Below are 115343 nucleotides of genomic sequence, written 5' to 3' on the forward strand. Positions count from 1 at the left end.
TCCGTAGGCGGTGAGTCCTGGATGCAGAGCCGCTGGCAGAAGTTCAGCGCCATGCAGTCGTCCAGTGCGGCGGCGTCAAAACACTACTCTGCGCTGGCGATGAACTCCGTGAGTTTCCTGCAGCAGTTACAGACGGTCATATTGATTGTCACCGGTGTGTATCTGATCGATGCCGGCAGCCTGACGCAGGGGGCATTGATCGGTACGGTCATGCTGGCAGGCCGCGTCACTGCGCCATTAAGCCAGGTGATTGGTTTAGCCGTGCGTTATCAGCAGGCTAAAGCGGCACTGACTTCGTTGAATAGACTGATGGAGCACCCGACCGATCGCAGCAGCGACATTGATTACATCAAACAGCCGGAGCTGAACGGTGATATTGAGCTGAAAGGGGTGACATTCTCCTATCCGGCGCCACCAATGCAGCCTAACCCGGAGATCCTCAAAGGCATCAACCTGACGATTAAACCGGGCGAACGTGTGGCGATTGTGGGCAAAATCGGCAGCGGTAAATCGACCCTGCTGCGCATTATTGCGCGTCTCTATACCCCGGTGAAAGGGCAGCTTTTCAGCGGTGGGCTGGATGTGAACCAGATTGAGCCGTCCGACTGGCGTAATAATGTGGGCTTTGTCGGCCAGGAAGCGCGTCTGTTTTACGGCACCCTGCGTGAAAACATCATGATTGGCCGCCAGAACGCCTCTTCCGACGAGTTTCTCCAGGTTCTGCGTCTGACCGGGCTGGATCAAATTGCGGCGCGTCACCCGCGCGGCATTCATATGCCTGTGGGTGAGCAGGGCAACAGTTTGTCCGGCGGTCAGCGTCAGCTGGTATCACTGGCGCGGACGCTGCTGGCTCGCCCTAATCTGCTGTTGCTGGACGAACCGACCAGCGCAATGGATGCCCAAACTGAAGCACTGTTCCTGCAACACCTGAAAGTGGCGACCGCCGGACACTCACTGGTTGTCGTGACGCACCGCCCGTCATTGCTGGCGTTGGTGGATCGGATGGTGATTATTGAGGACGGAAAAATCGTCGCGGATGGCCCAAAACAGCAAATCCTCGCGGCACTCAACGGAACGCCAGCAAATGACAGTTCACCTGTAAAAAGTGCGCCGGCGAAAGAGCAGGTGGAGGCCAGCGCATGAAATTTTTAAAACGTAACAATAACAAAGCGATATCAGCCCGTGATGCCGCCTGGATGAGCGATATTCAGGAGGCATTGTTCTCCCAGACCACGCCAAAGTCGCGTCTGGTGTTATGGCTGATTCTGGTCGTATTTGCCGGGTTTTTAACCTGGGCGCATTTCGCCAAAGTGGAAGAGATCACCAAAGGTGATGCGAAGATCGTCTCGAAAAGCCGCGAACAGGTTATCCAGAGCCTTGAGGGCGGGATCCTCGAAGAGCTGAATGTTCGTGAGGGCGACATTGTTGAACCGGGGCAGGTATTGTTGAAAATCGACCCGACGCGGGCGCAATCCAGCTATCAGGAGACGCTGCGTAAGGTTGTCGCGCTGGAAGCGACCGTTGACCGTCTGCGTGCAGAAGCTTACGGTCTGCCGCTCACGTTTAGTGATCGTGTGAAAAAGTATCCGTCTGAAGTAGAACTGGAAACCCGCGCCTACAACAGCCGCAAGCAGGCGCTGGAAGAAGGGGTGGCTTCTCTTGAGAAGAGCTACCGTCTGGCGCAGAACGAAATTGCGATGTCTGAGCCACTGGCCGCGCGCGGTCTACTTTCCGAGGTGGAATTACTGCGTATGCGCCGGCAGGCAAACGACCTGCAATCCCAGATTGTTGAGCGTCGTAACCGCTACCAGGCGGATGCCAACGCCGATCTTATTCGCCAGGAGCTGGATCTGGTTCAGGCCGAAGAGAGCCTGACGGGACGTAAAGATGTGGTGAACAGGACAACCATTACTGCGCTGGTGAAAGGCACGGTGAAAAACGTCCGGGTGACCACCATAGGCGGGGTTATCCAGCCGGGTGAGCACATTATGGAAATTGTGCCACTGGAAGATCAGTTGCTGGTAGAGGGCAAGATAAAACCCTCTGACGTGGCCTTCCTCCATGCGGGACTGCCTGCCATGGTGAAAATCACCGCTTACGATTTTGGTATCTACGGTGGTCTGAAAGGGCACGTATCTCTCGTCAGCCCGGACACCTTAAAAGATGACGCCAAAGCGGCGGCCGGACGTCCTGACGACACCTACTACAGGGTGATGGTCTTAACCGATAGCAGTGCGCTGAATGCGGGCGGTAAATCGTTACCGATTATTCCCGGCATGATTGCAACAGTGGAAATTCGCACCGGCGAAAAAACCATTCTCGATTATCTGCTGAAACCCATTTTTAAAGCGAAAGAAGCCTTCCGCGAGCGTTAATGATGAAAAATTATTCTCCTTTACAGCGCCACCTGGTGGCGCTGGCGGTACTCTCTTGCCTGGTATCCGGGAAAAGTGCTGCCAATAGTGATGGTTTATTGGTCTTTAACACGACCACCCCAGTGGTAAAATCCAGCATGGTGATGGCATCCACACCTCCTGCACCTGCCGCGCCGCTGGTGGAGCAGGTAAAGACGCCAGTCAAAAAAACCAGTATCACAACCCAGACCGCCCGTGCGCCTGGCGAGAATGAAATCCGGAGTCTGTTTAACGATGCGGTGAATACCGCGTTGTCGATCAGCCCTGAAGTACGTGGTGCGCAGTTCAATACCGAGGCAGCATTGGCTAACGTCGACGAGGCGAAAGGGCAGCGCTGGCCGCAGGTGGATGTCGGAACACGTTCTAAAAGCTACCAGTTTGGTAATGGCGAGCGCGGCTACAGTGATAGCCGTCCGGCGGTGACGGTGAACGTAGCCACCACGGTGCTTGATTTCGGCCGCACCAGCAATACCATTAAAAGCCGTGAAGCGCTGCATCAGGCCGCGAAAGATAACACTGACGCACAGGCGGAAAACATTGCCTGGCAGGTCAGCAGCGCCCTGATTGAACTGAGCAAACAGCGTCATATCATTACCCTGAGCCAGAGATACGTGGCACGAATGAATGAGCTGGTCGAAATGCTCGACGGTATCGTGAAGGTCGACCAGGGGCGTCGCAGTGAATTAACCCAGGCCAGAGGACGTTTGCTCCAGGCGCAATCCTCTTTAGATACTGCTGTGTCGCGTGCGCGTGATACGGAAATCACGCTGAACCGCCTGTTGGGTGATACTTCCGTACCGCTGCCAAAAGCATCGGTATGGAACCTGACGCCGGGAGCGCTGAATACACAGTTGTCCGCTATCGACAGGCATCCGACGATTCGACAGGCGCAGGCCGAAACCGCCTCCGCGCTGGCAGATGCCGAAGCGGCACGCTCTGCGGCTTATCCGACCGTCACCTGGAACGTCGGGAAAAGTACCGGCCGTGATGAGTTGGGGCGTGAGCAGGCTTGGGAAACCAACGTGAATTTAAGCTGGCCGATTTTCCGTGGCGGCTCGCAGCGAGCAGCTGAACTCTCCGCCGCGCGTCGTGCGGATGCCAGCCGGGAAGCCATTGAACAACAATCGCGTGATCTGGATAACCGTGTGCGTGCTGCCGATCAAGATGCACGTAGCATGTTGGAGCGAGCTGAGCTATATCATAACTTATCGTTTGAATCCGATCGCATTCGCCATGATTTCTTTGATCAATGGTACCACCTCGGCAGACGTACTCTGCTGGATGTGCTGAGTGCAGAAAGTGACTTTTACGGTAACCAGGTTGCGGAAGTGACTAACCGTTTCGATGCCTATTCGGCAATATTTCGTAGTTATGCCAGTTCTGGCACGCTGTTACAGTGGTTACGAAATAATAAATAAGTCTTTTTATTATGACTCACTCTGCAGGCATTAAAGAGAATAGATATGAACCCGTTTTCAGGTAAGAAAATATATATTGCTTTACTCGACGATCACCCGATTGTGCGTAAGGGAATGGAAATTATCTTCAGCCAGGAACCCGATTTCGAACTGAAAGGCAGTTTTGCTAATCGTATCGATCTTATTCATTTTTTACGCAGCAATCGTGTTGATGTGTTGATTCTGGACTACCTGCTGGGTGACGAAGAGATCGACGGTTTACCGATGATCAAACAGCTGATGAGTAACTTCCCGTGGCTGAAAATCCTGCTTTCATCCACGCTGGAAAACACAGCAATTGTCCGTATGGCGTTAAAAGCGGGTGTGCGCGGGCATGTCGGTAAAAGCCGAGATGCCTCAGAGGTGGTAAATGCCGTACGTGAGGTGGTGGCGGGACGTATCTCCCTGTCTGAAAGTATGGAGAAAGAGTTCTACCTTATTTCGGAGCCTTGTGCGGGTGCGGAAGAGGGGGACAATGAGCCGCAGGTGATTGATGGCATTGGTCGTCTGGATAAGCTGTCACCTAAGGAGATTGAGGTGCTGCGCCTGTTTACCGGTGGAATGTCTGTCCTGCAGATTTCAGAGAAATTCCAGCGTAGTCGTAAGACGGTGAGTGGCCAGAAGAAGTCGGCCATGAAAAAGCTGGGCGTCAAAACGGACTCCGAACTGTTCCTCTGGCACGACCAACTGCTTTAAACCCCGCCGGGAGCCTCTAACAGGCTCCTTTTTTTATGCCTGTTCAGGGCAATAGTCTCTCATCCAATGTTTCTGCCACGGCTGGCTGAATATTTCGCAGTGCTGTGGCGATATTATTGATCGAACAAGGCTTGAACAGGCAATCATTCATACCAGCCTGTAAGCAGCGCTCCATCACTTCATGCATGGCATTGGCAGTAAAGCCGATAATCCAGGCCGGAGCTCTGTGTTGTTCGCACTCACGCTCGCGAAGCGTTTGCGTAAGCTGATAACCGTTCATCCCCGGCATGTTGCAGTCGGTAACAATCACATCGAAATTAGTCTTTTCCCAGAGAGCCAGTGCTTCATGACCATCAGATGCCAGATAGGCGTGTTGTCCTAACCATGCTAACTGTTTGGCCAGCAAGATCCGGTTTGCTGGGTTGTCATCGACCACCAGAATATGCAGCGCCGGGATCTTTTCATCATCCAGACGCGGCTGCTCGCTGACGGTTTTTTGCGTTTTTACTTTCGACAGCATAAAGGTCGCACGCACCATGGTACCCACGTTTTTCTCGCTACTCAGCGTTAGCGTGCCGCCCATGCTTTCGCAAATGGTTCGGCTGATATAAAGCCCCAACCCGGTGCCGGCACGGCGGTTATCTGCCTGGCTAAAGGGTTTAAACAGTGCAGCCTGCTGGCTGGCGTCAATCCCCACGCCACTGTCCTGCACCTCAATCACGTAGTAGACGCACTCTTTTGCCGGGTCTTCCTTCTGCTGCAGCGTCAGCGACACGCTGCCGACGTCGGTAAACTTAATGGCGTTACTTAACAGGTTCGAGAGGACTTGTTTAATACGTAGCGGATCGGCATAGACGTCCAGCAACGGTTCCGTCGGGAATATCTTGTTTAACTGGATATTTTTCTCCACCGCAACGCCGTGGAAGACACGCATCATATTGTTGATCAGTTTGCCGAGGTTGGTGGCTTCAGGATTAAAATCAAGATGCCCCCCCTCAATACGGGAAATATCGAGAATATCGCCAATGAGTCCTACCAAACCTTCTGCGGATTCATAAGCGACCTCCAGTGCCTGGATATCCTGTTCACCCTGGCGTCCTTTTTTCAGCACAATATCCAGCATGCCGATAATCGCATTCATTGGTGTGCGGATTTCATGGCTCATCGTCGATAAAAAGACCGATTTCGCCCGGTTGGAATCTTCCGCTCTGTCTTTGGCATCTTTAAGTTCTACCAGCAACGCTTCACGCTCGGTGACCACTTCACGCAATTGCACCAGTTGTTGGTTCATCTGACGACGTAGTGCCGCTTTACGGGCTATCTGCTTACGCAGGTAGAGGGCCCAGCCCAGTGCCAGGAGAATTAACACTCCGCTGAAGACCGCGGTAGCGATTAAGACTTCGCGATAGCGATACCAGAAGCTATCGACAACGACCAGTTCGTTCGGCCGCCAGCGGTTGGCCAGATTTTCCAGTTCAATGGGGGAGATGCTCAGCAACACCTTATCTAAAATGTTCTGCAGTTCCGGGTTTGCCAGTCCCACACCGAAGGAGAGCCAGACGGGAGAATCCCCCACTATGGAAACCACCTTCAGCTTGTCCTGAAAATTGGTGAAGATCTGGTAGTCCGTCATGATCAGGATGCCCACGGCGGCGTCCGCTTTACCGTCGATAATGGTCGAAAGCAGTTGTGATTCATTACCCACGGGCACAATCTTAATTTCAGGGTAACGCTGGCGTATCATGCTTTCCACACCGATATTTTCGACCATTGCCAGCCGCTTTCCGCGTAAGTCCGCCAGCATATGAATGTCGTTACGGCTTGTCGACGTAGCCAGAGCAAAGGCGCTACGCAGATAAGGACGGGTAAAGAGGATTTTGTCTTTACGCGCTTCGCTTGGCGTCACCGACGCGAGCATATCCGCTTTTAATTCATGAACCTGCTGAATTAAATCCTGGGTTGTGTCGCCTGTCTCAAAGCGGAACTGTAATCCTGTCCTGAGCGAGACGACAGAAAACAGATCGGCCGCAATGCCACGTAAAACACCTTTGTTATCAATAAACGAGACTGGAGCCGCATTGTCGCGGCTGTAGATCAGGACGTTAACAACCGGATGTTTTGCAATCCATTCTTTCTCTTGCGGAGTAAAGGAAAGCGACTTTGAACCCTGGGCAAGGTCAATGCGGTCGGGCTGCCAGAGATGGTAAAGATCCAGTTTTTCATCTTCGGGTACGGCTTCGATGGCAGTATTAATCAACCTGAGCAGTTGAGGATTATTTTGGCTTAACGCGAACCCGACTTCACGGCTGTTCAGACGTGAGAAACGCTCCACATGGATATTGTTCAAATAGTTTCGACTGAGCGAGTAGCTGTTTCCCAGATAAACCCGCGACTGCCCAAATGCTACCGCGCTAAGGGCTTCCTGGTAACTATCAAAGAGGCGAAAACGGGCCTCAGGGTAGGCAGCCCTGACCTGCGACAGTGGTAAATAATCCCTCACCATGGCAACGTCGGTATTACGCAAATCCTCCGCCAGCGGTTTTGTGTCGCTGTCATTGAGGCCCAGCACAGGTTTATCGCTGGCATAGGGTAAAGAAAAGGCAAATACATCGTTGTTGGGAAACGCTGCCACGGAGGGAATCAGGTCGATATCACCTCGCGCCAGGGCTTGCCAGACCTCATCGGAGGAGTCGAAGACTTTCACCTTTACCGGCAGGTTCAACTGCCAGGACACCAGCCCAATATAATCAGCGCTTAAACCTTCATACTCATTACGAATGTTGCGCATACCAAAAGGTGGCGCATCATAATGGGTGACGCCAACAATCAATTGCCGATGTTGCCTGATAAATGCCGCTTGCTCGTCGCTGAGGGCTAATCGGTGCAAACCCTGAATGGGGGTTCGCATCAGGATTTTATACTCATCCCCCATCGCCGGGGATAGCGAAAGCGAGAGTAAAACCAGCAGCCAAAAGTGGCGGAAATAGTTGCGCATATCTTTTTAACGGACTCCTGAACGCGAGGCGTATTGTATAGCTGTAGAATAACCCCCGTTGTGATAAGGGGTTTTCGCAGACCATAGTCGGCATCTGTCGATTTAATAATAAATTATTTGATTGTTTTATTCTGCCGAAACATTCGGAACATTGTTATAAGACAAGGCTTGGTTATTATCACGAATTAATGCAGCATTAAAAGCCATTGTGTATTTTTATAATCAACTGTTAATTAAAGGACTTAACCTAAATTTCAAATAAGGCGTCATATTTGTACGCTTTTAGATTCTTAATGTAATGATCTGATAAAGATATATCGAGACGGGTCTTATCGTTTGCTATCTGCGGTGATGAAAAAATACGCGCTATTTTGATGATCAACTCAAGAGCGAATCCGTATGCGCCCTGCTTTTCACCGTCGTCCCGTTAACCACGCGGCCATGAGCCAGCAATTTAGTGCCCTGGCAGAGAAATATCGTCATTCTATAGCAACAGGTGATTACGCCACGGCCTCCTTGTGCTGTGAAAAAGCGCTGGCCGTATTACCAGGAAATATGTCTGTGCAGAGTGACTATGCGCTGAGCCTGATGCGTGAGGGAAAACATGAGCAGGCGTATAAGGTATACCGTCAGATTTACCAGTCACCGTTGCGGCATGAAGCATCTGAAACGTGGCTGGATGGCTTTGCGGAACTGTGCGGGCATATGGGGAAAACTCAGGAGATGCGCACCTATGGGTTAGAGTCGCTCATGCAGTCAGATCAACGCTTCGGCCATGGCAAACACTGGGCTCTGCCCACCACTGCTCCGCGACCTTTTAACGCCTCTCAGCCTGAGAAGAACATCATCGCGTTCAGCTTGTATGGCGATCAGCCACGCTACTGCGAAACGCTGATTAAAAACATTGAAGCGGCAACGTCGCTGTTTCCTGGCTGGCGTTGCCGTGTTTATCTGGACAATTCGGTGCCGCAGCATGTCTGGCAACGTCTGCAGGCCGCAGGCGCTCAACTGGTCGACATGAGTCATGAGAAAGGTATTTATCCCACGTTGTGGCGTTTTCTGGTCATGGACGATCCACAGGTTGAGCGCTTTCTGGTGCGTGATGCCGACTCACTGCTCTCCGAGCGTGAGCAGGTCTGTGTAGACGCATGGCTACGTTCACCCTGTTATTTTCACCATATGCGCGATTATTTCACCCACACGGAACTTTTACTGGCGGGCATGTGGGGGGGATGTGGTGGTGTGATCCATGATGTCGAAGGAATGATGCGTGATTTTGTGTCCCGCTATAAGGGGAGTGCGCGTTTCACCGATCAGTACTTCCTGAAGGCGGTGCTGTGGTCCACTGTGCGGCAAAGTATTCTCAATCATGACGATATTTTTGGTTTTCATCACGCTGAACCCTGGCCCGCACACCCGCCTGTTCGCTGGAAGGCTGAGCATTTTCATGTGGGAAGTAATGCTGGCTTTACGATCCTGGCCGGGCCCAGCGCTAAAAACGACGGAGAAACAGAGACTGTGGTGTTGAAAATAGAGGGTAACGCCTGGCGCTACATGGCGAACGTGCGTCAGGGACAGTGGAAACTGCCTGTACCCTTTTTCCTGGCGGATGATTTCCGCAGTGGTAAGTTGCAGGTTGATGTAGTAAGGCGTCGCTGAAGTTATGCGGCCCCGCTGACAGGGGGGGGTCGCATGTTTATACATCGCTAAGCCCCGTGTGCATTCCCACCTGGACTAACACCTCTGTCTCTATACCCGAATGTTGATAAACCTCATACTGCACACCATCCACGGTGACAGAGCCTGTGGCTTTTGACCATTCGCCCAGTTCGACATCGGCGGGTAACAGATCTGCCAGGTTTATTGTTTCTCCATCATTTCCTTTGATAAGCAACTGCGCATAATGATCATCGGAAAAAAGGTACTTTTCATTTTTTATTAAAATATCGTCGACCGTAATTTCTACCATCGCCGGACATTCATGTTTACTCATCGCCAACGGCCCCTTTACAACATAGCCTGGGCTTTTTACCAGGAGGAGTAGGGCACGGCAATAAGTTCGGTCTTATACTCTCAGGAGCGTTACCAGAACAAGACAAGACTTACTTAGTTCGGTAAGGGGGGACGGTATAATTTTATTCTCCAGCATGTTTTCATTCAGGGATCGACTCTTACGATGCGCTTTTTATCAGTCCGGTTAATTAGCCTGTTATTCACTTTGTTCTTTGTATGGCAATTGCCTGCGCAGGAACTGGAGCTACAACCTCGTGTTCAGGTGAACGCCCCTCATGTTCAGTTCAGTGATGCGGCGCAACGTTGGCTGAATAACAACCCGACGCTGCATGTTGGCGTATGGGGGCAAGAGCACCCACCGCTGAGCGAAGGAATGGGGCACGGCGTCTTCAGCGGAATTGCCGCAGATTACCTGGCACTGCTGGAAGATAGCCTCAAGGTCAAAATTAAGCTGCACTACTATGATCAGAGCCATGATGCGCTCGCCGCACTGCAGCGACAGGAAATACAGATGGTCGCAATCTGGAACCCTGAACTGTGGCCAAGCCCTGATCTGCAAGCCACACCGCCATGGCTGCTGGACAAAGCGGTGCTGATGACCTCGAAACCACAGGGTGAAGTCCCCATCGATCTACGCAACAAAGTGCTTGGGCTGGTCGCTGGCAGTCATGCAGGTGACGCGCTACGCCGTTATTACCCGGAGAGTACGCTGCGTTACCAGACATGGTATACCACCGCAGTGAGCGCGCTTGCCTTTAAACAACTTGATGCCTTGTGGATAAACCGGGCCAGCGCGGAGTATCTCACTCAATATCATCAGGCCAGAGGGTTGAGCTGGACGTTTAGCCCGGCGATACCCAATCTGAACATGAGTTTTGGTGTCGACCGTCAGCTACCATTGCTGGCGGAGGCCATTGAAACCGTCTTCAAACATATTCCGTTAGCCAGCCGCCTGCGTATTGCGATCAACTGGGGATTGAACCGCAGTTTTGTTATCACCAGCAATCCTCTGGGGCTGGATCAGGAGGAGGAAAACTGGCTGCGCGAGCATGGGGATATTAAGGTCATTATTGACCAGCGCCAGCGTCCCATCTCTTTTGTCAGTGAGGGCGAGCCTGCAGGTCTGGTGGTGGATCTGCTTAATCAGTTCCACGAGCAGTACGGTATTCGCTTTACGGTCATGCCTGCTGAAAACGACACGGATATGCTTGCGCTGAAACGCGCTTATCCTGATGCACTTTTTGTCGAGCAGGTGATCGATACACCGCAACAGACGAAAAATGGTGCCGCAAAAACGCCGCCTTTGCTCACGACACCCGCTGTGGTAGTGATGGATCAGGACATCAAGCGCCCGGATGATTTTACGCAGCTGAAGGGCGAAAAAATCGCCATTCAGGCCAGCGACCCGCTAATACCGTGGCTGGAGACCTGGTATCCCACCATTAAGCTGGTGGTGGTTCCCCATATGGATGATGCGCTTGAGCGGTTAAAAAAAGGGGAAGTGCGCGGGGTGATTGCACCGCAGTTTATTGCTAACTACCTGGTGACTCTTCACCACCCAACTCGCTTTCATCTGGCTGTGACCCTGCCTGTTACACCTGTCGATCTGGTTCTGTCAGCACAAACGGAGCACAGTCAGCCGGTTAACATCATCAATAAAGCGCTGGCAGATATGCAGCCGCAGGCGCTGATGCAAATGGCGGGAAACTGGCGTCAGGCGGCGATAGAAAACAGTGAAACCTGGGATAAAAGCACGCTGCTGAATTCGTTGGTCTGGGGTGTGCTGTTACTGCTGGTGGTGCTGGGCTGCTGGCTGTGGATCCAATACTTACGTGCCGCACTCCGTCGTGGCAACGTCTGGCAGCAGAAGCTGGCAGAACAACTGAAGTTTACCCAGGCGCTGATCGACGCATCGCCTGTGGCGCTCTATGTCCGCGATCGGCAGGGGAATTTACTGCGTTATAACCAGGCCTGGAGCGAGGCTATCGGTCAGTCAGGCCAGGAGCTGATAGGCCTGCCAATTACCGCCATTAATACAATCGAACCTTCTGAACTCGCGGCGATTGAAGCCAAATATAACCAGGCGCTGCAGGATGGTTTGCCGCAAAACTGGTCCGTCAGATTCCAGACAGACGGACGGTCGCGTTATTTACAGGGTTGGGTTGTGCCGTGGCATGACAGTCAGGGAGAGGTTGGCGGTTTAATTGGCGGCTGGCTGGATATTACGGAAAAAGAGAAGCTGATTACGCAGCTCTCAGAAACCAAAAGTAACCTGGAACAGGCCATTGCCAGCAAGAACGCGTTTATGCAGAGTATGGGGCATGAAGTGCGTACCCCGCTCAGCGTGATCACCGGCCTGCTGGAGATGGAGCTTCAGGAACTGGATGCACGGCATGAGCATAATGAAAACCTGAATCTGATTTGGGAATCTTCACTCAACCTGCTTTCGCTTATCGGCGACATGTTCGATGTCTTCCGTGCCGATAACCCGCAACTGAACGGAACGACGCGTAGCACGCATCTGCCGCAGTTAATCGACAGTACCGTGGCGCTCTACCGGCAGCAGGCCGAAGCGAAAGGGATCACCCTGAACGTGCTGATCGAGCTGTCTACCGAGCGTTTTACTACCGATCCGCTGCTGATTATTCGCATCCTCTCCAGCCTGCTGCGTAACGCCATTAAGCATTCGGAGTGCCAGGAGATTGACGTTGAGGTGTATGAGGGGAGCAGAGAGCCAGATGCCACGACCATCCCACTGGTTATTGAAGTGTGCGATCAGGGTAAGGGAATTGACGGGCAAATGCTGGAGAAGATTACCAGGCGTGCTCACCATGTGACGCTGAAATCAGAGTGGACCGACACCGGGTTCAGCTTACCGGCCTGCCTGCATATGGCGCATGCCGCGGGTGCGCAAGTGCGTATCGACAGTGAACCGCATGAGGGCTGCGTGGTGAGCCTGCATTTCAACGCCGTGCCAGCTGCCAGCAAAGTATTGACCCCTCCACCGGTCGAACAGGTGCGCAGTCTACATATTCTTGGCGTGGACGACTATCCGCCAGCACGCCGTGCACTGCAGCAGCGGCTGGAGTCCTGGGGGCACCAGGTGTCACTGGCAACGCAGGGGGCGGAGGCGCTATCGATGTGGCAGCAAAATCCGGGCCGCTACGATGTGATTATTACCGACTGCACGATGCCGGAGATGGACGGTTATGAACTGGCGCAGCAGATCCGCCATACGGAACAGCTTAACGGCCAGCCACCGATCCCGATCTTCGGCCTGACGGCGATGAGCGGCACAGAAACGGCAGCGCGTTGTCTTGAGGCCGGTATGAATGAATATCTGGAAAAACCGCTAACGGCGGAAAAACTCCAGGTGCTGCTGGAACGCTATTTTTCCGTCAGCAGCGTGAAACCTGGTCTGGAGAGTGATACCACGCAAACGCTGCAGGCTGAGATGGTGGAGGTCAACAGACAAGATGCCAGCAAGTTGACGCAGTGGCTCGCGCAGAAAAACCGCGATAAGGTTGGCCGTATGGCGCACCGTATCAACGGCGGTGCACGGATGATGAATATGGCAGCGTTGCAGAACGCCTGTGAACAACTGGAAACGGCCTGTCACGACGAGGGATCCTGGCAAGAGATTGAGATCCTCGTCGATCGCGTGCTGGAAGAGATGACCCGGTTTAATCAGCAGTTGTCGTCAGAGAGCGGCGAGGCTCTCTGACGTTTTGACATCAACGCATGGTCACAAACTCTTCCGCGGCCGTCGGGTGGATCGCCACGGTGTTGTCGAAGTCTTTCTTCGTTGCGCCCATCTTCAGCGCCACGGCGAAGCCCTGCAGGATCTCGTCCATACCGAAGCCGATGCCGTGGATACCGACAATCTTCTCTTCCGGACCCACGCAGACCAGCTTCATGCGGCATGGCTGACGGTGTGAGGTGACTGCGGTGTACATCGCGGTAAACGCCGATTTGTACACTTTCACCTGGTCGTCGCCATACTGCTCGCGCGCCTGCGGCTCGGTTAAGCCGACGGTGCCGATTGGCGGGTGGCTGAAGACCACGGTCGGGATATTACTGTAGTCCAGATGCTCTTCCGGCTTGTTGTTAAACAGACGCTCGGAGAGACGGCGACCCGCTGCAACGGCAACCGGGGTCAGCTCAACCGCACCGGTGTTATCACCGACAGCATAAATGCCCGGTACACTGGTGTTCTGGAATTTATCGACGACGATATAGCCTTTATCATTGGTTTTCACGCCCGTGACGGCCAGGTTGAAGTTATCGTTCGCCGGTTCACGGCCAATCGCCCAGATCAGGCAATCGACGGTCTGACTGCGGCCATCTTCCAGCTCCAGGGTCAGGCTGTCGTCCGCATTTTTCACCACCGCTTTTGGTACGGCGTTGGTGTGCAGAGTTGGTCCTTCGGCGTTCATCACTTCGACCAGCGTGTCGACGATCAGCGGGTCAAAGCTACGCAACGGTGCGTGTTTACGCACAAACAGATGCGCTTCGGCACCCAGACCATTAATCACGCCGGCAAGCTCAACCGCGATGTAACCCGCACCCACTACGGCAACGCGTTTTGGCAGGGCTGGCAGTTCGAAGAAACCGTCGGAGTCGATACCGTATTCCACGCCCGGGATATTCGGGTGGCTCGGACGACCGCCGGTGGCGATCAGGATGTGATCGGCAGTGATCGTCTCACCGTTCACTTCGATCGTTTTCGCGTCCACAAAGCGGGCAAAACCACGGATCACGTCGACGTTATTTTTACCCAGTACGTTGTCGTACGAGGTGTGAATACGGTCGATGTAGGCAGTACGGCTGGCGATCAGTTTGTCCCAGTCGAAGTGGTTGATGGTGGTGTCAAAGCCGTAGTCCGGGCCATACATATGGATAGCTTCACGGATCTGCGCCGCATGCCACATCACTTTCTTCGGTACACAACCCACGTTCACGCAGGTGCCGCCAAGTTCTTTGGCTTCAATCAGCGCACATTTCTGGCCATACATGGCCGCACGGTTGATGGAGGCGATGCCGCCGCTGCCGCCGCCGATTGCGATGTAGTCATAATGCTTAGTCATAGCTTTTATCCTTAATCGTGAATTGCCGCGATTGTATACCTGAAATCAATAGTTTCCACCGATGGCTGTGATTACTCAGGCACGATCCAACTGACGGTGGCGTGTCCTGTCCCGGCCGGTACCAGCGTTTTGTGCAGCCATGGCAGCACGTTGTTCATCTGCGCTTCGAGCTTCCACGGCGGGTTGATGACAATCATACCGGAGGCGGTCATGCCGCGCTGGTCGCTATCCGGGCGTACAGCCAGTTCAATCTGCAGGATTTTGCGGATGCCGGTCGCTTCCAGGTCTTTGATCATGCGTTTGATTTGCGCGCGCAGCACTACCGGATACCACAGGGCATAGGTACCAGTCGCAAAGCGTTTGTAACCTTCGTGGATGCCGGTCACCACTGCCTGATAGTCGGTTTTGATTTCGTACGGCGGGTCGATCAGCACCAGGCCACGACGGGAAACCGGCGGCAATTTGGCTTTCAGCTGCTGATAGCCATCGGCTTTATCCACGCGAGCGCGGTTATCTTTCTGGAATTCAGCGCGCAACAGTGGGAAATCACTTGGGTGCAGCTCGGTCAACTGGATGCTGTCCTGCTCGCGCAGCAGCTGGCGGGCAATCAGCGGAGAACCTGGGTAGTAGCGCAGCTGGCCGTTGCGGTTGAAATGGTTCACCACGCCGATATACGGCTCCAGCTCGGCGGGCAGATCGTCCTGCTGCCAGATGCGGGCGATCCCTTCCAGATATTCACCGGTACGCTCGGCGTGTTCGCCACTCAGCTGATAGCGCCCCGCGCCCGCGTGGGTGTCCAGATAGAGAAACGGCTTCTCTTTCTCTTTGAGTGATTCGATGATCAGACTCTGAACGGTGTGTTTGAGGACGTCGGCGTGGTTGCCTGCGTGAAAGCTGTGGCGATAACTGAGCATGGGTAATGAAATTCCGCTGAAATGACGATTTGCCACAGTTTACAGCAGAACGGCACAGATTACCCGTCGGCACGGTAAGCGCAGCCATTGAAATCCTCTACACTTAACCCCATTACTGGACCATATGCACAGCGCCGGATGCGCGCTTCATTCATCTTATTCAACAGGACAGCGTTTATGACCAATCCATTACTGACGCCTTTTTCGTTGCCGCCATTTTCTAAAATCCTCCCTGAGCATGTGGTTCCAGCTGTTACGCAGTCGCTGGACAACTGCCGCGCGGCGGTAGAAAGCGTGGTAGCGCAGGGCGCGCCGTACAGCTGGGAAAATCTGTGTCAGCCGCTGGCCGAAGTGGACGACGTGCTGGGACGTATCTTCTCCCCGGTGAGCCATCTGAACTCGGTTAAAAACAGTCCTTCACTGCGTGAAGCCTACGAACAGACTCTGCCGCTGCTCTCTGAGTACAGCACCTGGGTCGGCCAGCACGAAGGGCTCTACAAAGCGTATCGCGACCTGCGTGATGGCGACCACTATGCCGAACTGAATACGGCGCAGAAAAAATCGGTCGATAACGCCCTGCGTGATTTTGAGCTGTCCGGGATTGGTCTGCCAAAAGAGAAGCAGACCCGCTACGGTGAAATTGCCGCGCGCTTGTCTGAGCTGGGCAATCAGTACAGCAACAACGTGCTCGACGCCACCATGGGCTGGACGAAGCTGATTACCGACGAAGCGCAGTTGGCCGGGATGCCGGAAAGCGCGCTGGCGGCGGCAAAAGCTCAGGCCGAAGCGAAAGAGCAGGAAGGTTTCCTGTTAACCCTGGATATTCCGAGCTATCTGCCAGTAATGACCTACTGCGACAACCAGGCGTTGCGCGAAGAGATGTACCGCGCTTACAGCACTCGCGCCTCCGACCAGGGGCCGAATGCCGGTAAATGGGACAACAGCCCGGTGATGGCTGAAATTCTGGCCCTGCGTCACGAGCTGGCGCAGTTGCTGGGCTTTGAAAACTATGCCGATAAATCCCTTGCCACCAAAATGGCGGAAAACCCGCAGCAGGTACTCGATTTCCTGACCGACCTGGCCAAACGCGCCCGTCCTCAGGGTGAGAAAGAGCTGGCTCAGTTGCGTGCTTTCGCGAAGGCGGAGTTCGGCGTGGACGAGTTGCAGCCGTGGGACATCGCTTACTACAGCGAAAAACAGAAGCAGCACCTCTACAGCATCAGCGACGAGCAGTTGCGCCCGTACTTCCCGGAAAACAAAGCCGTTAACGGTCTGTTCGAAGTGGTTAAGCGCATCTATGGCATCACCGCGAAAGAACGTACCGACATTGACGTCTGGCATCCGGACGTGCGTTTCTTCGAACTGTATGACGAGAAGAACGAGTTGCGCGGCAGTTTCTACCTCGATCTCTACGCGCGTGAGAACAAACGCGGTGGGGCGTGGATGGACGACTGCGTGGGCCAGATGCGTAAAGCCGACGGTTCTCTGCAGAAGCCGGTCGCTTATCTGACCTGTAACTTCAACCGTCCGGTGAATGGTAAACCTGCGCTGTTTACCCACGACGAAGTGATCACCCTGTTCCACGAGTTTGGTCACGGTCTGCACCATATGCTGACTCGCATCGAAACCGCAGGCGTGGCCGGGATCAGCGGTGTGCCATGGGATGCGGTCGAACTGCCAAGCCAGTTTATGGAAAACTGGTGCTGGGAGCCGGACGCGCTGGCGTTTATCTCTGGTCACTATGAGACCGGCGAACCGCTGCCGAAAGAACTGCTGGATAAAATGCTGGCGGCGAAAAACTACCAGGCGGCGATGTTTATCCTGCGTCAGCTGGAATTCGGCCTGTTCGATTTCCGCCTGCACGCCGAGTTCAGCCCGGAGCAGGGGGCTAAAATCCTCGAGACCCTGGCTGAGATTAAAAAGCAGGTTGCCGTCATTCCTGGGCCAACCTGGGGCCGCTTCCCGCACGCGTTCAGCCACATCTTCGCGGGCGGCTACGCGGCAGGTTACTATAGCTACCTGTGGGCCGACGTGCTGGCGGCAGATGCCTTCTCTCGCTTCGAAGAGGAAGGGATTTTTAACCGCGAAACGGGCCAGTCGTTCCTCGATAACATCCTGACCCGCGGGGGTTCTGAAGAGCCGATGGAGCTGTTCAAACGCTTCCGTGGCCGCGAGCCACAGCTGGATGCGATGCTTGAGCATTACGGGATTAAAGGCTGATTGTTACGTGAAGATCTGCTTAGTCGATGAAACAGGCGCCGGAGACGGCGCCTTATCTGTTCTGGCCGCCCGCTGGGGGCTGGAGCACGATGATGAAAACCTGATGGCGCTGGTGATGACGCCAGAGCATCTCGAATTACGTAAGCGCGACGAACCGAAACTCGGCGGTATTTTTGTCGACTTTGTTGGCGGTGCAATGGCACACCGACGTAAGTTTGGCGGCGGTCGTGGTGAAGCGGTTGCCAAAGCGGTCGGTATCAAAGGGAGCTATCTGCCGGATGTGGTGGATGCCACGGCGGGGTTAGGGCGTGATGCGTTTGTGCTGGCATCCGTGGGTTGTCATGTGCGGATGCTGGAACGGAATCCTGTGGTGGCCGCACTACTCGACGACGGTCTGGTGCGTGGCTATGCTGACCCGGAAATCGGCCCGTGGTTGCAGGAGCGTTTGCAGCTGATCCACGCCTCCAGCCTGACGGCGCTGACCGATATTACCCCGCGCCCGCAGGTGGTCTATCTTGATCCGATGTTCCCGCATAAGCAGAAAAGTGCGCTGGTGAAGAAAGAGATGCGTGTGTTTCAGTCGCTGGTGGGTCCGGACCTGGATGCAGATGGTTTGCTGGGGCCTGCTCGCCAGTTAGCGACGAAGCGTGTGGTAGTGAAACGCCCGGACTATGCGCCGCCGCTGGCGGACGTTGCGACGACCAATGCGGTGACTACCAAAGGGCACCGGTTTGATATTTATGCCGGTACGCCGGAATAAAAAAAGCCGGGTGGCGGCTTCGCCTTACCCGGCCTACGTCCTCGATCTATTCCCTCTCCCTGTGGGAGAGGGTTAGGCTGAGGGGAATTTAACGCACTTACTCGTCTTCTTCGTCACGCAGTGGAACAATCAGCATATCCACGTGAACGGTGTTAATCAGCTGGCGCGCTGAAGACATCAGCTTGCTCCAGAAGTCCTGATGGTGACCGCATACCACCAGATCCATATCGTATTTCTTAATTGCATCGACCAGCACCTGTCCCAGGTCGCCGCTACCGCTTAAGGTTTCGGTGATCGGATAACCTGCGTTAGTCGACAGTTCGCTCAGGGCATGGTGAGTCTCTTCGGAAATGCGTTTCTGCATATCGCCGAGATTGACGTCGATCAGACCGGTATAGAGGTCGGAGTAATTCACATCAACGTGAATCAGAGAAACTTTCGCGTTGTAGGGACGTGCCATGGATACTGCTTTATCAACCAGTACTTTGCTCTCCGGGGAGAGGTCTACCGCGATGAGAATGTGTTTGTAAGCCATAGTGTTACTCCTTCCTTAAGTTATCGATGACTAATACGAGAATGCCGCCGTCTGATACTTTATTACGGCCCAGTTAAACATATTTTTCAAGCTTTGGTGTTGATAACGATTAACCTTGTGGCAAAAAAATTAACGGATCTCCTACACTATTTAATGAGCCGTTCGGATTTTAAAATGCGAACAGGATCGATTTTGGTCATTCTTTCACTGAACTGTCTGTCAGGGCATTGGGGTGCGGTAGCTCAGAAGCCTTGCTTCGTGGGCGGACGCCGGGGAGGATGTATGATTAGCACCGTCGCATTGTTTTGGGCGCTATGTGTGGTTTGCATAGTGAATATGGCGCGCTACTTCTCATCGTTACGTGCGCTGTTGGTGGTACTTCGTGGTTGCGATCCGTTGCTTTATCAGTATGTGGACGGTGGAGGTTTCTTCACCTCGCATGGACAGCCCAGCAAACAGATGCGTCTGGTGGGATACATCTACTACCAGCGCTACCGCGATCATCACGATGAAGAGTTTATCCGTCGTTGCGAGCGCCTGCGTCGTCAGTTCATTTTGACCAGTGCCCTGTGTGGGCTGGTCGTGGTCAGTATGGTTGCATTGATGATTTGGCATTGAGCTTCACAGCAGGCGGGGTAAGCCCCGCCTGATTTCATCTGGTTCAGGGCGTAACTGAGAACCGGAGATTTGAGATATTGTCCTGAATTGAGATAACTTTCCCGCTATAGGTAATTTTCACTTCCCCGTTTGTATCCATACTGGCAGTGGTAATCGTGCCTGTACCTTCAATAACAGGATGCTTCATAGCAAGCTGATGGATAACGTCGGCATCATTCCCTGATATTTCCCCCGAGAGGTAGTAACGGTAGATTGTTGGCACGGTTGCGCCACCCTGATTGTTCACGGTCATATAGAGCCAGACGCTATCAGATAATTTATAAACGCGCTGTAGCTCATCGCTCTTTTGCTGACTGGGCTGGTGGTTTAGCCAGAGAAAACCAATGACCAGAGCCATAAGCGAAACGGTAACAAGGCGATGAATCCATTTAATAGCCGTTTTGAATGGCATAGTCTATTCCTTCTCTGATATTGCGTTGGTCGGTTGGGTCGTCTCCGTAAGGCGGCTTTTCGTACCATTTTCCCCATTCAGGTTTTGAGGTGCCTGCACGACCTTGAGCCCAGCCAGCTCCCATAAGAAGGATGTTTGCAGGGATACCCGCCGCAGTGCCAGCGGCTCCGAAGTTGAAGTTACCAAATGCAGCAAAATATGGGTCGAATTTTTTATAATCCCAGGGACCGCCATTACGAACTTTTTGGTAGAACCAATAATACGTTGAGGAAGTGGCCATATTACGCGACATGCCGTGCAGGCGTGCTTCACGCATGTTGTTAGCTATAACAATTGAGCCGGGGCCTGAAATAGGGACAGAAGCCATACATCCTCCTTTGTGTGGTTTTTCTTCTGACCGCTATCATAGTTTTATCTTCGAAATTGGTTTGAGCAAAAAATGTTCAGAAAATCCTTATGTTTTCAAACGTTTCATGATAGTTATCAGCACATAAAAAAAGCGGGTCAGTTTCCTGACCCGCTTTTTTGTCGCCTTCAACTGATTAGATCAGCTTCAGCGAAATCCAGTACAAACCGCCAGACAACAGGATAGAGGCCGGGAGGGTGAATACCCAGGCCATCAGAATGTTGGTCACGGTTTTGCGCTGCAGACCGCCACCGTCAACAATCATGGTACCTGCCACGGACGAGGAGAGTACGTGGGTGGTAGACACTGGCATACCGGTATAGCTCGCCAGACCGATAGACACGGCTGCCGTCATCTGCGCGGACATACCCTGCGCATAGGTCATGCCTTTCTTACCGATCTTCTCGCCGATGGTGGTCGCCACACGACGCCAGCCAATCATCGTACCGATACCGAGTGCCAGCGCGACCGCCATGATGATCCAGATTGGCGCGTACTCAATGGTGTTGAGCATATCGCTTTTCAGTTTCTTCAGCAGACGCTTGTCGTCAGTATTCACGTCAGGCAGCTTCGCCACTTTATCCGTCACATCAGAGATGCACAGCATAATGCGACGTAGCTGACCACGCTGCTCAACGGTCAGTTTGTCATAACTCTCGATAGTGCCCAGCATGCCTTTCGCACGTTCCAGCGCGTTAATCGCATTAGCCGGATGGCAATGGAACTCGCCTGGTACGGTGGTAGCGCCCGCTTCCGGAGAAGGAATCAACTGGTCAACGCCGGTCGCTTTCTTCAGAAGATCAGGATGCTGCTGGAAATAGATTTCGACGTTGTTCACCGCATCACGGGTACGGGTGATTTCGTATCCGGAGGCATTCATGTTAACCACGAAACCTGCTGGCGCAACGCCAATCAGAACCAGCATCACCAGGCCAATACCTTTCTGACCATCGTTCGCACCGTGTGAGAAAGCCACGCCGATTGCAGAAATGATCAGAGCGATACGTGTCCAGAATGGTGGTTTTTTCTTACCGTCTTTCTTCTCACGCTCTGCCGGAGTCAGGTGAATACGGGAGCGCTTTTTCGTGTTGCTCCAGTAACGACGCAGGATGAAAATTAATCCACCTGCAACCACCAGACCCACAATAGGGGAAATGATCAGAGAACCGAAAATACCCAGTACTTTAGGAAGGTTCAGCGCATCAACAACCGATGTACCGGTCATCAGGGCGTTAGTTAACCCGATACCGATAATCGCGCCAATAAGAGTGTGAGAACTGGATGCAGGCAGGCCGAAATACCAGGTACCGAGGTTCCAGATAATTGCAGCAAGCAGCATTGAGAACACCATAGCGAGGCCATGGCCAGAACTTACGTTAAGCAGCAGATCCGTTGGCAACATATGCACAATGGCATACGCAACGCTCAGTCCGCCCAGGAGGACACCAAAAAAGTTAAATACCGCCGCCATAACAACCGCCAGTTGCGATCGCATTGCGCGAGTGTAGATAACCGTCGCTACTGCGTTTGCAGTGTCGTGGAAGCCGTTGATCGCTTCGTAAAACAGTACAAAAACCAGAGCAAGCAATAATAAAAGCCCGGTATGTAAATCCAGGCCGGCAAACAAATGTAGCATAGGACGTTACGCCATTTTGAGGACATGAACGCGGCGCATTATCCAGGACAAATGCACGGCGGGCAAAGTGAAATATAGACTTTTTTTGACATACCACCTGATTTGAGAAAAGTGCCTGAAAGGATATTCTTTAAATTTCAATGAAATGGCTTTGTAATATCTTTTTACGCTGGTGTGACCACAGAGGAAACTTTACAATCCGCGGCAGTTAACAAAGAGGGTTTTGACGTGGAAAGGTTTGATGCCGTGGTAATTGGCGCCGGTGCGGCGGGTATGTTTTGTGCGGCGATGGCCGGACAGGCGGGTCGTCGCGTGCTGCTGCTGGATAACGGTAAAAAGCCAGGCCGTAAGATCCTGATGTCTGGCGGCGGGCGCTGCAACTTTACGAATCTGTATGTTGAACCCGCGGCCTATTTGAGCCAAAACCGTCATTTTTGCAAATCTGCGCTGGCGCGTTACACCCAGTGGGACTTTATCGACCTCGTGGGTAAACACGGTATTGCGTGGCATGAGAAGACGTTGGGCCAGCTGTTCTGCGATGATTCCGCGCAACAGATTGTCGATATGCTGGTGGCCGAGTGTGAGAAGGGCGGTGTAACGATGCGCCTGCGCACGGAAGTGCTGGACGTTGCGCGTGATGAGCAAGGTTACACGCTGCAACTCAACGGTGAAACCGTCAGCACCGACAGCCTGGTGATCGCCAGCGGTGGTCTTTCTATGCCGGGTCTGGGTGCTTCGCCATTTGGCTACAAGATTGCCGAGCAGTTCGGCCTGAAGGTGCTGCCAACGCGTGCGGGTCTGGTGCCGTTTACGCTGCATAAACCGCTGCTGGAACAACTCCAGACACTTTCTGGCGTCTCGGTTCCGTCGGTTATCACCGCCGAAGACGGTACTATATTCCGCGAAAACCTGCTCTTCACCCATCGTGGCCTCTCCGGCCCGGCAGTACTGCAGATCTCCAGTTACTGGCAGCCGGGAGAGTTTGTGACCGTGAACCTGGTGCCGGACTGCGATCTGGACGCGTTCCTCAACGAGCAACGTACTGCGCACCCGAATCAGAGCCTGAAAAACACCCTGGCAATGCAGCTGCCGAAGCGTCTGGTGGAATGCTTGCAGGTGCTGGGTCAGATCCCGGATGTTTCGCTCAAGCAGCTTAACAGCCGCGAGCAGGAGATGCTGGTTGAGACGCTGACAAACTGGCGCGTGCAGCCAAACGGCACGGAAGGCTACCGCACCGCAGAAGTCACGCTTGGCGGAGTTGACACGAATGAACTCTCTTCCCGCACCATGGAAGCGCGCAACGTGCCGGGGCTCTATTTTATTGGCGAAGTGATGGATGTGACCGGCTGGCTTGGCGGGTACAACTTCCAGTGGGCATGGGCAAGTGCCTGGGCGTGTGCTCAGGCGCTGGCAGAGATGTGAACCGACAATAAAATTTGTAGCTTGTGATTAAAGTTTGTAGCTAACTAGCTATTTTTGACAATAAAGACTGTAGCATAGACTATAATTTCACCATGACGCGTTGATGATTATGAGGCGTGGATATGGCAAGAGGGCGAAGTCTGTTAACGATTTCAGATTTTCAGCGGGCTCTTAAAAACCAATACGGTCTTGGTTCCGGGGGGCGTTATAAACCCTGGCTCAGGGTTCAGGATGTCCCCTCCCAGGGAACGAGTGCCAAAATTCAGGGAATTAAAACCGGCAGAGTTCACCACCTGTTTTCAGAGGGGGAAAGTTGTTGCTTTTTTCAGGCTGAGTTCCTGGAGCGGGTTGTCGATATACGTGAACAGTTTCCTCTTCTACCGCTTCCATTATGTATGGGGATTGCCGAACTGCTTGGTATCCACTATCCCAGAATTCCTTCGACCAGTACCCCTGTAGTGATGACCACAGATTTATTACTTACCTGCCAGGAGGGAAATAAGACATGGTACGAGGCTATCAGCGTGAAGCAGGAAGACTCTCTTCATGATAAACGTGTTGCTGAGAAGCTGGATATAGAAAGAATTTGGTGGGAGTTAATGGGAGTACCATTTACGGTATTCGTACCATCAGTTATTAGTAAAATTCAGTCAAAAAATATTGAATGGGCAACATCTCCGTTACGACAGGAAATTGAGATTGCTGACAGTTCGCTAAGGATGGTCTTACCACATCTCTCGATTGGAACTGCTTTGGTTTCTGAAATCTGCGATCACTTTTCCAGTATACTGGCCGTATCACCTGGTGATGCATTACAGGTCTTCAGGTGCTTGATTGCAAATAAATGTATCAAAGTTGACTTGCAGAACTCCATTCCAGATTCAGGAATAGTAACAATTTTTCAGGTAAATTACCCCAGGTCAGCGGCAGAGGTCCACAATGAACATTAATAGCATCTGGGATATTTCAGGTATAGATGGTATTTGCGATGGACGATACCGGGTACTTTCAATTTACTTCGAACTGAATATTTGTATTGTGTTTCAAATGGATAAGGGGCCAGGTGTTTTTAAAATGCCACGCCGAATACGAATATCAGAATTAGAGATGTCAGTTTCCCGTGGAGAAAGCAGTGAAACCAGTGTTATCATACCTTCTTTCCAGACAATAGATGAGTGTAATATTCCGGAATCCAACAAAGAAAAACGAGATGAATATTATTCATTAATTCAGCCACTTATTGATGATCATCTTTTTTTGCTAGATATAGTTATGAAAAAAAGGAGTCAGCATATAACCCGTTATGCAGCTGAAAAGAAAATATATAAAAATAAACTTTACAGAATACTTAGTAGATACTGGTTTTACGGGCAAGAGAAAAATGCACTTTTACCTTCATGGCCAAATTGTGGCGGTACAGGTCAGCCCCGGATTGCCGGAGAGGCTAAGCGTGGGGCTCCGTTAAAACAGTCACCATTTATGTCGATGACTTCCTTTTACAGGAATGTTACAGAAGAAGATAAGAAGATATTCCTTAAAGGCATTCGAAAATATGGCCCTAAGAATGAAAAATGGTCAATATCAGCAATATACCGTAGCGTCCTTGCCGACTATTATTTTGATGAAATCATAAAAGCTGAAGCAGAGATGAGGGAACCCTCGCTACCTTCTGAACGTTCTTTCCGGTACTGGTTAAAACGGCTCATCCATCCCTCTGAACTTATTGAGAAGCAGGTTTCCAGGCGGGATTATTTGTTGAGAAAACGTGCATTACGTGGAAGTGCCACTGATCATACATCCGTTCCTGGTAGTTGTTTTGAACTTGATGCAACAGTGCTTGATGTTCATATTGTATCGTCTTTCAATCGGCAATGGGTTCTGGGACGACCGGTACTGTACCTTGTTGTGGATAAGGAAAGCCGGATGATTGTTGGTTTGCATGTTTCCATGGAATATGCCTCATGGCGTGCAGGAAGGCAGGCACTTGTTAACAGTTTTACGAACAAAAAGCAGTTCTGCGCAAGGTTTGGTATTACTATTAGCGATGATGACTGGCCATGTCATCATATTCCCCAAAAACTTCTGTGTGACAGAGGCGAATTTATCTGTCAGAAACCGGAAGAAATTGTTGTACCACTTATTGGCAACCTGAGTATTGCACCTTCCTGGCGCGCAGATGTTAAGGGAATTGTGGAGAGGCGTTTTAAAATCCTTAATGATGAACTGATACATAACCTGATGGGAACCACGAAAGGGCGGCATTATATAAGGGGGGATAAGGATCCAAGACGGGAAGCCTGTTTCACTCTTGATGAAGTCACGTCACTTTTGATAGCACAAATTCTTGAGCATAACGATTCCATTAAGGATGCGCTTATTAGACAGTCCAGATTGTTACCGGAATATTCACTATCTCCAACTCCACGCAACTACTGGAATATTCACCTGAAACTTCACCGGCACGCACTGAGGCATGCCAGTGAAGCTGAAATCCGGGCGAAACTACTACCATGTTGTTGGGTCTCCATGACGTCCAGAGGCATCCGCCTTAACGATGATATGTATTATGAATGTCATCATGCCGAGTTTGAGGCACTGAAGGTCGTTGCCCGCCATTCGGGACGAATAAAACTTGAGGCAAGGATAGATCAGGATAACTCCTCTTTTATTTACGTTAGATTTAATGACGCCGAAGAGTTTACCATGTGTACCCTGATGGCAATGTCTTCAAATTATAACGGTCAACATGAGACTGATATTCAGACAGTAATGGCGTGGAAGAAGAATATTACTTCCGGACCACATGTATCAGTAGTCTCTGCGAAAAGAATGAACACTCAACAGAATACCATTCGTGAATCCGGAGAGACGTTTAAGCGCAACAGGGCTTCATCACCAGAAGTACGCAACATCCGGGATATTAGGATGCACAGACAAAATGCCATAAATCTTCAGAGGAATGGGTATTCTGGCGATATGCGGGACGTAACCGAATACCAGCATGTCCCAGAAAGGGCTGCTCCCGCACCGGGAGTAAGAACACAGAGTGAAACAGTCGGGTTACTGAAAAGGAAGCCGTAAATGTTACTGGGATGAACGCCCTTTCGGTTACATCTGCTAACAGACCAGGATGGGAGTCGTATGAAAACTATTGCTGCGGAGTACCATCAGGCTATGCTGCCGGAATATCAGGGAAATCCACTGATCGAAGCATTACCGGTCTGGATCCCTGATGAAGACATTGCCAGTATACTGGGATGTTATCCTCCTGTAACACAGGAAGAGAAAAAACTGGCTCCCGGTCTTCGTACAGAATATCTCCTGAGATTGAAAGAGCTGAGACAACCCTTGCCTGTTTATATTGATTGCTTTCGGGCAATTGAAACAGCAATTAAGGAAGGCTATTCCTGTAAAAACCCACTATCGCCAGCGACAGTGAATTATCTTCATTACCCTGTTGATCATCGCCCGGACATAGCGCCCTCGGGTGGCTTTTTCAGTCCTAAGGGATGTGGTATTACGGTGATTGGAGAAAGTGGGGTCGGAAAAACCTGTATGCTGGAGCAGATCCTGAACTGGTATCCGGATGTTATAGAGCATAAGGCAGTTGGAGCATACCCGGTTGTTCTGAAGCAGGTTGTGTGGATAAAAGTTGATTGCCCCGCAGATTCGAGCATTAAGGCACTTTGTTATAGTATTCTTAGTGGGTTGGATAAAAAACTTGGTGGAGTATCTTTAAAACGTGCAACTACGATCCCTCTGTTGCTTGAACAAATTGAAGCAAGAATTAAATCAAGCTATCTGGGAATTCTGGTTATTGATGAAATGCAGAACATGAATCTTGCTCGATCAGGCGGTGCTGAGCGGCTGTTAAGTTTTATTCATTCTCTGGTGAATAATTTAGGAATACCTGTATTGTTCTGTGCAAATCCGCCATTTAATGAACTTCTGTCGCAATCGCTCAAAGCAGCGAGACGTGCGGAAAGCAATGGATATTTTGAATGCTCATTGCTGGAAAATGATGAGGTCTGGTCTTTATTTATTGATGAATTGTGGCAGTTGCAGTGGACAAATGTTCTGACACCACTGACCCAGGAACTGAGCGATACACTTTTTGAACTCAGTGTGGGTAATATTGAACTCGCTGTACGAATTTTCCGTGAAGCACAGCGGCTTGTTATCGGCAGGGCAAATGAAGTGATTACGAAAGAGTTGCTGATATTCAGTGCATCAGGTGTGGTCCGTATGTCTGCTACAGCCGTTTCTGTCATCCGCCGCGAACGTAGTCTGGCTGTTTTAAAAAGGAAAAGCAAAAAGGAGGACCAGGCTTTCAGAGATGAGAACACATTATCATCTTCTCAGACAATCAAATTCGGCAATAACGCACTTTCCATTCCTGGTGACCTGAACTGTGTTCAGCACCCCGAATTCAGCCATCAAATTACAGCTCTTCAGCAAAATGAAAAACATTATCAACTGCCCGCCGATACGGATCTGTATCAAAGAGTTGCAGACGGAGCTGAAAGTATCAGCAGACTGAATGAGAGCGGGCTCATTTGTCGGAGTCTGCTGTCTGAAACAAAATGAGGTTCAGAATGTGGTTGCCATCATGTTTACCGGATGAGTTACTGATAAGCCGCATGATAAGGTTCGTGACCCTGTATGGGTGGACCGGGTTACATCAGCTATATCAAATCCTGGGTTCAGAAAAAAAAAGCATACACCCTACAATGACGTCGGGTCTGAGTTCCCTTGCTTTCTCACCCCATGACTCTGCTCAAAAGTTACTTTTCCAGCAAACCCTGGCACCTGTATATATGTATTTTCTTTCCGGTCACAACACTGTGATTCAGAAGGCAATGCTAAGTGGGAACAGTAGTGGTACACTTCGCGCCTGTCAGTTTCCAGTGTCGGGGAGTGGCAGTTCGATTGTGTTAAAATCCTGTCCGCTTTGTGCTGTACGTGATATCTGTCAGTATGGGGTGGCTTACTGGCACAGAATACATCAGATCCCTGGGGTATCTGTCTGTCCGGATCATGCAATAATACTGAACATTTTCCGATTTTCTGAACGGCAAAGACTTATTCCTGGATTTTTACCTGATATCAGAGTCCGGTATTCTGAAAGTAGTGGCATAGATTCTCAGTATGCGCAGTATTGCAGGGATGTACTTTATCTGGCCAGCGAAAGCAGACTATATATCGACCCGGTTACTTTGTATAAAAAAAGACTCCAGACCATCGGATATATGACAGAAGGGGGAAGAATAAGACATCGATATCTTATGCGTTCTTTTTATCATGATATGTTGTTCTCGAAATATTCTCTGGTGCATTTGCTTCCATCCAGTAGTGAGGACTACGGATATTTATATCATCTGCTGAACAATGATTTCCGTGTCCATCCGGTGAGGCATCTGTTATTTTCTTTCTGGCTTTTTAGAGAGGGTGATGCGATTTACCATACCCAGCTCAAAGAATCATTCCTATACAGAGATATAACTCCTGATTTTGATAAGGACGATCGTGATGATCGCTTAAATGATATTGTTACTTTACTTAAATCAGGTGTTTCTTTGAACAGGATAAACAATCTGACGGGGCGTAGTAGATGTTATATTAAGAACATAGCGGCCGCTATGAATATAGATATTGTATCCAGGCCGAGAAAAATCACGAATGAAATAAGAAAGAAAATCATCGCTCTGGCGGAGGCTGGGTTTCACAGGAAGGCTATAGCCAGACAATGCGGTGTGTGCTCGGGAAGTGTGGAGCAGATAATATCATCCTGTAGCGGACTAGTTCAGCGAAGAAAGTGTTACCATTATCAGTCTGCGTTTCGGCGTTGTAAATACTGTATATTGCGATACAGACAGAATCATCCCTGCTCTACCAGAAAAGAAATAAAAGCAGCCTGCAATGCGGAGTTTTTCTGGTTGTATAACCACAAAAGGGATGTTCTGGAAGATATCCTTCCTGCCGCAACTCGACCTGTCGGAAAACCAAGAATATAGGGTCTAAAGGAATTATTGATTTCTGATGTCAGTCCAGTAATGAATAGCAGAGGTGGTTGTAATGATAATTTTTCCACTGCCAGATGAACATGTTTATAGTTATTTATACCGGAGTTACCGGATTCATGGTGTAATTAATGCGATGCATACCATTATTAATGGGGACGGTTTTTTCAGACAGAGAATAGCGCTTATCCCATATGATTACATACAGGTATTGCTACCTGAATCACCTGACATGACATGTGAGGATAATGACAATGTTATGAATTTTGGCGCTATGCTGAAAAACTGTGAAAATCTCTGGTGGAACAGATTAATTGCACCTGTATTATACCGCTCTGGATTTATGTTAAGAGAGGTGTTATATCCCTCATCTGATGAGGTACTTCGTGGAAAAGGTAAACCAGGTTTAAGGGTAAGCGCTCGTGTTTCAGATAAAAGAATGCCAGAAAGAATAAAATACTGCCCTTTATGTGTTCATGTTGCTATCAGGACTTATGGAACGGCATATCTGTCGGCACTTTGGCTCGGAAACGCAACCCATTGTCCTAAATGTCTTTCAGAGCTAGTTGTTGCGGAAACGGGTAGTAGGAGGATCGCAATCAGGGTTCTGGAACAGATTTTCTCTGGAAAATGTTCCACGGGTTAATGTAATGCCTGTGATTGATAAGGTCGATTATTGTGTCAGGTGGACCGTATTTGGGAAAAACGGTGTTTTTGAATGCCGGAGAAGCACGGCTAACTCACCACCCCTGATGAATGACAAACCCATGCTTTCCAGCGTATATATTATACAGGACGATTGTGGCGAAAATAAGTAAAACAGGTTTCAGGTTTGAGTGTCACATACAGTCTGCATATCTAAATAGCTGCACTTAATACCTGTAAGCGTACAGCGAGAACCGTATTGACGGGGATGTGTTATTCAGTTGGCAGTGTGATTCGCCAGGGTAGCAGTTCGCTGACCCGGTTGACCGGCCAATCGGCAACAACGTCAAGCACATAGCGGAGGTAGCCTTCTGGATCCACGCTGTTCAGTTTGCATGTTCCTATGTCAACACCAAGATTTATGACCGTTTTGGGGGGGCGGATGTTTTCCTAGTCTGTTTTATTGTGCGATGCCGAGTTGCCGACGGTACATTTCCGGGCTGAGTGCTCCCAGCGACAACATGATACGATGTTCGTTATACCATCGTATATAGGCATCAACATGCTGCATAAAGTGCTCCGGTGTCACGCCCGACCACTCATGGCCATAGTACATTTCCGTTTTCAGGCGACCAAAGAACCCTTCACAGGCCGCATTATCCGGTGAATAACCTTTACGGGACATCGAACGAATAAGACTGGCAGCATTCACACGCTCAAGCCTGCCTGACCAGCGGTAATGCCCGTCTCGATCGCTATGAGTTATTGGTCGTTCAGCAAAAGTTCGATTTATTCAACAAAGCCTTCGGTACGCCATAGATAAATCAGCGAAGGGCCTGTCTGAAGATATACGTGACGCCCGTATCGGAATCTGTTCTGCGAAAATCCTCTTAAGCTTGAGCATCAGCAGCGAGTTCGTTCGTGAGGTTCGAGCTTCTTTCTCTGTACCACTGATAGAAATCAGCTGCAGGCATGGGCCGACCATAATAATACCCCTGCACGTACGGAACCTGATTTTTAATCAGCCAGTCGACCTGATGCGCTGCCGTCACGCCCTCGGCAATGGTGGTGATGCCCAGACGCCTGCTAAGGCCGACAATGGTGTCCAGTACCGGCGTATCTGCGCCGGCCGATGTCAGGCTGTCGATGAATATTTTGTCAATTTTCAGATAATCCACCGGCAGGCTCTGAAGCAGGCTTAGCGAGCAGTAGCCAGTACCAAAATCATCCACAGCCACCTGGCAGCCTTTCTGGCGAAGCTCATGAAGTTTCTCGGACGCCATCTCTGTGTCCTCAACCAGGCTGCGCTCGGTAATTTCCAGCACCAGGTAAATAGCGGCATCGAGGGATACCCACAGTCTCAGAACGTCAGCAATAAATGACTGGTCCGTCAGGTGAGGGGCCGCAATATTCACGCCCAGATGGAAAGGGGCAGAGATCTTCCAGGCCCTGACATCTTCTTCTATCAGGCTGAACAGATGCTGCGTCAGGCTGACAATCAGCCCTTCTTCTTCAGCAGCTGGGATAAACACCACCGGTGAAATGCTTCTCCCGTCAGGACGCTGCCAGCGCATCAGGGCTTCCGCGCCGGAGCAAGCACCTGTCGCGGTATCACAGGTCGGCTGGTAGTGCACCCAGAATTCACCGTCTTCCATCCCTTTCCTGATTTCATCAGCCAGAGACATCTTTCTGGATCCCCAGTGCCGCCACATGTACAGCATAGCCAGGGTCAGTAGCAAAGACAGGGGGCCGAGGAAAAGCAGATTACGCAGGATGTAATGGCGAAGCGACAACGCCGGCGTAAGAACCTGAAGTTGCGCCTGACTCACAGAAGAGCTGAACTCAGCTGTGAACATTTTCGCATGAGGGGAGATTTTCTCCTGGCCGGAAATGACTGGTCCGCCATTAAACCGGAGCTGCTGAACCGAATGATTCTCATTATTCAGGGAACCCATCAGGTCCGTGAAGTACTGTGCGTCCACCACGCTGAACGCCGTCGTCCGGTTGCCGGCTCCGTATGCGTAGATAACAGCCGCATGCCTTGGTACGCTGCTAGTCCCCTCTGTTGCGATGACATTCATCCGCCCTGGAGGGGATGAAACAACAACACCATAAACCGCAATCGCACTTTGCTGCCTGGCTCCGGTCACAGACGAACAAATTAATATACCATCCCGGATAAGCCCGGTGCTACGGATGTAGGGCGTCAGAGCCCCGTTCTCCGTCATCTGCTGCAGGGTGCTTTCACAGGGCAAGGAGGAAAGTCTGGCGGTAACCTGATTCGCCTGGCGGGCAATGGAAGTGATGTGGTCGACTTGGCTCATCAGAATGTTCGCCGTCACGGCTGTGTCTCTGTTCAGCTGGAGATAGGCCATGCCTGACGACAGCAATACAACTAGGATTGCGGGGGCGAGAATTCCGGCAGCCAGTACCCTTTTTCTTAATGTCATTATATGCCCTGCGAAGATTTTCCCTGAATACACTATCACCATTATCCGGGATGATATTCATTAACCACTTGTTTTTCATGGCTATTAAAAAGTACCGGAACCCGGAGGTAATCTTTAATGAATATAACATCAGAATTCAGGACGGGTAGTTTTTTTGAACAAGGTTGATATTGCACTTACAGTCTTGTGTTATTTATTATTGCCGCAGAAATCTGGTTGCTCTCGGGTAGCATGGTGTGGCGGGCGGGGATACTGATAAGTCGTTATCTACTGAAGTGAGAAATAGAATACCGGCCAGGACCACGAATCAAGCAGTCGAGCCCTTTACTGACTCCCTGGTTCAGTGAGTGACAGTGGTAACGGTGATATTCCCGATAGAAGAGCTTAATAACAGCGTTGTCCACGTGCAGGACGGTTGTACGTTCTGCATCATGGATGCATCCATGATGCTTCTATAAGGGAGTATGTGTTACGTGGGCCGCAATACGGATGTTCAGTTGCCCGGTGAGGAATTCACACACTGCAAGTGGGTAGTGACAAAAGTGAAGTGACCTGCTCTAAGACATTGGGGCTTAGCCGGAGTAACCTGTATTTATCCCAACTGCCGCGACAGCTTGTGTTATTTAGAATAATCAGCAGTAATATTTCTAAGCTTACCACTCTCCATCACAACATATCTTTCGTCACGTAATTGACTCAGTGCACGTAATATTTAAGAGCGCCCCAGGCCGGTACGCTCTTCAATATATTTCAATACAGATATTTGTTGCTGGAACCATTTCGGAGTATGACTTAACTGCTGCACGCTATTTTTTACGATGCGGATGACATTCCGGTCAGAGGTATCTGTCTGATTAGACATTAATTTATTGATCGAATAACTCATCAATTTAAACATATTGTGGCTTTGATTATTTTTTTCTATCAGGCGGTTCGCCTGCCACAAGGAGATGGCATGCAATACACTTATAGGGCCTTGTTCAAGGTAAAGACTTCCTTTCCCCTGGTCCGGCCAGCTCCAGCCCGCAATATAGGGGGCAAAAAGGGTGTTCACAACACGATTATCAGAATGACGGCGTAATAAGCAATGCCCTTCCGTCAGTAAATAGAGAACCGGTTCATGATGAACCGTGAAATAAAATAACCGTTTACCGTAGGTCACTTTTGACGGAACGGGGGTGTGTGCATCGGGCAACAAAAGCGCGAATAAGTCGTTAACTGCCGAAAGCGGAAAAGAGAGTTCAGCAGGGGGGTGATAGTCAACCATAGTGATCCTCAATTCAATAGAAGGGTGAGTGCCTGGCTGCTGTTGAAATCCTTGTCTGTTGACCAGAACGTAATGGTGTCCTGAATATCATTGGAACTCCTTGGTATACCAATGTGTGTGATAAGTCTATCACCAATTGAGACCCCCGCGGCAAGCGCAACGCTCACCGGAGAACGACCTGTTACAGTGGTACTGGTTGACAGCGTGTTGTCACGTAAACTTGACGATCTGGAACCCACTCTCACCCGGCATGGTTATCGCCTGAAGGATATGGTTGAACAGTTTGATGCCAAACCGGCAGAAATCAGGGCACTGTTCAATCACCAGCTGGACCCGACGCGCACCGCCGAACTGCGGGATCGTATTCTGGCAGCGGGTTTACCTATTTAATCCTTTATTTTCAATGTTATGAGACTCCTATTATGGAGGCTGTAGCTCCGTTTTTTCATTTTCAGCTAATGTAGGTCGGAGAAAAAGAAATGCAGATCGGGGCGATTTCAAATGCAGGTCACTACAACTATGAGATTCGCTGACCTGAGCCTTATTCTCCGAGCGGGCTTTATGACCATGAAAACATTCAGGTTTGTCAAACCTCGGTTTTACCATCTTTGACATCACTCTGGCCGCCATAGCAACCTTTCAGTATTCACCCTTTTTAAGAGTCAAGATTTATCGGTATCAGCGATTAATAGGGCCTGATACTGACATGATTTTTATCATACTTACGCTCATGAGCAGCCAACGCCCACACTGAACGCGCCATGCTTGTTTGCCATCGCCACGATAGCCACACTGGCCGGATGCCGTTTTTTCAGTTCCGTTATCCATGGGCCGGGCTCTTTCGCCACTAATGAAGCAGCCCTTGCTCCGTGAATAAACAGCGTTCGCAGATCAGTGTCACCGCGTTTGCTTATTCCCAGCAGGCGAACTTTCCCTCCTGAACCCGTTTGTTTTGGTACAAGGCCAACATAAGCGGCGAACTCTCGCCCTGATTTAAACGCGGATGCTTCTCCCATGGTGTTCCGTACCGCAATTTGCTACTGCCACATTAATGGCTGCCATTTTTTCTTGACGAATTTTAGAGTCGGTGGTTTCAGGCTCCCGCGAAAAAAACAGGTGAATTGGGCCCCATAAAATACGTTTTATTTTAACGCGGGACGCACATACCTCCCACTTTCCCACGGGTGAAGATCACCTGCCACAGTTGGATGTTTCTCACCCGAAATGTGCCAGCACAGGCGTTTAGATAATAGGTAAACATTTTCCTAAAACGCTCGGGATAACGCGCTTTAAGGATGGGCCAGGCGGCCTGGAACCGTGTGTTCCAGGCCATCAGTGTTTTGTCGTAATCGGGACCAAAATTATGCCAGTCCTCCATCACAAAATAGGGTTCACTGGCAGCGGCTATTTGTTCAACGGACGGTAAAAAACCATTAGGGAAGATATACTTATTGATCCACGGATCGACATTCATCTCCGTTTTATTCGAACCAATAGTGTGTAATAAAAATATACCATCCGGCTTTAGATTTTTATTCACCACATTAAAATAGGTGTCATAATTTTTCGGTCCAACGTGTTCAAACATCCCAACAGAAACAATACGGTCAAATTGCTGATGGAGATCCCGGTAATCCTGGAGCAATATCTCAACATCCAACCCCTCACAGCGCGCCTGAGCAAGCTTCTGTTGCTCTGCCGAAATGGTAACGCCTGTCACTTTCACACCATACTGTTTTGCGGCGTAGGAAGCCAGTCCACCCCAACCGCATCCAATATCCAGCAGCGTCATTCCTGCTTTCAGTTGCAGTTTTTCGCAGATAAGATGAAGCTTGTTTTGCTGTGCCATATTGAGATCGGTTGTGTCTTTCCAGTAGCCACATGAATATTGCATCCAGGGATCCAACATACTGGTAAACAGGTCGTTGCCAAGATCATAATGTTCTTTCCCGACAATCCAGGCTCGTTTTCTGGATTGGTAATTAATAAGACGAGCGCTGGCAACACGCAATAAGTCTTTCATATTGTGCTTTATACTGGATTCAAGATCGGCCGCAATGAGTTTCGCAATAAATTCATCCAACTGTTCACAACTCCACCAGCCATCCATATAGCTTTCCCCTAATCCCAGGGAACCTTGCTGCAGAACACGTTTATAAAAATTATTGTTATTAACATGAATATCAAAAGGCCGTTTTCCGTTAATTTCTATTCCCGCCTTCTGAAGTAATGAACGACAAATTCTGTACCAGTGATTATTCTCTGGTGGTGCTATTGATTTTAGCATTGTTACTACAGCCTGTATTAATGAAGGTTTAAAGATATTTTTTGCATTTATAAATAAAAGCACTTGAGCGCTGCGTCAGACTTTCAATCTGCCCTGCCGTATAGCCCTGTTTAAAGTAAGAAAGCACTCGTTGGCGATCGCTTTCAACATTTAATTTTCTGTTTGAAGATTGTTTTTTCTGAATGACACTCTCTTTCTTTTTTTGTGCGATCAATTCATTAAGCTTTGCCAGTTCATTTCTGGCGAGCTCCCGATCACAGAGTGACGTATCCGGATATGAAGATATCATTTGCCATACTGCCATTGCTCTTCGTAGCAGTCCTTTACTCTCCAGATAATAGGCATCTGAAATTGTTGAGCCGTTCTTTTTCATGTCATTAATTGACTCCCCTTTAATAAAAATAAATTACCCGTATGAGTTTTATTTTATCACTCATAAAGAATTCTAAAAATGAATTAAACCAATAGATATCATTCTAAAAAGGAATGATTTGAATCACGACAGCACACCTGATGAACACTGGTCATGTTCATTAGGTGTGGTATTAAGAGGTGTTATTTAACAGGAACGACAGGCTGTGCCTGTGTAAGCTTTGAATGCAGGAAAGAGAGGTGTTCACAGGCTAAATTTTGTGCTTCTTCGGCATCGCCATTAATAATTGCCTGTAATAATTCTTTATGATGTCGATCCGTTTCATCCCAGTTTTGTTTATCGCGACGAATGGTATCCGCCGCATCCAGAACAGAACCCTGTAATACGGTATAGAAACTTTGCATGACGCCCAGAATCGCCTGGTTATGTGCGGCTTCTGTAATTCCTAAGTGGAAACGGGCATCGGCTTTGGCTGCGTCCTGTAAAGTGCCTTCTGAATAAGCCCATTTAAGCTGCTGATAAAGCTCCTGCAAATGCTTATGCTCCTGCGGCGTGCTACGTTTAGCAGCGTAAAAAGCGGCCGCACCTTCCAGCAAACGACGAAACTCAAGAATATCGAAACGCACCTGCGGATTCGTTGCCGCAAGCTGGCTTAACGGGTCTGCAAACGCGTCGTTAAAAACATTGGCGACAATCACGCCTCCCCCGGAGCCGATCTCAAGCAGCCCTTCGGCCTGCAGTTTCGATATCGCATCTCTGATAGGGGAACGGGAAATCTGTAACTGCACTTCTAGATCGCGCTGCGCGGGAAGCCATTCTCCCGATTTTATTTTTCCGCTCACAATCGCGTCTTTAATAGCATCATACGCCAGCATAGCAAGCGTAGCGCCTCTTTGACGATCGTTACGTTGAACAGGGGAAAATACGCGTGCAGACATCGTGCGACTCCTGTGAGTAGTACCTTTTTAGAGTGTTTAGCAGTGTTAACGATACCACAAACAGGATGACGAGTATTGAGGGGTTCTCCCACACAGAGGTGAAGTGTGGGAGAAACGCCCTCCGGCGATTAGATTTTAGGTCCGTAGGTATGGATATCCATGGTACGGTTATAGTTGATCGCTTCAGATTTGGTTAATTCACCCGACAGTACGCGCATAAACACAGCCATGGTCTCTTCCGCCACCTGGTCAATCGACTTATTGCCAAGAATAATTTGACCGGCATCGATATCCATATCATGGGACAAATTCTGGTATGTACGCGGGTTACCACAGATCTTCAGTACCGGGACAATTGGAAAACCTTGCGGTGCGCCACGGCCCGTCGAGAAGACAATCCCCTGTGCGCCGCCGGCTGCGATGCCGGTCAGGATCTCCGGTTCAAACCCGGGTGAGTCTTTGATCCACAGCCCCTTACCCGGCACCTTGTCGGTGTAGTCCAGCACACCTTCAATGGTCCGCGAACCGGATTTATTGATTGCACCCAGCGATTTTTCTTCAATAGTGGAGAGTCCGCCTGCAATGTTGCCCGGTGTAGGCTGACCATTGCGCATATCCACCCCCACCGCCATCGCGCGTTTCTCCATGGCATCAACAATCTGGTAGATACGCTGCCCAACTTCCGGTGTGCGACCACGCCGCGCGAGGATATGTTCTGCGCCCATAAACTCGGTGGTTTCACCAAACAGCACGGTCCCGCAGGCATCAACAATCGCATCGGACATGTGTCCAATCACCATATTCGAGGAAAGCCCGGAGGTGGTATCTGATGAACCACATTTGATCCCCATCACCAGATCTTCCAGACCCGCTTCGCTACGCTGCTGCGCGGAAATGGCAATAGCCATTTTCTGCACCAGATCAATACCATGCTGGATGGCGCGGCTGGTGCCGCCGAGTTGCTGCATGACAATTTTTTCGACCGGGCGGCCGGTCGCGGCAATTTGCGCCACAATTTCATCGGCGTTAGAGCCTTCGCAGCCCAGGCTAATCACCAGTGCTGCGCCGACGTTAGGATGCGAACCCAGGCACCCCAGCGTGTTGGTGACCAGATCCAGATCGGGCATTAACTGACAGCAGCCACAATGGTGCAACAGGGCTTTCGACATCTGCGTGTTATACACTATCGCCTGGGCGATTTCCGTCACGCAGACCGTTGCCGGAATAACGGCGACAAAGTTACGGGAACCCACCTGACCATTTTCACGACGGTAGCCAAACCATTTAAAATTATTGTTCATTTTACTGTCTCCTCATAACGGGAAGTACGGGCGTGGGTAACCGCCTCATCATGTGTAAGATCGCCGCGACCATACTGACTGGCTAAATTGTGTGTGTGGACATAATCACCGACAACGATGGTCTGGGTTGCCACCCCGAGACTTTCACCGTACTTCAGCACTTCTTCTCCGATGTTTAACGCCGCTACGGCCACTTTATGACCGAAAGGGATAGTGGACAGCGCGACAATAGCCTGGGTATTACCCGCTTTATCCTTCACCGTGATGACATCGCCGCGCTGGACATCGCTCAGTACGGTGGCGACGCTATCACACGCCATGATCTTTAAGGCCAGTACTGTTGACTTTGACATGTTGAACCTCTTTTAACTCAATGAATTAGATTTAGCGGATGCGGTACGGACAGGGCGTTTCGCCAGTAAGGAAACCACTAAAGGGCATAAAATGGCAGTCACAATGACCGCAGAAGAAATCTGGGCGGCGGCAACAGCCGCCAGCGGCGTAAAGCCAGGGGCAATTTGAGCCACAATCGCGGGGAACGCGACCGATAGTCCGGCGGTAGTTCCGATCGCTGCACCCACGGCAGGCAGGGTGTCACGGAAGAAAAATCGATAGCCTGCATATCCCAACCCGCCGGTGACGATTAAGGTCACCAGTCCCAGTACAACGCCCTGAATACCTGCTGAAACCAGTTGATGGAAATTGAGATGCATGCCAAGAGACCAGGCGAAGAACGGGACGAGAAAGTTCTGGCTTTTGAGCAGCATCTCTTTCCAGTCATCATCCAGGTTGCCAAGAATAAAACCGACAATCATCGGGAAGATCACAGCGAAGAGTGCCATGTACGGAACGCTAATTAACCCGGAGGCACCCAGCGCAATCAGGGTAAAGAAAGGGCTGCAGCCGAGCAGCACCGGGGCCAGGGCGCCGACATCCGTATTGTCACCAAACTCCCCTGCCAGCCCACCAAACAGGCCGCCATTGATGGCGGTCATCCCCGGAATGATGGCCAGCGGTGAAATCCCGAGCACGCCCTTAATGCCAAAGAAATGGGCAACCAGTACCCCGATCACAATACCGGACACCACCTTCGCGACGAACAGCACCACTCCTTTCTCCAGTGGGCGCCCAACTTTACGCACGTTAATCCCGGCGGCCGCGCAGAGCAGATACAGCGCAATCAGCGGAGAGGAACCTGATACAAACAACTGTTCAGTGAACCCGCCGATCCGCAGGGCATGTGGGCAGAATGTGTTGAGCAGTGCCGCCAGTAACAGCGGGATCACCATCATCCCCCCTGGAAAACGCTGCATAGTCTTCATTATCTTCATACGCATCTCATTAATTCGATAACCCTTATCCTGGCGGTGAACGCCAGTGTATGGCGTTACATCTCCTCTCTGAACCAATGGTATACCTCGGGATACCATTAAAGTTGATCGACATCAAGAGAAAGGAACCTTGCGCTTGCCTAAGTGGTCTCAAATGGTGATAGACTCATTGCATACATTGGTATACCAAGGAGTACCAATAATGTTAAGGACTGTTACGCTCTGGTAGACAGATAAGGATTTCGACAACAGCCAGTCCCCCTTTCTCTTGTCGATGAGGCTCATGATGTTTGATTATCACTACGCTGCCGAACTCTCTTTTCCACTTTCAGCCGCTAGCGACTTATCCACGCTTTTGTTGCCCTATGCGCATACCCCCGTTCCGTCAAAAGTGACCCACGGTAAACGGTTATTTTATTTCACGGTTCACCATGAACCTGTCCTTTATTTACTGACGGAAGGCCATTGTTTATTACGTCGCCACAGTGATAACCGTGTCGTTGGTACATTCTTCGCCCCCTATATTGTGGGGTGGAGTTGGCCGGATCAGGGAAAAGGAAGTCTTTACCTTGAAAGAGGCTCTGCTGGTGTATTACATGCCATCCCCTTGTGGCAGGCGAACCGGCTGATAGAGAAAAATAATCAGAGCCACAATATGTTTAAATTGATGGGTTATTCGATTAATAAGCTCATGTTGAATCAGAGGGATGCTTCCGATAGAAACGTGAGCTGTACCGTAAAAAATCTCCTGCAGCAATTGAGTCATACTCCGAAATGGTTCCAGCAACAAATATCTGTGTTAAAATATATTGAAGCGCGTACCGGACTGGGTCGTTCTTCAATATTACGTGCGCTGAGTCAATTACGTAACGAAGGATATGTCCTGATGGATGGCGGGAGGTTGGAAAGTATTACCGCTGATAATGTAAAATAGAGCAAGCCATTGCGACTGCGGGGGCAAAACCATACGAAAATAGGTAATGATCTGCATTTACCCCTTGTTTTCAGGCCATATTACTTTCAATCAGAAACCCACAGCATCTGAAAATGAAAGCAATATCCATTCTCTGCGGTATAAATTAATCATGGAAGACTGATCTGGGAAGATATAACAACATGAATACGGGAATGATATTATGGTAATATACATGAGATTGTTTCATGGTCAATCCCATTCAGTACCTTGATGATCACACTACCATCTTGTTCTATTGCCGTTGCCCGCAAGTCTGTATAATCAATACTGTATGTGTACACAACCTTTCCGGACACCATGTCGGTCGAGGATAACAGGCTCATGCTGACTCCCTCGATACAAAGCTCTTCCGGATAACCACTGATAACCACTGATAACCACTGATAGCCACGTCTTTGATTGCTTCGTCCTGTGTATGGCAAAATAGACGTTGCGCATGGGATGATAGATCTGCGAAAGAAAAATGGCTGCAGATAAGCAGTAATATCATGACAAAAAATCCACGCATATTCAAATCAGCATTATCCCTGTCTGGAAAAAATTTACGATAACAAAAGGCCATATTGCTATGGCCTTTTCTGATACAGTCAGAATAACATCAGAAGCTGATCCTGAATCCGGCATTAGCCATTATCGGCGTTTCCACATGGTTACCGTTCTGGTAGTTAGCCTCGGCATAGACCGATGTGGTTTTCGATATCTGCATATCAAGCCCCGCGCCATAACGTCCTGTGTTACCGGAGAAATCGTTATTAAAGTCATAACTGTCATTTACATTGACGTTATTATGCTTAATAAACTCCCTTGCAATCGCCAGTTTCAGATAAGGTTTCAGCGTCATGTTTCTGACGGCAAAAGTTTTCCCCGTATTAATACCCAGTTCACCCTGGAAGGATTTGTCAGCATCCAGCGATGCCGTCATGCCGTTATCCAGTGAAACATTCCTGGACTGCGCCCGGAACCAGGTAACACGGCTGTATGGTTCGGCCCAGTAGTTATCTGCCAGCGACAGTGTCCATCCTGCTTCAAGAGAACCGCCGAACCCTGTCTGGTCATAATTACCGGACGTGCCGGTGCCATCGCTCATCTGTGCCTGTAGTTTGTTTTTAAAGCGGTTTGCTTTAACAACACCGTCCACATACAAGCCCCCCGGAGCAAACCAGGTGGCATAGAGCCCACCACTGGTACTGGCGATGCTGCTGTTTCCGCCCCGGTCATATTTCATGTTGTTGTCGGTATAGCTAACAAACGCGCCCAGCAGCCATTTTCCGTTGGAGGTTTCGATAACCTTATCGCTGCCGAACTCCATACCGTTCTGCTCCATCCGGTAAGCTGAACCAGCTGCACCACTGATGTGGGTATCGTTGGTCAGATAACGTCCCCACACCCCACCTTCTGATGCCGGGCCATCACGCAGCTCTCCTTTCCGCTGGCGAAGGTTTTCCAGCTCGCCATTGAAAATAAACTGTGGTGCGGAGGCCATGCTGAGAATGGCATTGGTGGACGGTGTAACGTCGCCGCTGGCTGCCTGCTCCAGATACCAGTCATTGCCTCTCTGCGCCAAGTCGTACTCCCAGACACCGGCATCAACCACGCCGCCAGCCAGAGCAAATTGCGCATCCCCACTTCCGGTATGAACGACCTGGAGTGCAGGACCATTTTTTTCAGGCTCCGCGCCAGTATTCTTGATGGCCAGAGTGTATGAGCCTGTGGCATTGCCGTTGACATTCAGCAGGTCGCCGGTATTTGCGGCCAAATCGGTAGCCATGTTGAAAGTACCGTTCCCGGAGAGGGAATCTACGGTCAGCGTCCGGAATGCAGAGGTGGTAAGGCTACGGTTAACTGCAATGTCATGACCGAAGTCCACGGTACCGTTATTCATCGCCAGGTTACCGATGTCGTCACTGTCTGCCATTTTCCACAGAGAGTTGCTGTTAATGGCCATACTGCTGATGGTTCCGGCCTGGCCGTTAAATACTGAACCATTGTTCAGGGTCAGACTGTCGGCACTGAGGGAGGCTCCGTTTTGTGTGTTCACTTCACTGCCGTCCACCGTCATCGTGCCGGCGGCAGAATCGCCAGTGACATTCCATACCGAACCACCGGACATATCCATACTGGCTGAACTGACGAGTTTCCCGGTCAGACCAGAACTGTTCTTCAGCCCCAGACGGTTAGTGGTGAGGGTCGCATTGTTCTGAGAGAGTATTTCGCTGCCATCAAGTGTCAGGGCTCCGGCCTTTGAATCACCGGTGACATTCCACACCGATCCGCCGGACATCTCCATTGTGGTTGCACCGGTGAGTATCCCGGTCAGGCTGGAACGATTCTTCATACTCAGGCTGTTAGTCGTGAGAGTGGCGTTGTTTTGTGACAGTACCTTACTGCCATCCAGCGTCAGCGCTCCGGCCTTTGAATCCCCGGTGACATTCCATACAGATTCACCTGTCATAGCTGTCGTCGTGTTGCCGGTCAAAATACCGGTAAACACAGAACCGTTTCGGAGGGTGAGATTATTCGCAGTCAGTGTGGCACCATTCTGCGAGGTCATCTGGCTGTGGTCCACGACCAGGTGTTCACATCAGAGTTACCGGTGATATTCCAGACAGCCGGAGTAGAAGATGTATCAAAGCCCAGGTTCATGGTATCCACGCCGGTAACCTTTCCATTCAGCGTTCCGCTACCAGCGACATCAATCTCTTTTGCAGTGAGCGCAGCATCCCCTTGCGTATTGACAGTTGCATCGTAAATTGCCAGACCTGTCAGGGTGGAGTCAGCCGTCACATTCCAGACTGAACCTTCATGAAGCTGAACAAAACTTGTCACATTGTCATACTTAGGTATGAGGGCTCCGTCCCATTGTGAACCGCCATTCAGGCTCATATCAAACTCAACTCCTCCTGGACCAGAGTTAATAATATCTCCTTTGATAATTGAATTTTGATCGAAATCCACATTGAATCGCCCAGCATTGCCAACACCGGGTGCTGAGGTGTGAAAACTCAGAGCAACGTTGTTATCCCCGGCAGTAATTTTACTGTTATTGATTACCAATGCCATGGAGGAATTAGGGTCATTAGAGGTATAGTTAGTCCTGATAACATCAGTATTACTGGTAAGCGTGGAGTCTGTTATGAAGACGGTATTGTGGGCGTTGGTATTGGTGTAGAAATCAGTCACCAGGGCTGAGCCTGCATCTGCGGTCACTGTGGTGTTTAAAATATCTAGCGTGGAAACACCATTGCTTTCTGTTTCCGGGCCAAACTCAATACCTGTACCAGCAGAATTAATTTCTGAATTCCAGACAGAAACATTGTTAGAGCCTGGACTCATGATGTTAAGTCCCGTGCTGTCAGTCCCTGCAGTAGTTATATTTACCTTATCAATAGCTACGTTTACTGTATTAAAGTCAGATGGTGCCGCAGAATCAATATCAATCCCATCACCATCAATACCACTGGTCAGGCTGTTATTAATAGTGGTATTTTTTATGCTAACCGCGGTACCACCTCCAGCCAGAGCACTATCAATGATGTTAATGTTCTCATCAGTGAATGTCTGACCATCTATGGTGGTGGGCGTGTTGATATCAATGGCATATGCTGAATGAGAACCCATACTGCCAAGGAATGCCATTGCCACATAAAGGTTTTTTCGTCTGAGATTTTTCATCATATTATCCCGTAATAGCTACCGGATTAAGAGTAGCTACTGTTAGAAAATTAGCACAACAATAAACATGACACAGATTGCGTTCATTGAGTATTAAAGAGATTAAAGAAAGAATTCAGAGGTATTGCCAGACAGAAAAGTAATTAAGATCGGAATATAATAAAAACTGTAACAACAATACAGATACGATATTTTTAGGATTAATACGCTGATAGCGAAAAAATCCCGTATCCCATAGTTGTTTCCATACACCGGGAACGTTACCTGAAAGGTATGGTAGCAAGCGAATGAATTCATCATACAAAAACCCCTTATTTTTATGTGACACACATCACAAAATAATCCATAACATGGTCTATTTATGGACTTATCATCGCGATCGGATGCACTGTCCTGCGACCCGCAGCGCTGGATAACACTTTCTCATGCTGTTATTCACTTTCCATCTATAACTCATATCTAGTGAGTTACTGTAATGCATAGCATGATAAAACCCCGATCGGTTCACTGGCAGGACCACGGACAGCCGAGGATACTGCCTCAGAGATATGGTGCGTTACTGTGAACTGGTCGCTGCACTTAAGTTTCTCACCACCTACAAGAAGAGCGGCCATCTTTACACCGCCGGGCGATTGAATTGTTGGAAGATTATGGCATTGATAAGGAACAGGAACATTTTCCTGGGCAACAGCCCGTGGCCAGAAGCCAGAAAGAAATCGGATATCGTACTGAGATTTTCACCACTGAATGTATTGTCGGCAGTCAGCGGCAATACATTCAGTGGTTGCTGGCGGTGTGTTTAACGCTGCACCCATATTCCCTGTAACGGGCGTGAGAACATTGCCAGCACCGCAATTAAACTCACCTCAATGGAAACCGACCAGCAAATATGGCCAAGCAGTTCACTCCAGAATTCATAGCCATTAAGATTCCACAGCCAGCCGGTTTGTCCGGAAAGATAGGCCGGATGCCGGAATCCAAGAACCGGGATCAACAAGCCATGCATAACCAACGTGATCACAATCCCGTAAGCCGCGCCATACCAAAGTCTGATTTTGGGGGCAAAAGCGGAAATAAGAATATACAAACCAGCGAAGATAAAACTGAATAGCCAGTGATAGAGCATTACCGCGCCAGGTATTGTTATCCCCTGATACACATAATCCAGTGAGTGAGAGTTGATACCGAGCCCCCCTAACCAGGCATCGATATTGAGCGCAGGTGGTGATGCCTCGCCCGCAATACGAGGAGGCATATTGGCCTCGGTACCTGACTTAACCAACGAACTGATCGCGCCGCCAATAAACGTTGACCACAAAAAAATACGCAGGTTTATCTTATTAAAAATATTCATAATATTTTGACCGTTGTGTAGAAAAGTAATTTCACATGCGCTGCCCATAAAATCGATTATGGGTGTATTCCTCAGTGTTTATAGCATTCCCGCTTATTATTATCCATCGCAATTAACATTCATCAAACAATTTATTAGCAGTCGTGACATCAGGCATAAGACAAATCCTATGTCTGTTATAAGAAAGCAGTAGATATCTTATACAGGGTAAAAAAACATATCATTTATTTAGCAACAGGAAATTGCTCACCGGGTAAAACCTTATCCAGTGCAATAACAATCCGTCTTAACCAAAAGGAAATATCATGAAAAAATTTTTATTCGCATTATCCGTTCTGGCTGTCTCTGCAAATGCGGCTTATGCGGCAGATGGCACCATTAATTTCACCGGCAGCGTCATCGATCCGGCCTGTACTGCTACAGCCTCTAACGCAAATATCGCGATGGGCTCTATCAGTAAATCGGCGTTAAGCAGCGTCGGCGCAACCAGCCAGGGGAAACCGGTAGCCATTACTCTCTCTTCCTGCCCGGCAGCGGCGAAAACGGCATCCATTACGTTCAGCGGTACGCCTGATACGGCAAACAGCCAACTGCTGAAAGTGGTTGCCGCAGATAGCAATACCGCAGCAACCGGTATTGGTATTGCAATGTATGAATCTAACGGTTCAACGCTGATCCCGTTGAACACTGCGTCATCCTCTCAGACGCTGAGTACAAAAACTGATACCATTTATAACTTCATTGCAAAATATATGGCCACAAGTGCAGATGTGACTGGTGGTGATGCAAATTCAAGCCTTAGCTATACCATTAACTACAACTAACAGCCTGTTGGCCCGGTGGCTTTAATTATTAATTACCGCCACCGTTTTAACTGCTGTTTGATTCGAGGAAAACCTGTATGAAATTCACCTCAACATTATTATTAGCAGGGAGTCTGCTGGCAACCGCGACCGCAGCTAACGCTGGCGTTATTGTCGGTGCGACACGTGTTATTTATCACGGTGAAAACAGAGAGGAAACGTTATCCGTTAAAAATCCGGAGAAACAAACCGTTTATATGATTCAGTCCTGGGTGGAAAAAACAGTTGCGCAAGACAATGCGCCGTTTATCATTACCCCGCAACTGTTTCCTCTCGTAGCGGGAAAAGAGACCAATTTGCGTATCACTAAAGTCAGTAACACCATGCCAAAAGATCGGGAATCTGTTTACTGGCTGGACGTGAAATCCACTCCGGGTTCCGTTAAGCCTGAAGAAAATGAATTACAGATTTCTATTAAATCCCGTCTGAAATTGATTTATCGCCCGACAGGTTTACAAGGTAACCCGGCCGATGCGTATAAACAGCTGACCTTTAGCCGTCAGGGAAATCAGCTGCAGGTGACAAACCCGACGCCCTATTTCGTATCCTTCTATAGCGTGAAGGTCGGGGCCCAGGAAATTAACAACGCGGGTATGGTGGCACCGAAATCGACATTAAACTTGCCGTTACCAACAAGCGCGGCCAATACGGTCACGTGGCAAAGCATTACTGATTTTGGCGATATCTCCAAACCTGCTGAAAGTCATATCTGAATCTGTTCTTTTTCATACTGAACATGGAAGCCCAGAGTCAGAATACTTTTTTATAAAAACAAAAAGGAAACATTTTTCATTGTCCTGAGACATGAAAGGGTGCCAGTATGAAAATATCTTCACTTCACCTGCGCAGTATTACCCTGACAGGGTTAGGGTTAATTGTATTTCCGGTTGCCGCTCAGGAGTATTATTTCAACCCTGCGGCACTGGAAATGCAGGACCCTGGCCAGCAAACCGCCGACCTCGAACGTTTATTCCGTACGGGTGAACAAATGCCGGGTAACTATCGTGTTGATATTTATATGAACGGCAGTTTTGTTGAAACCCGCTCAATAAATTTCGTCATGGCTGACAATAAATTAGCCCCCGAATTAACCGTAAAACAGCTGGCTGAGATGGGCGTAAAAACCCAGGCGCTGCCTGCATTAACAAAATTATCGGACAGTCAGGCAATCACCCCTATTGGCAACTATATTCCGGACGCCAGCACTGACTTCAGTTTAGAAGAGCAGCGCCTTGATATTAGTATCCCGCAGACCGCGCTTGACACAAAAGCGAGGGGCTTTATCGATCCGTCTCAATGGGATCAGGGCATCCCGGCGCTATTACTGAACTATACCGCCAGCGGCGCGAACACCCGAAGGGCACATCAAGGTGAAAACAGTCAGAGTAATTATGTGAACCTGCAATCCGGTATCAATATGGGGCCGTGGCGGTTACGTAACTACTCGACGTATTCCCGGAGCAGCGATGGCCAGAACAGCTGGGATTCCGCCTACACCAACCTTCAGCGTGATATCCATGCATTGAAAAGCCAGCTGATCCTCGGTGAAAGCAGTACGCCAGGCATGGTGTTTGACAGCAACGCGTTTACTGGCGTGCAGCTGACGTCTGACGACAACATGCTGCCTGACAGTATGAAAGGGTTTGCCCCCGTGGTGCGCGGGATCGCGAAATCCAACGCGCAGGTTACGGTTAAGCAAAATGGTTACACCATCTATCAGACCTATGTCGCGCCGGGTCAGTTTGAAATTACCGATCTCTACCCGACCTCCGCGAGTGGCGATCTGTATGTCACGGTTACGGAAGCTGACGGTAGTACGTTCTCGTTCGTACAACCCTTCTCCGCCGTACCGTTAATGCTGCGCCAGGGGCAGACTAAGTTCTCGGTCGTTGCCGGGCGTTATCGCTCAGCCAGTGGTCACGGTAGACAGCCTCAATTCGGGCAAACCTCGCTGATTTACGGCCTGTATGGGGCTACCACCGTCTATGGCGGACTGTTAGCGGCAGATAATTATCTGGCGGCAAGTCTCGGCGTGGGGCATGGATTCGGCACGCTGGGTTCTGTTTCGTTCGATGCGACCCAGGCGAAAAGCGAGCTGCGCGATGAAAGCACCCATTCCGGGCAGTCATACCGTATTCAGTACGCGAAAGATTTTGCCGAAACCGGCACGACATTCACGTTAGCCAGCTACCGCTACTCAACCCAGGGGTTCTATACCTTCCAGGAAGCGAACGAAATGGGGTACGTGAACGATCCCGATTCGACCCTGGGTTTTGTGGGCTACAACAACAAACGCAGCAAGTTTCAGCTCAACCTGAACCAGTCATTTAAAGCCTACGGCAGCGTGTATATCTCCGCTTTTCAGCAGAATTACTGGCGGATGAGCGGCTATCAGCGCACGGTGAATCTGGGTTACAGCCAGAACATAGCCGGGATCGGCTATAACCTCGGCTATAGCTACAGCCAAATGCCTGATGGCCAAAATAGCGACCGGCAGGTGTCGTTCAGCGTTCAGGTTCCACTGAGCCGCTTCCTGCCGAACAGTTGGGCCACGTATAGCGTGAACACCGCCAGCCACGGCAGCGTGAACCAGCAGGCGGGGATCAGCGGTACCGCACTGGAAGACAACAACCTTGACTACAGCGTGCAGCAAAGCCTCAGCAATCAGGGTCAGGGATACAGTGGCAACGCCAGCGTGCGTTATAAAGGCAGCAAGGGCGAAGTGAACGCAGGTTATAACTATACCAAATATTATCAACAGGTTAACTACGGTGCGCAGGGCGGCATTGTGGTTCACCCTTATGGCGTGACGCTATCGCAATCCCTCAGCGACACCATTGCGCTGGTCCGCGCCCCCGGGGCTGCCGGACTTAAGCTTGAGAATAACACCGGGGTCTATACCGACTCACGCGGTTATGCGGTCGTGCCGTATGTCAGCACCTATCGCCATAACCGGGTAGCGCTGGATACCCGCTCAATGGGCGGCAATGTCGATATCGACACCACCGTTCAAACTGTCACCCCAACCCACGGCGCGGTAGTGGTGGCGAACTTTACCCCGCGTATTGGTAAGCGGGCGGTGATCACTCTGCGCTATCAGGGCAAACCCGTGCCGTTCGGCGCCACCGCGACGCTTTTACAAGAAGAGAGTGATGTGGAAAACAGCGCGCTGGTCGGCGATGGCGGCCAGGTCTACCTCAGCGGCGTGCCCGAAAAAGGGACACTGACCGTTCAGTGGGGGAAAACCGCAGATAAACAATGTAAAGCGCCATTTACCCTGCCGTCTGCTAACAATCATGATGCCGATGTGCTGCAGATTTTTGCAGCAATCTGCCAGTAATGGATGAGAAATATGATAATTCTACGCAATACGTTTATTTTGGCTTTACTCTTATCCGGAGCGGTATTCACATTTGCCCCCACTGCTCACGCCGACTGTAACATTACAGCTTCGTCGACCATCAGAGTACCTAATCTGATCGTTCAGCGCGATGCCCCGGTCGGTTCACAAATTGGATCTGAAATAATCGACTCTGACAGACAGTATTCAAGTTGTAGTACCGGAGTATCAACTCCCAGTTGGGGCTGGGGAATAAAAAGCTACGGAACTTATGTCATGACTATTAATGGTCGGCGGGTTTATAGCACTAATATTGCCGGGATTGGCTACGCTATTGGCATGGAGAGTACACTAAGTTGCTCTGGCACAATATCCTATGTCACCGAAAGCAACAATCAGAATATTATCTGTGGCTCTTCCGCTGCAGCAATGTTTTCAACCTTTGTGATGAAGGGTAAGCCCAGACTCACTTTTTATAAAACCGCACAAACCACAGGTTCTGGCATGGTAAATAGCACCAATGTTGGCGCCTCTATTCTGAATGATGGGGGCACATGGCGCTCTGATTCTGTTTTATCCATGAACAGCTTTAACGTCACCACTACAGCCTGCTCGGTCACCAACGCGGCCGTCAAAGTGCCGCTGGGCAACGTATTGAGTACAGCGTTTACCGGGGCAGGCAGCACTACTGCGGACAAAAACTTCACCATCGATCTCGATTGCGACGCGTCAACCCGGGTGAATTTAACCCTGGAAGGCGCTCAGGACAGCAGCGGTGCGGCAGGTGTTCTGGCGTTGACTCAGGCAACAACTGGCGCAACCGCGTCCGGCGTGGGTGTACAGGTGCTTTATAACAACACCCCGGTGACGTTTGGTTCGATGTTTAATGTTGGCACCGCCGCCACCAAAGGCGCATACGCTATCCCTTTGACTGCTCGCTATTATCAAACGACGGAAAAAGTAACAGGTGGACAGGCCAACAGCCTGGCGACGTTTACCATCACCTATCAATGAAGACACATTAAAAAGCGTGAATTTCCTTATTTACAAGGGTAAGATTTTTCTTAAGAAAAAACCCAGTATTAAGGAATTCGATGGAACGCACCAGCATGAAAAACTCTTATAATTATCATAAGAGAATATTAATTTTGAGTGCGACGCTCCTGTCGGTCAGTTTGATATTCGCCACGCTACTGGGGATGTATAACCACTTTGAATCGTTTATTGCCAGGCAGGCTAACGTGCTGCAAACCGAGCGGGACTATGTCGAGATCAGAACCGATCAGTTTACGACCCGTCTCAAGATGTTTGCTAACTTACATGAAGAGACTGAAGGTACACATATTCATGACTATAGCCAACATCAGCACTTTTTGAATGACATTCAGCACCACAATGGCGTGCTGCTCGGTTCACCGCTGACGGGCAGCTTGCCCTATATTTTTCTGACGGCGCCGTCAGAGACTGGCGTCACCAGCACGGTCAGTGATAATTCCCTGAACCTGCTACAGGACTTTACCCCGGCCGTCGCCATTCGCACCCGCGAGCTGGGCAGAACGCTGGATAATTTTATCTATACCCCGGACGGTAAATTCTTAGCGTTTCTGTCCCCGGACGACAGTGAGATCAGACATGTATTACAGTCGTACCCTGTTAGCGAAATTATTCAGTCGCAGATCCAGCCCACCGAAGCCGCACGACAACAACACACGCCGGACTATTTGCTAAAAAAACGTATCTTTTGGGTTCCCCCTCACCGGGAAGCGCTCACCGGAAAACTGGCGACTTACTACGCGACCCCTATTTTTACCTACGGTAAAATTAGCGAAGTCGTCGTTGTTCGAATTACTTCTGACAACTTCAACTATTTTTTCGCCTCACCTGAACGACCAAAAGGTTTTTTTGTTGCCTCGCGGGATCGTAAAATTGTATTTGGTTTATCCGCCCATGATTTTGCACCAACAGAAACGGGCTGGATCAATCAGTTCAGGGACGTAAAAAACTTCCAGCTACCTGCCCCGGGAGGGGTGAGTCTGGTTCAACATGGTGGTGTCTTTTATCTCTCGCAACTCGTCAACAACGGTGAATGGCTGGCGGTTTATAGCTTTGACTGGAAAACGGCTCTGGTGGCGCTATCCCCTAATTGCATCCCCCTTCTCTTGCTTGCCTTGTTTATTATCGGCCTGATTTGGTGGACAATTGCCTGGTTCGATAAAAAGGTGCTGCTCACCTTCTACCGCAAATCGATTGAGCTGTATGAAAGCGAAGTGTTTAACCGTACTGTCGTATCAACGGCCCCCGTGGGGTTATCGGTGATCGGTCTGCACGATCAGGGCATTATTTTTGAAAATGATGTGGCGGCCGAACTGCTGGATCAAACAACACTGGCGCACCCCGATCTTTATCAGCAGGTGTTGAAAGAGCATGCGGAAATCTTCTCTCGCAATGAAAATATCTCTTTTGAAAAAGCCCTGCCCCGGAAAGACGGTCAGACCTCTCTGGAACTTAGCCTGACCGTGTCGCGTACCCGCTACCTCAATCATGATGTACTGCTGTTTTCGTTACTGGATATCAGCAAGCGTAAAGAAGCTGAACGTCTGCTTATTGATGCCAAAACGGCCGCAACGCAGGCCAATAATGCCAAAACCATGTTTGTGGCCAACGTCAGCCATGAAATCCGCACGCCGCTACACGGCGCGCTGGGTAATCTGGAGTTGCTCGACATGGAGGTCGCCGAGGCACCCGCCAGAGCACGTATTAGCACCATTAACCGTTCGCTTAACTCACTGCTTAATATCGTCAATAAAATCCTCGATCTGACACGCATCGAGGCAGAAGAGCTGCATATCCATAATCAGCCGTTTGATCTGATTGAGACCATTGAGCAATGTGCCCAAACGTACGCCCCGCTGATTGCAAAAAAAGGCGTACGTTTTTACTTTATTCTGGAATTTGTGCCCATCAAACTGCTGTTTGGCGACAGTCAGCGCATCAGCCAGATCGTTATTAACCTGCTGAGTAACGCCTGGAAATTTACAGAACACGGCGCGATTACGCTGCGGATAAAATTACTGGACGATAAAACGTTATCTATTGCAGTGGCCGACTCGGGGTGCGGTATTCCTGAGGACGCGCAAAAAGATATTTACCAGCCTTTTGTGCAAAATCTCAAAGGCGACAGTCATTATACCGAAGGGACGGGCCTGGGGCTTTCTCTGTGCAAACATCTTGTCGAACTGATGGGCGGTGATATCACGCTGGAGAGTGAGCCGGAGGTCGGTACCATTTTCTCTGTGCAGATCCCGCTGCGCTATACCGATATTCCGGTGCCGAGACTGGCAATGTTTAACCAGCTTCAGGATCGGGCGGTCACGCTCTATTGCGATTATCCCGACTGGCAGCGAACCCTGCACCTGCTGATGGCCTGCTACGGTGTACAGATCCACACCATCAATTCACTTTCAGCCCTGGAAGATGACGACAAACCGCAGACATTGATCTGCGCCACCAGCTTCCCGGACTTTACGTTACCGGCGGATGTCATCCATCGCTATCAGCATATCGTTCAAATTATCCCGGATGGCCCTCTGTCACTGCAAAGAGAAGGCCATCTGGTGAAAGTCAGCGCCTTTTCAGTATTTGAAATCCTCAATGCCATCGCGTCCTGTTTTGGTATCACGCCGGATCTCAAGCCCGTGGGCGAACATGAAGTGCTAAGCGATCATCAACAGGTGAGTATTCTGGTGGCGGAAGACGACCCGGTAAACCGGATGCTTATTCGTCAGCAGCTTTCGGTGCTGGGTCTGAATAATGTTCACTACGTCGAAAACGGTCAGGAAGCCTTTAACATTTGTATCCACAACGCCATCGATCTGGTGATAAGCGATCTGCATATGCCCAAAATGGGCGGTAAGATGCTGCTGGAAAAATTACGTGCGGCGGGTAAGCAGATGCCGATAGTGATTACGACCGCCACGCTGATACAGCAGGGACAGTTTGACGCGGTATTGCATAAACCCGTGAGCCTGAAGCAGCTGAAAGATGTGCTGACCGCCGTGCTCAGCAGTCATACGCTCCCCCCGGCCACCTCGCTACCTGATATGCCGCACATTACCGATGAGCTGATCCGCGGTGAATTTCTAAAGGGCTGGGGAACCGATCGACAGCAGATCGGGCAGGCGATTGAAGACGGGAACAGCGATGAAATACGGGATATTCTGCATCGATTAAAAGGTGCGCTCTCCGTGCTGGGGCTAGTGGACGAGGCTGAACGGTGTAAAACACTACACCGGGATTGCGCCACCCTCGGCGATAAACAGAGACAGATGCAGTGGAAGGCGTTGAGTGCGGCCATTGAACGTCACGCTGCAGACTGGCGCAGAATGATTCGCACGGAAGAGAAATAATCATGTAGCGCTGTTCAAAACATAACGTGTTGAACAGCGCTTCACCTTTCTTCTGTCGTTTGACGGCTGTGAAGATCCAGGTAAACCTCGGTTAATTCGCTGTCGCTTTTCACCCCCAGTTTTTCCATCGCTTTTTTCTTTTGCGTGCTGATTGTTTTCAGGCTACGGCTGGTGTACTGCGCAATTTCGGTCACCGTCATACCCCGAATAAACAAACGCACCACCTCCATCTCGCGCGGTGACAATCTCTCCACGCCCGATTTATTACCCGACGGTGTTTCCAGCATGTATTTAATCAACTCTTGTGACGTTTTTGGATCGATACACTGCTCGCCATTCATCACTTTACGAATAATATCCGCTAATCGCGCCAGTTCCTGACTGGATTTACTGATAAACGCTTTAATACCAATCTGCAGCATCTCCCGGACAATCACAACGCTATCATAGGAACTTAGCAGAATGATATTCACCTCCGGGAAATAGCGGCGTATCTTTTCCAGAAGCGCCATACCGTCCGGCTCAGGATCTTTGTGAAACGAGTAATCGCAAACCAGCACTTCGCACGGCGTGGATTTTAACATTTTGAGTAATCCCCCCACGGTGCCGGCAACGCCAACGACACGGATATCCGGTTCGCCTTCCAGCAATTTGGCGACGCCTAACTGCACGACAGTATGGTCATCCGCAATGATTACCCGAACATCACTATTAAGCATAATTTTCACCAGTGGTATGATTACTTGCTTCAGAATGCCGCTACCCTTTCGCTTTAGCAAATGACGCTGACATTTTCATAATATTGCGATAGTTGTCGCCGTTTATTTTTGACTCTTCATATTCGCAGTATAGCTGCCGACACCCGCCCCCTGAAGGGGTTTGCACGGTTCCCGCACGGGCGTCAACCCTGTCGGATTGATAACGATGCGCAGGGGTTGACGTTCCGTTACTTCCACCTTGCCAGTGCCAGCGGATGTGATCGGCAACCCCGCAAAATAGACCTTCAGTTGGCGTTGCACGATCGTTCCACGATCGCCGGTCAACACGAAACGCACCTGCTGCGTTTTATGGGCTTCAATCCGCACCAGCGGCGGTATGATGGTGATAAGCTTACCTTGCCCTTCAGACATTTTCTCTACTCGTGTTAATAACATCACGGGCTGTGCATCCGTGTTATGGACATTCACAACCCCTTCGCCTTTACTGACGTCAATGAACAGAAGTGAGGTATCGGCTTCTACACCTGCTGCATAATTCTTATAGCTATAAAATAACGCAAAACAAAGCAAAGCTTTAGTAATAACGTGATATTTCATCAGGTAAGACTCGTTATAAGCATTTTACAGTGACTGAGCATCAGGGTCGAAACGCATCATACCAGTTCATATTTATATCTTTCTGTTGATAAAATATACACAACAATAAAGCATCAGGTAATAAGAGCAAGGGAGTTATTAAGATAAGAATTATCTTATCAAAATAAACACTGCCATTTTCCCTGCTGCAATTGACCTGTCTCGTTTTTTTATTACCTTCGATTAAGAAACATCCTAAGAGCAATGAATTTCCATCTTATTTTCATCGACGTCACATCAGGTTAATATTTGCAACATCAAGAGGGCACCATCCCTTTAATAGAGTATGAATAGCTATTCAAGGGAATTGAATGATGAAAATAGCAATAGCAGATAGACAACCACTTATATTACAGGCGCTTTCTCAACTGTTGCTTCAGGTTCCCGGATATCATCTGACGCACTGTTGCTGCAATGAACAGGCGCTGATGCAGAAACTGACGATAGAGCCCGTCGATATGGTGATAGCAGAAGATCATATTTTGCTGCAGATGATCCAGGGCGATGCCGGCTCGTTACTGATGGGCTATTTGCGGCAAGGCAAGCTGGCGATCATGACCGACTCGCCGCTCCCTTATGTTTTCAGCAATCTGCTGGAACTGGGAGGACGGGTGTTAATCAGTAAACACGATCCGCAGGAGGAGATCCTGAGGGCATTACGATTTGCCCGGGATACACCGGAAAAAAATTATTTTTCGCCACGATTATATCCTCTGCTGGAGCGGGTTACGCTGAACAAGATTAATAACCAGGAGCTAACAAATAAAGAGCTTGAGGTGGTGAAATTACTGGCTTCCGGTATTCCTCTGGTGCATATAGCGAAAATTAAAAATCGTTCAATTAGTACAGTGGCTACGCACAAATATAATGCCATGCGCAAATTAGGTATCAGCACCAATGCTGAACTCATTCGCCATGTCCTTGATCATTATATTTCATAGCGCACATTTACTGAATAATATCGTTATTACAAGGTTTCATTATGCGAATGTTCAAAATAATGATTTGCGTGCTGCTTGCATGCAAATCGGCGAACGCTGCAACGCTTCTGGAGGCGATAAATGCCGCCGGAGAGTGGAACAGTGAATACCAGGCCAAAAAGAATGCACAGCTCGCAGGACAGGAAAAATGGGATCAGGGCTTAGCGAGTTTGCTGCCCACGGTACAACTGGAGGGAAATTATACCCAACAGGATCAGCCTTCTGCCTCTTATGCCGCCAAAGTCACGCGGCATAACTATAGCGTGAATGTGAGTCAGCCGCTGTTTGACGTCAGCAAATATGCCGATTTCATGCGCGGCCAGGCGCTGGCCAAACTGGCCGATGTGGAGTTTGCCCGCGCCCAGCAAAAACTGATTAGCGATGTTTCATCCGCCTATTTTGAAGTGCTGTACCAGCGGGAAGTATTGCAGGCCTCTCGCGCGGCAATGAAGGTCTATGGCCGCCAGCTGGCACAGGCAAAAGCCGCGCTGGAGCTGGGGGAAGGGCTACGGATGGATGTGGACGAAGCACAGGCTAACTACGACCGTGCCAGTTCAGATCAGATCGCCGTGACGAACGCCCTGGACGTGGCCAACATCAACTTCCATCGCTTGACGGGATTGGATGCCGGACAGATCGACACGATTAGCGAAAGCTGTGCAGCACGTCCGCCGTCACAGGACATAAAAACGCTGTTGAAGCGAAGCGATGCAGACAATCTGGATATCCGCTACGCCACGTTCCAGGTCGCGCAAACTCAGGCCGACGTAACCGCGGCGTATGGGAGCCAGCTGCCGGTCGTTAACCTGCAGGCGGGATATGGAGGTAACTGGAGCCGGGGTGAAGATGAAAACGTCTGGGACAGTGTTTTTGGCACCACGTCCAAAACCCGTAACACCACCATCGGCGTGGTGGTATCTGTCCCAATCTTTAACGGTGGCGGGCAGATGTCGCGTGCCAGAGAGGCGGCTTATAACCGCGTGCAGGCGAAAGACCTGCTCGAAGATGCCCGTCGGCGGGCACAGCAGGACACGCGTGCCGCCTGGCTGGATATCACAAACGGTATTGCACTTCTTAAAGCGCAACATCAGGCGGTGAATTCCGCTGAGAACAAAGTGAAATCAACCGAGTATGGCCGTGAAATGGGGCTTCGTAGCGGTCTTGATGAGCTGAACGCCCGTCAGCGCTACTACGATGTCATCCGTGAACTGGCTGACGCACGATATAACCTGCTGAAAAGTCGTATTAAATTGCTTTCAGTAACCGGACAACTCGGCTTCACGTCGATCAATGCCCTGACCTGCCGGGCATCAGCGGCGGATGTGTAACTGGATAACACGGGATTGTTATGACTGACTCTTTATTCCGCCAGGAAGTGATGGACGCGGAAAAAAACAAAATGGCGGGCAGCGTGGCGGTGTATTGCCCGCCCTGGCGCTGGCTGATGATCGGCATCGTGGTCGCAATAACGGTTTCTGTCGTGCTGTTTCTGTGCTTTGGCAGCTATACCAAGCGTGAAACTGCCTCCGGTACGCTGCAGCCGCGTGATGGCATCGTCAGCATCACCCCCACGGTTTCAGGCGTGGTGACGGAAGTTCAGGTGAAAGAAGGGGAAACGATACGCGCAGACGCTCCGCTGCTCACGCTTTCATCCGAGGTCACCACCGCGATGGGACAAACCCGCGAGCGGGTAGCAGAACAGCTGACGCTGCAGCGCAGCAAGTTAGAGGCCGATCTGAGCGGGCTGGCCTTACTGGAACAGGAAATGGTACAGGGACTGAAGCAGCGCCAGCAGACGTTGCAGCAGCAGCTGAATTTCGCCTCGGCGATGCGCAGCAGTCGCCAGCGTCAGGCCGAACTGGCCAGACGTCAGCTCGACAAAGTGCAACAGATGCAGGAGCGCGGCTATGCCACCCGCCAGCAGCTTGCCGAACAGGAGAACCAGCTGCTGGATGCTCAGGCCCGGCTGCAGGATGTTGAACGCCAGCGTATTGAGCTGCGCCAGCAAATTGAGCAAACCCAGCAGCAACTGCGCGAGGCACCGCTCAACAGCAAAAACCAGCGTAACGATCTGGAGCGTAAACGCGCGGATATTGAACAAGCGATGGCGGAAAACGAATCGCGCCGTCGGGTGATCGTCCGGGCTCCGCACGACGGTATTGTCGGACCTCTGCTGGTCAAAACCGGTCAGGTTGTGAATCCGGGACAATCCGTGCTGTCGATACTGCCCCAGCGAAGTCCCTTACAGGCGGTGATTATGGTGAGCAGCAGAGCCATTGGTTTTATTGAGCCAGGGCAACAGGTAGTGCTGCGCTATACCGCCTATCCGTACCAAAAGTTCGGCCAGCAGTACGGTCGGGTGCAGGATGTCTCGCGGACGTCGCTCAGCCCGCAAGAGGTGGCGCAGCTCACGGGGAAACCCAACGTACAAGAACAGTTCTTCCGCGTCACCGTCACGCTGGAAAAACAACAGATTATGGCTTACGGAAAGCCTGAGGCCCTGCGCCCGGGCAGCGCGCTGGAAGCAGATTTCCTCATCGATAAGCGTCAGCTGATCGAATGGGTACTGGAGCCGCTTTACGCGCTTGGCCGTCGTGCAAACAGCTAACCCTCGCGGGATCAGGGAATAACGATGTCATTTTTACAGAGATTACAGTTTGGCTGGCGTCGTCGTCTGCCAGTCGTGCAGCAGTCGCAGGCCGCAGAGTGTGGGCTCGCGTGCGTGAATATGGTCGCCAACTACTATGGTCACCATATCGATATGGTCACCATGCGCCAGCGTTTCAGCTCATCGCTGAAAGGCGCCACGCTCGCTGACGTGATGCTGGTCGCCCACCGCATGGGGCTGGCGGGCAGAGCACTGCGTCTGGATCTGCATGAGCTGGGACAGTTGCGACGCCCCTGCATTTTGCACTGGTCGCTGAACCACTTTGTGGTCCTTAAACGCGTGACCCGTAAAGGGATCGTGATCCACGATCCAGCGCGCGGAGAGTGGGAAGTGCCTATGGAAGAAGTGTCGCGTTGTTTCACCGGCGTGGCGCTGGAGCTGCTCCCCGGCGCGAACTTTAAGAAGCAGGAAGAGAAGCAGCGCATCTCGATGACGAGACTGATCGGCAGCGTTCAGGGGGCGCTTCCGACCTTCGTGCAAATCCTCGCGTTATCCGTCGCGTTGGAGTTGTTCGGGGTATTAACGCCGTTTTATATGCAGTGGGTGATGGATCAGGTGCTGGTTTCCGCTGACTGGGATCTGCTCAGCATGCTCGGCATCGGTTTTATCATGGTAGTCCTGATGCAAAACGTCATCAGCGCCCTGCGCTCCTGGGTGATGGCCTGGTTCTCCAGCCTGCTGGGGGTGCAGTGGACGGTCAACGTCTGCGCTCACCTGCTGCGCCTGCCGATGAGCTATTTCGAAACGCGACATATTGGCGATGTGATCTCACGCTTTGGCTCGATTGAGACCATTCAGAGCACGCTGACGAACCGGTTTATCAGCACGGTACTGGATGGGGTGATGGCGATTGTGACCCTGTGCATGCTGTTTATCTATAACAGCACCCTGTCATGGCTGACAATTGGACTGTTTCTCGCGTACGTGGTGGTGCGGCTGGTCTCTTACCGCCCTTTCCGCCAGGCCAACGAGGATCACATCATCACGGCGGCGCGCGCCCAGACGATTTTGCTGGAATCCGTGCGCGGCGTGCAGGCCCTGAAGATTAACAATAAGCAGGAGCTACGTGTCACCGCGTATGCGAACGCCCTGGTGGATACCACTAATAAAGGAGTCGTGATTCAGAGATTAAGCATCGGCTTTAGCACGCTCCAGGGCGTTATCTCCGGCGTGGGACGCGTGGTGTTGATTTGGCTGGCGGCGCGTCAAGTACTGGAGGGGAATTTCTCCGCCGGGATGCTGGTGGCGTTTATCTCGTTCTCTGACCAGTTTATCAGCCGCGCGTCAGGGTTGATTGATGCGGCCATCGACTTTCGCATGCTGCGCTTACACGGCGAACGTCTGGCGGACATCGTGCTGACGGAAGCCGAAAAAGACAGCGACACCGGCCTGGCGGCGGTCAGCTACCGCCGGGAGGATGCCCCGAGCGCGCTCAGCGTTGAAGGGCTAAGTTTCCGCTATGCCGAGACCGATCCCTGGGTGTTGGAGGAGACCTCGTTTAGCGTGGCCGCCGGGGAGTCCGTCGCCATTGTGGGGCCGTCAGGCCAGGGAAAAACGACGCTGGTGAAGCTGCTGTTAGGGCTTATCGAACCGGAAGCCGGCTGCGTGACGCTCGATGGCTTCGATATTCGTCAGGTTGGCTTACAGCGTTACCGCGCGCGCATTGGCTGCGTCATGCAGGACGATATCCTGTTTGCCGGTTCGCTGAATGACAACATTAGTTTCTTCGATCCCGAGGTCGACCTGGCTGCGGTAGAACGCGCCGCCAGAGTGGCACAGATTCATGACGACATTATGGCCATGCCGATGGGTTATCAGAGTCTGGTGGGCGATATGGGCTCCTCCCTGTCGGGAGGCCAGGTGCAGCGCGTGCTGCTGGCGCGGGCTCTCTACCGCAATCCGTCGATCCTGATCCTTGACGAAGCCTCAAGCCATCTGGATGTCGAACGCGAGCGGTTGATTAATGACGCAGTAAAAACTATGCCGATTACGCGAATCATAATTGCCCATCGGCCAGAAACCATCGCCAGCGCCGATCGTATTCTGCTGGTTAATAACGGCAAAGTCGAACCGTGGCAACTGCCGTTGTTGACAGAATAACGCCTGACGTGGATGGGCGTAGTACATCCACACCTAAAAAATGGAGTAAGACAAATGCGTGAATTAAACATCATGGAAATCGAACACGTTTCTGGCGCGGGCCTGTTTGACCGTATCGGTGCAGCGTTCCTGGGGGGGATCATGGGAGCTGCAACCGGTTCCGCCAAAGGCGGTGTAGCGGGTGGCAGTACTGGCGGCATCCTGGGTCTGGGTATCATCGCCGCCGCGGTAACCGCGGTCTGGGGGGGCGCACTCGGAACGTTAACAGGCGTTGTTTCAGGTTTTGTCAGCGGCTGGGACAAAACCCTCGCGCGCTTCGATAACTTTGTTGACCAGTGGCTTGACAATACCGTTCCGGGTCCAAAGGTCTGATTAGTTAAATTCAGTGCCGGATATTACTGCAAAGCGCAGATATTCGGTATTAAGGAATCCGGATATGAAAGAACTTTCAACCCAGCAACTCTCTCAGGTGAGCGGCGGTATCAGTGCGTTCGAACAGGCCGATAAATTACTCAACGGCATGCTGAGCTGGTTGACCAGCGATGCCAATCCGTTTAATGGTCGTGTCATCGGCCAGAGTATTGGCAATGCTATTGGTGGTTTTTTTGCTCATCTCGCCAAATCCTTTGCCGACACCTTCAGAGCGAAATAACCTTTCAGGAGGCTTTATGCGTCAGTTAACATCTCAGGAACTGCAGCAAACCAGCGGTGGATTGTCCAGCTCGGATATCATGAATTTTATCCGTGGACTTTTTGGCTCTAAAGATAATACGCCTTCAACACCCTGGACACCGCCAGTAACACCGCCGTCAACCGGTAAAGACATGGGCGGCGTTATCGGTGCAATTGTCGTTGGTACTGTTGCGGTTTTGGCTTTCGGATTGAGTAAATTTCTCGATTCTGCAAGTAAATAAATCGGAACAACCTTAAGCAAGCTCAAAATATTACTACTTGCGCAATTAAAATTCGGGATATTTTAAAAATAACCGATGCATTAGCAATATTACGAGTTACTTAACGAAACGAGCGACCTAAAATATCTTTATCGATTGCGTGATATATCAATACATCATCATATCGATAGGGATCCTCACACTATATCTATGGAGTAATTTATATTATGAAAAAGACTATCCTTGCAGGTTTAATTACCGTTGCTGCAATCTCCCCACTGCTGGCTAATGCTGCTAACGGCACCATTACCTTTAAAGGTGAAGTCACTGCGAACACCTGTACCGTTAAAATTAACGATGGTGCAGCAACCAATACCGTTACCCTGCCAACCGTGACCACCGGCCAGCTGGCCGCTGCGGGCGATACCGCTGCACCAACTGAAGTACGCATCGGTCTGAGCAGCTGCAGCACCGCTGTTTCTTCTGCCCGTGCGTTCTTTGAATCCGGCCCGAACGTGACTGCTGCGACACATAACCTGAAAAACAACGGTACTGCTACAAACGTAGAAGTCCAGTTGCTGACCCCTGCTAATTCTGTGATTAAAATTGGTGATACCTCTCAGCGCTCCGGCGACAGCGTAGCCGTGACTGATGGTGCAGCAACAATGAAATACAGCGCGCAATACTATGCAACAGGCGCATCAAAAGCAGGTACTGTAGATACGTCTGTTACTTATTCTATTGACTACCTGTAAGTCCTGAACCTGTCGTTATTATAAAGGAGCCAGCTTCTGGCCCCTTTATTTAAACACATCACGTTATCCGCGCCATGGAATTGAAAAGATGATGAGCCATTATATTTCCCGCCCATTAGCACTATTGCTTATGGCATTTTCTTTCATTTCTCCACCTACCATCGCAAATGTGGTGATCTCGGGTACGCGGATTATTTATCCCGCCACCGAACGAGAAGTTTCTGTCCGTCTTGATAACCGTGGGGAATTACCTGCGCTGGTACAGGTGTGGGTAGATGACGGTAATAAAGATACCCCTGTCAGCCTGTTAAAAGTGCCCTTTGTGGCCACACCTGTCATTTCACGTATTGAGGCGCACAACGGCCAGACGCTGCGACTGAGTTATACCGGCGACAACGCATTACCCAGTGACAAAGAGTCCGTTTTTTGGCTGAACATGCTGGATATTCCCCCGCAGAACGTCAAACAGCAGGATGAAAACCGCCTGCAAATGGCGTTACGCACCCGCATTAAAATTTTCTTCCGTCCTGGCACTCTGGATGCCGACGGTGCCGCAAATGCCATAACCGCACTGCGCTGGAACGCGACCGGTGAAGGGCTGCAAGCCACTAATGCAAGCCCGTATTACGTTAATATCGCGTCCATCACGGCCAGTGAGGGTAAGCGTAAGCTCAGTGCAACAGAAGGCGCCATGATCGCCCCCGGCAAAACACATGTTTTCAACATGAATGCGTCAGGCAGCCGTATTACGTCCGGCACCCCAATCACATATACCGCAATTAATGATTTCGGCGGGGAAACCACACAACAGGTTAACGTGAAGTAATCAGCGCTTCCGTTCAGGGAAGTTGGGGAAATTATGAAAATAAAATCAATTACACAACGGGGATATCTCTCCGCCGTCACGACATCCTGTTGCCTGTTATTCGGCACGTCCGCGTCGGTACTCGCCGCAGAAAATGCAGAACGTCATGATATGGCGCTGGCGGCCACGTTTAACCCCGATTTTCTCAATTCAGTACTGGGAGAGGATGTCGATCTCAGCCGCTATGAGCGGGGTAATCCCCTGCTGCCTGGCGACTACCGTGTGGATCTCTATCTCAACGGTCAGGTTATCGATCGTGACACGGTGCAGGTACGAATGAAGGACGGTGCCCCTGCCGTTTGCCTGAATAATACGCTGCTGAATAAACTCATGTTTAATCGCGACGCACAAGGGGTTAACACCCTGGTGTTGCAGCAGTTAAACGATCCGGCTCAATGCGTCACCCTGGATCAGCTTACACGCCAGGGCAGCCTGCGGCTGAACACGGCCGATCTGCGTCTGGATGTCGCCCTGCCGCAGGAGATGCTCTCACGTAATGCGCGTGGCTATGTCGACCCCACCCTGTGGGACGACGGGGAACACGCGATGCTGCTGGGATATAACGCCAACTATTATCAGACTGAACGCTCAGGCAACACGCAAAAATCCGGCTATGTCGGCCTGAATGGCGGTCTGAATGTGGGTGGCTGGATGTTCCGGCATACCGGCAATCTGAACTGGGACCACCAGCAGGGCTCCACCTACAAAGCGACCCGGAATTTTCTCCAGCATGATATTACCGCGCTGCGCGCGCGATTAACGCTGGGCGATAGCTATACCTCTGGCGAGCTGTTCGACAGCTTCGCGTTTCGCGGCGTGCAGCTGGCGACGGACGATCGCATGTTGCCCAACTCGCTTCGCGCCTATGCGCCAACGGTGACCGGCGTGGCGCAGACCAACGCCCGCGTGACGATCCGGCAAAATAACGTCCTGCTGTACGACACCGTCGTGCCGCCGGGTCCGTTCGTGATTAACGATCTCTACCCGACGGGTTACGGTGGCGATCTTAACGTTCAGGTAGAAGAGGCGGATGGTCGTATCAACACCTTCAGCGTCCCCTACTCTTCTGTTGCCCAACTGCTGCGCCCGGGAATGACGCGCTACAACATGGTTGCAGGAACGATACAGGATCAGCATCTCAGCTATACGCCCAAAGTTATGCAGGCGACGTTACAGCACGGTCTGAGCAACCTGTTAACCGGCTATGGCGGCGTACTGGGAAGTGACCATTATAAAGCCGCGATGCTTGGCACGGCGTTTAATACCCCTGTCGGCGCGCTGGCGCTGGATGTCACGGGTGCAAAAGCCTCAGGCAATAACCGGAGCAGCCAGGGCACCAGCTGGGGCGTCACGTACAATAAAATGTTCAGTGCGACAGAGAGCAATTTGTCGCTCGCCGCCTATCGTTTCTCCTCGTCCGGCTACCTGAACCTGAGTAACGCGCTGCAGTATACGGATCGTGGCTACGACAGCGGGAATAAAGATACCCTATGGCGTCCGCGCAACCGCTTCTCACTGACGCTCAGCCAGGGGCTGGCGCAGGGCTGGGGGCAAGTCTTCTTCTCCGGCTATCAGCAGAACTACTGGCAACGCACCACAACAGACCGGCAGTACCAGTTTGGCTATAGCAACAACCTGAAACGTCTCTCTTACACCCTGAGCATCGGGCGCATCCGTAATGTCGATAATCAGGAAGAGACCCAATATCTGCTGAGCATGAGCATGCCGTTAGGCACCAGCGCCCATGCTCCGAGCCTCAGTCTTAGCATGGGCCATGACGGCAATGGCTTTAACAGCCAAAGTAGCCTCAATGGCCTGCTCGGAGAAGATAACCAGTACAGCTACAACGTTGGCGCAACGTACGATCGTCAAAACCAGACCAGCGCTAACCTGTCTGCGGGATACCGTTCGCCATATACCAATCTTGGCGGAACATACAGCCAGGGCGACAACTACCACTCAAGTTCTGCCAGCATGAGTGGTTCCCTGGTGGCGCACCGCGGCGGCCTGACGCTCAGCCCGTATGAAAGCAACACGCTGGCCGTTATTCACGCCCCGGACGCGGGAGGTTCACGCGTGGTGGGGTACTCGGGTATCCGTCTGGACGATCGCGGCTATGCCATTGTGCCCTATCTGAATACCTATCAGGTGAATGACATTGCCATTGATACCAAAGGGCTACCCGCGGACGTTGAACTGCAAACCACCAGCCAGCAGGCCGTTCCGCGCGAAGGTGCCATCGTCCGGCTGGACTACCCCACCGTCAGCGGACGCGCCGTCCTGATCCATGTGGAGGGTGATGAGCTGACCTTTGGCGCAGAGGTGGTGGATGAAAAAGGCCAGTTTGTGGGTACGGTCGGCCAGGGGAACCTGATTTATGCTCGCCTGCCCGCCGACAGCGTACACCTTAGCGTGACGCAGAAAGGTAAAGGCTGTCGCCTGAGCATTACGCTGCCGTCGCAAAAATCAGCGGGTGCGGCCTTTGAACGCCTCACCGCCCGCTGCGAGGCCCCCTAATGAACTTGCCTGTCTCAGGAGCATTACTGATGAAAAGCATCACGAAAACGACGCGGTTCTGCCCCGCTTTTTACCTACTGGGGGTGTTCTGTCTCCCCGCACAGGCAGCGCTCAAATGCGCTAATGGCGACGGTTCAGCCACACTTGTTGATATCAGCAACCGGGTTAAAGTGACGCCAGGTACGCCCGTTGGCACCACCCTGTTTAGCCAGACGTTTACTGGCTTAAAAGCCCGATGCAGCCTGACCACCGCAACCGGCTCGGCTGAAACGGCTTACTTTTCACGTCCGAACCTCAGTACGGCGTTAGGTGGCGGGCTGACGCTGTTTGTTACCTATAAGGGTAACCGTAACAGTACTGCCGCCAATATCTCCACCGGGGTGATGGTGTCAGATCGTTCTGCCTTTCTGGGGTTGGCATCCTCGTTCTGGCAGGAGGTCTCACTGGATCCTGTCACCGTTGAGATCGTGAAAACAGGTACGACCGGGACCACCTCTCCGGGAACAGCGAGTGCAAATATGACGATCGGCAGCGTGGGCTCCACGATGCAAACCAGCGACAAGGCCATCTTTTACCTACGCGGTGCGAATACGATCGGTTATCTGGCGGAGACCTGTAAAGTCCCAACGCCTGCATCCTTTGACGTCTCGCTGGGCAGTGTCGGTATCAGCGGCAGCAGCGGGTTTGGTTCCGGCGTGGGTAGTACATCGCAGGCCAAAGACTTCGCGATCAATCTGAGTTGCGATACCGCAGTGTCCGGTGCCTTTAAGGTAATGATGCAGCTGGACGGTACCCCGGTAAGCGGCCTGGCGAATCAGGGCGTACTGGCGCTAACCAATAGCGGTGCGAGCGGTGTCGCAAGCGGCGTCGGCGTGCAGGTGTTACAGGGTGCAAGCGGCACGCCTGTCAGCTTTGCCACTCCGTGGCAAGTCGGAGCGTTCCCCGTCAGCGCGAGTCTGATCAATGTGCCGTTCTCCGCCCGTTATTACCAGACGGCGGCCCGCGTCACGCCAGGCAGTGCGAACAGCTCGATGACGTACACCATTTCGTATCAATAATTTTTCCGCCATCCGGAGGGAATCAACGTCACTGGCTTGCTTTACCGGTAAGCCAGTCCCCCTTTTTATCCCCTCTCAGGAATCAACAGTATTTAAATATAATGGAGTTTTAGTATGCGTGATACATGATTAACGACGTTAAGAATGTAATTTGTGGTTACGGCAATAGTTCATAATCAGAAAATGAATAATTGTTTTAAAATGAGCATGAAGGTTGTCGATAAAAATGTCTGGAGTTCATACCAACTATAGTAAAATTCAGCTTCCGATGTATCTATCCTGAGAACCGTTTTTTCATACGGCTTTGAGCATGTTGTGTGCTCCTGAAGTTATTTTTTTCTGGCCATCTCGTTCAGTGTATCTGCGCCGATAAAGCACAACCGATTGCCGCAGAGGTTACATTCACGAAGCTCGAGCACCCCGCTTTTTTTCGCATATCTATATCCATTACGGATTAGTTTTTTGGCAGCACACCCCCTGTTAACGCACCTTTTAAAGTGTATCGCCGATACCTAGCAGATATAGAGTTTCGCACTATAATGAGGCTGTGCTAAATATTATTTAGCCATTTAGTTACGAAGATCACATTTGCAGTATGAATAACAATTTCATAGCCCATCAGAACCGTAAAATAACAATTTTACTATATTCCTCACTGCAGGTGATGATTAGAATCCCTGTCACCACTTCAGCATCAAATGATTAATTTATGCTCCTGAAACAGTGGCTAAGAAAACTAACATACAAGGAAAGAAATCATGCGTGAATTATCTAATACCGAATTATCAAACGTTGCAGGTGGCGATCTGATTGGTGCTCTTTACGGCTTGGTCGATGGCGCGGCTACCGGTATGGCTATTGGCGGTAAGTGGGGCGGCGCAGGTGGCTTCGGCTTCGGTGCACTCTCGCAGTTGGTTGGCCTGATCGTGCCTACAATAATGGGCGGCTTTTTCGGCGTCGTTGTCGGTGGAATCACTAATACCCAGACCGTCAGTTCAATCATTGCTGATTATCGTCGCACCTTCGGTCCGGGTAACGTTAACCACGGCGGTACTATCGGCTAATCATTGCTGATTAATAATAAAAGAGGGGGTTTTATCCTGTCGTTTGATATTAACGACAGTTGATAATTCACCCCTCTTTTTTTTCACAACATGCATAATAAAGGAAATAATCATGAGAGAATTAGCATTAAATGAAATGAGTGCAGTAAGCGGCGGTGTTGCTGCTTTTTCCCCAGAATTTTTCAAGCGCATGGACCAAATTTTCTCTAATAGTCTGGACGGAATGGCGACAGGGATGTCCATCGGTGGCAAGTATGGCGGTGCGGGTGGATTCGGCTTCGGCGCGCTTTCGCAGTTGGTCGGATTGATTGTGCCGACGATTATGGGCGGTACTCTTGGTTTTGTCTCGGGCATCATTCTGGGTTACGAGAAAACAACAGCGTTGCTGGCTGATTACCGTCAGCAATTTGGCCAGGGAAGCGTAGGCTAAAAACTGAGAGATAGTTACCTGTCTCAAGGCTGCTTTGCGATTGTTTCACCGGTACGTGGCTGATACAAAACCCGACTATCTCTTCATGGGTTAGCACCTGCTGCCAGTTACTGTTGCATACGGCGGTCATAATAGTGATGTACCACAGCACCTCCACTGTAGTGCCTGAGTTTTGCAACCGACACCCGTGGTCGCTTCAGATACCAATCCAGATATTTGACTCTCAGGCTCCCGGGGTTTTCGCGAAGTGAATCTACCTGCGGCATCCGTACTATTGTTGCGGGCCGTGTAACGGCCCGTAATATCTGCTCTTATCGAACCCTTGGATTAATCCTATGTCATAAAAAGAGTCATCCTATCTTTTTTGTTTATTCAACAGGTTAGTATCTATTCATCGTTAACCACATGATGAATGAGAACAGACTAATGGCAAAAAAATCCTCCTCAGAGGCCACCGTTCTTATAATGCTATTTTTCCTGTCATTGATGTTTTTTATTCTCTCCACCTTAAGTGAACCCCATGCGGTGGATATCGGTACATTACTCAATTAACGTATAAAAGATTATTTATGGAATGGTTAGTCACAGAGTCTATTTATATTTCCACAACCGATCTGTACGGTCTGGTGCTTAAGGCCGGGCCGTTAAAAATCGTGGCGGAAGTCTCATCAGAGACGCCTTTGCGTCCCGGAGATATACTGTACCCGGCAAAAGATGCGAACTATCTTATCAATAATGATGCAACTCAGGCGATAAAAGCCATCAGTGCCGTCGAGTTTTCAGCTGGAAAGTGGCGGGTGCTACAGGCAACGTCAGGATATTTAAGCGTGCATGCCATTTAAGTTCGTTTGGAATCGTACTCAGGAAGAAAAAATATTAACAATGAGATAGCCCCCCATGACACTCCAAAGGAGAAATAAATATTTAAAATACCTATTGCGCGCGTTCAGGCATCATTTTCGCAGCGACAAATGCTATCGGGTGAAAAAATTTAAATCAGACTTTGGTTATTCACCCGATTTGTCGACGCCAAAGACCTTTAATGAGAAAATTTTATGCCGGATGATAAATCGCGAGCAGAATGAACGGTTCACTCAGTTAGCCGATAAGCTCACGGTGAGAGAGCATGTTGAACAAAGCCATCGCGACATACTACCTGTCATCCATGGCGTATTCGACAGTGTTAACGAGATTGACACGTTCGATTTCCCTGACAGATTTGTCCTCAAGTGCAACCATGACAGTGGAAGCTATGTGATTTGTACTGACAGGAAGCAGCTCAATGTTCAGGAAGCGAAAGCGAAACTTTCCTGCCATTTAACAATGAACATGTACTACAAAACCAGAGAGTGGCAGTACAAAAGAATAAAACCCAAAATTTTCTGCTAGCAATATATTGACAGTCGTTGCATGGAGCATAATGGATTATGCCCGGAAATATTTCGCTTCCACTGTTTTAACGCCGAGCCATTATATATTGAGGCGGAATACACCGACGACCAAAAGAATCACTACACCAATATTTATGACGCTGAATGGCACCTTCAGCCAGTCAGGTTAAACGGCCGATCAAACACACCATCGGAAATACCGAGACCGAAAAAATTGGACCAAGCCATGATGGTTGCAACGTCACTGAGCAAGGGAATCGATTATTGCAGGGTTGATTTATATATTACGCGCAAAAAAATATATTTCAGCGAATTCACTTTTACCCCGAGCAACGGTAGGGAAAAATTCTTTCCCGCCGAATGGGACGCCCGCTTTGGTGTGCACTGGAATTTTACCTCTGATCAGTCGCATTCATAATGCGAACTGATGATGGACTATCACGCTTTACCCTATATTGTTTAAAGGAAATGAAAATGAAAAAAACGCTTCTCGCAATGCTGTGTGTTGGCCTTTCTTTTAGCGCTATTGCACAGCAGCAAGGCTTTGTATCCCCTGACAGCCAACCCTATTCTCAGAGTGGATTTAAAGGACCAACGCTAGGCACATCTTCCGTCTCTGTGGCGCAGGCCAAATCATTTCGTGATGATGCCTGGGTTGTTCTGGAAGGTCGCATTACCCGGCAGGTAGGCCACGAACTCTATGAATTCCAGGATGGGACCGGCACGGTTTATGTCGATATCGATGATAAATACTGGATGGGGCAAACCGCATCCCCGCAGAGTAAAATTCGTATTGAGGGGGAAGTGGACAAAGACTGGAATAGCGTCGAGATTGACGTAAAAAACATCCATGTTATGAAATAGTTTATAGAACAACCCTCTTGTCATGGTATCGTCCATGTCAGGAGAGTTTACATAAGACTTTGTTGAATAATTCATATTTTGAGTAGAGCGCGTTCAGAATTCTGCGTCACGTTAAAAAATCATTCAGATAATATTTATTATTCTGCTCCGGTGTGACCACGCGTTTCAGCTGCCCGCGCAGCTGCCAGTCCGCACCGATTTTGGGGGTGAGGTGGATATCCACTTCATCTTGATGAAAGACCGGATGTTCTGCGCTGCATTCATTCCGTGCTTTATGGATTGCCGCCATCTTTTCATCTTTATGCGGGGCATGGATATGCAGGGGTGGGGTACCGTCCCGCAGCCAATTGCATTTGGAATCCCGCCAGCTCACATTTATCCCATTTTTCTGCTCGAATTAACTGCAAATAAAAAAACAGTCAGTCGGACGTCTGGTAACCATAACTGGACTTTGTCAGGGCAACCATTGTTTCCAGCCCCGCCTGTATCTGTAACTGGCAGAGTTTTTTCACAGGTACTGCTGTCATTTTTTCAGCGTTTGCCAGGTATGCTGACTGCTCTGCCAGAATCTGTCAGCATTCCGTGGCAAGCCTGCTGTCACCGGTAAGTCTGCATATCAGATCCAAAGTACTGAGACGTTCGAGCCGTCCTTTGATACTGAGACGGGTTTTGGCACCCAGGCTCAGTTTTTTATCAGAATTCTGGTCTTCCGGCGCAAACGCAGCGAACTGCTCATGGTGCATCTGCAGGGTTTGCCCCAAGTTTATGGAAACATGTCCATCCTCATCGGTCTTCAGCGTCAGCACTTTTTCTGCTAATACAACAACCTGTGCGTGCAATGGGGCCAGTTCAGCATCGACATCCCTGATACTGAATGGCGTAAGTTGCCTGTTATCCAGAAGGGGGCTGTTCCAGTAAGGCACTTCGGTAAATATAGAAAATGTTCCCGATGTCGCAGTGTAGCCGGCACTGGAATTGCCCACCGGACGACAACCGTTTTCCGGATAATTTTCCGCGGGCACACCGACCAACGCTTTCATATCCGGAAAATGAAACAGACCCGGTTCATACTGGCTGTCGCGGAGCTCTGTTTCCCCTGTCGTATTGAGCGGCAGACCACTCTGATGACATATTTCTTTCAGTGTCCCGGCCCCGCCGGAGAACCCGACGCGACATAATAAACGCCGCCCGCTTCCGAATTATGCAGGGAATAGAGAAAATCCGGCCGCGCCAGCCTGATGGCATTCTGCCATGCGATGTTTTCCGGCAACGGGTGCCGACTCAGCCAGTCATTGTCAGCAAACGGGAAGGCATACTCGGCCTGTTGGTTTAAGGGCGGGCGATAATACTGTTCGTAGTAACGCTGCAGGTTGCCCGGTGACCTGAACCACCCTTCATTAAGTTGCAGTGTGTCCGGTTCAATCGCCTTGATAAAGTGCCACAGGAAAGGTAATGCCTCGCGAAACGCGGTATCCTGGCACAGACGGGTTATCAGATACTCGATGACAGTACATCCGATGACTTCATTCGGATGCGGGGCATCCACAAACAGCGCGGAAAGGGGGCCTTTTCCGATGGATATCATATTGATGGGGATTCCCTGAGCAGACATACCTACTTCTGTTACGGTGACGAGTTCAGGATAACGGGCGTGCATCAGGGCAGTATTTTCCGTCATCTCCGCGAAGGTGGGATAAGCTGAAATATCCGGGACCCTGCGGATAACATCATGCAACAGCGGGGGGAATATCGTAATTTCTCCGTTGATTGCAGGTCAAACGTAACCGTATCGCTTTAAAGCCAAAGAGTATGAAATAACATTATCCATTTGCACTGATACTTTTTTGGGCTGCATGATACACGTTCTGCCCTGCACACTTTCCCAGACTCCCTGACTATCGGTTATTATATGAACGAATAGTTGCTTGAGAAAGGCAAAGATTTTCAAACTTCTGATATACCATCTCATCCAAAAATCAGTCTGTTTCCAGGCTCCATAGACAATCGTACTGAGACTTACTTAGGCACCGGGGTAACAGGATTTTCCTCCAGTCGCAAAACCTTTCGAATAACAACCCAGAAGTTCACTAAATGCTCATTTAACAACGTATAGGCTGTTTTCTTGTTTTAACACCCTATATGTTGTTAAATGTGTTTACAGAACCATGCGTCAAGCGCAAGCAGAGTGGTTATCTCATATGAATACAGCCTATCGGATAAAACACCTTAATCAGTTACGTCCAATATTGATTGGTTTTCGCAAAGTGAATGGACTCACACAGAAAGAGATTTCTCAACGATTGGGTGTTACACAGCAGGCCTATGCACGACTCGAATCCAGTCCAGCCAGTGCCAGTTTTGAGCGTCTGTTCAGAGTGTTCACTGCTTTAGGGATTGAGCTTACCCTATCGTCATTACAACACTCGACTCCAGCCCCTTCAGGAGACGTCGAAGACAATCCGGCCAGACGGGAGATATGGTAATACCGACCAGGTGAAGAAGAAAGGCACCCGGTCACAGACCTCTGTTGTTGAACGTAAAGTAACATATCACTAAGCTACAAATACTTTTGTCAAAGTATCGCCTAAGCTACAAACTTTATTGTCGGTCTACAAGAGAAATAATCACTCCCCGCAATTATTGCACCAACTTTTTCCGTCCATTCAACTAAGCTTCGACCTGATGCCCCGCTGCGTTCGCGGGGCCGTATTCCTTTTGGTCAGAGCACACGTCATGCAGATACTCAGCATTATTATTTTGCTTAGCCTTACTGTGGTTATCCATTCACTGTGGATGTTTGTCGTTTTAAAATTCATTAAGTTAGAAGTCGATTCTGCGGTACGTATTGTTTTACGTAATGTCGGCATCGTTATCTCCATGATTTTCGCCCATCTTCTTGAAGCCGGGCTATTTGCGGCGTTTTATTTTGTCATTGATGCATTTAATGACTGGAACACCAGTTTCTACTTTTCACTGGTCAGTTACGCCACTGTCGGCTACGGCGACGTCACGTTACCTGAGCACTGGCGGCTCATCGGCGGTGTGGAAGGGCTTGTGGGCGCGCTAATGGTGGGCTGGTCTGTGGCGGTTCTGGTGGCAGTACTGCAGCGTTTGCGTGGCATGAGCGCCTGAACGACGGGTGTGCTAAAGTAACGATCTTTTTCTGTTACTGGCTTATGTCAGTTTGTATGGTGTTGTGTATGTCTGCTGCTCATCTCGGTTTCCCGACGGAAACTGTTGTTGTCTTTGTCGTGATGGCCGTTGGGGCGATGTTTATCGACCTCTTTATGCACCGTCACGATAAACCGATCTCGCTCAAAAGTGCCGCCATGTGGTCCCTGTTCTGGGTCATGATGGCAATGGCGTTCGCCGGATTCTTGTATGTTCATCACGGCGCAGAGATGGCAAGTCTGTTCCTCACGGGTTACGCGCTAGAAGAGGTGCTTTCTGTCGATAACCTGTTTGTAATGATGGCCATTTTTGCCTGGTTTGGTGTGCCGGATAAGTATCGTCACCGCGTACTTTACTGGGGTGTGCTCGGCGCGATTGTATTCCGTGGCATCTTCGTAGCCATTGGTACCAGCCTGCTGAGTCTTGGCCCTTACGTCGAAGTGATTTTCGCGCTGGTCGTCGGCTGGACAGCGGTGATGATGCTCAAACGCAATGAAGAGAGTGACGAAGTGGAAGATTACTCTGGTCATCTCGCTTATCGCCTGGTGAAACGCTTCTATCCTGTCTGGCCGAAAATCAGCAGCAATGCCTTTATTTTGACCCAGAAAGAGGTCGATGCTGAGCTTGAAAAACCGGAAAACCAGGACGTGATGGTTGGACGCGTGAAGAAGGCGAAGCGCTACGCAACACCACTGCTGCTCTGCGTGGCGGTTGTGGAGCTTTCTGACGTGATGTTCGCGTTTGACTCGGTCCCGGCGATTATTGCCGTGAGTCGCGAACCGCTGATTATCTATAGCGCCATGATGTTCGCCATTCTCGGCCTGCGTACGCTCTATTTCGTACTGGAAGCGCTGAAACAGTATCTGGTGCACCTTGAGAAAGCCGTGGTGTTGTTGCTGTTCTTCGTGGCTTTCAAGCTGGGTCTGAATGCAACCGACCACTTCTGGCATCATGGTTACAGCATTGGCGCGACGGCCAGTCTGTTTGTGGTATTAGGCGTGCTGGCGTTGGGGATTATTGCGAGTGTGATGTTCCCTGGGAAACGTGAGGCCTGATGCACCGCTTTTCTCCCTCTCCATGCAGGAGAGGGAGAAAAGGCTACTTAATCGGTGAATTCCGGCGCTTACGCGGGTGATGGAAATGTCGCCAGTGTGGATCCTGCGCGGCTGCCAGCAGTTCGTGATCGCCGCGAGTGTCTCCCCAGGCGCGCAGGTGATACGCGTTGAGATCGCCATACACCTTTTCCAGCCTTGCCACTTTCTGAGCACAGCGGCAATTATTGCCCGTGATACGTCCTGTCAGCTTACCGTTTTTCACTTCCAGCTGTGTGCCAATCAGCTTAATGCCGAGTTTGTCAGCCCACGGCTGTAGCACCAGGGCAGGAGACGCGGAACAGATCGTTACTTCTGCACCGGAGTTCACCTCAGCTGCCACCGCCAGAACCCCTTCCGGGCGCATCAGCTTGTTCCAGTATTTTTCACAAAAGGCTTCCGCCTGCTGGCGTAACCAGTGTTCATCCACGCCTGTCAGGAACGTTTTAATCAGCACTTCTTTCAGCTCATCGCGCGTCAGCTTGCGGCGCACGCAGTGGAGCGTTGGCAGCGCCATACGCACCAGGCGGCCCGCGAAGTAACGTTTACCAAAGGCAAAACGCAGGAAAGGGATAAAGCTGTCGTGGTGCGTTAATGTTCCATCAAAGTCAAAGACAGAGAGCACGTTGGATTTTGCCACCGTCTCGTCGGCAATCATATTGGTCATAAATACGTCTTAGCTGAAATACACATTCTGTTGATCAGTTTACCTGCTTTACCTGGACAGTCCTTACATCACAACCATTTTTTTATCGATCTTGCGATCTGAAAGTGAGTCCATTTTTGGCCTCGATAAATATTGGTTAAAAAATGCCCTGTCTATATTATCGCCGCATTGAAAGATTTTTCGGGGGAACATTGGCCCCCACAGGTAAGGAATAATTCACTCTCAGATCCTTTTTTGATATGACGTTCAGATCGCTTATTTCAATCCTCACGTTAAGTTTTGCTTCATTTTCCGCATTCAGTTTTGAGCTGCCTGCATCCATGATCTCGATGAACAGCGCATTTGCAGTATCGCCAGCGAAATCGGCTCTGTTTCACCAGGAAACAGGCCCGCTACGCTCGCGCATCCTCGATCAATACCAGAAGTGGAAGGGGACTCACTATCAGTGGGGCGGAACCACGCATCGCGGGGTGGATTGCTCCGCACTGATGCAACATCTGTTCAGCGAAGCGGCACACCTCAATTTACCGCGCACGACGAGCGAACAGATCCATCGCGGTGTACAGGTAGCGCAATATCGCCTGAAGGCAGGAGACCTGGTGTTCTTCCAGACGGGACCAAACCGCAAGCACGTAGGCGTTTATATTGGCAATAGTCAGTTTATTCACGCCTCAAGTAGCCAGGGAGTAACGGTCTCCACCCTGACGGATGACTACTGGCAAGAACACTACATTACTGCCCGTCGGGTCGCAGGCAGTACGGCCTGACGACATTAAATGATGTCATCCACGACGCCGCCATCGACGCGCAATGCCGCGCCCGAGGTGGCGGAGGCCTGGGTCGAACAGACATAAATCACCATATTGGCCACCTCTTCAACCGTGGCCGCGCGCTGGATAACCGAGCTGGGGCGGTTGGCCATCACAAACTCTTTCGCCAGCTGTTCCAGCGATTTACCAGTTTTTTCGATTTCATCCTTCATCATTTCGGCGAAACCGTCAGACATCGTCGGCCCTGGCAACACGCTGTTGACCGTCACACCACTTCCCGCCACGAACTTCGCCAGTCCGCGCGCCAGCGAAAGCTGCGCCGTTTTGGTCACGCCGTAGTGGATCATATCCGCCGGGATATTGCAGGCCGACTCGGAGGAAATAAACACCACGCGTCCCCAGCCTTTCTGCACCATGCCCGGCAGTAAGGCGCGGGAGAGGCGTACGCCGGACATCACGTTGGTCTGCCAGTAACGCTCCCAGATGTCATCGTCGGTAGCATAGAAATCCTGCGGTCCGTAAATTCCGGCGTTGTTGACCAGGATATCAACGTTGCCCGCGACCTTCACAAGCGATTCGACCCCTTCTGCTGTGCTGAGATCGGCAATCGCGGCACGCACCTGTACGCCAGGCACGACCTGCTGAAGCTGTTGAATACCTTTATTCACCGATTCCGTGCTACGGCCATTGACGATTACTTCCGCACCACTTTCCGCCAGACCTCTGGCAATAGCGAACCCGATCCCGCCGGTTGAGGCCGTCACCAGCGCCACTTTCCCCGCAAAGTCGATTTTCATCATCCACTCCTTATCGTTTTAACGTTCGGACCTTAAAGCGTAGCAGGTGGTGATGATGGCTCATGGCTAAAAAGGCGCACCAGCGTTTCAACCTGCTCATCAAGCGGGGTGAGGGAGCGTTTAACAATCAGGTGAAGCGGCGTTGCTCTGCGCGCGCCGTGGCTCAGCGGCAGACGTTTCAGTACACCGTGATCCAGCTGGGTCTGGATGCGTTCTTCTGGCAGCCAGCCGTAGCCAACCTGAGAGACAACGGCCTCAATGGCGGCATCAATGGTGGAAAACGTCCACGATTCGCCGGCAGCGCGCGCGGTAGTCTGGTTGTCCGCAATCTGGATGAGCGGCCACGGGCGCAGCATGTCGTCGTTAAGCGGTGCGTCGAGGTTAAAGAGGGGATGCTGATGATGCGCCACGGCAACAAAGTCGATATTCATCAGCCATTCGCCGAGCCCGGTCATGTCCTGGCGGCGCGTCAGAACCATGATATCGGCTTCGTCATTCATGGCATCGGCACGGGACGTTTCCAGCACTTCGGTTAGGCGTACCTGAGTTTGCGGATACTGTTGCTGGAACTGACGCAGAATGGCGAACAGGCGGCGACGCGGGAAAACCGTGTCTACGACCAGATCCAACCGCGTGCGCATCCCGTTGCGAAGGGTTCCTGCGCGCGTCTCAACATACGAAAAGGCTTTCAGCAACGGTTTCACCTGGTTGAGAAGAAGTTCTCCTGCGGGGGTTAGCACTGCTCGTCGTCCTTCTGGTGCCAGCAGCGCCACGCCCAGTCGCTCCTGCAACAGCGACAGGTTATAGCTGACGGAGGACTGGCTGCGGTGGGTTTCTTCCGCTGCTTTGGCAAAGCTACCTGCCTCAACCACTTTCGCCAGTAAAGACCATTGTTCCAGCGTCGTCTTGTGCATAACATATCTAAATTTTGGATGAATTTGATTAAAACATAGCGTTATTCATCCATTTTTTGAAGGGGTACGATCGTCTCATCAAAACAAAGGAGACATCTTATGAACACCTTCGACAAACACGACTTAAGCGGCTTCGTTGGCAAACACCTTGTTTATACCTATGACAATGGCTGGAACTACGAGATTTACGTAAAAAATGAGACCACCCTTGATTACCGTATTCATAGCGGTCTTGTGGCAAACCGTTGGGTAAAAGATCAGCAGGCCTATATCGTACGGGTAGGGGAGAGTATCTATAAAATTTCCTGGACAGAGCCAACCGGGACGGATGTGAGCCTGATTGTAAACCTGGGCGATAAACTGTTTCACGGCACCATCTTCTTCCCGCGCTGGGTCATGAACAATCCGGAAAAAACCGTCTGCTTCCAGAACGAGCATATTCCTCTTATGAATAGCTATCGCGATGCCGGTCCGGCCTATCCAACTGAAGTGATTGATGAGTTTGCTACGATCACCTTTGTACGCGATTGCGGTGCGGATAATGAAAGCATTATCGCCTGCGCAGCCAGCGAGTTACCTAAAAACTTTCCAGAAAACCTATAATAAGCGCGACAATTAACTAAAAAGAAAAGTTCCCGGCTATTTCATATTATTTTGAAATAGCCGGGATTTTTTTTGTTTGTTGATGATTGGTTTAAATGAATTCATTTCAAAATGTTGCGAGAGATCACATTAAAAATATTTAATATTAATTTAACTTGTTGTTTTTCAACTAACTACTAGTTGTCTTATAACGTTGTAAATGCTGTCTTAATTTTTCCCTAAGGAAAGAGAGCTACTTTGATATAAGTTTATGGTTCGTTGAAATATACGGACTGGCATTTGGTTAATATCAAAAACATGCCATTTTTATTGCAAGGAAATTAATAATGAGTGATTTTCTGCCTTTTTCGCGGCCGTCGATGGGCGCTGAGGAAATTGCGGCGCTTCAGGACGTTTTGATGTCGGGCTGGATCACCACGGGGCCTAAGAATCAGGAACTTGAAGAGGCATTCTGTCAACTTACCGGGAACCAGCATGCAATTGCCGTTTGTTCTGCAACAGCAGGAATGCATGTCACGCTGATGGCGTTGGATATTGGCCCGGGCGATGAAGTCATTACCCCCTCCCAGACCTGGGTCTCCACTCTGAATATGATCGTTTTACTGGGCGCAACGCCGGTAATGATTGATGTGGACAAAGATACCTTGATGGTGACACCCGAAGCGGTTGAAACTGCCATCACCCCGCGTACCAAAGCGATTATTCCCGTTCATTATGCCGGCGCGCCGTGTGAAATCGACGCCATCCACGCCATTGGCGAACGCCACGGTATTCCGGTAATTGAAGATGCGGCCCATGCTGCCGGTACTTACTACAAAGACCGTCATGTCGGCTGGAAGGGAACAGCGATTTTCTCTTTCCACGCCATTAAAAATATGACCTGTGCAGAAGGCGGCTTAGTCGTCACGGACAATGCTCAACTGGCACAGCGGATCCGCAGCCTGAAATTCCACGGTCTGGGTGTCGACGCATATGACCGCCAGACGCACGGTCGTGCGCCGCAGGCAGAAGTGATTTCCCCGGGCTATAAATACAACCTGGCGGATATCAACGCCGCGCTGGCGCTGGTGCAGTTGGGCAAACTGAAAGAAGCCAACAAACGACGCCAGGAAATTGCTGAACGCTACCTGCGGGAGCTTGCCGATACGCCGTTCCAGCCGCTCACCATTCCGTCATGGCCGCATGTGCACGCCTGGCACCTGTTTATCATTCGTGTTGATGAAGCGCGCTGCGGGATTTCACGCGACAACCTGATGGCAGCGCTGAAAGAGAAAGGCATCGGTACCGGCCTCCATTTCCGCGCGGCTCACACCCAAAAATACTACCGCGAGCGTTTTCCTGATGTATCGCTCCCGAATTCAGAATGGAATAGCGCGCGTATTTGTTCTCTCCCTCTTTTCCCGGACATGACTCATGACGACACAACCCGCGTCATTACCGCGCTCCATCAGCTTGCAGGAAATTGATATGTTCAGTGCACCGCCTGTACAAAAAGTTTCTGTGGTGATCCCCGTTTATAACGAGCAGGAGAGCCTGCCTGAACTGATCCGCCGCACAACCGCCGCCTGCGACACCATGGGCAAAGCGTATGAAATTCTGCTGGTGGATGATGGCAGCAGCGATAACTCCGCACTGATGCTGACCGAAGCCGCACAGGCAGAGGGCAGCCATGTTGTTGCCGTGTTGCTCAACCGTAATTACGGCCAGCACTCCGCTATTATGGCCGGGTTCAGCCATGTCACGGGCGATCTGATCATCACCCTGGACGCTGACCTGCAAAATCCGCCGGAAGAGATCCCGCGTCTGGTGGCGAAAGCCGATGAGGGTTATGACGTTGTCGGTACGGTGCGTCAAAACCGTCAGGACAGTATGTTCCGTAAGCTGGCCTCACGCACCATCAACCGCCTTATCCAGCGTACTACCGGTAAAGCGATGGGCGATTATGGCTGCATGCTGCGCGCCTACCGCCGCCATATTGTCGACGCCATGCTTCATTGCCATGAACGCAGCACCTTTATTCCGATTCTCGCTAACACCTTTGCCCGTAAGGCAACGGAAATCCCGGTTATGCATGCCGAGCGCGAGCATGGGGAGTCGAAGTACAGCTTTATGCGCCTCATCAACCTGATGTACGACCTCATCACCTGCCTGACCACCACACCGCTGCGCCTGCTGAGCGTTTTCGGCAGCATCATCGCCGTGGCCGGGTTTGCGCTGTCCGTACTGTTGGTCGTGCTGCGCCTGGTCTTTGGCCCGCAGTGGGCGGCGGAAGGGGTCTTCATGCTCTTTGCCGTACTGTTTATGTTCATCGGCGCCCAGTTTGTCGGAATGGGCCTGCTGGGTGAATACATTGGCCGTATCTATAACGATGTTCGCGCACGTCCGCGCTACTTTATTCAACGTGTTGTCCGTCAGGAACACAAAGCATCTCAAGAGGAAATCCACCCATGAAAGCTGTTGTATTTGCCTATCACGATATGGGGTGCACGGGCACGCTGGCCCTGCTGGAAGCGGGCTACGACATTGCTGCAATCTTTACTCATCCGGACACGGCGGGAGAGAATAACTTTTTCGGCTCTGTAGCGCGTATCGCCGCTGAGCGTGGTATTCCAGTTTATGCACCGGACGATGTAAACCACCCGCTGTGGGTGGATCGCATCCGCGCGCTCGCGCCTGATGTTATCTTCTCGTTCTACTACCGTAACTTGATTTCCGACGAGATCTTAGGTCTGGCCGCCAAAGGGGCATTCAACCTTCACGGCTCCCTGCTGCCGGCCTACCGTGGCCGCGCGCCGCTGAACTGGGTACTGGTCAATGGTGAAACCGAAACCGGCGTGACCCTGCACCGTATGGTGCATCGTGCGGATGCGGGCGCTATCGTGGCACAGCAGAAAGTGGCTATTGATGCCGACGAAACGGCGCTGCAGCTGCATCAAAAACTGAATGCAACCGCGCAGACGCTGCTGCGTGATGCACTGCCAGCGATCCTTGGCGGTACGTTCAGCGAGACTGCGCAGGATGAGAGCAAAGCGAGCACCTTTGGCCGCCGCGCACCGGAAGATGGTCGTCTGGACTGGAACAAACCCGCTCGCCAGCTGCACAACCTGGTGCGTGCGGTGACCGATCCATGGCCGGGCGCTTACAGTTTTGCGGGTGTCAGCAAATTTATCGTCTGGAAATCCCGCGTGCGCGACGACATTCCAGCGGCAAAACCAGGGACCGTTGTCTCTGTCTCCCCGCTGATCGTGAGCTGTGGTGAGCAGGCTCTGGAGATCGTGACCGGACAAACCGATAACGGTCTGTATGTTCAGGGTACTCAACTGGCACAGTCTTTAGGTCTGGTGACCGGGGCGCTGATCACCAGTGCGCCAGTTGTTGCCATCAAACGCCGCACCCGTGTGTTGATCCTCGGCGTGAACGGCTTTATCGGGAACCACCTGACTGAACGTCTGCTCAAGGACGATAACTACGAAATCTATGGTCTGGATATCGGCTCTGATGCGATCAGCCGTTTCCTCAGCAACCCGCGTTTCCACTTCGTGGAAGGGGATATCAGCATCCATTCAGAATGGATCGAATATCACATTAAAAAATGCGACGTGGTGCTGCCGCTGGTCGCCATTGCCACGCCGATTGAGTACACCCGTAACCCGCTTCGCGTGTTCGAGCTGGACTTCGAAGAGAACCTGAAGATCATCCGCGATTGCGTAAAATACGACAAACGCATCATCTTCCCGTCTACCTCTGAAGTGTACGGCATGTGTACCGACAAAAACTTCGATGAAGACACCTCCAATCTGGTGGTCGGGCCGATCAACAAACAGCGCTGGATTTATTCCGTCTCCAAACAACTGCTGGACCGCGTGATTTGGGCCTACGGTGAGAAAGAGGGCCTGCGCTTTACCCTGTTCCGTCCGTTTAACTGGATGGGCCCACGTCTGGATAACCTGAACGCGGCGCGTATCGGTAGCTCACGTGCGATCACGCAGCTGATCCTGAACCTGGTTGAGGGCTCCCCAATCAAGCTTATCGAAGGCGGCAAACAGAAACGCTGCTTTACTGATATTAGCGATGGTATCGAAGCGCTGTTCCGCATCATCGAAAACAAAGATAACCGCTGCAACGGTGAGATCATCAACATCGGTAACCCGGACAACGAAGCGAGCATTCGTGAACTGGCAGAGATGCTGCTGGCAAGCTTTGAGCGCCATCCACTGCGCCATAAATTCCCGCCATTTGCCGGTTTCCGCGAAGTAGAAAGCAGCAGCTATTATGGCAAAGGGTATCAGGACGTTGAGCACCGTAAGCCAAGCATTCGCAATGCGAAGCGCTGCCTGAACTGGACGCCAACGGTTAAGATGGAGCAGACCATTGATGAGACGCTCGATTTCTTCCTGCGCACTGTGGAGCTGTCGGAACAGGACTCATGAAAAAAGTCGGTTTACGCATTGATGTCGACACCTTCAGGGGGACGCGTGACGGCGTACCCAAACTGCTGGAACTGCTGAGCAAGCACGATGTGCGTTCAAGCATTTTCTTCAGCGTGGGGCCTGACAACATGGGACGCCATTTATGGCGTCTGATTAAACCGGCATTTCTGTTCAAAATGCTGCGCTCACGCGCAGCATCCCTCTATGGCTGGGATATTTTGCTGGCCGGGACCGCATGGCCCGGCAGGCGTATCGGTGCGGGTAATGAAGCGATTATCCGTGAAGCGACACGGCAACATGAGGTCGGCCTGCATGCCTGGGATCACCATGCCTGGCAAGCGTGGGCTGGCGTCTGGGACATATCGCGCCTGACCCGTGAAGTCGAGCGCGGTATGCTGGAGCTGGAGGCCATTACCTGCCAGCCAGTGTGTTGTTCCGCCGTGGCAGGGTGGCGTGCGGATCAACGTGTTGTGAAAGCCAAAGAATCCTTCGCATTCCGCTACAACAGCGACTGTCGCGGTACCGGGCCATTTTTACCGCTGTTAGGGGAAAATCGCTACGGGACGGTGCAGATCCCGGTCACGCTTCCCACCTGGGATGAAGTGGTTGGCCGCGAGGTGAAGGCTGAGGAGTTCAATCGCTACATTCTGGACCGCATGCATCGCGATACCGGTACGCCGGTGTATACCATCCACGCAGAAGTGGAAGGGATTGCGTATCAGCATGATTTCGATGAACTGCTGACGATGGCTGCTCAGGAGGGAATTCAGTTCTGTCCGCTGAGTGAGTTGCTGCCAGACGATCTCAGCGTCCTGCCCGTGGGCAAAATAGTACGTAATGAAATGGCTGGCCGGGAAGGCTGGCTTGGCTATCAACAAACCGTGAGTCCGGTCCCATGAAAACAGCCCGTTATGGCTTAGCGCTTCTCGCACTGTTTATCGTTTACTACCTCATCCCTGTCGATATCCGCCTGCTGTGGCAACCTGATGAAACGCGATATGCGGAAATCAGCCGCGAAATGCTGGCATCAGGAGACTGGGTTGTCCCGCATTTTCTGGGGCTGCGTTACTTTGAAAAACCGATTGCTGGCTACTGGATCAACAGTATCGGGCAATTGTTGTTTGGGGATACAAACCTTGCCGTGCGTGCCGGGGCCATATTCTCTACCGGGTTTGCGGCGCTGCTGGTCATCTGGATGGCCTGGCGCCTCTGGCGGGATAAACGCGTTGCCATATTCTCCGGCCTTATCTTCCTGACGCTGTTCCTGGTTTACGGCATCGGTACTTATGCCGTGCTGGATCCCATCATCACCCTGTGGCTGGTGGCGGCGATGTGCAGTTTCTGGCTGGCCTCTCAGGCTGAAACCGTAGTCGGAAAAGCAGGGGGGTACGTGCTCCTTGGGCTGGCTTGCGGCATGGGAGTGATGACCAAAGGCTTCCTGGCGCTGGCAGTACCGGTGATTGGCGTGCTGCCGTGGGTCATCGCCCAGAAGCGCTGGAAAGAGGTGCTGATTTTTGGCTGGCTGGCGATCCTGAGTTGTGTGCTTATCGTTCTGCCCTGGGCACTGGCGATTGCACATCGTGAACCTGATTTCTGGCGTTACTTCTTCTGGGTTGAGCATATTCAGCGTTTTGCCCAGAGCGATGCCCAGCACAAAGCGCCATTCTGGTATTACCTGCCATTCCTGGTCGCGGGTAGTCTGCCGTGGTTAGCCTTGTTGCCAGGCGCGTTCCGTCTTGGCTGGAATGACAGACAAAACACGGCTGGTGGATTCTATCTGCTGGGATGGGTGGTGATGCCGCTGCTGTTCTTCAGTATTGCCAAAGGCAAGCTCCCGACCTATATCCTGCCTTGTTTTGCCCCGCTGGCGATTCTGATGGCGCGCTATGCCTGCCTCGCGGCGGAAAAAGGTGCTCGCGTGCTGCGCATTAACGGGGGGATCAACCTGGCGTTTGGTGCCATCGGCGTGGTGGCCGCTCTGGTCGTCTCGCCGTGGGGGCTCTCTAAACACCCGGTCTGGACGTCGGTAGAACTGTATAAAGTCTTCTGCGCGGTGGTCGCGTTCCTGATTTGGGCCGTAGTGGGCTGGTTTACGCTCAGGCAGAGTCAGCAACGCTGGTGGTTAGCGGCGTTGTGTCCTGCCGGGCTGGCGTTGTTGATTGGTTTTGCCATTCCTAACCTGGTGGTGGATTCCAAACAGCCACAGTCGCTGGTCGACACCGTGCGCGATCCGCTGCAGGACAGTCGGTTTGTGCTGGCCAATAATGTCGGTGTGGCCTCTGCTCTGGCGTGGGAACTTAAGCGTAATGACATCATTCTGTTTGGTCAGAGTGGCGAACTGCGCTATGGCCTGGATTACCCTGATGCGAAAGACCGTTTTGTCGGTAAATCTGATTTCGCCGGGTGGCTGGCGGAACATCGTCAGCAGGGGCGCATATCGCTGGTGATTCTGCTGTCAAAACGCGACGATCTTAAGCGTGCCAATTTGCCAGAACCGGACAGCCTGTATATCCAGGGCCGTCTGGCCTACCTTCAGTATCTACCGAAGTGATGACCTGGCTCTGGCTGATACTGGCAAGCTTGCTCAGCTGCGCGGGGCAGCTTTGCCAGAAGCAAGCCACCCGTCCGGCGAAAGCCGGGCGGCGTGGTGTTCATATTGCGCTGTGGCTTGGCCTGGCCCTGTTGGCACTGGGCTGCGGGATGCTGGTCTGGCTGGTGGTGTTACAACGTCTGCCTGTCGGCATTGCTTACCCTATGTTAAGCCTCAATTTTGTCTGGGTGACGCTGGCGGCGAAGACCGTCTGGCGTGAGAACGTTGCTTCGCATCACTGGCTGGGGGTTGGGTTTATCATCATTGGCATTATTGTGCTGGGAGGAAGCCTGTGAAAGGGACGTTCTGGGCCTTATGCAGCGTACTGTTAGTCAGCGCCGCGCAGCTGCTGCTGCGAAGCGCCATGCAGGCGCTTCCCCCTGTCAGTGATGTCCTGGCATTAATTTCTGCCATCTGGCACTTCTCATCCGGAACCGGTGCACTGCTGCTGGGGTTAACGGGGTATGTAGCCTCTATGGGCTGCTGGTATCTGGCCTTGCATCGTATGGCGCTCAGCAAAGCGTATGCCTTGCTGAGTCTCAGTTATATTCTGGTATGGGGCGCTGCAATCCTGTTGCCTGGCTGGGAGGAACGTTTCTCCTGGCACGGGCTGGTGGGGGTGGGGTTTATTATTCTCGGCGTGCTGGTGATATTTCTGCCCCGAACGTCTCGTGGTGCAAAATCGCCCCGGGAGTAAGGGTAAACGGGGTAGGGGTGCAGACGGCGAGACTGAGCGAGCCAAACTGAAGCTGGCTCACTGAGTGGCACTGTGAGGTGCTGTCGATACTGACAATTTGCCAGGCACTGCCGCCTCGCTGCTTCACAATCGCCTCTTTTCGCGTCCAGATCCCCCAGAACGCGGGTAGCTTTGCCTCCGGCGCTTCGCGCTCCAGCTCCGCATGTTCCGCCACGCTGAAAACGGCGTTCGCCAGTGCCTGCCAGTTCTCGCGCGGGCGGATCACTTCGATATCACAGCCCACTTCGCCTTCATCGCTCACCAGCAGGGCGATGTCGTCCCCGCTATGACTCAGGTTAAACCAGAGCCGATGGTCTTTTGCAAAGGCGGGTTTTCCCTGTTCGCCGTACACAATGTCAGGCAGTAGAGAAGGGGACAATGCCCGGGCGAGCAGCGTCCTGCCAGCCAGCCAGGAACGGTGTCTCGCACCCTGAGGTGCCATATCTGCGAGCGTTGACGCCAGCGGGTCCGCGCTAAGGGTGGAGATTTTTCCCAGTATAAACTGGTACATAGTTACGCCCAGCGTTTGATGATGATAGAGGTATTGATACCGCCAAATGCGAAGTTATTGCTTTGCAGATACTCGCAGTCAATCTGACGGGCTTCCCCCATAATATAATCTAAAGCACCGCATTGCTCATCCGGTTGTCTTAAATTGAGGGTCGGGGCAAACCAGCCTTCACGCATCATCTGCACACTCATCCACGCTTCCAGCGCACCACAGGCACCTAACGTGTGGCCAAAATAGCTCTTCAGTGAGGAGATGGGGACCCTGTCGCCAAAGATGGCGGCAGTGGCCTGGCTTTCGGCGATATCACCGCGATCGGTGGCGGTACCGTGTGCGGAAATATACCCAATGTCCGCTGCGCGTAAACCTGCCATCGCCAGCGATTGCTCCATGCAAATCTGCATGGTTTCACGCTGTGGTTGGGTGATGTGCGCCGCATCGCAGTTGGTGGCAAAGCCCACGATCTCACCGTAGATAGTCGCCCCGCGCGCTTTGGCGTGCTCCAGCTCTTCCAGAATCAGCGTGCCAGCCCCTTCACCGATGACCAGACCATCGCGTGCTGTATCGAAGGGTGACGGTGTGGTTTTCGGCGCGTCATTGCGCTGGCTGGTGGCGAACAGCGTATCAAATACCGCCGCTTCTGACGGACAAAGCTCCTCGGCACCCCCGGCAACCATGACGGTTTGATAGCCGTGGCGAATGGCTTCCCAGGCGTAACCGATGGCCTGACTGCCGGAAGTACAGGCACTCGACGTCGGGATTACGCGGCCACGTAACCCAAAGAACAGACCGGTATTGACCGCGGTGGTGTGCGGCATCATTTGCACATAGGTGGTGCCGGTAATGTTATTGGTGTGTTTTTCCATCAGCATGGAGGCGAAGTCGCTGACAGGTCCCGTGCTGCCCGTGGATGAACCATAGGCGATGCCGGTTTGCCCCTGCGTCAGTACCGCGTCATCGATCAAGCCCGCCTGCTCAAGCGCCAGTTCGGTGGCGCGGGTGGAGAGCAACGACACGCGGCCCATGGCTCGAATGCGCTTGCGGGTATAGTGTGCCGGGAGGGTGAAATCCTCGATGGGGGCGGCCAGCAGCGTTTGCAGACCGGCATATTCTTGCCACTCCGTCATGGTGCGTACGGCATTTTCGTAGCCAAGCAGACGCTGTGAAATGGTCGGCCAGTCCTCGCCAAAGGCGGTCACGCCCCCCATTCCTGTGATTACCACCCGACGCGTCATAACATCCCCCCGTTGATCGAGATCACCTGGCGTGTCACATAGCCTGCCCGGTCCGACATCAGATAACTCGCCAGACCGGCCACCTCGTCGGCCTGTCCCATGCGCTGCATCGGGATCATGGACATTGCCTCTTTCAGCGCAGCCTCTTCCATCTCGATCATGCCGGTATCAATCAGCCCTGGCGCGATACAGTTAACGGTAATTTTGCGCTTTGCCAGTTCAATGGCCAGCGCTTTGGTGGCGCCGATAATACCGGCTTTGGCGGCACTGTAGTTCACCTGTCCACGATTGCCCATCACGCCTGACACGGACGACAGGGTGATAATTCGCCCGCCTTTGCGGGTGCTAATCATCGGCATAATGCAGGGATGAATGACGTTATAAAAACTGTCGAGGTTGGTGTGGATGACACTGTCCCAGTCCTCTTCGCTGAGCGCCGGAAATGCGCCATCGCGGGTGATCCCGGCATTACTGACCACGCCATACCATGCACCAAACGTACTGATTTCCTGTTCCAGAACCTCGCAGCACTGCTCGCGGTTACCCACGTCAAACGTCAGTAAGCGGCCTGTACCGCCGGCCTGAACAATCGCATCCAGCGTTTCCTGAGCGCCGTCAGCATCACGATGATAATGCACGCCCACGGTGAATCCGTCAGCCGCAAGCTGACAGGCGATTGCGCGGCCAATGCCTTTGCTGGCGCCGGTAACCAGTACGGAACGCGTCATAATGGAGCTCCCTGAGTGAAAAGTGAGGTGAGTTCGTCCTCGCTGGGCTGGAAGGTATTTACGCGGCCCGTGGCAAGAGGGACGTTATCTGCCTGGATACTACATTCAAAGCTGCCAAAACGTTCATCCTGCATCAGGCGTTCGATGGTGATGGTTAATGTGGTGCCTGCGGCAAAGCGCCCTGCGCTGCATACCAGCTCGCGCGCACCCAACACCATGCCCAGCGCGCTGTGGGGCAAGCCTTTTTGCAGACGGTGCCATTCAGACCAGACGCCCACGGTCTGGGCCATCAGTTCCAGCGCAAACCAGCCAGGCAGATCGCCGTCAGCGTTCAGGAACGGAGCAAGCACACCGTGCCCGTCGACGGTGACGCTGCACACCGCGCTGCTGTCGGTGACACGCTCAACGCGCTCCAGCAGCATCATCGGCGCGTCGTGAGGCAGGTAGTCACTGGGGGATAAATAACTCATGACACTCTCCCCAGCAGAAGGCTGGCATTGTTACCGCCAAAGGCAAATGAGTTCGATAAAATCACCGGTTTTGTCAGCGGCGCACTCTGATGCAGTAAACCGCAAGGCGGCAGCGTGTCGTCCGGCGCGTAGCGGGCAAAATCCTGCGGTGGCAGCGGCAGATCACGAGTCAGGATCAGCCAGCTTAATGCGGCTTCGGTGATCCCGGCTGCGCCAAGCGTATGGCCGGTGAGGTGTTTGGTAGAACTGCACGGTACCCGGTCGCCAAAGAGGGCGTTAATCACGTGCGCCTCAATGCGATCGTTGAGGGGGGTGGCGGTGCCATGTAAATTAATATAGCCCACGTCATCTGCCGTCATTCCCGCCTCGTTCAGTGCCTGGGTAATCGCGCGAATAGCGCCTTCCCCCTCGGGATGTGGGGCAGAGATATGGTAAGCATCGCTCGATTCTCCCGCCCCCAGCAGCGCAACTTGATCCGGTTCGCGGGTCAGCACCATGAGTGCCGCCGCTTCACCGATGGTGATCCCCCGGCGGTCGCGGCCAAACGGTTCACACTGCGTCGGCGAGAACGATTCAAGGCTGTTAAAACCGTTGACCGGCATTCGGCTTAAGCTATCTGCACCACCAACAATAGCCACGTCCACCAGTCCGGCATCGATCAGACGCTGTCCGCTGATGATCGCCCGGGCGCTGGAGGAGCATGCGGTCGAAATGGTATACGCCGGGCCATCCAGCTGCAGCCAGTTGGCCAGGAAGCGAGAGGGGTCGCCCAGCTCCTGCTGCGGATACTGCCATTGCGGGCTGCGCTCGCCGTTCAGGGAGAGGCGCACGTACTCATCGCCTTCATCCAGCCCCGAGGTGCTGGTGCCAAGCACCACCGCCACGCGGTCGCGACCCACGCGCGCAATGGCTGCCTCGACGGCAGGCAGAATCTGTGCCAGCGCAGCCAACAACAGCTGATTGTTACGGCTGCGATGTGCTGACAGGTTATCCGGTATCGGCGGTAGTTCACCCTCTACGCCACCCAGCATGGCATCGGGTAACCCTTGCAGCCATCCTGCGCGATGACGCATACCCGGCGCAACTCCGGCGTTCAGGTTTGCCGCGATCTCATCGGCTGAGTTGCCCAGCGCGTTGACCATGCCAACAGCGGAAATGTAAATCATCTCAGTCACCCAGATATTGAATGGTGATGTGGTATTTAAAGACGTGCTGCTCAATGCTGATCGGCTCACGCTTACCTTTGCGTTGCAGGTAGACAATCTCTGTCACCAGCTTGCCGTCGGGGTTACGCAGTTCGCGTCGGGTTCCAGTATCCTTTAGCGTCCAGCCTTTCGGCAACTGCGGCTGCCAGGCGCTGAGTGGCCAGTGGCTGAGCATCACATCCGCCAGTACCTGGCTGGCGGGCGGCAGCTGCGGCATCACGACTGACTGCTCGGTGTGGATCCCGGTGCCATCGTAGGTTGCGAGGAACAGGCGGATCCCTACTGAGGAGAGCCCGGCCAGCGTCACTTTTTGCCCGTCGGCGTCCAGCAGAACCAGCAGCGACTGGGTCTGGCCGTTAAACCGACCGGTCAGCAACTGCTGAGAACGGATGGCCGGCGTAATGCCCGGCGGTGGCAGCGTCACCTGAGTGCCAGGCTGAAGCCAGGCCTGCGGGCGATTCCCTTCAGTATCGGTTGAATGGCTGCAGCCTGCCAGTAGCAGCGTCGCTGCCAGCGCGGCGGCGCGGTAAAAAGCGTTCATTAGCGTTTTCTCTCGTTCTTGACCGGCATCGCCAGCGGGGCCAGCAGGAAGGCGGTAAAAATACCGCTTACCAGTACGATACCAAAGCTGCTGATGGCCTGCGTCGCGCTGAATACCAACATGCCCAGCGTCAGCAGCGTGGTCATCATCGCCAGGGTGATGGCCAGCATCGACGTTAGCGGCGTACCACGCGGGTTGCTGAAAAACAGCGTGTAGTTGATGCCAATGCCGAGTACCAGCACCAGCGCCAGCAGTGAAAACAGATTGACGGAGTGCCCGACGACGGCCAGAGCCGCCAGCCCGCAGCTGAGCGACAGCACCGATGGCACCAGGCTGATAAGTCCCTGGCGCCAGCCAAGACGGATCATCGCGCCGCAGGCGATCACCGCCAGCGCCACGCACAGTAGCCCCGTCAGCAGCGTGCGGTAGAGGGCAAACAGGTTGTCAAAACTGGCCTTGCGATCGACCCAGACGACGCCTTCATGCTGCGCAGCCAGTTTGCTCAGTGCCGCGCTGTTTTTGACGCCATCCACCGGGACGAGCACGCCGCTTTCGCCGCCTTGCAGGGTCAGCCAGAGCAGACGCCAGCCTTCACTGGCCGGGCTGGCAAGCCAGGCCTCCACGCTGACAGGCATCGCCGCCAGATTCGGTGATACGGTGTTAAGGCCCGCGCTGCGCAGCCCGTTCGTTACCGCAGGCGCAGCGTTGTGCAGGAGCGCAAGATCGCTTTTTTGACGCTTCATTGAGTTGAGTGGCAGGGTTCGCCAACTGGCAAGCACACCCGCTTTTTGCGCCTGAGTCAGCGCCGGGGTAAAGGCCTCCAGCCGCTCCAGCGTTTGCTGGGCTGACGCGCCATAAACCACAAACCACTTCTGATCGACGCGCTGGCCGGTCAGGGCGGTGATGGTTTTCTCCTGCGCCAGAAGCGTTTTCGGCAGCGCCTGCAACTGGGCGATATCGTCGTCCACCTTCAGAGTGGCAATCCCGACAGCGGAAAGGAGCGCCAGCGTGACAGGCAGGCCAACAGCGAGCGTTTTTTTACGTCGCCAGGCGGTCAGCCAGCGCGACATCACTCTCCTGACCGGAACCGGGCGCACCGGCAACCCACGGCACAGCCAGGGGTGCCAGAATATCACCGTCAGACAGGAGGCGCTCAGCCCCACGGCGGCAAACAGCGCCATCTGGCGGATCCCGGGGAAGGGGGCCAGCATCATAATCAGGTATGCCACGACGGTTGTCAGAAGCGCCAGCAGCAGGGCATTACGCACTTTGTCCAGGCTTTGCCACGGTGAATTTTCGCCACCGTGTACCAGCCGTTCGGTCAGGTAGTAGAGGGTGTAATCTGCCGAAATACCGATGATGCTCATGCTCATCACCAGCGTCATCAGATGCAGTTCGCCAAACAGCAGCAGGGTGGCGACCGTGCCTGCCAGCGCCCCGATGGCAATGGAGATCGCGCACAGCAGCAACGGACGCAGGGAGCGGAACGTCGCCACTATCAGCAGGAACACGCCCAGAAGGGTGGCGACACCCAGCGTGGAGATATCCCGTTTGGCCTGCTGGCTGGCGTAATCGCTGTAAAACACCGTGCCGCGAGACAGCAGCTGTGCCTGCGGATAATGTGTTTTCAGCGTCGCCTGTAGTGCGTTCAGGGTGGTGACCAGCCGGTGGGTTTGCTGCATATCAAAGGAGGAACCCGCCAGCTCGCCATGCAGCAGATACCAGTAGTTTCCGGCGTCATCCTGTGTCACCAGCCAGCCGTCCATCAGACGCAGCTTCTGGCTGTTTTGCACCAGCGCGAGCTGCGCGCCGCGCATCAGCATCAGCGGATCGTTTTGCAGCTCCTTGCCGCTTACGCCGGAAAAGGCCGAATAGAGCTGAGATAACACCCACTGCGCCTGCGCTTCACCGCCGTTTTGCAGGCGGGAGCGGGTGGCGGGGTCAATCAGCCCGTTGCGATGCTGCCAGAAAAACTCGCCCCAGGCTTTTTGTCCGGCGGCGTCCATTGGCCCTTTGACCTCGCTCAGCGCTCCGCTGCTTTGCAGCAGCGTCAGCCATTGCTGTGCAACGCGCGGATCGGGTTTTTTGCCGGGGCTGACCAGCCAGACCAGCTGACGGTCGAGCCGCTGCATAAACCCGTCGTTGAGCGCCGGAGGAACGGCTCCCAGCGTCTGTGTCGGCAACATGGCCAGCACGCTGCTGTTCAGGCGCGCGCCAGGCAGCAGCGACACCAGCAGACCCAGCAGGATCAGGCATACCGTGGCCCACAGCAGCGCCGGGTACCGCGATTTACGGTGCGGCAAAGCGTTGGCGTTCGTCATCGGTCAGGCTGGCGGGTGTCAGTCGGTGATTAGAGAGGGTGATATCCGTGCGGTCGCCCTGTTTGTCGTTGAGACGAATAGACTCCAGATACGTCGCACCGCCTAAATCGAGGGTAGCGAAAATGGTGTCCAGCGGCGTTGTTGTGGGGGTCAGCACCAGAGACCAGCGTCCTTCCCCCAGGTCTTTAAAATCAATGCGGAAATTTTCTTCCAGCACCTTGCGATCGGCCTGGAATAACGCCCGCAGCAGGTGGTTGAACTGGAACATCTGCGGGTTATTGTCGGCGGTAATGGTCTGTGGCGGTTGGCCGTTGATCGTCTGCACCATCCGTTTGTCATCCAGCAGCAGCGTCATCGGAAACGGGGCTTTTTGATCCCACAACAGGCCGTTGTCACGGGCGATCACCATTTCGCCCTGCGAACGTAGCGGCTGCGGCATATCTTTGATCGTGCGAACCTGTTCGAAGTGCGCGCGCACCACAGGTTGTTCTGTGAACCGCTGCTGCAGCTCATCCAGCGTTACTGCACTGACCAGCGGGCTGAAGATCAACGCCAGTAAAGGCAACCATTTCATGGCGTTACTCCCATACGTTCAAACAATATCGCCGGGCTGACAAAGCACATTTCGCGGGTGGACTCGTCGACTGCTACCTGGATGGTGTAACCGGTGGTGGTGCGTTTACCGGTCTGCGCGTCGAAGATTTGATAGGCAATGCGCAGGCGGTTTTCATACTCTTCAATTTGCGCCCGTACCCGGATGCGTTGCTCAAACGTCACCGCATCGCGATATTTCACCCGCGTATCGACCACCGGCCAGACATAGCCGGAGGCCTTCATCTGGCGATAGCCATAATCAAACTGATTGAGCAGCGCCTCGCGGGCGATCTCAAAGTAGCGGAAATAGTTGCCGTGCCAGACCACGCCCATCATATCAACGTCGTGGAACGGGATGGTCATCTCGACTTCCGTCGTAAAGCGGGGATCGGTCAGCACCCTTTACTCCTTCTCGGCGATCTCGGGCAGTTGCCAGAAATCGAAAAAATTAAACCAGTCGAGCGGCGACAGTAAGGCGTAATGCTCCAGCCGCCGGGCGTAGCGATCGACAGTGTGTTGCAGCGCCTGCTGGCGCTCACCGCGCGGTAACAGCAGCGGGTCAGCAAACGGTTCGCAGTGCAGGGTCAGCTTCCCCTGCTGGCTGAGGGCAAAAATCAGCACCACCGGACAGCGCAGAATGGAGGCCAGGATAAACGGCCCCTGCGGGAACGGCGCGGGCTGGCCCATAAAATCGCTCCAGATCACGCGCCAGTTGCCGCCGCGCTGCGGCGTGACGGCGATACGATCGCCCACGATGGCCACCCATTCACCGCGATCCAGTTTTTCTTTGATCAGAATAGCGGTCTCCGGGCCGATGTCGGTGACGGGCATCAGGTGAATACCCGCCTGTGGAGCCATCTCTTCCATGATCTGCTTAAAGCGTTGGGCGTTATCGCTAAAGACCAGGGCGTTGATGGTTTTTCCCCCTTCACGCTGCGCCAGCGCGCGGCAGGCTTCCACATCGCCAAGATGCGAGGCCAGCAGCAATTTACCCTGAGGGTCATCCAGCCCCAGCGCCTCGCTGGCACCCGGTGCAAACACCAGATCGCGATGAAGGTGCATCTCGCCGCGCCAGCTGGCCACTTTGTTCAGCATGGCATGACCAAAACGCAGGAAGTGAAAAAAGCTGTGCAGCCGGGGGGGCTGAGGGATCTGTCGCTGTGCCATGACCTGCTTAACCCGCCTCAGCCATTGCCGCGACGCCTGACGCGCCGAACGGGCGGTAAGCCAGTAAACGGCCGTGACCGGCCACAGCAGGAGGGTGAAGGCCTTGCGCCCAAGTAACTGCCAGACGCGTAACATCAGGCGCATTCCCCACAGCCCTTTGACTTCCTGCTGTTGCGCCCAGTGCTGCGGGCTACGGCGCATCAGCAGGGAAGGGATGCGCGGTAACATCCCCAGGAACAGGCGGGTATGCATCAGCGAGATGCGCACGTTATCTTTTAGCGCATCGAAGTGAGATACACCGTCTGGTGGGTAGGTGACGCGGGTGGGCAGAAAATAGCTGGGCGTACCCTGCCAGTAGAGGCGGACCATCACTTCGGTATCAAAGTCCATTCGCTTGCCAAGCGGGGTTCGAGCGGCAAGCTGCATCACCGGCGCAACCGGGTAGACCCGAAAGCCGCACATGCTGTCTTTCAGTTGCAGGGACAGGGTTTCAATCCAGACCCAGACGTGGGTTACCCAGCGTCCGTAGAGACGCGCGCGTGGAATTGAGTCATCGTAAACAGGTTGACCGGAAATCAGTGCATCAGGATGACGTTGCGCCAGCGCCAGAAAGCGGGGGATATCTTCAATGGCGTGCTGACCGTCGGCGTCCACCTGGATCGCATGGGTGAAGCCGCGCTCTGCGCAGGCTTTTAGTCCCGCCATCACCGCCGCGCCTTTGCCGCTGTTTTTCGCCAGGCGTAGCAACGTGACCTGAGGATGCTGCTCCGCTAAGTGCGCAAGGGTGCAGCGCGTTTGCTCTTCACTGCCGTCGTCCACTACCAGACACGGGAGGTTAAACGGTGCCAGTCGTGCGAGCACCGTTGCCATCATCGCACCGTGGTTGTAACAGGGGATCAACACGCAGGGACGGAAGGTTACTGACATAGGCGAATCTTCCCGCTGCTGGCGGTATGGCGCTCACTGCCCGCATGGCGCTGGTAGCTGAAGCTGAGCATCTGACGGGCAGGGTGCCAGTCAAGGACCAGCGTCACTGTGTTGTCCGGCAACAGTGGGGCCGCAAATTTCACATTCTGAATGCTGTGAAAACGGTAGCCTGGAACCATCAGGGTGATGGCGTAATGCATTACCCAGTCGAGTTGTGCAACGCCAGGGAGCAGCGGCTGGACGGCAAAATGTCCCTTAAACCAGAGCAGGTCAGGATCCAGATAAAGCGTTATCTCCAGATGCTCCGGATGCGTCTGGTGGCGTTCGATTTCATGGATCTTCATGAAATAACTCCTGTAGCTGCGCAGTCACACGCTTGTTCATGCTGTTGACCGGGATTTCATCGACGATCCGCCAGTAGCGGGGCACGGCAACCGGCTCAAGGCAGGGACGAAGGGCGCGACGCCAGGCTGATTCCTGGGCATTTTTACCTACGTTATCTCTGTGCAAACGCGCCGCGTCATTGAGCACCAGCAGCACGCCAATACTCTGGCGTCCCCCGCGCATCACTACCAGTGCGGCGGCGTCGCAGATGCCGTCCAGCGCCAGCAAGCGCTGTTCAATCTCATCGAGCGAAATGCGTTTATCTTCAATTTTGACCACCCGACCACGGCGTCCGACGATGTTGAACTGCCCGTCAGCCGCGAAATGCAGGATATCATCCAGCACTATTCCCTCCGCCTCGTGGATCAGTGGCGACGTCACACGATCGCCGTTGAACGTCACACCGGGGAACGGTTGCCAGAGTGTCGTCTCATCCTGACGGTGACGCCAGGCCATAACGCCCGTTTCGGTGCTGCCGTAGATTTCATCAGGCCAGATATTCAGCCAGCCCTGAAACGCAGTGATATCCCGCCAGGGCAGTACGCCACCTGCGGAGAAAAGCAGGGCAACGGGAGGAGGCGTCAGGGCCGTATCCAGCCGCTTGAGGAATGCCGGGCTGCTGATGAAAAGATAGCGTTTGTCGTGGGGCAGGGCTGAGAGCTGCTCGGCATAGTTGAGCAGGCTGGCATGCACCGACAGACCGAGCGCCATGGGTAAGACGACACGAAACGTCAGGCCATACAGATGATGCAACACCACGGAGGCCACGACGCGACAGCCTGTCAATCGTTCGCCAAACCGGCCAGCAAGTAAACGGGCTTCACGATCCAGACTGATTATCGGCTTAATGACTCGCTGCGGCGCACCAGTAGAGCCAGAAGTGTAAAGCTCGATCACGCGCGTATCGTCAATGGCAGGCAAGGGGGAAAAGTCGTTGTTAGTCGGCACTGTGGAAGTGACCAACTGCTGCCGCCCCGAAAAATCGAGCGTTGTGTCGCTCAGGACGCCACTGAACAGGGGCCGCTGTTCGTTAAGCTGTGCCGCCCGGCTGTGCCCGGGAAGCACGGGGGTTTTACCTGCATGCAGCGCCGCCAGCAGGGCGACGATAAAAAGATAGCCGTTATCAAAACAGAGCGCCCAGCGCTCGCCCTCTTCCTGACGCAGTATGTCGACCAGTTGCATGACATCGTGGCGCAGCTCGCCAAGCGTCCAGATACGGTCGTCAAGCCAGGCGATCGGCGTATCATCAGGACGCGGGGCATTTAGCCACTGGCTAAGAGGAAGCGGTTTATACATCGTGTTTAATTACCCGTTGTCGCACCAGCCATTCACACGCCATCAACGTGCCCATCAGGATGTAAGCAATTATCCCGTTCCACAGCGTCCACAGGCGCATGTCGGCGTACAGCACGGTAAACAGCGCGACAGCCCCGTTGCCAATAAAAAAGCCGCACCAGACTTTAGTCACCTTGCGCGTGTAACGAACCCCGGCAGGAGACAAGTTGGGTTCCCGTATTCGCGCCAGCCGTTCTACCATCGGCATGGTTGTCCACAGCGAACTCCCAAATACCACCAGCATCACCAGATTGACGACCACCGGATAAAACAGCACCCACTGGTGAGCGTGCAAAAGCGCGCTCGCCACGCACAGCACCACCCCGGTCAGTGCCACACTCAGGATCACGTAGCGCAAAGGACCGCGATGCTGGCGCACCTGCCAGACACGTAGCAGCAACACCAGAACCATCAGGGGCAATATCCACTGCAAATTGTGGCTTGCAAGGCCGTAGCCAATCAAAAATGGCCATGCCAGCAGCATCAGACCCGTCAGTATCGGGATGAATGGAATGGCAGGCACGTCAGGCGTCGCGCTGGAGTTGTTCCACAACGTCGACGATGTCCTGAACGGTACGCACCGCTTTGAAGGTTTCAGGTTTAATTTTATGACCTGTCTTCTTCTGCAGGTTAACTACCATATCCACAGCATCAATGCTGTCGAGATCCAGGTCTTCGTAAAGCCGGGCTTGCGGTGTAATGATCTCAGGGTCGAGTTCAAAAAGTTTAATAAGAAGCGCAGAGACTTCCTGATAAATCGTTTCTTGTTCTGTCATAGCGGGTCATTCTCAGGCGCGTTGTTGATGGATAAAAGCGGCGAGCGTGGCAACGGAATAGAAGTGCTGACGCATCTCGTCGCTTTCGGCAGAAAGCACTACGCCGTACTGATTTTTCACAGCCAGCCCCAGTTCCAGGGCATCAATAGAGTCCAGACCCAGTCCGTCGCCAAACAGCGGAGCGTCGGTATCAATATCCTCTGGGGTAAGATCTTCCAGATTCAGCGTAGAGATAATGAGATTCTTAATTTCAAGATAGAGCGCTTGCATCTTTCATTCCTGACAAAGATTGAAGACCGGATGTTAATTGCTGCTGCATATACCGGTTTAACTGCCTTGCCGCCAGCGCGGGTTCATGCTGGCTTGCATCGTAAAAATCATGAATGTTGATGCGTTCGCGAACATCCACGGTAAAAATAGGTTTATCATGCGGCACATTGTACCAGCGACTGTGTTTATCCAGCATGCGTTCGCTACAGTGGATCACCACCACGCGCAGGGAGCTGTTGCAACGAACGGCAATATTCGCCGCACCCCGTTGCAGAGAAATGGCTTCACCGACGCGGGTGCGGGTGCCTTCCGGAAAGATCAGCAGGGTGTCGCCCTGCGCCAGACGCTGCTGGCTGGCACGAAGCAGCGTTTCTGCTTCGCTGTTGATCAGGTAGTCAGCTGCACGGATCACGCCGCTGACGAACGGGTTACGCAGCAAGCTGCTTTTCACCAGACAGTCGGTTTCGTTCATCACCGAAGCAAGGATCACATAGTCCAGTAGCGAAGGATGGTTCGCTATCACCAGGCAGCCGCGCTCGGCGCGCAAAACATCCAGGTTGTTGAAGCGGTAATCCAGCACGCCGGTACCGCGAACGACCGCGAGGAACAGCCGAAAACTGGCTGAAATACTGCGTCGCGCCAGTCGACGGCGTTTCGTGCGATCGCGCTGAAAAATCAGCAGCAGGTTAAACCAGACCAGCGACAGCAGCAGCCCGCCAAGGCCAAACAGAGCAAAGCAGAGGCCGGTCATCAGCATGCGCCATAACCGATCGATGCGGGACAGAAGACGGCTCATTGGCGTGTCCATTGCCACTGCAAACGCTCGCCCGTAAGGGCAAATCGCTGTGTGTCGCTCAGGTAATGTCGCAGGAACTGAAGGCTTTGCGGCAACGTCGGCTCTTCCCCGGCACGTCCACTTTGGGTTTCACAGCAGAGTGCGTCACCGGCTTCAATCACCAGCGCCAGGGCGTAAGGCCAGACAGGCATCTGCGGTGGGAGCCCGGCTTGATAGAACTCTGGCAGGACGCCGTCAAAATCTACCAGCAAAACGCGGGAGTAGCCCGCGTGGAGCAGACTCAATACTTCGCACAAACTTTGCTGGAAAGTGTCCATACCGGCGGAGACGGAGGATGAAACAATAGGCTGACCCGCGGTTATCGTGAGGTTGCCGACCGCGGCGTTGTGGACGGACATCGCAAAATCGGTAGGGGAGACGGGTTGCTCCGTCGCAAGCGCTTGCAGAATACGATAGTTGCGTTCCAGTTCTCCATGGCGACTGCTGTAGACCACGGCATCAATACGATGTTTACGCAGCATTGCAAGACCGAGATCGACGGCCAGCTTACTGCCCGAGTTGAGACGGCGGGCGGTCATCATCGGCAGGTCGGTCAGTTTCGCAAGCGGCGCGGTGGGATCGATGGCGTCTGACTGGCGTGACCATGCCTGCCATGCGCTGGCATCGCTGAGTCCTGGCGCTCTTGCCTGCCAGTCGATAATAGAGAGTGTAAATTTCATCTACGCGCGTCCGCGATAAACCTGTTTCTGTGATGTTTCTTCGCAAGCGCTATGTTGCAGCATACATCGTACAGTGTTGTTGTAGGCTTGCGAATAACGTTTCTCCTAAAAATTTCCCGTAGAGCAATATGCTGTTCCACTCCGGATGCTTAATCCGGGAGCCGATTCTTGGGTCGCCCTGGTCCAAGCAGAATCGCCAGTTTGCTGCCACCTTTGGTGGTCTCCATCCAGATCTTACACACACTGGTTAGCGGGACTGACAACAACATTCCGACCGGGCCCAGAAGCCATCCCCAAATCAGTAAAGATAAGAATACCACCAGCGTCGACATGCCCAGCCGATGCCCCATCATGCGCGGTTCGAGAATATTCCCCAGCACCATATGCACGATGAGGAAAAGTGTCCCGACCAACATGCATTCATAGAAACCATTAAACAGGAATGCCTGAATCATCGGTGGTACGGCGGAGAGTACCGCGCCAATATTGGGCACATAGTTGAGCAAAAACGCCAGTACGCCCCACATCAACGCAAACTGCACGCCCATCAACATCAGTCCCAGCCAGACAATAACACCCGTCCAGACGCTCAACAGCGTTTTCAGCGCCAGATATTTGGAGACGCCCTTTAACGCGCGGTGTAATCCGGCGATGTGAATTTGTGGATTATTCAGCGCAAAGCGCAGCTTGTAGGGAACGTGGCGCACTTCGAACAGCATAAACACCACCGTCATGACCAGCAGAAGAATGCTGGCCATCGCGCCGGAAAGTCCCGTCATCAGGGTGGTGGCGTAGGTCATGACTTTCTCTGAATCCATCCGGCGCAGCATCCGCTCTGGCGAGATATGCAGATTAAGGAAAGGCACCATCTCCTGCAGCGCCACGATCTTCCGCGTCAGCGCTTTGTTGTACTGTGGCAGCATCGTGGAGAATTCGCTAAGTGATGCCGCCAGCACACCAAAAAGCGCTGTCAGGGCAATTAGCATGACGATAACCACAATGGTGATGGCCACCGGGCGGCTGACACCCCGACGTAAAAACCAGGTCACCAGCGGGTTAAGCACAATGGCGAAAAAGAGCGCCAGCAGGAGCTGAACAATAATGTCAGCGGCAGCATGGATACCCGCAAGGATAACCACCAGGCAGGCGAGTTTTAATAAGATGTGGAGCCCTGCTTTGTCGGACGGGGTGGCGATCATGCGTGTTCCTTAATATGCTGACCCATAAAGTGTAGTGTCCGGGCTTCGCTTCGTCTGGCTCCGTTAATCTGAAAGTCGGTGCTGATTTTCTTATTGTGTCGTGGTAATAGTGAAACACTGTTGTAAAAATCCAGGTAGAACCTCATGCCCGAACCTGCCGCTGAACCGGCGCTGAGCGGACTGCGCCTCAATCTGCGCATCGTTACCGTTGTTATTTTCAATTTTGCCAGTTATCTGACCATTGGCCTGCCGCTGGCGGTTTTGCCTGGCTATGTCCATGACGTGATGGGCTTTAGTGCGTTCTGGGCGGGATTGGTGATTAGCCTCCAGTATTTCGCCACACTTCTGAGTCGCCCACATGCCGGGCGCTACGCAGATCTGTTCGGGCCAAAAAGCATCGTTATTGTGGGACTATGCGGCTGTTTCCTGAGTGGTCTGAGCTATTTGCTGGCCGCCACAACCAGCCACTGGCCTCTGGTTAGCCTGGTGCTGCTTTGTCTTGGGCGCGTGATCCTGGGTATCGGTCAAAGTCTGGCGGGAACCGGTTCGACGCTGTGGGGCGTGGGTGTCGTGGGTGCGCCGCACATTGGCCGGGTGATTTCGTGGAATGGCATTGTCACCTACGGCGCAATGGCTCTGGGGGCGCCGCTTGGTGTGGCTTGTTATGCGTTTGGCGGCCTGTATGGACTGGCGATTACCATTATGGCGGTCGCTGCTCTGGCGATTATCTTTGCGCTGCCGCGCCCGAAAGTGAAGGCCAGCAAAGGCAAACCGCTACCGTTTCGCGCAGTGCTGGGGCGCGTCTGGCCGTATGGTATGGCCCTGGCGCTGGCGACAACGGGGTTCGGTGTGATTGCGACCTTCATTACCCTTTTCTATGACGCCAAAGGGTGGGACGGCGCAGCTTTCGCGTTAACCCTGTTTAGCTGCGCGTTTGTTGGCGCGCGTTTGCTTTTCCCGAACGGTATCAACCGTCTGGGTGGGCTGAACGTGGCAATGATCTGCTTTGCGGTAGAGATAGTCGGGCTGCTGTTGACCGGCATAGCGATGGTGCCATGGGTCGCAAAAGTGGGCGTCTTCCTTGCGGGAGCAGGTTTTTCACTGGTCTTCCCGGCACTGGGCGTGGTGGCGGTAAAAGCCGTGCCGCAGCAGAACCAGGGGGCGGCGCTGGCGACCTATACGGTATTTATGGATATGTCTTTAGGCATTACCGGCCCGCTGGCGGGGCTGGTGATGACCTGGGCAGGGGTACCGGTTATTTATCTTGCTGCGGCGGGTCTGGTGGTTATCGCATTGATGCTGACATGGCAGCTAAAAAAATGGCCCCCGGTACAGGCACCGGAGGCCACGTCATCCTCGTGAAGGATTACTGGATCACGAGGGTGTTAATGATGTTTTCAGCCGCAGTCTGCGCTTTCTGCTGATCGTCCGCTGGCAGGGTGATCTGCATAGTCAGCAGTTTGTTATCGACCTTACCCAGCACCACAGACGAGTACGCGGTCTGGCCTTTTGCGGAGATGATGCTGTCCAGCTGTTGCAGCGTGTGGCCTTTCAGTTCGATGGATTTATTGGTGACCACCTGCAGCTGCGGATCGCGGCTGCGCTGCTGATCTTCCAGACGTTTTGACAGCACGCCCAGATCTTCGCTGGTGTCGTCACCCACAATCACAATGACGGCTTTCTGCCCGGTTGCGTCGGAATAAACGTGCATATTGTTCGCCTGAGTGCCCAGCTTACCGCTCTGGTCAGTCATATCGGCTGGCAGAGAGAAACTGAGTTTACCATCCAGCAGATTCACCGGCTGACCGGTCGCATTACTCTCTGCAGATGCACCCTGAGCAGGCGTTTTCGTGTCGCTGTTATCACAGGCTGCAAGACCCACAACCAGCAGGCCAATCCCGACATATTTAACCAGATTGCGCATTGACTTCTTCCTTTCGATAAACGGCCATAACGGCTCATTCGCTCATCTTATCACAACTGATAAAGCGAACCCTTAACCAGCCTGCAATGCCGTGATTTCAGATTTATCTGCCAGCCTTTTCAGCAGCATATTCAGCAACACACCATACATTGGCAGGAAGAAGACGATACTGATAAGCACCTTGAAGCAGTAGTCCACCAGGGCGATCTCCATCCAGTGCTCGGCCATGAACGCATCCGGGCTGTGCCAGAAGGCGATGAAGAAGAAGGCCAGCGTATCGCTCACGTTACCGAACAGCGTCGAGGCGGTCGGGGCCATCCACCAGCGGTGATTCTGACGCAGGCGGTTAAACACATGCACGTCGAGGATCTGCCCCAGCGCATAAGCCATAAAGCTTGCGGTGGCGATTCGGGCGACAAACAGGTTGAAGTGGGTTAGTGCCTCAAAACCCTGCCAACTGCCCATATAGAACAGGGACGAAATCACGTAAGACACGAACAGCGCCGGGAGCATGACCGCAAAAATAATGCGGCGAGCCAGCGGTGCGCCAAAAATTCGCACGGTCAAATCGGTGGCGAGAAAAATAAACGGAAAACTGAACGCCCCCCAGGTGGTATGAAAACCAAAAATGGAGATGGGAAGCTGTACCAGATAGTTGCTGGAGGTGATCACCAGCAAATGGAAAAGCGAAAGCCAGAACAACGCTTTTACGCGCTGCGATTCAGAAAACTGCGTCATATTGTGACCTTTTTATACGTTGGGGTGAGGGAACCCAATAAAAACCGCAGCATGATACTGCTTTGGTCAGACATTGCAATGGTTAGTTTTTACGCAATCGTTAACCTAGTTTGCATTGATCGCTACGGGGCGTAAACTACAGCCGTTTTTACCTGACCGAGAAGATCATGACCGACCTGTTTTCCAGCCCAGACCACACCCTTGATGCCCAGGGCCTTCGCTGCCCGGAGCCGGTAATGATGGTGCGCAAAACCGTGCGTAACATGCAATCCGGTGAAACGCTGCTGATCATCGCCGACGACCCGGCGACCACCCGCGATATCCCCGGGTTTTGTACCTTTATGGAGCATGAGCTGGTGGCACAGCAGACCGAGGCGCTGCCGTACCGGTATTTGATTCGTAAGGGTTAGTCCTCCGCGGCCTGATGCCCTCACCCCGGCCCTCTCCCACGGGGAGAGGGAGAAAGTCATCCTTTCATCCACACCCGGATCCCGTCCAGGAACATCTGCGTTGCCATCATCACCAGAATCAGCCCCATCAGGCGCTCCAGCGCGTTGACCCCTTTTTCTCCCAGCAGGCGCAGGAACAGGGACGACTGCAGCAGGATGATAAAGGTCCCGCCCCAGGCGATCAGTAAGGCAATCACCAGATGGCTCATCTGGTTCGGATACTGATGTGACAGCAGCATCAGCGTCGCCAGAATGGTCGGCCCGGCGACGAGTGGAATCGCCAGCGGCACAATAAATGGCTCTTCACCCGCAGGCAGGCCGCTGCTGCTACCTTCCGCGCTCGGGAAAATCATCTTTATGGCAATCAGGAACAGGATAATCCCGCCGGAAATCGACACGGTTTCGGCACGCAGGTTCAGGAATGCGAGGATTTTTTCGCCTGCAAACAGGAAGATAAACATCACCAGCAGCGCGATGAGCAGCTCGCGGATCATGATCGCCCGACGGCGCTTTGGCTCGGTGTGCTTCAGCACCGACATGAAGATCGGCAGGTTTCCGAGTGGATCCATTATCAGGATCAATAAAACCGCCGCGGAAATGATTTCACTCATGTAAATTATCCCTGAAACTCTCTATGGTTATTATGATGATTAGCTCTTTTTCTGATTGCCGGGCAATCATCGATTAATTTCGCTTGCGACTTTGGCAGCATTTTGTAATGTGAAGCATATCCCAGTTCAATACTGGCTTGCACAAACAGCACACACCCTCTGCAGGAAAAAAATGCTATGAAAAACGTTGGTTTTATCGGCTGGCGCGGTATGGTCGGCTCTGTACTCATGCAACGCATGGTTGAAGAGCGCGATTTCGACGCTATCCGCCCGGTCTTCTTCTCCACTTCCCAGCTCGGCCAGGCTGCTCCGTCCTTTGGTGGTACCACAGGCACGTTGCAGGATGCATACGATCTGGAAGCGCTGAAGGCACTCGACATTATTGTCACGTGCCAGGGCGGCGATTATACCAACGAAATCTATCCAAAGCTGCGTGAAAGCGGCTGGCAGGGCTACTGGATTGACGCGGCCTCTTCGCTGCGCATGAAAGACGATGCCATCATCATTCTTGACCCGGTTAACCAGAGCGTGATCACCGACGGCCTGAACAACGGCGTGAAAACCTTTGTTGGCGGTAACTGCACCGTCAGCCTGATGCTGATGTCTCTGGGCGGCCTGTTCGCGCAAGATCTGGTGGAGTGGGTCTCCGTGGCGACGTACCAGGCAGCTTCCGGCGGCGGTGCGCGTCATATGCGCGAGCTGCTGACCCAGATGGGCCAACTGCATCAGAGCGTCGCGACCGAGCTGGCAGACCCGGCGTCCGCGATTCTGGATATCGAGCGTAAAGTCACCCAGCTGACCCGCAGCGGCGAGCTGCCGGTGGATAACTTCGGCGTACCGCTGGCCGGTGGCCTGATCCCGTGGATCGACAAACAGCTGGATAATGGACAGACCCGCGAAGAGTGGAAGGGCCAGGCCGAGACCAACAAAATCCTCAATACCGCGAATACCATTCCGGTAGACGGTCTGTGCGTGCGCATTGGCGCGCTGCGCTGCCACAGCCAGGCCTTCACCATTAAACTGAAAAAAGATGTGTCTATTCCAACCGTGGAAGAGTTGCTGGCTGCACACAACCCGTGGGCGAAAGTGGTACCAAACGATCGCGATATCACCATGCGTGAACTGACCCCTGCAGCCGTGACCGGCACGCTGACCACGCCTGTTGGCCGTCTGCGTAAGCTGAACATGGGGCCGGAGTACCTCTCCGCGTTCACCGTCGGCGACCAGCTCTTATGGGGTGCCGCCGAGCCGCTGCGCCGCATGCTGCGCCAGCTGGCGTAATAATTTGTTAACGACCGGGGGTGATTTTCACCCCCTTTTTTTGCGTACTACATGGAGTAAAACGCGTATGTCTTATTTTTTATCAGGAGTCATTTAGAGCGTTGGCTATGCTTTAAGGAAGAGTCATTTCTTACCTGAGGTTAGGACGGGCTGTGAGGATGCTCGTTCAGGTCACATTAAAGTCGTCCCAGGCGCTAAAAAAAGGACGACATAAAAAACAGGATGAATACCATGTCCGATCGTGTGGATAGAGACGTGATTAATGCGCTTATTGCGGGTCATTTTGCCGACCCCTTTTCCGTGCTGGGGATGCACCGTACAGAGGCCGGGCTGGAAGTCCGGGCGTTGTTACCGGATGCGACAGAAGTGTGGGTTATCGAACCCAAAACCGGCCGCAAAGTGGGCAATCTGGAATGCCTCGACTCGCGCGGTTTCTTCTCTGGCGTGATGCCCCGTCGTAAAAATCCCTTCCGTTATCAGCTCGCCGTCATCTGGCACGGCCAGCAAAATCTCATTGATGATCCCTACAGCTTTGGTCCTCTTTTGCAGGAGATGGATGCCTGGCTGCTGTCTGAAGGAACCCATTTACGGCCTTATGAAACGCTGGGTGCCCATGCAGACACGATGGATGGTATCACCGGCACGCGGTTTGCCGTGTGGGCACCCAACGCCCAACGCGTCTCCGTTGTCGGACAATTCAACTACTGGGACGGTCGTCGCCATCCGATGCGCCTGCGCCGTGAAACCGGCATCTGGGAGCTGTTTATCCCCGGTGCGCAAAACGGCCAGCTCTATAAGTTCGAGATGATCGATGCCCACGGCAAGCTGCGCATTAAAGCCGACCCATACGCCTTTGAAGCCCAGATGCGCCCGGATACGGCATCGCTGATTTGTGGCCTGCCGGAGAAGATCGTCCAGACGGAAGAACGCAAGCAGGCCAACCGCTTCGACGCGCCAATCTCCGTCTATGAAGTGCATCTTGGCTCCTGGCGCCGCCACACTGATAACAACTTCTGGCTCAGCTACCGGGAACTCGCCGATCAGCTGGTGCCGTATGCCAAATGGATGGGCTTTACTCACCTTGAGCTGTTGCCGGTTAACGAACACCCGTTCGACGGTAGCTGGGGTTATCAGCCAACCGGGCTGTATGCGCCTACGCGCCGCTTCGGCACGCGCGATGACTTCCGCTATTTCATCCATGCCGCGCATGCCGCCGGGCTGAATGTGATCCTCGACTGGGTGCCAGGCCATTTCCCGTCCGATGACTTTGGCTTGTCAGAGTTTGATGGTACGAAGCTGTACGAGCACAGCGACCCGCGAGAAGGTTATCACCAGGACTGGAATACGCTGATCTACAACTATGGTCGCCGCGAAGTCGCGAACTACCTGGTCGGAAATGCCCTGTACTGGATTGAGCGCTTTGGCATTGATGCTCTGCGTGTTGATGCGGTGGCATCCATGATCTATCGCGACTACAGCCGCAAAGAGGGGGAGTGGATCCCGAACGAGTTTGGTGGCCGTGAAAACCTGGAAGCGATTGAGTTCCTGCGCAGCACCAACCGCATTATCGGTGAGCAGGTGGACGGCGCGGTAACAATGGCAGAAGAGTCGACCGACTTTGCGGGTGTCTCCCGACCACCGTCATTAGGTGGCCTGGGGTTCTGGTACAAGTGGAACCTGGGCTGGATGCACGACACGCTCGACTACATGAAGCTGGATCCGGTTTACCGCAAGTACCATCACGATAAGCTGACGTTCGGGATGCTCTACAACTACACCGAAAACTTCATGCTACCGCTGTCGCATGATGAAGTGGTACACGGCAAAAAATCCATTCTTGACCGCATGCCGGGCGATGCGTGGCAGAAATTTGCCAACCTGCGCGCCTACTACGGCTGGATGTTTGCGTTCCCGGGCAAAAAACTGCTGTTTATGGGCAATGAGTTCGCTCAGGGACGCGAATGGAACCACGACGCCAGCCTCGACTGGCATCTGCTGGAAGGCGGTGACAACTGGCACCACGGCGTGCAGCGTCTGGTGCGTGATCTGAACCTGACCTATCGTCATCACAAAGCGCTGCATGAGCTCGACTTTGACCCGTACGGCTTTGAGTGGCTGGTGGTGGATGACCATGAGCGCTCGGTGTTTGTCTTTGTGCGGCGAGATAAAGCGGGTAACGAGATCATCGTCGCCAGCAACTTCACGCCTGTGCCGCGTCAACACTATCGCTTTGGCATTAATCAGCCGGGTAAATGGCGCGAAATCCTGAATACTGACTCCATGCACTACCACGGCAGCAACACCGGCAATGGTGGTCTGGTGCAAAGCGATGCCATCGAAAGTCACGGGCGGCCAAACTCCCTGAGTCTCACGCTACCGCCGCTTGGCACTATCTGGCTGATGAGGGAGGGTGAATGACGCAGCTTACGGCAGGTCAACCCGAACCGCTTGGGGCGAGTTTTGACGGAAAGGGTGTGAATTTCACCCTCTTTTCTGCTCACGCTGAGCGGGTAGAACTGTGTGTTTTTGACGGTGAGGGTAATGAGCACCGTTACGATTTACCGTCGCGCACGGGGGATACCTGGCACGGTTACCTGGCCGGAGGACGGCCAGGTATGCACTATGGTTTTCGTGTTCATGGTCCGTGGGAACCTGCGCAAGGGCACTGGTTTAACCCTGCAAAGCTGTTGATTGATCCGTGTGCGCATCGCGTGGACGGTGAGTTTAAAGACGACCCGATTTTCCATGTTGGTTATGGTGAGCCTGACCATCGAGACAGTGCTCACGTGCTGCCAAAAAGCGTGGTAGTGCACGATCTCTATGACTGGGAGGACGATGCGCCACCGGCCACGCCGTGGGGCAACACCGTCATTTATGAGGCCCATGTCAAAGGGCTGACGTATCTGCATCCGTCCATCCCCAAAGAGATGCGCGGCACCTACAAGGCGCTCGGGCATCCGACCATGATCGCCTACCTGAAACACCTCGGCATCACCGCTCTTGAACTGTTACCCGTCGCCCATTTTGCCAGCGAACCGCGTCTGCAGCGGCTGGGGTTGAGCAACTACTGGGGCTACAACCCGCTGGCGATGTTCGCGCTCGAACCCCGCTATGCTGTTCATCCGGAAAAAGCGCGGGACGAGTTCCGCGATGCGGTGAAAGCGCTCCATGCCGCGGGAATTGAAGTCATTCTGGATGTGGTGCTGAACCACAGCGCTGAAAGCGATCTTGATGGTCCAACGCTCTCCATGCGCGGAATTGATAACCGTAGCTATTATTGGATCAGGCAGGATGGCGATTACGAGAACTGGACCGGCTGCGGTAACACGCTCAATCTCAGCCATCCGGCGGTCACGCATTTTGCTTATGAATGCCTGAAATACTGGGTGGAAACGTTCCACGTGGACGGTTTTCGTTTCGATCTGGCGCCCGTGATGGGACGCACGCCGGGATTCAGCCAGCAGGCACCGCTGTTTGAGGCGATAAAAAACTGTCCGGTGCTCTCGCAGGTCAAGCTCATCGCCGAACCGTGGGACATCGGTGAAGGCGGCTATCAGGTCGGGAATTTCCCACCGCTGTTTGCCGAGTGGAACGATCACTATCGCGATGCCGCGCGCCGCTTCTGGCTGGAGCGAAATCTCTCGCTGGGGGAATTTGCCGGGCGCTTTGCCGCGTCAAGCGATCTCTTTAAGCGCGACGGTAAGCGACCGTCGGCCACCGTCAACCTGCTGACGGCGCACGACGGTTTTACGCTCAGGGACTGCGTTTGTTTCAATCAGAAACACAATGAGGCGAACGGCGAAGAGAATCGCGATGGCACTAACAATAACCATAGCTTTAATCATGGTATAGAAGGGTTAGGCGGAAGCCTTGACGTTATCGAGCGGCGGCGCGCCAGCGTTCATGCACTGCTGACAACGCTTCTGTTGTCGCAGGGGACACCGATGCTGCTGGCGGGCGATGAGCACGGCCACAGCCAGCACGGTAACAACAATGCGTATTGCCAGGACAACACCTTAACCTGGCTTGACTGGGGGGAGGCGAACAGCGGGTTGATCCATTTTACCGCTGCGCTGATCCACCTTCGCCAGCAAATCCCGGCCCTGACCACCGACCGCTGGTGGGAAGAGGGAGACGGAAACGTTCGCTGGTTGAATAAAGACGCGCAACCACTAAGCGCGCAAGAGTGGCAACACGGTGTACCACGGCTGCAAATCCTGCTTTCGGATAAATGGCTGGTTACGCTGAACGCGACGGATGATGTCGCAGAGATTGTTTTACCTGAAGGGGAATGGCGCGCCGTTCCCCCCTTTGCCGGAGCGGATAATCCGGTAGTAATGGCTGTCTGGCACGGGCCTGCGCACGGAGTGTGTGTATTCCAAAGATGATAAAAAAGGAGTTAGTCATGGTTAGATTAGAGAAGAACGATCCCTTAATGTTGGCACGCCAGCTACCATTAAAAACGGTTGCCCTGATACTCGCTGGTGGGCGTGGTACCCGTCTGAAAGATTTGACCATCAAACGCGCCAAGCCGGCTGTTCACTTTGGTGGTAAGTTCCGTATCATTGATTTCGCACTCTCCAATTGCCTCAACTCTGGCATCCGCCGCATTGGCGTCATTACGCAGTATCAATCACACACGCTGGTGCAGCATATCCAGCGCGGCTGGTCCTTCTTCAGCGAAGAGATGAATGAGTTTGTCGATCTTCTTCCGGCCCAGCAGCGCGTTCACGGCGAAAACTGGTACCGGGGCACGGCGGATGCGGTGACGCAAAACCTCGATATCATTCGTCGTTATAACGCGGAATACATCGTGATCCTCGCCGGGGATCATATTTACAAGCAAGACTACTCCCACATGCTCATCGACCATGTCGAAAAAGGGGCGCGTTGCACCGTGGCGTGTCTGCCGGTGCCCGTTGCTGAAGCGACGGCGTTTGGCGTAATGCACGTGGATGCGGACGACAAAATTATCGACTTCGTCGAAAAACCTGCAAATCCGCCGACCATGCCGGGAGATGATACGAAGTCACTCGCCAGTATGGGGATCTATGTCTTTGATGCAGATTACCTTTATGAACTGCTCGAAGAAGACGACAAAGACGAAAACTCCAGCCATGACTTTGGCAAAGATATCATCCCGAAAATTACGCAAGCTGGCATGGCGTATGCACATCCCTTCCCGTTGTCCTGCGTGCAATCCGACCCAAATGCGGAACCTTACTGGCGCGATGTGGGAACGCTGGAGGCGTACTGGAAGGCGAACCTCGACCTGGCTTCGGTGACCCCTGAGCTGGATATGTACGATCAGAACTGGCCGATTCGTACTCATATGGAATCGCTGCCGCCAGCCAAATTTGTTCAGGACCGTTCGGGTAGCCACGGTATGACACTGAACTCGCTGGTTTCTGGCGGATGCATTATTTCAGGGTCGGTGGTGGTGCAGTCAGTGCTGTTCCCCCGCGTGCGGATAAATTCATTCTGTAATATTGATTCGGCAGTCTTACTGCCGGATGTCTGGGTAGGACGTTCGTGTCGCCTGCGTCGTTGCGTTATCGACCGCGCCTGTGTCATTCCTGAGGGGATGGTCATTGGTGAAAATGCGGAAGAAGACGCGCGTCGCTTCTACCGTTCGGAAGAGGGAATCGTGTTAGTAACACGGGAAATGTTGCGGAAGCTGCAGATCAAACAGGAGCGATGATGCAGGTTTTACACGTATGTTCTGAGATGTTTCCGTTGTTAAAAACGGGCGGCCTGGCGGATGTTCTTGGTGCATTACCGGCGGCGCAAATCGCCGGAGGGGTGGATACCCGAGTCCTGCTGCCCGCATTTCCGGATATCCGGCGTGGTATTCCTGATGCAAAAGTGGTGACGCGTCGTGAGACTTTTGCCGGGCGCATCACCCTGCTGTTTGGACATTACAACGGCGTTGGGATCTACCTGATTGACGCGCCGCACTTATACGACAGGCCCGGGAGTCCGTATCACGACACCAACCTGTTTGCTTACCCGGACAACGTGCTGCGCTTTGCGTTGCTCGGCTGGGTCGGTGCAGAAATGGCGACGGGGCTGGATCCGTTCTGGCGTCCGGATGTGGTGCACGCGCACGACTGGCACGCCGGGCTTGCCCCGGCGTATCTGGCCGCGCGCGGCCACCCGGCCAGGTCAGTCTTTACCGTGCATAACCTGGCATATCAGGGGATGTACTATGCCCATCACATGCATGAAATCGATCTGCCACTGTCGTTCTATAACATGCACGGGCTGGAGTTTAACGGGCAGATCTCGTTCCTGAAAGCCGGGCTTTACTATGCCGATCATATTACCGCCGTGAGCCCGACTTACGCCCGGGAAATTACCCAGCCGGAGTTTGGTTATGGCCTGGAAGGGCTACTGCGACAGCGGCATCGTGAAGGGCGCCTGTCGGGTATTTTGAACGGTGTGGATGAAAAGATCTGGAGCCCGGAAACCGATCTCCTGCTGGCGTCACGCTATGGCCGTGATTCGGTCGAGGACAAAGCCGAAAACAAGCGCCAGCTGCAAATTGCCATGGGCCTGAAGGTGAACGACAAAGTCCCGTTGTTCGCCGTGGTCAGCCGTCTGACCAGCCAGAAAGGGCTGGATCTGGTGCTGGAAGCCCTGCCCGGACTACTGGAGCAGGGAGGGCAACTGGCTCTGCTCGGCGCGGGCGACCCGGTATTGCAGGAAGGTTTTCTGGCTGCTGCGGCGGAACATCCCGGTCAGGTTGGGGTGCAGATTGGCTATCACGAGGCGTTTTCGCACCGCATTATGGGCGGCGCGGACGTCATCCTGGTGCCAAGCCGTTTCGAACCCTGCGGCCTGACGCAACTCTACGGCCTGAAATACGGCACGTTACCGCTGGTGCGCCGCACGGGTGGGCTGGCTGACACGGTTTCCGACAGCTCTCTGGAAAACCTGGCGGACGGTATCGCCAGCGGGTTTGTGTTTGAAGACAGTAATGCCTGGTCGTTGTTACGGGCGATTCGGCGTGCTTTCGTTTTATGGTCCCGGCCTTCCTTGTGGCGTTATGTTCAGCGCCAGGCGATGAGCATGGACTTTAGCTGGCACGTTGCGGCGCAGTCATACCGCGATCTTTATCAACGCTTGATGTAACAAGGCGGAGTCACTGATATGAATGCACCTTTTAGCTACTCTTCACCCACACTCAGCGTTGAGGCGTTAAAGCACTCTATCGCCTATAAGCTGATGTTCACCATTGGGAAAGATCCGGTCATCGCGAACAAACACGAGTGGCTGAACGCCACCCTGTTTGCCGTGCGTGACCGTTTAGTTGAACGCTGGCTGCGCTCCAACCGTGCCCAGCTCTCACAGGAAACGCGTCAGGTTTATTACCTGTCGATGGAATTTTTGATTGGCCGCACACTTTCCAATGCGCTGTTGTCGCTCGGTATTTATGACGACGTCAAAAACGCCCTGGAAGAGATGGGGTTAGATTTAGAAGAACTGATTGACGAAGAGAATGACCCGGGTCTCGGTAACGGTGGTCTGGGACGCCTTGCAGCCTGCTTCCTGGATTCGCTGGCGACGCTGGCGCTGCCGGGTCGTGGTTACGGCATTCGCTATGACT

At 52.4% G+C, this 115343-nt stretch carries 102 protein-coding genes and 8 pseudogenes (2 of these 110 cut by a window edge); 59 read left to right on the top strand and 51 right to left on the bottom strand.

Translation table 11 applies throughout. The features are described 5' to 3' along the window. The 4 genes in view from WB237_RS19020 to WB237_RS19035 are tightly spaced (at most 45 nt apart) and all read left to right on the top strand, a layout consistent with a single transcriptional unit that may run on beyond the window. Positions 1-1143, top strand: partial view of a type I secretion system permease/ATPase gene (locus WB237_RS19020; RefSeq protein ID WP_336215422.1) — the 3' portion only. 1116 nt of this gene lie to the left of the window's left edge; 1143 of the gene's 2259 nt are visible here — the last part of the coding sequence; its start codon lies beyond the left edge, outside the window; it ends in the stop codon at positions 1141-1143. Further along, positions 1140-2375 (top strand): HlyD family type I secretion periplasmic adaptor subunit, encoded by a 1236-nt coding sequence (locus WB237_RS19025; RefSeq protein WP_336215425.1) that lies wholly within the window; start codon positions 1140-1142, stop codon positions 2373-2375. Before WB237_RS19020 ends, WB237_RS19025 begins: the two co-directional genes overlap by 4 nt. After that, positions 2375-3832: a TolC family protein gene (locus WB237_RS19030; protein ID WP_336215427.1), complete on the top strand. Its 1458-nt coding sequence runs from the start codon at positions 2375-2377 to the stop codon at positions 3830-3832. The genes WB237_RS19025 and WB237_RS19030 overlap by 1 nt, the downstream gene beginning before the upstream one ends. A 45-nt stretch (positions 3833-3877) precedes the next feature. Then, positions 3878-4567: a response regulator transcription factor gene (locus WB237_RS19035; RefSeq protein ID WP_336215429.1), complete on the top strand. Its 690-nt coding sequence runs from the start codon at positions 3878-3880 to the stop codon at positions 4565-4567. 43 nt (positions 4568-4610) lie between these two features. On the opposite strand, the gene WB237_RS19040 is transcribed toward WB237_RS19035, so the two are convergent. Further along, positions 4611-7562, bottom strand: a complete 2952-nt coding sequence (locus WB237_RS19040) for a transporter substrate-binding domain-containing protein (RefSeq protein WP_336215431.1) — start codon at positions 7560-7562, stop codon at positions 4611-4613. A gap of 399 nt (positions 7563-7961) precedes the next feature. On the opposite strand from WB237_RS19040, the gene WB237_RS19045 reads away from it, so the two are divergent. After that, the gene (locus WB237_RS19045) at positions 7962-9221 is read left to right on the top strand and encodes a tetratricopeptide repeat protein (protein WP_336215433.1); all 1260 of its coding nucleotides are present in this window, start codon (positions 7962-7964) and stop codon (positions 9219-9221) included. A gap of 37 nt (positions 9222-9258) precedes the next feature. Here WB237_RS19045 and WB237_RS19050 read toward each other — a convergent pair whose 3' ends face one another. Next, a complete protein-coding gene (locus tag WB237_RS19050; RefSeq protein WP_336215436.1) occupies positions 9259-9555 on the bottom strand; it encodes a Biofilm associated protein A in 297 nt (98 codons plus the stop codon). 183 nt (positions 9556-9738) lie between these two features. Here WB237_RS19050 and WB237_RS19055 point away from each other — a divergent pair, with 183 nt between their 5' ends. After that, complete coding sequence (locus WB237_RS19055) at positions 9739-13299, top strand: response regulator (protein ID WP_336215440.1); 3561 nt, start codon at positions 9739-9741, stop codon at positions 13297-13299. Between the two features lie 10 nt (positions 13300-13309). On the opposite strand, the gene gorA is transcribed toward WB237_RS19055, so the two are convergent. Continuing rightward, complete coding sequence (gorA, locus tag WB237_RS19060; protein ID WP_336215442.1) at positions 13310-14662, bottom strand: glutathione-disulfide reductase; 1353 nt, start codon at positions 14660-14662, stop codon at positions 13310-13312. Between the two features lie 71 nt (positions 14663-14733). Continuing rightward, on the bottom strand, positions 14734-15576 hold the full coding sequence (locus tag WB237_RS19065; protein ID WP_028018339.1) for a 23S rRNA (adenine(2030)-N(6))-methyltransferase RlmJ: 843 nt from the start codon (positions 15574-15576) through the stop codon (positions 14734-14736). 177 nt (positions 15577-15753) lie between these two features. On the opposite strand from WB237_RS19065, the gene prlC reads away from it, so the two are divergent. Beyond that, complete coding sequence (gene prlC / locus WB237_RS19070) at positions 15754-17796, top strand: oligopeptidase A (protein ID WP_336215448.1); 2043 nt, start codon at positions 15754-15756, stop codon at positions 17794-17796. 7 nt (positions 17797-17803) lie between these two features. Then, complete coding sequence (rsmJ, locus tag WB237_RS19075; RefSeq protein WP_049005596.1) at positions 17804-18556, top strand: 16S rRNA (guanine(1516)-N(2))-methyltransferase RsmJ; 753 nt, start codon at positions 17804-17806, stop codon at positions 18554-18556. 97 nt (positions 18557-18653) lie between these two features. Here the strand turns inward: rsmJ and uspA are convergent, their stop codons facing one another. Further along, positions 18654-19091 carry a universal stress protein UspA gene (uspA, locus tag WB237_RS19080; protein ID WP_003861223.1) on the bottom strand — a complete coding sequence of 146 codons (438 nt, stop codon included), beginning with the start codon at positions 19089-19091 and terminating at the stop codon, positions 18654-18656. 282 nt (positions 19092-19373) lie between these two features. Here uspA and uspB point away from each other — a divergent pair, with 282 nt between their 5' ends. Beyond that, positions 19374-19709, top strand: coding sequence for a universal stress protein UspB (uspB, locus tag WB237_RS19085; protein WP_028018336.1), 336 nt, complete (start codon positions 19374-19376; stop codon positions 19707-19709). 43 nt (positions 19710-19752) lie between these two features. Here the strand turns inward: uspB and WB237_RS19090 are convergent, their stop codons facing one another. The 3 genes from WB237_RS19090 to pitA form a co-directional block, all read right to left on the bottom strand. After that, a complete protein-coding gene (locus WB237_RS19090; RefSeq protein ID WP_028018335.1) occupies positions 19753-20160 on the bottom strand; it encodes a hypothetical protein in 408 nt (135 codons plus the stop codon). Beyond that, positions 20138-20527, bottom strand: a complete 390-nt coding sequence (locus WB237_RS19095) for a polymorphic toxin type 44 domain-containing protein (protein ID WP_336215455.1) — start codon at positions 20525-20527, stop codon at positions 20138-20140. The genes WB237_RS19090 and WB237_RS19095 overlap by 23 nt, the downstream gene beginning before the upstream one ends. Positions 20528-20702: 175 nt before the next feature. After that, positions 20703-22202, bottom strand: coding sequence for an inorganic phosphate transporter PitA (pitA, locus tag WB237_RS19100; protein ID WP_129994800.1), 1500 nt, complete (start codon positions 22200-22202; stop codon positions 20703-20705). 228 nt (positions 22203-22430) lie between these two features. Here pitA and WB237_RS19105 point away from each other — a divergent pair, with 228 nt between their 5' ends. The 6 genes from WB237_RS19105 to WB237_RS19125 all read left to right on the top strand — a co-directional run bounded on the left by WB237_RS19105 (position 22431) and on the right by WB237_RS19125 (position 30290). Beyond that, a complete protein-coding gene (locus WB237_RS19105) occupies positions 22431-23624 on the top strand; it encodes an NAD(P)/FAD-dependent oxidoreductase (RefSeq protein ID WP_336215459.1) in 1194 nt (397 codons plus the stop codon). Between the two features lie 122 nt (positions 23625-23746). Then, on the top strand, positions 23747-24574 hold the full coding sequence (locus WB237_RS19110) for a TnsA endonuclease N-terminal domain-containing protein (protein ID WP_312742040.1): 828 nt from the start codon (positions 23747-23749) through the stop codon (positions 24572-24574). Beyond that, complete coding sequence (locus WB237_RS19115) at positions 24564-26705, top strand: transposase (protein ID WP_312742043.1); 2142 nt, start codon at positions 24564-24566, stop codon at positions 26703-26705. The genes WB237_RS19110 and WB237_RS19115 overlap by 11 nt, the downstream gene beginning before the upstream one ends. 60 nt (positions 26706-26765) lie before the next feature. Next, positions 26766-28211 (top strand): ATP-binding protein, encoded by a 1446-nt coding sequence (locus tag WB237_RS19120; RefSeq protein WP_312742046.1) that lies wholly within the window; start codon positions 26766-26768, stop codon positions 28209-28211. A gap of 8 nt (positions 28212-28219) precedes the next feature. Next, positions 28220-29638, top strand: a complete 1419-nt coding sequence (locus WB237_RS23070; protein ID WP_442892519.1) for a TnsD family Tn7-like transposition protein — start codon at positions 28220-28222, stop codon at positions 29636-29638. Positions 29639-29780: 142 nt separating this feature from the next. Next, on the top strand, positions 29781-30290 hold the full coding sequence (locus WB237_RS19125; RefSeq protein ID WP_442892520.1) for a hypothetical protein: 510 nt from the start codon (positions 29781-29783) through the stop codon (positions 30288-30290). Between the two features lie 272 nt (positions 30291-30562). Here the strand turns inward: WB237_RS19125 and WB237_RS19130 are convergent. From WB237_RS19130 to WB237_RS19145, 4 genes and pseudogenes are all read right to left on the bottom strand, one after another. Continuing rightward, positions 30563-30694 (bottom strand): annotated as a pseudogene (locus tag WB237_RS19130) (transposase domain-containing protein); the annotation flags it as partial. Between the two features lie 55 nt (positions 30695-30749). Next, a pseudogene (locus WB237_RS19135) lies at positions 30750-31064 on the bottom strand (IS3 family transposase); the annotation flags it as partial. A gap of 115 nt (positions 31065-31179) precedes the next feature. After that, positions 31180-32739: a cyclic diguanylate phosphodiesterase gene (locus WB237_RS19140; RefSeq protein WP_336215465.1), complete on the bottom strand. Its 1560-nt coding sequence runs from the start codon at positions 32737-32739 to the stop codon at positions 31180-31182. 712 nt (positions 32740-33451) lie between these two features. Next, a complete protein-coding gene (locus WB237_RS19145) occupies positions 33452-34006 on the bottom strand; it encodes a helix-turn-helix domain-containing protein (protein ID WP_312742055.1) in 555 nt (184 codons plus the stop codon). Positions 34007-34171: 165 nt separating this feature from the next. On the opposite strand from WB237_RS19145, the pseudogene WB237_RS19150 reads away from it, so the two are divergent. Continuing rightward, positions 34172-34396 (top strand): annotated as a pseudogene (locus WB237_RS19150) (ExeA family protein); the annotation flags it as partial. A gap of 295 nt (positions 34397-34691) precedes the next feature. Here WB237_RS19150 and WB237_RS19155 read toward each other — a convergent pair. From WB237_RS19155 to WB237_RS19185, 7 genes and pseudogenes are all read right to left on the bottom strand, one after another. Continuing rightward, positions 34692-35025, bottom strand: a pseudogene (locus tag WB237_RS19155) (transposase); the annotation flags it as partial. Between the two features lie 128 nt (positions 35026-35153). Continuing rightward, on the bottom strand, positions 35154-36293 hold the full coding sequence (gene cfa / locus WB237_RS19160; protein WP_219279662.1) for a cyclopropane fatty acyl phospholipid synthase: 1140 nt from the start codon (positions 36291-36293) through the stop codon (positions 35154-35156). A gap of 28 nt (positions 36294-36321) precedes the next feature. Then, entirely contained in the window at positions 36322-36666 is a 345-nt protein-coding gene (locus tag WB237_RS19165; protein ID WP_312742061.1) for a hypothetical protein, read from the bottom strand. Positions 36667-36848: 182 nt separating this feature from the next. Further along, a complete protein-coding gene (locus WB237_RS19170) occupies positions 36849-37604 on the bottom strand; it encodes a FadR/GntR family transcriptional regulator (protein WP_312742063.1) in 756 nt (251 codons plus the stop codon). A 128-nt stretch (positions 37605-37732) separates the two neighbouring features. Next, a complete protein-coding gene (locus WB237_RS19175) occupies positions 37733-38905 on the bottom strand; it encodes a UxaA family hydrolase (protein ID WP_312742065.1) in 1173 nt (390 codons plus the stop codon). Beyond that, positions 38902-39258: a UxaA family hydrolase gene (locus tag WB237_RS19180; protein ID WP_312742067.1), complete on the bottom strand. Its 357-nt coding sequence runs from the start codon at positions 39256-39258 to the stop codon at positions 38902-38904. Before WB237_RS19180 ends, WB237_RS19175 begins: the two co-directional genes overlap by 4 nt. 12 nt (positions 39259-39270) lie before the next feature. Further along, positions 39271-40236: a 2-keto-3-deoxygluconate permease gene (locus WB237_RS19185; protein WP_312742069.1), complete on the bottom strand. Its 966-nt coding sequence runs from the start codon at positions 40234-40236 to the stop codon at positions 39271-39273. Positions 40237-40519: 283 nt separating this feature from the next. Here WB237_RS19185 and WB237_RS19190 point away from each other — a divergent pair, with 283 nt between their 5' ends. Beyond that, the gene (locus WB237_RS19190; RefSeq protein WP_312742071.1) at positions 40520-41170 is read left to right on the top strand and encodes a helix-turn-helix domain-containing protein; all 651 of its coding nucleotides are present in this window, start codon (positions 40520-40522) and stop codon (positions 41168-41170) included. A gap of 640 nt (positions 41171-41810) precedes the next feature. Here the strand turns inward: WB237_RS19190 and WB237_RS19195 are convergent. Both WB237_RS19195 and WB237_RS19200 read right to left on the bottom strand, forming a co-directional pair. Beyond that, a complete protein-coding gene (locus tag WB237_RS19195) occupies positions 41811-43763 on the bottom strand; it encodes an autotransporter outer membrane beta-barrel domain-containing protein (protein WP_336215475.1) in 1953 nt (650 codons plus the stop codon). After that, positions 43760-44887 carry a hypothetical protein gene (locus WB237_RS19200; RefSeq protein WP_312742076.1) on the bottom strand — a complete coding sequence of 376 codons (1128 nt, stop codon included), beginning with the start codon at positions 44885-44887 and terminating at the stop codon, positions 43760-43762. The genes WB237_RS19195 and WB237_RS19200 overlap by 4 nt, the downstream gene beginning before the upstream one ends. 700 nt (positions 44888-45587) lie before the next feature. On the opposite strand from WB237_RS19200, the pseudogene WB237_RS19205 reads away from it, so the two are divergent. Beyond that, positions 45588-45674: pseudogene (locus tag WB237_RS19205) on the top strand (hypothetical protein); the annotation flags it as partial. A 9-nt stretch (positions 45675-45683) separates the two neighbouring features. Here the strand turns inward: WB237_RS19205 and WB237_RS19210 are convergent. Continuing rightward, positions 45684-46238, bottom strand: a complete 555-nt coding sequence (locus WB237_RS19210; RefSeq protein ID WP_312742079.1) for a YagU family protein — start codon at positions 46236-46238, stop codon at positions 45684-45686. Positions 46239-46543: 305 nt separating this feature from the next. Here WB237_RS19210 and WB237_RS19215 point away from each other — a divergent pair, with 305 nt between their 5' ends. The 5 genes from WB237_RS19215 (at position 46544) to WB237_RS19235 (ending at position 54847) form a co-directional block, all read left to right on the top strand. After that, positions 46544-47062, top strand: a complete 519-nt coding sequence (locus WB237_RS19215) for a fimbrial protein (protein WP_312742081.1) — start codon at positions 46544-46546, stop codon at positions 47060-47062. 77 nt (positions 47063-47139) lie between these two features. After that, complete coding sequence (locus WB237_RS19220; protein WP_336215478.1) at positions 47140-47814, top strand: fimbrial biogenesis chaperone; 675 nt, start codon at positions 47140-47142, stop codon at positions 47812-47814. A gap of 107 nt (positions 47815-47921) precedes the next feature. Further along, positions 47922-50441 (top strand): fimbria/pilus outer membrane usher protein, encoded by a 2520-nt coding sequence (locus WB237_RS19225; RefSeq protein WP_336215480.1) that lies wholly within the window; start codon positions 47922-47924, stop codon positions 50439-50441. Positions 50442-50717: 276 nt separating this feature from the next. Beyond that, entirely contained in the window at positions 50718-51455 is a 738-nt protein-coding gene (locus tag WB237_RS19230; RefSeq protein WP_312742087.1) for a fimbrial protein, read from the top strand. Between the two features lie 134 nt (positions 51456-51589). Further along, positions 51590-54847, top strand: a complete 3258-nt coding sequence (locus tag WB237_RS19235) for a hybrid sensor histidine kinase/response regulator (protein ID WP_336215482.1) — start codon at positions 51590-51592, stop codon at positions 54845-54847. A gap of 41 nt (positions 54848-54888) precedes the next feature. On the opposite strand, the gene WB237_RS19240 is transcribed toward WB237_RS19235, so the two are convergent. Next, positions 54889-55566 carry a response regulator transcription factor gene (locus WB237_RS19240; protein ID WP_312742091.1) on the bottom strand — a complete coding sequence of 226 codons (678 nt, stop codon included), beginning with the start codon at positions 55564-55566 and terminating at the stop codon, positions 54889-54891. 102 nt (positions 55567-55668) lie between these two features. Beyond that, the gene (locus WB237_RS19245) at positions 55669-56163 is read right to left on the bottom strand and encodes a fimbria/pilus periplasmic chaperone (RefSeq protein WP_312742094.1); all 495 of its coding nucleotides are present in this window, start codon (positions 56161-56163) and stop codon (positions 55669-55671) included. Between the two features lie 350 nt (positions 56164-56513). On the opposite strand from WB237_RS19245, the gene WB237_RS19250 reads away from it, so the two are divergent. The 16 genes and pseudogenes from WB237_RS19250 to WB237_RS19320 all read left to right on the top strand — a co-directional run bounded on the left by WB237_RS19250 (position 56514) and on the right by WB237_RS19320 (position 71787). Beyond that, entirely contained in the window at positions 56514-57143 is a 630-nt protein-coding gene (locus tag WB237_RS19250) for a helix-turn-helix transcriptional regulator (RefSeq protein WP_312742098.1), read from the top strand. A gap of 41 nt (positions 57144-57184) precedes the next feature. Beyond that, the gene (locus tag WB237_RS19255) at positions 57185-58510 is read left to right on the top strand and encodes a TolC family outer membrane protein (RefSeq protein WP_312742101.1); all 1326 of its coding nucleotides are present in this window, start codon (positions 57185-57187) and stop codon (positions 58508-58510) included. 20 nt (positions 58511-58530) lie between these two features. After that, positions 58531-59790 (top strand): HlyD family secretion protein, encoded by a 1260-nt coding sequence (locus WB237_RS19260; RefSeq protein ID WP_312742103.1) that lies wholly within the window; start codon positions 58531-58533, stop codon positions 59788-59790. A gap of 24 nt (positions 59791-59814) precedes the next feature. Further along, positions 59815-61950: a peptidase domain-containing ABC transporter gene (locus tag WB237_RS19265; RefSeq protein WP_312742105.1), complete on the top strand. Its 2136-nt coding sequence runs from the start codon at positions 59815-59817 to the stop codon at positions 61948-61950. Positions 61951-62004: 54 nt separating this feature from the next. Beyond that, positions 62005-62322 (top strand): hypothetical protein, encoded by a 318-nt coding sequence (locus WB237_RS19270; RefSeq protein WP_312742108.1) that lies wholly within the window; start codon positions 62005-62007, stop codon positions 62320-62322. Positions 62323-62386: 64 nt separating this feature from the next. Further along, the gene (locus tag WB237_RS19275; protein WP_312742110.1) at positions 62387-62602 is read left to right on the top strand and encodes a bacteriocin; all 216 of its coding nucleotides are present in this window, start codon (positions 62387-62389) and stop codon (positions 62600-62602) included. A gap of 16 nt (positions 62603-62618) precedes the next feature. Continuing rightward, a complete protein-coding gene (locus tag WB237_RS19280) occupies positions 62619-62864 on the top strand; it encodes a hypothetical protein (protein WP_312742113.1) in 246 nt (81 codons plus the stop codon). 206 nt (positions 62865-63070) lie between these two features. Beyond that, positions 63071-63598, top strand: a complete 528-nt coding sequence (locus tag WB237_RS19285; RefSeq protein ID WP_312742116.1) for a fimbrial protein — start codon at positions 63071-63073, stop codon at positions 63596-63598. A gap of 88 nt (positions 63599-63686) precedes the next feature. Further along, the gene (locus WB237_RS19290) at positions 63687-64424 is read left to right on the top strand and encodes a fimbria/pilus periplasmic chaperone (protein ID WP_336215492.1); all 738 of its coding nucleotides are present in this window, start codon (positions 63687-63689) and stop codon (positions 64422-64424) included. A 33-nt stretch (positions 64425-64457) separates the two neighbouring features. Next, a complete protein-coding gene (locus WB237_RS19295) occupies positions 64458-66980 on the top strand; it encodes a fimbria/pilus outer membrane usher protein (protein ID WP_312742122.1) in 2523 nt (840 codons plus the stop codon). Positions 66981-67009: 29 nt separating this feature from the next. Then, complete coding sequence (locus tag WB237_RS19300; protein WP_336215496.1) at positions 67010-68038, top strand: fimbrial protein; 1029 nt, start codon at positions 67010-67012, stop codon at positions 68036-68038. Positions 68039-68796: 758 nt separating this feature from the next. Continuing rightward, entirely contained in the window at positions 68797-69102 is a 306-nt protein-coding gene (locus WB237_RS19305; RefSeq protein WP_312742128.1) for a DUF5862 family protein, read from the top strand. Between the two features lie 112 nt (positions 69103-69214). Beyond that, on the top strand, positions 69215-69532 hold the full coding sequence (locus WB237_RS19310) for a DUF5862 family protein (protein WP_312742131.1): 318 nt from the start codon (positions 69215-69217) through the stop codon (positions 69530-69532). A gap of 569 nt (positions 69533-70101) precedes the next feature. Next, on the top strand, positions 70102-70374 hold the full coding sequence (locus WB237_RS19315; RefSeq protein ID WP_312742133.1) for a polymyxin B resistance protein pmrD: 273 nt from the start codon (positions 70102-70104) through the stop codon (positions 70372-70374). Positions 70375-70429: 55 nt separating this feature from the next. Continuing rightward, positions 70430-71341, top strand: a pseudogene (locus WB237_RS23075) (ATP-grasp fold amidoligase family protein). 56 nt (positions 71342-71397) lie between these two features. Continuing rightward, positions 71398-71787 carry a YgiW/YdeI family stress tolerance OB fold protein gene (locus WB237_RS19320; protein WP_312742136.1) on the top strand — a complete coding sequence of 130 codons (390 nt, stop codon included), beginning with the start codon at positions 71398-71400 and terminating at the stop codon, positions 71785-71787. Between the two features lie 124 nt (positions 71788-71911). Here WB237_RS19320 and WB237_RS19325 read toward each other — a convergent pair. The 3 genes and pseudogenes from WB237_RS19325 to WB237_RS19335 form a co-directional block, all read right to left on the bottom strand. Next, positions 71912-72115 (bottom strand): annotated as a pseudogene (locus tag WB237_RS19325) (IS630 family transposase); the annotation flags it as partial. A 244-nt stretch (positions 72116-72359) separates the two neighbouring features. Further along, complete coding sequence (locus WB237_RS19330) at positions 72360-72827, bottom strand: hypothetical protein (protein ID WP_312742138.1); 468 nt, start codon at positions 72825-72827, stop codon at positions 72360-72362. A 98-nt stretch (positions 72828-72925) separates the two neighbouring features. Further along, positions 72926-73465 (bottom strand): M14 family zinc carboxypeptidase, encoded by a 540-nt coding sequence (locus WB237_RS19335; RefSeq protein WP_312742141.1) that lies wholly within the window; start codon positions 73463-73465, stop codon positions 72926-72928. 520 nt (positions 73466-73985) lie between these two features. Between WB237_RS19335 and WB237_RS19340 the strand changes: the two genes are divergently transcribed. From WB237_RS19340 to WB237_RS19350, 3 genes are all read left to right on the top strand, one after another. Then, on the top strand, positions 73986-74270 hold the full coding sequence (locus WB237_RS19340) for a helix-turn-helix domain-containing protein (protein ID WP_312742446.1): 285 nt from the start codon (positions 73986-73988) through the stop codon (positions 74268-74270). A 250-nt stretch (positions 74271-74520) separates the two neighbouring features. Beyond that, complete coding sequence (locus WB237_RS19345) at positions 74521-74919, top strand: potassium channel family protein (protein WP_336215504.1); 399 nt, start codon at positions 74521-74523, stop codon at positions 74917-74919. Between the two features lie 68 nt (positions 74920-74987). Next, positions 74988-76013, top strand: a complete 1026-nt coding sequence (locus WB237_RS19350; RefSeq protein ID WP_028018065.1) for a TerC/Alx family metal homeostasis membrane protein — start codon at positions 74988-74990, stop codon at positions 76011-76013. A 43-nt stretch (positions 76014-76056) separates the two neighbouring features. Here WB237_RS19350 and WB237_RS19355 read toward each other — a convergent pair whose 3' ends face one another. Continuing rightward, positions 76057-76716 carry an HAD family hydrolase gene (locus WB237_RS19355; protein ID WP_114979299.1) on the bottom strand — a complete coding sequence of 220 codons (660 nt, stop codon included), beginning with the start codon at positions 76714-76716 and terminating at the stop codon, positions 76057-76059. A gap of 239 nt (positions 76717-76955) precedes the next feature. Between WB237_RS19355 and WB237_RS19360 the strand changes: the two genes are divergently transcribed. Beyond that, the gene (locus tag WB237_RS19360; protein WP_442892521.1) at positions 76956-77483 is read left to right on the top strand and encodes an NlpC/P60 family protein; all 528 of its coding nucleotides are present in this window, start codon (positions 76956-76958) and stop codon (positions 77481-77483) included. Positions 77484-77488: 5 nt separating this feature from the next. On the opposite strand, the gene WB237_RS19365 is transcribed toward WB237_RS19360, so the two are convergent. Together WB237_RS19365 and WB237_RS19370 are read right to left on the bottom strand one after the other, a co-directional pair. Beyond that, positions 77489-78283 carry an SDR family NAD(P)-dependent oxidoreductase gene (locus WB237_RS19365; protein ID WP_336215690.1) on the bottom strand — a complete coding sequence of 265 codons (795 nt, stop codon included), beginning with the start codon at positions 78281-78283 and terminating at the stop codon, positions 77489-77491. A gap of 32 nt (positions 78284-78315) precedes the next feature. Next, positions 78316-79197: a LysR family transcriptional regulator gene (locus WB237_RS19370; RefSeq protein ID WP_336215509.1), complete on the bottom strand. Its 882-nt coding sequence runs from the start codon at positions 79195-79197 to the stop codon at positions 78316-78318. 99 nt (positions 79198-79296) lie between these two features. Between WB237_RS19370 and WB237_RS19375 the strand changes: the two genes are divergently transcribed. The 8 genes from WB237_RS19375 (at position 79297) to arnF (ending at position 87517) form a co-directional block, all read left to right on the top strand. Next, positions 79297-79800, top strand: coding sequence for a phenolic acid decarboxylase (locus WB237_RS19375; protein WP_336215511.1), 504 nt, complete (start codon positions 79297-79299; stop codon positions 79798-79800). Positions 79801-80126: 326 nt separating this feature from the next. Continuing rightward, positions 80127-81266, top strand: a complete 1140-nt coding sequence (gene arnB, locus WB237_RS19380; protein WP_336215514.1) for a UDP-4-amino-4-deoxy-L-arabinose aminotransferase — start codon at positions 80127-80129, stop codon at positions 81264-81266. 1 nt (position 81267) lies between these two features. Then, entirely contained in the window at positions 81268-82251 is a 984-nt protein-coding gene (gene arnC, locus WB237_RS19385; protein ID WP_336215693.1) for an undecaprenyl-phosphate 4-deoxy-4-formamido-L-arabinose transferase, read from the top strand. After that, the gene (arnA, locus tag WB237_RS19390; RefSeq protein WP_336215516.1) at positions 82248-84230 is read left to right on the top strand and encodes a bifunctional UDP-4-amino-4-deoxy-L-arabinose formyltransferase/UDP-glucuronic acid oxidase ArnA; all 1983 of its coding nucleotides are present in this window, start codon (positions 82248-82250) and stop codon (positions 84228-84230) included. The genes arnC and arnA overlap by 4 nt, the downstream gene beginning before the upstream one ends. Next, positions 84227-85129, top strand: coding sequence for a 4-deoxy-4-formamido-L-arabinose-phosphoundecaprenol deformylase (gene arnD, locus WB237_RS19395; protein WP_336215519.1), 903 nt, complete (start codon positions 84227-84229; stop codon positions 85127-85129). The genes arnA and arnD overlap by 4 nt, the downstream gene beginning before the upstream one ends. Beyond that, positions 85126-86781: a lipid IV(A) 4-amino-4-deoxy-L-arabinosyltransferase gene (gene arnT / locus WB237_RS19400; RefSeq protein ID WP_336215520.1), complete on the top strand. Its 1656-nt coding sequence runs from the start codon at positions 85126-85128 to the stop codon at positions 86779-86781. Before arnD ends, arnT begins: the two co-directional genes overlap by 4 nt. Next, entirely contained in the window at positions 86781-87116 is a 336-nt protein-coding gene (gene arnE, locus WB237_RS19405) for a 4-amino-4-deoxy-L-arabinose-phosphoundecaprenol flippase subunit ArnE (RefSeq protein WP_272910370.1), read from the top strand. Before arnT ends, arnE begins: the two co-directional genes overlap by 1 nt. After that, entirely contained in the window at positions 87113-87517 is a 405-nt protein-coding gene (gene arnF, locus WB237_RS19410; RefSeq protein ID WP_336215523.1) for a 4-amino-4-deoxy-L-arabinose-phosphoundecaprenol flippase subunit ArnF, read from the top strand. Before arnE ends, arnF begins: the two co-directional genes overlap by 4 nt. Here arnF and acpT read toward each other — a convergent pair. From acpT to WB237_RS19500, 18 genes are all read right to left on the bottom strand, one after another. Next, complete coding sequence (acpT, locus tag WB237_RS19415; RefSeq protein ID WP_336215525.1) at positions 87450-88067, bottom strand: 4'-phosphopantetheinyl transferase AcpT; 618 nt, start codon at positions 88065-88067, stop codon at positions 87450-87452. The two genes, arnF and acpT, sit on opposite strands and share 68 nt — an antisense overlap. Positions 88068-88069: 2 nt before the next feature. Beyond that, on the bottom strand, positions 88070-89299 hold the full coding sequence (locus tag WB237_RS19420; protein WP_336215527.1) for a beta-ketoacyl-ACP synthase: 1230 nt from the start codon (positions 89297-89299) through the stop codon (positions 88070-88072). Continuing rightward, on the bottom strand, positions 89296-90027 hold the full coding sequence (locus WB237_RS19425; protein WP_336215530.1) for a 3-ketoacyl-ACP reductase FabG2: 732 nt from the start codon (positions 90025-90027) through the stop codon (positions 89296-89298). The genes WB237_RS19420 and WB237_RS19425 overlap by 4 nt, the downstream gene beginning before the upstream one ends. Next, on the bottom strand, positions 90024-90497 hold the full coding sequence (locus tag WB237_RS19430; protein WP_336215532.1) for an ApeP family dehydratase: 474 nt from the start codon (positions 90495-90497) through the stop codon (positions 90024-90026). Before WB237_RS19430 ends, WB237_RS19425 begins: the two co-directional genes overlap by 4 nt. Then, positions 90494-91663, bottom strand: a complete 1170-nt coding sequence (locus WB237_RS19435; protein WP_336215534.1) for a beta-ketoacyl-[acyl-carrier-protein] synthase family protein — start codon at positions 91661-91663, stop codon at positions 90494-90496. Before WB237_RS19435 ends, WB237_RS19430 begins: the two co-directional genes overlap by 4 nt. A 1-nt stretch (position 91664) precedes the next feature. Next, a complete protein-coding gene (locus tag WB237_RS19440; RefSeq protein ID WP_336215536.1) occupies positions 91665-92243 on the bottom strand; it encodes a DUF3261 domain-containing protein in 579 nt (192 codons plus the stop codon). After that, positions 92243-94564, bottom strand: coding sequence for an MMPL family transporter (locus tag WB237_RS19445; protein ID WP_336215538.1), 2322 nt, complete (start codon positions 94562-94564; stop codon positions 92243-92245). The genes WB237_RS19440 and WB237_RS19445 overlap by 1 nt, the downstream gene beginning before the upstream one ends. Next, positions 94533-95138, bottom strand: coding sequence for a LolA family protein (locus WB237_RS19450; protein ID WP_129994815.1), 606 nt, complete (start codon positions 95136-95138; stop codon positions 94533-94535). Before WB237_RS19450 ends, WB237_RS19445 begins: the two co-directional genes overlap by 32 nt. After that, complete coding sequence (locus WB237_RS19455) at positions 95135-95557, bottom strand: acyl-CoA thioesterase (RefSeq protein WP_336215541.1); 423 nt, start codon at positions 95555-95557, stop codon at positions 95135-95137. Before WB237_RS19455 ends, WB237_RS19450 begins: the two co-directional genes overlap by 4 nt. A gap of 3 nt (positions 95558-95560) precedes the next feature. Further along, positions 95561-97252 (bottom strand): glycosyltransferase family 2 protein, encoded by a 1692-nt coding sequence (locus tag WB237_RS19460; RefSeq protein WP_336215545.1) that lies wholly within the window; start codon positions 97250-97252, stop codon positions 95561-95563. Next, positions 97243-97596 (bottom strand): ApeI family dehydratase, encoded by a 354-nt coding sequence (locus WB237_RS19465; RefSeq protein ID WP_336215549.1) that lies wholly within the window; start codon positions 97594-97596, stop codon positions 97243-97245. The genes WB237_RS19460 and WB237_RS19465 overlap by 10 nt, the downstream gene beginning before the upstream one ends. After that, positions 97583-98932: an AMP-binding protein gene (locus tag WB237_RS19470; protein WP_336215552.1), complete on the bottom strand. Its 1350-nt coding sequence runs from the start codon at positions 98930-98932 to the stop codon at positions 97583-97585. The genes WB237_RS19465 and WB237_RS19470 overlap by 14 nt, the downstream gene beginning before the upstream one ends. Further along, on the bottom strand, positions 98925-99524 hold the full coding sequence (locus tag WB237_RS19475; RefSeq protein WP_336215555.1) for a hypothetical protein: 600 nt from the start codon (positions 99522-99524) through the stop codon (positions 98925-98927). The genes WB237_RS19470 and WB237_RS19475 overlap by 8 nt, the downstream gene beginning before the upstream one ends. Beyond that, positions 99496-99747: an acyl carrier protein gene (locus tag WB237_RS19480; protein ID WP_114979322.1), complete on the bottom strand. Its 252-nt coding sequence runs from the start codon at positions 99745-99747 to the stop codon at positions 99496-99498. Before WB237_RS19480 ends, WB237_RS19475 begins: the two co-directional genes overlap by 29 nt. Before the next feature lie 12 nt (positions 99748-99759). Beyond that, positions 99760-100017 carry a phosphopantetheine-binding protein gene (locus WB237_RS19485; protein ID WP_114979323.1) on the bottom strand — a complete coding sequence of 86 codons (258 nt, stop codon included), beginning with the start codon at positions 100015-100017 and terminating at the stop codon, positions 99760-99762. Beyond that, a complete protein-coding gene (locus tag WB237_RS19490; protein WP_336215559.1) occupies positions 99998-100813 on the bottom strand; it encodes a lysophospholipid acyltransferase family protein in 816 nt (271 codons plus the stop codon). The genes WB237_RS19485 and WB237_RS19490 overlap by 20 nt, the downstream gene beginning before the upstream one ends. Further along, positions 100810-101532 (bottom strand): beta-ketoacyl synthase chain length factor, encoded by a 723-nt coding sequence (locus WB237_RS19495; protein WP_336215562.1) that lies wholly within the window; start codon positions 101530-101532, stop codon positions 100810-100812. The genes WB237_RS19490 and WB237_RS19495 overlap by 4 nt, the downstream gene beginning before the upstream one ends. Positions 101533-101681: 149 nt before the next feature. Then, complete coding sequence (locus WB237_RS19500; protein ID WP_336215695.1) at positions 101682-102728, bottom strand: AI-2E family transporter; 1047 nt, start codon at positions 102726-102728, stop codon at positions 101682-101684. Between the two features lie 112 nt (positions 102729-102840). Here WB237_RS19500 and WB237_RS19505 point away from each other — a divergent pair. After that, positions 102841-104093, top strand: a pseudogene (locus WB237_RS19505) (MFS transporter). Between the two features lie 4 nt (positions 104094-104097). On the opposite strand, the gene WB237_RS19510 reads toward WB237_RS19505, so the two are convergent. Together WB237_RS19510 and WB237_RS19515 are read right to left on the bottom strand one after the other, a co-directional pair. Then, positions 104098-104655, bottom strand: coding sequence for a DcrB family lipoprotein (locus tag WB237_RS19510; protein ID WP_049005375.1), 558 nt, complete (start codon positions 104653-104655; stop codon positions 104098-104100). A 72-nt stretch (positions 104656-104727) separates the two neighbouring features. Then, complete coding sequence (locus tag WB237_RS19515) at positions 104728-105393, bottom strand: 7-cyano-7-deazaguanine/7-aminomethyl-7-deazaguanine transporter (RefSeq protein ID WP_028018048.1); 666 nt, start codon at positions 105391-105393, stop codon at positions 104728-104730. A 167-nt stretch (positions 105394-105560) separates the two neighbouring features. On the opposite strand from WB237_RS19515, the gene tusA reads away from it, so the two are divergent. Then, a complete protein-coding gene (gene tusA / locus WB237_RS19520; RefSeq protein ID WP_028018047.1) occupies positions 105561-105803 on the top strand; it encodes a sulfurtransferase TusA in 243 nt (80 codons plus the stop codon). 56 nt (positions 105804-105859) lie between these two features. Here the strand turns inward: tusA and yhgN are convergent, their stop codons facing one another. After that, positions 105860-106453 carry an NAAT family transporter YhgN gene (gene yhgN / locus WB237_RS19525; RefSeq protein WP_039269593.1) on the bottom strand — a complete coding sequence of 198 codons (594 nt, stop codon included), beginning with the start codon at positions 106451-106453 and terminating at the stop codon, positions 105860-105862. 177 nt (positions 106454-106630) lie between these two features. On the opposite strand from yhgN, the gene asd reads away from it, so the two are divergent. The 6 genes from asd to glgP all read left to right on the top strand — a co-directional run. Further along, a complete protein-coding gene (gene asd / locus WB237_RS19530) occupies positions 106631-107734 on the top strand; it encodes an aspartate-semialdehyde dehydrogenase (protein ID WP_336215571.1) in 1104 nt (367 codons plus the stop codon). Between the two features lie 231 nt (positions 107735-107965). Continuing rightward, on the top strand, positions 107966-110152 hold the full coding sequence (gene glgB / locus WB237_RS19535; RefSeq protein WP_336215573.1) for a 1,4-alpha-glucan branching enzyme: 2187 nt from the start codon (positions 107966-107968) through the stop codon (positions 110150-110152). Further along, positions 110149-112122, top strand: a complete 1974-nt coding sequence (gene glgX, locus WB237_RS19540; protein WP_336215576.1) for a glycogen debranching protein GlgX — start codon at positions 110149-110151, stop codon at positions 112120-112122. The genes glgB and glgX overlap by 4 nt, the downstream gene beginning before the upstream one ends. Positions 112123-112139: 17 nt before the next feature. Continuing rightward, positions 112140-113435, top strand: a complete 1296-nt coding sequence (gene glgC / locus WB237_RS19545; protein ID WP_049005379.1) for a glucose-1-phosphate adenylyltransferase — start codon at positions 112140-112142, stop codon at positions 113433-113435. Then, a complete protein-coding gene (gene glgA, locus WB237_RS19550; RefSeq protein ID WP_028018042.1) occupies positions 113435-114868 on the top strand; it encodes a glycogen synthase GlgA in 1434 nt (477 codons plus the stop codon). The genes glgC and glgA overlap by 1 nt, the downstream gene beginning before the upstream one ends. Before the next feature lie 18 nt (positions 114869-114886). After that, a protein-coding gene (glgP, locus tag WB237_RS19555) for a glycogen phosphorylase (protein WP_336215580.1) crosses the window boundary here: on the top strand, positions 114887-115343 show its start. The gene runs 1991 nt beyond the window's last position; 457 of the gene's 2448 nt are visible here — the first part of the coding sequence; the start codon lies at positions 114887-114889; the stop codon falls past the right edge of the window.

Origin of the sequence: Enterobacter sp. P82 (assembly GCF_037053385.1) — a bacterium.
Lineage (GTDB): Bacteria > Pseudomonadota > Gammaproteobacteria > Enterobacterales > Enterobacteriaceae > Enterobacter.

Coding starts and splice junctions, on each gene's coding strand:
- WB237_RS19025 (WP_336215425.1), top strand. CDS start 1,140: ATGAAATTTTTAAAACGTAACAATAACAAAGCGATATCAGCCCGTGAT.
- WB237_RS19030 (WP_336215427.1), top strand. CDS start 2,375: ATGATGAAAAATTATTCTCCTTTACAGCGCCACCTGGTGGCGCTGGCG.
- WB237_RS19035 (WP_336215429.1), top strand. CDS start 3,878: ATGAACCCGTTTTCAGGTAAGAAAATATATATTGCTTTACTCGACGAT.
- WB237_RS19040 (WP_336215431.1), bottom strand. CDS start 7,562: ATGCGCAACTATTTCCGCCACTTTTGGCTGCTGGTTTTACTCTCGCTT.
- WB237_RS19045 (WP_336215433.1), top strand. CDS start 7,962: ATGCGCCCTGCTTTTCACCGTCGTCCCGTTAACCACGCGGCCATGAGC.
- WB237_RS19050 (WP_336215436.1), bottom strand. CDS start 9,555: ATGAGTAAACATGAATGTCCGGCGATGGTAGAAATTACGGTCGACGAT.
- WB237_RS19055 (WP_336215440.1), top strand. CDS start 9,739: ATGCGCTTTTTATCAGTCCGGTTAATTAGCCTGTTATTCACTTTGTTC.
- gorA (WP_336215442.1), bottom strand. CDS start 14,662: ATGACTAAGCATTATGACTACATCGCAATCGGCGGCGGCAGCGGCGGC.
- WB237_RS19065 (WP_028018339.1), bottom strand. CDS start 15,576: ATGCTCAGTTATCGCCACAGCTTTCACGCAGGCAACCACGCCGACGTC.
- prlC (WP_336215448.1), top strand. CDS start 15,754: ATGACCAATCCATTACTGACGCCTTTTTCGTTGCCGCCATTTTCTAAA.
- uspA (WP_003861223.1), bottom strand. CDS start 19,091: ATGGCTTACAAACACATTCTCATCGCGGTAGACCTCTCCCCGGAGAGC.
- uspB (WP_028018336.1), top strand. CDS start 19,374: ATGATTAGCACCGTCGCATTGTTTTGGGCGCTATGTGTGGTTTGCATA.
- WB237_RS19090 (WP_028018335.1), bottom strand. CDS start 20,160: ATGCCATTCAAAACGGCTATTAAATGGATTCATCGCCTTGTTACCGTT.
- WB237_RS19095 (WP_336215455.1), bottom strand. CDS start 20,527: ATGGCTTCTGTCCCTATTTCAGGCCCCGGCTCAATTGTTATAGCTAAC.
- pitA (WP_129994800.1), bottom strand. CDS start 22,202: ATGCTACATTTGTTTGCCGGCCTGGATTTACATACCGGGCTTTTATTA.
- WB237_RS19110 (WP_312742040.1), top strand. CDS start 23,747: ATGGCAAGAGGGCGAAGTCTGTTAACGATTTCAGATTTTCAGCGGGCT.
- WB237_RS19115 (WP_312742043.1), top strand. CDS start 24,564: ATGAACATTAATAGCATCTGGGATATTTCAGGTATAGATGGTATTTGC.
- WB237_RS19120 (WP_312742046.1), top strand. CDS start 26,766: ATGAAAACTATTGCTGCGGAGTACCATCAGGCTATGCTGCCGGAATAT.
- WB237_RS23070 (WP_442892519.1), top strand. CDS start 28,220: ATGTGGTTGCCATCATGTTTACCGGATGAGTTACTGATAAGCCGCATG.
- WB237_RS19125 (WP_442892520.1), top strand. CDS start 29,781: ATGCATACCATTATTAATGGGGACGGTTTTTTCAGACAGAGAATAGCG.
- WB237_RS19140 (WP_336215465.1), bottom strand. CDS start 32,739: ATGACATTAAGAAAAAGGGTACTGGCTGCCGGAATTCTCGCCCCCGCA.
- WB237_RS19145 (WP_312742055.1), bottom strand. CDS start 34,006: ATGGTTGACTATCACCCCCCTGCTGAACTCTCTTTTCCGCTTTCGGCA.
- cfa (WP_219279662.1), bottom strand. CDS start 36,293: ATGCTAAAATCAATAGCACCACCAGAGAATAATCACTGGTACAGAATT.
- WB237_RS19165 (WP_312742061.1), bottom strand. CDS start 36,666: ATGAAAAAGAACGGCTCAACAATTTCAGATGCCTATTATCTGGAGAGT.
- WB237_RS19170 (WP_312742063.1), bottom strand. CDS start 37,604: ATGTCTGCACGCGTATTTTCCCCTGTTCAACGTAACGATCGTCAAAGA.
- WB237_RS19175 (WP_312742065.1), bottom strand. CDS start 38,905: ATGAACAATAATTTTAAATGGTTTGGCTACCGTCGTGAAAATGGTCAG.
- WB237_RS19180 (WP_312742067.1), bottom strand. CDS start 39,258: ATGTCAAAGTCAACAGTACTGGCCTTAAAGATCATGGCGTGTGATAGC.
- WB237_RS19185 (WP_312742069.1), bottom strand. CDS start 40,236: ATGAAGATAATGAAGACTATGCAGCGTTTTCCAGGGGGGATGATGGTG.
- WB237_RS19190 (WP_312742071.1), top strand. CDS start 40,520: ATGATGTTTGATTATCACTACGCTGCCGAACTCTCTTTTCCACTTTCA.
- WB237_RS19195 (WP_336215475.1), bottom strand. CDS start 43,763: ATGACCTCGCAGAATGGTGCCACACTGACTGCGAATAATCTCACCCTC.
- WB237_RS19200 (WP_312742076.1), bottom strand. CDS start 44,887: ATGATGAAAAATCTCAGACGAAAAAACCTTTATGTGGCAATGGCATTC.
- WB237_RS19210 (WP_312742079.1), bottom strand. CDS start 46,238: ATGAATATTTTTAATAAGATAAACCTGCGTATTTTTTTGTGGTCAACG.
- WB237_RS19215 (WP_312742081.1), top strand. CDS start 46,544: ATGAAAAAATTTTTATTCGCATTATCCGTTCTGGCTGTCTCTGCAAAT.
- WB237_RS19220 (WP_336215478.1), top strand. CDS start 47,140: ATGAAATTCACCTCAACATTATTATTAGCAGGGAGTCTGCTGGCAACC.
- WB237_RS19225 (WP_336215480.1), top strand. CDS start 47,922: ATGAAAATATCTTCACTTCACCTGCGCAGTATTACCCTGACAGGGTTA.
- WB237_RS19230 (WP_312742087.1), top strand. CDS start 50,718: ATGACTATTAATGGTCGGCGGGTTTATAGCACTAATATTGCCGGGATT.
- WB237_RS19240 (WP_312742091.1), bottom strand. CDS start 55,566: ATGCTTAATAGTGATGTTCGGGTAATCATTGCGGATGACCATACTGTC.
- WB237_RS19245 (WP_312742094.1), bottom strand. CDS start 56,163: ATGAAATATCACGTTATTACTAAAGCTTTGCTTTGTTTTGCGTTATTT.
- WB237_RS19250 (WP_312742098.1), top strand. CDS start 56,514: ATGATGAAAATAGCAATAGCAGATAGACAACCACTTATATTACAGGCG.
- WB237_RS19255 (WP_312742101.1), top strand. CDS start 57,185: ATGCGAATGTTCAAAATAATGATTTGCGTGCTGCTTGCATGCAAATCG.
- WB237_RS19260 (WP_312742103.1), top strand. CDS start 58,531: ATGACTGACTCTTTATTCCGCCAGGAAGTGATGGACGCGGAAAAAAAC.
- WB237_RS19265 (WP_312742105.1), top strand. CDS start 59,815: ATGTCATTTTTACAGAGATTACAGTTTGGCTGGCGTCGTCGTCTGCCA.
- WB237_RS19270 (WP_312742108.1), top strand. CDS start 62,005: ATGCGTGAATTAAACATCATGGAAATCGAACACGTTTCTGGCGCGGGC.
- WB237_RS19275 (WP_312742110.1), top strand. CDS start 62,387: ATGAAAGAACTTTCAACCCAGCAACTCTCTCAGGTGAGCGGCGGTATC.
- WB237_RS19280 (WP_312742113.1), top strand. CDS start 62,619: ATGCGTCAGTTAACATCTCAGGAACTGCAGCAAACCAGCGGTGGATTG.
- WB237_RS19285 (WP_312742116.1), top strand. CDS start 63,071: ATGAAAAAGACTATCCTTGCAGGTTTAATTACCGTTGCTGCAATCTCC.
- WB237_RS19290 (WP_336215492.1), top strand. CDS start 63,687: ATGATGAGCCATTATATTTCCCGCCCATTAGCACTATTGCTTATGGCA.
- WB237_RS19295 (WP_312742122.1), top strand. CDS start 64,458: ATGAAAATAAAATCAATTACACAACGGGGATATCTCTCCGCCGTCACG.
- WB237_RS19300 (WP_336215496.1), top strand. CDS start 67,010: ATGAAAAGCATCACGAAAACGACGCGGTTCTGCCCCGCTTTTTACCTA.
- WB237_RS19305 (WP_312742128.1), top strand. CDS start 68,797: ATGCGTGAATTATCTAATACCGAATTATCAAACGTTGCAGGTGGCGAT.
- WB237_RS19310 (WP_312742131.1), top strand. CDS start 69,215: ATGAGAGAATTAGCATTAAATGAAATGAGTGCAGTAAGCGGCGGTGTT.
- WB237_RS19315 (WP_312742133.1), top strand. CDS start 70,102: ATGGAATGGTTAGTCACAGAGTCTATTTATATTTCCACAACCGATCTG.
- WB237_RS19320 (WP_312742136.1), top strand. CDS start 71,398: ATGAAAAAAACGCTTCTCGCAATGCTGTGTGTTGGCCTTTCTTTTAGC.
- WB237_RS19330 (WP_312742138.1), bottom strand. CDS start 72,827: ATGAAAGCGTTGGTCGGTGTGCCCGCGGAAAATTATCCGGAAAACGGT.
- WB237_RS19335 (WP_312742141.1), bottom strand. CDS start 73,465: ATGACGGAAAATACTGCCCTGATGCACGCCCGTTATCCTGAACTCGTC.
- WB237_RS19340 (WP_312742446.1), top strand. CDS start 73,986: ATGAATACAGCCTATCGGATAAAACACCTTAATCAGTTACGTCCAATA.
- WB237_RS19345 (WP_336215504.1), top strand. CDS start 74,521: ATGCAGATACTCAGCATTATTATTTTGCTTAGCCTTACTGTGGTTATC.
- WB237_RS19350 (WP_028018065.1), top strand. CDS start 74,988: ATGTCTGCTGCTCATCTCGGTTTCCCGACGGAAACTGTTGTTGTCTTT.
- WB237_RS19355 (WP_114979299.1), bottom strand. CDS start 76,716: ATGACCAATATGATTGCCGACGAGACGGTGGCAAAATCCAACGTGCTC.
- WB237_RS19360 (WP_442892521.1), top strand. CDS start 76,956: ATGACGTTCAGATCGCTTATTTCAATCCTCACGTTAAGTTTTGCTTCA.
- WB237_RS19365 (WP_336215690.1), bottom strand. CDS start 78,283: ATGAAAATCGACTTTGCGGGGAAAGTGGCGCTGGTGACGGCCTCAACC.
- WB237_RS19370 (WP_336215509.1), bottom strand. CDS start 79,197: ATGCACAAGACGACGCTGGAACAATGGTCTTTACTGGCGAAAGTGGTT.
- WB237_RS19375 (WP_336215511.1), top strand. CDS start 79,297: ATGAACACCTTCGACAAACACGACTTAAGCGGCTTCGTTGGCAAACAC.
- arnB (WP_336215514.1), top strand. CDS start 80,127: ATGAGTGATTTTCTGCCTTTTTCGCGGCCGTCGATGGGCGCTGAGGAA.
- arnC (WP_336215693.1), top strand. CDS start 81,268: ATGTTCAGTGCACCGCCTGTACAAAAAGTTTCTGTGGTGATCCCCGTT.
- arnA (WP_336215516.1), top strand. CDS start 82,248: ATGAAAGCTGTTGTATTTGCCTATCACGATATGGGGTGCACGGGCACG.
- arnD (WP_336215519.1), top strand. CDS start 84,227: ATGAAAAAAGTCGGTTTACGCATTGATGTCGACACCTTCAGGGGGACG.
- arnT (WP_336215520.1), top strand. CDS start 85,126: ATGAAAACAGCCCGTTATGGCTTAGCGCTTCTCGCACTGTTTATCGTT.
- arnE (WP_272910370.1), top strand. CDS start 86,781: ATGACCTGGCTCTGGCTGATACTGGCAAGCTTGCTCAGCTGCGCGGGG.
- acpT (WP_336215525.1), bottom strand. CDS start 88,067: ATGTACCAGTTTATACTGGGAAAAATCTCCACCCTTAGCGCGGACCCG.
- WB237_RS19420 (WP_336215527.1), bottom strand. CDS start 89,299: ATGACGCGTCGGGTGGTAATCACAGGAATGGGGGGCGTGACCGCCTTT.
- WB237_RS19425 (WP_336215530.1), bottom strand. CDS start 90,027: ATGACGCGTTCCGTACTGGTTACCGGCGCCAGCAAAGGCATTGGCCGC.
- WB237_RS19430 (WP_336215532.1), bottom strand. CDS start 90,497: ATGAGTTATTTATCCCCCAGTGACTACCTGCCTCACGACGCGCCGATG.
- WB237_RS19435 (WP_336215534.1), bottom strand. CDS start 91,663: ATGATTTACATTTCCGCTGTTGGCATGGTCAACGCGCTGGGCAACTCA.
- WB237_RS19440 (WP_336215536.1), bottom strand. CDS start 92,243: ATGAACGCTTTTTACCGCGCCGCCGCGCTGGCAGCGACGCTGCTACTG.
- WB237_RS19445 (WP_336215538.1), bottom strand. CDS start 94,564: ATGACGAACGCCAACGCTTTGCCGCACCGTAAATCGCGGTACCCGGCG.
- WB237_RS19450 (WP_129994815.1), bottom strand. CDS start 95,138: ATGAAATGGTTGCCTTTACTGGCGTTGATCTTCAGCCCGCTGGTCAGT.
- WB237_RS19460 (WP_336215545.1), bottom strand. CDS start 97,252: ATGTCAGTAACCTTCCGTCCCTGCGTGTTGATCCCCTGTTACAACCAC.
- WB237_RS19465 (WP_336215549.1), bottom strand. CDS start 97,596: ATGAAGATCCATGAAATCGAACGCCACCAGACGCATCCGGAGCATCTG.
- WB237_RS19470 (WP_336215552.1), bottom strand. CDS start 98,932: ATGTATAAACCGCTTCCTCTTAGCCAGTGGCTAAATGCCCCGCGTCCT.
- WB237_RS19480 (WP_114979322.1), bottom strand. CDS start 99,747: ATGACAGAACAAGAAACGATTTATCAGGAAGTCTCTGCGCTTCTTATT.
- WB237_RS19485 (WP_114979323.1), bottom strand. CDS start 100,017: ATGCAAGCGCTCTATCTTGAAATTAAGAATCTCATTATCTCTACGCTG.
- WB237_RS19490 (WP_336215559.1), bottom strand. CDS start 100,813: ATGAGCCGTCTTCTGTCCCGCATCGATCGGTTATGGCGCATGCTGATG.
- WB237_RS19495 (WP_336215562.1), bottom strand. CDS start 101,532: ATGAAATTTACACTCTCTATTATCGACTGGCAGGCAAGAGCGCCAGGA.
- WB237_RS19510 (WP_049005375.1), bottom strand. CDS start 104,655: ATGCGCAATCTGGTTAAATATGTCGGGATTGGCCTGCTGGTTGTGGGT.
- WB237_RS19515 (WP_028018048.1), bottom strand. CDS start 105,393: ATGACGCAGTTTTCTGAATCGCAGCGCGTAAAAGCGTTGTTCTGGCTT.
- tusA (WP_028018047.1), top strand. CDS start 105,561: ATGACCGACCTGTTTTCCAGCCCAGACCACACCCTTGATGCCCAGGGC.
- yhgN (WP_039269593.1), bottom strand. CDS start 106,453: ATGAGTGAAATCATTTCCGCGGCGGTTTTATTGATCCTGATAATGGAT.
- asd (WP_336215571.1), top strand. CDS start 106,631: ATGAAAAACGTTGGTTTTATCGGCTGGCGCGGTATGGTCGGCTCTGTA.
- glgB (WP_336215573.1), top strand. CDS start 107,966: ATGTCCGATCGTGTGGATAGAGACGTGATTAATGCGCTTATTGCGGGT.
- glgX (WP_336215576.1), top strand. CDS start 110,149: ATGACGCAGCTTACGGCAGGTCAACCCGAACCGCTTGGGGCGAGTTTT.
- glgC (WP_049005379.1), top strand. CDS start 112,140: ATGGTTAGATTAGAGAAGAACGATCCCTTAATGTTGGCACGCCAGCTA.
- glgA (WP_028018042.1), top strand. CDS start 113,435: ATGCAGGTTTTACACGTATGTTCTGAGATGTTTCCGTTGTTAAAAACG.